Raw genomic sequence first — 111,807 nt, 5'->3', positions numbered from 1 at the left:
GGCGACGAGCGGGTCGATGCGGGCGGTCATGCCGGACGCTCCCCGATGGCATTCAGCAGGGCCTGCGGATGGACGAGGCCGACGGGTTGCCCTTCGCGCGTCACCAGCGCCGGGCCGTCCTGCCCGGCCAGCACCCGGGCCAGCCGGGCCAGCGGCGCCTCGGCCTCCACCTGCGGCAGGGCGTCGGTCGGCCCCGCCAGCGGCTCCATGATGCTTTCCACCCGGATCACCTGCAACGGCGAGACGTGGCGGACGAATTCGGCGATGAAATCGCTGGCCGGGGCGGTGACGATGATCTCCGGCCGGCCGATCTGCAGGATCTCGCCGTCCTTCATGATCGCCACGCGCGAGCCGATGGCGATGGCCTCGTCCAGGTCATGGGTGATGAAGACCGCGGTCTTGCCCATCCCGTGGCAAAGCGCGCTGAACTCGGCCTGCAACTGCCGCCGGATCAGCGGGTCCAGCGCCGAGAAGGGTTCGTCCATCAGGAGAATCGGCGGATCGGCGGCCAGTGCCCGGGCCAGCCCGACCCGCTGCTGCATCCCGCCCGACAGGTTGGAGGGCATCCGGTCGCCCCAGCCGTCCAGCCCGACGCGCGACAGCGCCAGCTCGGCCCGGTCGAAGCGCTGGCGCGGCGTGGCGCCGAGGATTTCCAGCGGCAGGGCGACGTTCTCGCGCACGCTGCGGTGGGGCAGCAGGCCGAAGCTCTGGAACACCATGCCGATCTTGCGGCTGCGCAACTCCCGCAGCCGGGCGGGGGCGGCGCGGGTGATGTCCTCGCCGTCGATCAGCACCTCGCCCGCGGTCGGCTCGATCAGCCGGTTGATCAGCCGGATCAGGGTGGACTTGCCGGAACCGGACAGGCCCATGACGCAGAAGATCTCGCCCTTCTCGACCGAGAAGCCGGCGTCGCGCACGCCCACCACGGCGTCGTGGTCGGCCATCAGGTCGGATTTCCCCGCCCCGGCCCGGGCGGCCGCCAGCGCCTGCCCGGCGCGGGCGCCGAAGATCTTCCACACCCCGCGGAATTCGATGACTGGCTGGTTCAAGGATCGGGTCCGTTGCAGAATGGCGCAAGGCCGGGGATGCGGCGCGCATCTCCGGCCGGAAGGTCAGGGAACGGCCCGCCGGTCGCGGCGGGCCGTCGCGGTCATTGCGCCGCCCAGGCGGCAATCTCGGCGGCGTGCTCCTCCACCCAGGGCTTCACCGCCTCGGCCGGATCGGTGCCCTGGATGATCGCCAGCGACCAGACGTTCACGTCGTCGGCCGAAAGCTGGATGTTGCCCAGCAGGGTGTTCAGCGCCGGGTTGCGCTCGGCGATGTTGGCCGACCAGCTGATGTAGACGCGGGTGTCCGGCCAGGCCGAGGCCACCTTCGACTTCGCCTGCCAGTCCGGGTCGTCCTCGGGCTGCACCATCACGAAGGCCGCCGGGTCGTGCTTCGGCTCTTCCAGCAGCACCAGGTCGTAGAGGACGAAGTTCTGGTGCGGCCCGTAGCAATAGCCGATCCAGGGCCGGTCCGCCTTCACCGCGGCGTCGAGGCCCGCGGTCGCCACCGCCTCGTCGGTCGATTGCAGCTCGAAGAATTCGGCGAAGCCGTAGTCGCGGGCGCGGATGGTCTCGGTGTTGGTCGAGAGCCAGCCCTGCGGGCCGATCCAGATCTCGCCCTTGCCGTCGCCGTTGGTGTCGAACAGCGCCGCCACCTCGGGGTTGGACAGGTCGAAGACCGAACGGATGTTGTGCTTCTCGGCCGCGGCCCGCGGGACGCAATAGCCCTGCACCGCCTCGAAGGATTTCTCCGACAGGGTGACGGTCTTGTCCTCGTCGACGTATTTGGTCTTCGGTGCCTGCTGGTTCGGCAGCCAGGTCTCGGTCCAGATGTCCACCTCGCCGGTGCCGCGGGACATCGCCTCCCAGACCACCGGCACCGCGGTCAGCGGCACGGTTTCCACTTCAAGGCCGAGCGCCTCTTCGATGATCGCCTTGACGGCGAAGGCGGTGGCCCGGCCGGAGGCGTAGTTCGGGTCCGGGATCACCAGCTTTTCGGCCGAGGCGATGCCGGGAAGGGCAATGCCGGGGGCCGCGATCAGCAGGGCGGCGAGCAGTCTGGGCAAGAGCGACATTTTTCTGTTCCTGTCTGGGTCAAGGATCAACGGCGTTTCCATTCAATCCCTTGGGCGGGTTATCGCACCGGCGGGCCGCCCGGGACATTCCAAACCCCGGCGCGGGACAGCAGGACGCTTCCCCGCGACGGGCCTTCCGCGAAGGGTTTCATCCCTTCGCGCCTCATCCTTTCCGCGCCATGTCGAAGGCCCGGTCCAGCCCCTCGGCGACGGTCTCGACATCCTCCATCGAAAGGCAGAGCGGCGGCACCATCCGCAGGGTGGAGCGGTGCGGCCCGGATTTCGACAGGATCAGTCCGGCCTCGCGGCAGGCCTCGAACACGGCGCTGGTGGTCTCGGCATCGGGGGTCATCTTGGCGCGGTCCGACACCATCTCGATCGCCAGCATCAGCCCGCGGCCGCGCACGTCGCCGATGACGGGGTATTTCTGATACAGGTCCTGCAGCCGCTTCAGCAGCGCGCCGCCGACGTCTTTCGCATTCTCCTGCAGCCGGTCGCGCTTCAACACCTGTAGCACCGCCCGGCCCGCGGCGCAGGAGGTGGGGTTCGACCCGTAGGTGTGGAACATGAACTTCTCGGCCATCGGCTCGGCGATGTGGCGCCGCGCCACCACCGCGCCCAGCGGGAAGCCGTTGGAGATGCCCTTGGCCATCACCACGATGTCGGGGATCACGTCGTCGGATTCGAAGCCCCACATATGCCCGCCGGTGCGGCCGAAGCCCGATTGCACCTCGTCGGCGATGTAGAGCCCGCCCGCCGCCCGCACCCGCTCGGCCGCGCCGGACAGGTAGCCGGGGGGCATCTCGATGATGCCGCCATAGCCCTGCACGCTTTCGATCAGGATGCCGGCGATGCGCCCGGTGGTCGAGGAGTCGATCACCCGCTCGATCTCGTCCAGATAGGGCTGCGCGCCGGCGTTGCGGCCGAAGATGCCGCGATACTGGTTCGGCTCGGCCACGAAGGCGACGTTGCCGGGCATCCCCGGGTGCCGCCAGCCGGCGATGCCGGTCACCGATTGCGCCGCCGAGGTCGGCCCATGATAGGCCGTGCGCAGCGCCAGCAGGTCCAGGTTGCCGGTGTAGCCGCGCGCCATCGCCATGGCCAGGTCGATGGCCTCGGACCCGGAATTGGTGAAATGCACCACCCATTCGATGTCGCCCTTCGGCCCCTTCGGCATGGTCGCCGTCAGTTCCTCGGCGAAATGGGCCGGGACCGGGTGGTAGAACATCGTCGTGCAATGGGTCAGCTCCTGCGCCTGGTCCATCGCCGCCTTCACCACCTCGGGGTGGGAGTGGCCGACCGAGATGCAGACGTTCATCCCCAGAAGGTCGGTGTATTTCCGGCCCTTCTCGTCCCAGAGATATTGCATCTGCCCCTTGCGGAACACGATCGGGTCCTTGAAGGGCACGAACTTGCGCTGGCTGGCCGAGTAGTAGCGGTCGCGCCGTGCCGCGGTCTCTTCCAGGTTCCAGCTGGTTTCCAGGCTCATGCTTTCTCTCCGGTGATCTCGAATGTGCGGCGGGCGACGAAATCGTCCAGCGCCTCGCGTATGCCGATGTCCATTTCGGGGGCCTCGTAGTCGCGCAGGATCTGCTTGACCCGGGCCGAGGCGCGGTCGTGCTGCCAGAGGCCGCCCTCCGCCGTCCATTGCTCGTAGGTGCCGTTGTCGGACATGTCGCCCAGCCAGAAGGCGCTCTCGAAATTCTCGCGGGTATGGGTGGCGCCGAGGAAATGGCCGCCGGGGCCGACCTCGGCGAAGGCGTCCATCGCCTGCGCGGCCTCGGAGAAGTCGATGCCCTGCACGAAGCGCGCCAGCGCGGCGCAGCGGTCGGCGTCCATCACGATCTTCTCGTAGCCGGTGGTCAGAAGGCCCTCCAGGCAGCCGGTGGCGTGGATGATGAAGTTCACCCCCGCCATCACCGCCCCGGTCAGCTGCGCCTGGCTTTCATAGCCCGCCTGCGCGTCCGGCACCTTCGAGGCCGTCAGCGCGCCGACGGAATGGAACGGCAGGCCCAGCCGGTCGGCCAGGGTCTTGGCGCACATCTGGAACTGGGTGCCCTCCGGCGTGCCGAAGGTGGGGGCGCCGGTGCGAAGCGACAGCGGCGAGAAGAAGGTGCCGAAGACCGAAGGCGCTCCGGGGCGGATCAGCTGGATCAGCGCGACGGAGGCCATCACCTCGGCCAGCACCTGCGCCAGCGTGGCGGCCACGGTGACGGGGCTCATCGCGCCGCCGAGGACGAAGGGCGAGACCACGGTGCATTGCCCGGCCTTGGCATACTCCTTCAGCGCCCAGAGCATGGTTTCGTCCATCACCAGCGGCGCATTGGTGTTGACCACCGAATAGAGGACGCAGTTCTGGTCGACGAAATCCCGCCCCATCGCCAGCCGGCACATCTCGATGGTGTCGCGGGCGCGTTCGGGCGCGGTGACGGCGCCCATGAAGGGCTTGTCGGACAGCGTCAGGTGGGAATGCGCCATGTGCAGGTGGCGGACCGGGACCGGCAGGTCCACGGGTTCGACCACCACCCCGCCGGAGTGGTTCACCGCGTTCAGGCTGTAGTGCAGCTTGGTGATCTCGCGGAAGTCGTGGATGGTGGCGTAGCGGCGGCCCTTCTCCATGTCGTGCACGAAGGGCGGGCCGAAGCTGGGGCAGAAGAGCTGCGCATTGCCGCCGATCTGGACCGAGCGGGCGGAGTTGCGGGCGTGCTGGGTGAAGACCTTCGGCGCGGTCCTGATCCTGTCGCGGCACCAGCCGGGATCGAAGCGCACCCGCTCGCCGTCGACGCGGGCGCCGGCGGCGCGGAAGATTTCCAGCGTCTCGGCGTCGCCGCGGAAATCCATGCCGATCTCGTCCAGGATGCGGTCGGCGTTCCGTTCGATGGTGGCGACGGCTTCCTCGTCGATCAGGCTGACGATGCCGATGCGACGCAGCACATAGGGCGCCGAGACCCGGTTCTTCGCGCTGCGTTCCTGCATCCGGGCGCTGCGGCCCCGTCGCTCCTGCATCGGTCTTCCCCTCCGGTCGCCGCAAGCCGCGGCAGGGGGACGATAGAGGCCGCCGCGCCGGGCTGGACAGGACAAAGTTGCAGTATCGGAAATCCTAATGGGACGGATAAGTGATCTCGTGGTAGCTGACCTGGTGCGAGATCGCGGGGAAATGGTGGTCGAAGGCGCGTTTCAGGATCGCCTGGCTTTCCCTTGCGATCCGCGCGGGGATGGCGCCCAGGTCGTCGCGGCGGCAGACCAGATGCAGTGTGCGCTTCAGCGGCGCGAAGGGCAGCGGCTCGATCCGCAGCCGCATCCCCTCGGCCACCCCGTCGATCAGCAGCGTCGGCGACAGGATGGCGAAGCATTTGCCGGTAATCACCCCCGCCATCACCATCGAGGTGCGGTCGGCCTCGATGGCGCGGGGCAGGTCCAGCCGGCAGCGTTGCAGGTGCTGGTCGGTCCTGCGCCCCACCGGGGTGGAGGTGCCGAAGCGCGCCAGCGACAGCCGGCGGGCGATGTCGTGGATGTCGTCGGCGGGTCCGGTGTAACCCTCTGGAAGAACCAGATAAAACGGCTCCTCCAGGATCGGGATGAAGGTATATCCCGGGCCTTCCTGCAATTTCTCCGAGGTTACCGCCATATCGATCCGCCGGTCGTTCAGCGCCGCGAAATGGTCGGTGGCGAGGCCGGCCGACAGCATCAGCTCGGGCACCTTCATCTCCTTGCAGACCAGTTCGTAAAGCCCCGGCGTCAGCGTGGTGGCGATGGAGGCGAGGAGGCCGACCCGCAGCGCCGGCAGCGACGAGGCGCCCAGATGTTGCATGTCGCGCTTCAGGTCGTCGATCAGGTTCAGCAGGCGGAAGCCGTGGCGTTGCAGCGTCTCGCCGGCATAGGTCAGGGCGATGGGGCGGGTGGAGCGGTCGATCAGCGGCAGGCCGAAGATCGTCTCCAGGTTCTTCAGGTGCTGCGAGGCGGCCGACTGGGTGATCCGCAGCGCCGAGGCCGCGGCGGTGACCTGCCGCATCTCGGCCACGGCCATGAAGACCTCTATCGCCCGGAAAAGGTTGATATCCGGCTCGTCTTTATGGCGCTGGTTCATCGGGCGGGGCTTGGTCCGGGCTGCTGTTCTGATAAGAATTAGTATCCCTAATGATGCCTGTCCATCCTTGCGCGACGCCCTGCCTGCCTGTCTGACTTCGGGTGTCAGGACGGCAACGGCGGGACAGATGCGGAAGATCGTGATCATCGGCGGCGGGGCGGTGGGGCTGAGCCTCGCTTATCACCTGACGAAGGCCGGCCCCGCCTCGGTCACGCTCCTGGAGCGGAACACGCTGACCTCGGGCACCAGCTGGCACGCGGCGGGGATCGTCGGGCCTTTGCGGGCGACGCCGAATGCGACGAAGCTGGCGATGTATGCCGGGGAGCTGTTCCCGCGGCTGGAGGCCGAGACCGGGCTTTCCACCGGCTACCGCCGCACCGGCGGCTACTGGCTGGCGCGCGATCCGGCGCGGATGGACGAGTTGCACCGCATCGCCGCGCTCGGCCGCCACTTCGGGCTGCATCCCGCGATCACCGGGCCGGAGGGCGTGGCGGTGCCGGGGCTGGACCTGTCCGGTGTCGTGGGCGCGATGGCGGTGGAGGAGGATGCCAACGTCAACCCGGTCGATCTCTGCATGGCCTATGCCCGCGCGGCGAAGGCGCAAGGCGCGGTGATCCGCGAGAATGCAAGGGTGGCGCGGATCGTCACCGCGGGCAGCCGGGTGACGGGGGTGGAGATGGCCGACGGCGAGGTGATCCCCGCCGATCAGGTCGCGCTCTGCGCCGGGGCCTGGTCGAAGCGGCTGGCCGATCCGCTGGGCGTGGCGCTGCCGCTGCAGGCGGTGGAACACATGTATGTGGTGACCGAGCCGATGCCGGAGATGCCGCATCCCTTCCCGGTGCTGCGCGACCTGGACCGCGGCATCTATGTCAAGGGCGATGCCGGCAAGCTGGTGATCGGCGGCTTCGAGCCGGCGGCGAAATGCTGGGATGCCTACGGGCCGGAGGGCGACCGGCCCTTCCTGGAGATGCCCGAGGACTGGGACCAGTTCACCCCCTTCATGGAGGCGGCGCTGGCGCTGATCCCGGGGCTGGAGCGGGTGGGCATCCAGCATTTCATGAACGGGCCGGAAAGCTTCACCGTGGACAGCCGGATGCTGCTGGGGCAGGCGCCGGCGGTGGACGGGCTTTTCGTCGCCGCCGGGATGAACTCGACCGGGGTGATGTCCTCGGCCGGGGTCGGGCGGGTGCTGGCGGACTGGATGCTGGCCGGCCATGCGCCGATGGACCTGTGGGAGGTGGACGTGGCCCGGGCCGACCCGCTGGCGGCTGCGGCGGAGCATGTGCAGGCGCGGATGGAAGAGGCGGTGGCCGATGTCTTCGCGCTGCACTGGCCGTTCAAGCAGCCGAAGGCGGGGCGGGGGCTGCGGAAGTCGGTGCTGCACGACCTCTGGGCGGCGGAAGGCGCGCATTTCGGCCTGACCGCGGGGTGGGAGCGCGGGCTGTGGTATGCCCGCGACGCCGCGGAACGCGACCTGCCCTATTCCGTCGGCGCGCAGCCCTGGTTCCCCATCGCGCAGCGCGAGGCGGCGGTGATGGAGACAGGGACGGCGCTGCTGGACCTCTCACCCTTCGGCAAGTTCGACATCTCCGGCCCCGATGCGCTGCGCTTCGTGCAGCATGTCGCCACGGCGGATCTGGACGTGCCCCCGGGCCGGGCGGTCTATACCGTTCTGCTGAACGACCGCGGCGGGATCGAGGGCGATGTGACCATCCTGCGCCGCGCCGCGCAGGACTTCCGCCTGGTCTCCGGCGCCGCGACCCGCTGGCGCGACGGGGCCTGGCTGCGGCGCAATGCGGCGGGCTTCGATGTGCGGATCGAGGACGCGACCGAGGCCGAGGCGGTGATCGGCGTCATGGGCGCAGGCTCCCGGGCGCTGCTGGCCGGGCTGTCGCCCGACGACTGGCAGGACTTCCCCTTCTCCACCGCCCGCGCCGTCACCGTCGCCGGCCAGCCCTGCACCGCGCAGCGGGTCAGCTTCGTCGGCGAACTGGGGTGGGAGCTTTATGTCCCCGCCGCGTCCGCCGCCGCCGTCTTCCGCGCCCTCACCGGGGCGGGCGCGAGGCCGATGGGCCATTACGCGCTGGACGCCTGCCGGATCGAGAAGGGCTTCCGCCACATGGGCCACGACCTCGGCCCCGACATCTCGCCGCTGGAGGCCGGTCTCGGCTTCGCGGTGGACTGGGGGAAGGATTTCCTCGGCAAGCCGGCGCTTCAGGCGCAGCGGGGCGAGGGCATCGCCCGCAAGCTGGTGCTGTTCGACCTGCCCGGCCACCCCTTGGTGCTGCATGACGAGCCGATATGGGAGAACGGCCGCGTGGTCGGCCTGACCACCTCCGGCGCGAAGGGTGCGCGGACGGGCTGGACGCTGGCGCTCGGCCTGATCGGGATAACGAAGGGCGAGACCATGGCGCAGACCTGCGCGCGGGTCTTCACCGTGGAAATCGCGGGAACACACCATCAGGCACAGGCGCTGGCCCGCCCGCCCTACGACCCTGCGGGCGAAAGGATGAAGGCATGACGACGCAGGCGACCACCGAGGCGCAGGTCCTGATCATCGGCGGCGGCGCCATGGGCGTCTCGCTGATGTATCATCTGGTCAAGGCGGGCTGGACCGATGTGGTCCTGACCGAGAAGAACGACCTCACCCATGGCTCCACCTGGCACGCCGCCGGGCTGTGCACCCATTTCGCCCACAACCCGACGATCCAGGAGCTGCGCGCCACCTCGGTGCGGCTTTACCGCGACATCCTTCCGCAGGAGACGGGGGAAAGCTGCGGCTTCCACCGCTCCGGCGCGATGCGGATCACCTCCAACCCCGACCGGATGGACGAATTCGCCCATGTCGCCGGGCTGTCGAAGTTCACCGGCTACGAATTGCGTCTGCTGAAATCGCCCGAGGAGGTGGCGGCGCTGCACCCGCTGGCGCGGACCGAGGGCATCCTCGGCGGCATCTACGAGCCCGACGACGGCCATGTCGATCCGACGCTGGCGACCAACGCCATGGCGAAGGTGGCCCGGGCCGGAGGGGCGACGATCCTGCGCTGGAATCCGGTGCAGTCGATCCGCCGCGAGGGCGGGCACTGGCTGGTCGAGACGAAACAGGGACCGATCCGGGCGAAGCACATCGTCAATGCGGCGGGAACCTGGGGCTGGGAGATCGGGGCGATGATGGGGGCCAACGTGCCCTCGGTCCCGGTGCTGCACCAGTATCTGGTCACCGACACCGTGCCCGCGGTGGCCGAGCGCATCGCTGCCGGCCTGCCGGAACTGCCGATGATCCGTGACCCCGAGGAAAGCTGGTATGTCCGGCAGGAGCGCGATGCGCTGATTCTCGGCCCCTACGAGAAGGACGCGCAGGTCTGGTCGGTGGATGGTGTGCCGCCGGAGTTCGGGGCGGAGCTGATGGCCCCCGATCTGGACCGGGTGGAGCATATCCTGATGGCCGCCATGGCCCGCATCCCGGCGCTGGAGACCGGCGGGGTGAAGTCGGTGGTCAACGGCCCGATCACCTTCACCCCCGACGCCAATCCGCTGATCGGCCCGGCCTGGGGGCTTCCGAACGCCTGGCTGCTGACCGGGTCATCGATGGGGGTGATGGAGGGCGGCGGCTCGGGCTGGTTCCTGGCCCACTGGATGACCCACGGCGCGCCGCCGATGGATGCCCTCGCCGTGGACAGCCGCCGCTTCGGCCCTTGGGCCGACCGCGACTACCGGGTGCAGAAGGCGGTGGAATGCTTCGGCCTGCAGTTCGGCGTCCACTACCCCTATGAGGAACGCCCCGCGGCGCGCGGCAAGCGGCTGACCCCGCTCTACGACCTGATGAAGGCGCGCGGCGCGCAGATGGGCGCGGCCTATGGCTGGGAGCGGCCGAACTGGTTCGGCGACCCCGCGGGCCTGACCTTCCGCCGCCCCGGCTGGTCCGATGCGGTGGCGCGGGAATGCCATGTGGTGACCACCGCCGCAGGGCTGGCCGACATGTCGGTCTTCTCGAAGTTCGAGGCGAAGGGGCCGCAGGCGCGGGCCTTCGTCGATGCGCTCGGCGCCAACCGCGCGCCGCAGCCGGGGCGGGTGGGGCTGACCCATGCGCTGTCGCCGGCGGGCGGGACGGAATCGGAATTCACCGTCGCCTGCCTGGCCGAGGACCATTTCTACCTGACCTCGGCCGCCGCGGCCGAGATGCGCGACGACGACCTGCTGCGCGCCCGGGCGCAGGGCTTCGATGTCGAGGTGAAGCGGGTGACCGAGGACTGGGCGGTGATCGGGCTGATGGGGCCGGCTTCGCAGGCGATCCTCGAACGGTTGACCGATGATCCGCTGGGGCCGTGGATGTCGGTCCGGCAGATGACCGTCGCCGGCATCCCGGTGCGGGCGATGCGGCTCTCCTACGTTGGCGAACTCGGCTGGGAGTTGCATGTCCCCGCCCCGCGCGCGGCGGAGCTGTTCCTGGCGCTGGAAGCGGCGGGCAAGCCCGAGGGGATCGGCTGTTTCGGCGCCTATGCGATGAACGCGATGCGGCTGGAGAAGGGCTATCCCGCCTGGGGATCGGACTTCACCACCGAACGGACCCCGGCGGAGACCGGCATGGGTTTCCTGGTCAAGCCGGATCACGATTTCATCGGCAGGGAGGCGCTGCTGAAGCGGATGCAGGACCCGGCGCGGTGGGAGATGGTGTTGCTGGAGCTCGACCCGGGCGAGGCCGATCCCTATTACTCGCACGGCCTCTGGCAGGGCGACCGCTGCGTCGGCGTGATCACCTCGGCGGCCTATGGCCATCGCACCGGCAAGGTGCTGGCGCTGGCCTACCTGCGCGACCGCAGCGCGCGCGAGGGGCTGGAGGCCGAGGTTCTGGGCAAGCGCCGCGGCGCCCGCATCCTGGCGGAACCGCCGTTCGATCCGAAGGGCGCAAGGATGCGCGGGGGTGTGCCATGACCGAACGGCGCCGGGTGATCGTGACCGGGGGACTGTCCGGCATCGGCCATGCGGTGGCGCTGGACCTGGCCGGCAAGGGCCACCGGGTGGCGGTTGGCGCCCGCGACCTGGAAAGCCGGTCGCGGCGCGAGGCTTTCGGCGCGCTGACCGAGGCGGCACTGGCGGGCGGCGGCGAGGTGCGGGCCGATGCGCTGGACCTGACGGACCCGGCCTCCGTCACCGCCTTCTGCGCCCGCGCGACCGAACGCTTCGGCCCGGCCGACGTGCTGGTCAACGCCGCCGGGGTGACGGCGGAGCAGCCGGTGCAGGGCCATTCCGAGGCGCTGTGGCAGAAGGTGATCGAGACCAACCTGACCGGCGCCTTCCGCATGATCCGCGCCTGCCTGCCGGCGATGATCGCGCAGGGCTGGGGCCGGATCGTCAACATCGGCTCCACCGCCGCGACGGTGGGCTGGAAGGACAACCCGGCCTATTGCGCCTCGAAGGCGGGGCTGCTGGGGCTGACCCGCTGCGTGGCGCTGGAGGGCGCGGCGCATGGCGTGACCTGCGTCATGGTCAGCCCGACCTGGGTCGACACGCCGATGATGGAATCCGACCTGGCCCAGATCGTCGCGCGGGAAGGCAAGGGCCGCAGCGTGGCCGAGGCGCGGGCAGAGATCGCCGCGCAGAATCCGCAGGGGCGGATCATCCGGCCGGAGGAAGTGGCCGCGCTGATCGGTTTCCTGATCGGCGACGCGGCGAAGGGCATCACCATGGAGGAAGTGAAGATCACCGGCGGCGCGCTCTGGTAGGCGCCGGACGGGAAGACCGAAAACCGAAGACCAACAGACAGGGAGACAAGGAATGACAAGGAAGAGCATCAATGCCGCCGTGTCGGCTTTCGCGCTGGCCGCCATGGGCTTCGGCCCGGCCCATGCCGCCGATCCCGGCGCCACGGGCGACACCATCCGCATCGCCATGCTGGAATGGACCGGGGCGCAGATCACATCGCAGGTGGTGGGCCGGGTGCTGGAGAAGGCCGGCTACAAGGTCGAATACGTCACCGCCGGCAACTATCCGCATTTCCAGGGCCTCGCCGATGGCGAGATCGCCGTCTCGCCGGAGATCTGGCTGAACAACGTCGGCGACATCTATCCGAAGGCGCTGGAGGCCGGGCAGATCGAGGACCTCGGCACCCTGGGCCTGCAGACCAACGAGGGCTGGATCTATCCGAAGTTCATGGAGGAACTGTGCCCCGCGCTGCCTTCGTGGGAGGCGCTGAACGACCCGGACTGCGTGGCGCAGCTGGCGACGCCGGACACGCTGCCGAACGGGCGGTTCCTCGACTATCCCTCGGACTGGGGATCGCGCGCGGCGACGATCATCGCCGACAACAACCTGCCGCTGACGGCGGTGCCCTCGGGGTCCGAAGGGGCGATGCTGGCCGAACTGCGGGCGGCGGAGGCGGCGAAGACGCCCTTGGTGATGATGTTCTGGGCGCCGCATTTCATCCTGGCCGAGGTCGAGGTCGGCTGGATCGAGATGCCGCCCTGCGTCGACCAGTCGAACGAGCACTGCATCATGCCGCCGGACGTGAACAAGGTGGTCTGGTCCGGCTTCGCCGAGAAATGGCCCGCGGCCCATGAGGTGCTGAAGTCCTTCCGGCTGTCGACCGAGGACCAGCAGCAGATGATGCTGGCGATCGAGCAGGGCCAGTCGCTGGAGGCAGTGGCCGACGGCTGGATCGCCGCGAACGAGGCGGCCTGGCGTCCTTGGGTGGATGCGGCGCTGCAATAGCGCCCGTCCGGCACCCTTGCAGGAGGCCCCGTGATGGCGCAGGCGCCCGAGATCATGCTGAGTTGCCGCAACCTGTGGAAGGTGTTCGGGCCGCGGCCCGGATACTATTTCGACACCGCAGGCTACCGGATCGACCCCGACGCCCTTGCCGCCCGGCTGCGGCGCGAGGGGCATATCCCGGCGGTGGCCGATGCCAGCTTCGACGTGAAGAAGGGCGAGATCTTCGTCATCATGGGGCTGTCCGGCTCGGGCAAGTCCACCCTGGTCCGCTGCCTGTCGCGGCTTCTGGACATCGAACATGGCGCGATGGAGTTCGACGGCCGGGACCTCGGCCGCGTCGGCGGGCGCGAGCTGACCGAGATCCGCCGCCGCAAGATGGGCATGGTGTTCCAGAGCTTCGGCCTGATGCCGCACCTCACCGCGCTGGAGAACGTCGCCTTCCCGCTGAAGCTGCGCGGCATGGACCGGGCGGCGCGCGAGGCGCGGGCGCAGGAGATGCTGGACCTGGTGGAACTGGGCGGCCGGGCCGATGCCTTGCCCACGGAACTTTCGGGCGGCCAGCAGCAGCGGGTCGGCATCGCCCGCAGCCTGGCGCCGGACCCGGAGCTGTGGTTCCTGGACGAGCCGTTCTCTGCGCTGGACCCGCTGATCCGGCGGCAGATGCAGGACGAATTCCTGCGGCTGCAACGGCAGCTGAAGAAGACCATCGTCTTCATCACCCATGACATCATGGAAGCCTGCCGGCTGGCCGACCGCATCGCGCTGATGCGCGGCGGGCGGATCATCCAGATCGGCACCCCGGCCGAAATCCTGCTGTCCCCCGCCGACGACTACGTGGCGGCCTTCACCGCCGAGGTGGCCTTGGGCCGGGCGATCCGGCTGGGCGATCTGGCGCAGCCCGACGCCGCGCCGCCGGAGGGCGCGCCGCTGTCCGCCCGCGCCCCGATCGAGGTGCTGCTGCCCGCGCTGGCCGCGGGGCAGCGGCGCTTTGCGGTCGAGGGCGGCAGGGTGGTCGAGGCTGCCGCGGTGCTGGAGGTGCTGCACCGCGATGCCCGTCACGGCGGGACGGCGACATGACCCTGCCGCGCCTGACACGGGCCGAGATGCTCTGGGTCCTGCTGCTGGCGGCTTCGGTGCTGCTGGCGGCGCTGGCGCATGTCTTCCCCGTGCTGCGCGGTTTTCCGGCCGGGCTGACCCTGCCGCTGGCCGACTGGGCGAATGCCGTCCTCACCCCGCTGGTCGAGGCACTGCGGCCGCTGGGCCGGCTGGTCTCCGCCGCGGTGGAGGGGCCGCTGGAGGCGATCCGCGCCGCGCTGGCCTGGCTGCCCTGGCCGGCGACGGTGCTACTGGTCGCGGCGCTGGCGCTTCAGGCCGGGGGGCGGGGGCTGGCGGTCTTCGCCGCCGCCGCGCTGGGGCTGGTGGTGGCGATGGGCTACTGGCCCAAGGCGATGAACACGCTGGCGCTGGTCCTGATCTCGGTGCCGCTGGCGGTGGGGATCGGCTTCGCCCTGGGCGCGCTGGCGCACCGTTTCCCGAAGCTGCAGCCGGCGCTGGTCGTCCTGCTGGACGTGATGCAGACCTGGCCCGCCTTCGGCTACCTGATCCCGCTCTTGCTGCTGTTCGGCTTCGGCCCTACCGCGGGGCTGGCGGCCAGCGTGGTGTTCTCGATCCCGCCGATGGTGCGCAACACGCTGGTCGGCCTGCGCGGGGTGCCGCCCGCCATCGTCGAAAGCGCGCTGATGGCGGGGGCGACCCCGGCGCAGCTGTTCTGGCAGGCGCGGGTGCCTTCGGCCCTGCCGCAGCTGCTGGTGGGGGTGAACCAGACCACCATGGCCTCCTTGTCGATGGTGATCATCATCGCCATCATCGGCGGCTTCGACGACATCGGCTGGGAGGTGCTGTCGGCCATGCGCGCGGCCGAGTTGGGGCGCAGCCTCGGCGCCGGGCTGGTGATCGTGCTGATCGCGGTGCTGCTGGACCGGATCACCCGCGGTTTCGCCGCCCGCGGCCGGCGGACGGGCCGGCGGGTGCTGTGGATCGGGGCGGCGGCGGCGCTGGTGCTGGCCGTGGCGCTGGCGGGGCAGGACCTGCTGCCGGGCGACGCCGGGCAGCGCAGCCTGAGGCGGCTGGACGGCTGGCTCCTGGACTTCGTGGCCTGGAGCGCACCCTTCTTCGGCCTGCTGCGCAATGCCATCACCTATGGGGTGATGCTGCCGATGCGGCTGGGGTTTTCCGGCTCGGCCAGCCCGATGGTCTGGGGCTTCGCGCTGACGCCGGCCATCATCGCCGCCTATGCGCTGGCCAGCCTTGCGCTGGCGCTCTGGCTCGGCCGCCGCCGGCCGATGCGCGGCATCGCCTTCGGCTTCGCGGCGCTGCTGGTCTGGACCGGCCTGCCCGGCTTTCCCTGGCCCGGGGTCTTCGCGCTGGCCGGCGTGGCCTGCTGGCGCGCCGGCGGCCCGGGGCTTTGCGCGCTGGCGCTGGCAGGGCTGGCGCTGGCCGGCGTCTCCGGCCTCTGGGCGCCGATGATGCAGTCGATCTACCTCTGCGCCGTCGCGGTGCTGATCTCCTTCGCCCTCGGCGGCGCATTGGGTGTGCTGGCGGCCGAGAGCGACCGCTTCTCGGCCCTCCTCCGCCCCGTCAGCGACGCCTTGCAGACCATGCCGCAGTTCGTGTTCCTGATCCCGGCGCTGATGCTGTTTAAGGTGGGCGAGTTCACCGCCCTGATCGCCATCGTGCTTTACGCCGTGGTGCCGCCGATCCGCTATGTCGAGCACGGGCTGCGCAGCGTCCGCGCCGATCTGGTCGAGGCGGCGGTGCAGATGGGCGCCACGCCGCGGCAGATGCTGTGGCAGGTCAAGCTGCCGCTGGCCCGGCCCTCGGTCCGGCTGGGGCTGAACCAGACCATCATGGCGGCGCTGTCGATGCTGGTGATCGCGGCGCTGGTCGGCACGCGGGAACTGGGCCAGCAGGTCTATGTCGCGCTGTCCAAGGCCGATGCCGGGGCGGGGATGATCGCGGGCGGCATCATCGCCTGCATCGCGCTGGTCGCCGACCGGCTGTTGCGGACCCCGGGCGAGGCGCCGGGCAGAACCGATTGAGGAGGGGAATGCGGTGAACAGGATTTATGCGCTCTGGTCGCATCCGCGGTCGATGTCGACGGCGATGGAGCGGGTGATGCGCGAGCGGGGCGACCTCGACTGCGCGCATGAGCCGTTCATGTATGACTACTACGTCCATCGCCGCATCCGGGTGATGCCGCATTTCGACGTGCGGCCCGACCATCCGGTCAGCTACGCGGCGATCCGCGACCACCTGATCGCCCGGTCGGAAAAGGCTCCGGTCTTCTTCAAGGACATGAGCTATTACGTCATGCCCCACATCCTCGACGATGCCGTCTTCGCCGAACGGCTGGTCGATGCCTTCCTGATCCGCGATCCGGTGGCCTCCATCGCCTCCTACCACAAGCTGGACCCGGAGGTGACGCTGGACGAGATCGGGCTGGAGGCGCAGTGGAGGCATTACTCCGCGCTGAAGGCGGCGGGGCGCAGCCCGGTGGTGATCCGGGCCGAGTCTGTGCGGCAGGACACCCGCGGCGCGATGGCGCGGTTCTGGCAGGCGGTGGGGCTGCCGTTCTCGGAAGCCGCCTTCGACTGGCAGTCGGAAAAGCCGAAGGACTGGGAGCAGGTGGGCGGCTGGCACGGCGATGTCAGCGCCTCCAAGGGCATCCGTCCGCTGACCGAGGAGGAAATCCGGGCGCAGCGCGAGACCTTCGAGAAGATGGCGCAGGACCATCCGAACATGCGCGCCCATCTGGAACATCACCGGCCTTTCTACGACCTGCTGGCCGCCGAGGCGCTGGTCTGACCCCATCGACAAGGAGGACGACATGGGAAGAGCAGAGGGCAAGATCGCCCTGATCACCGGCGCTGGAATGGGCCTCGGCCTGGCCAGCGCCACGCTTCTGGCCCGCGAGGGCGCGGCGCTGATCCTGACCGACATCAGTCCGCCCGATCTGGAGAAGGCGGTGGCGACCCTGCGCGCCGCCGGCGCCACGGTGCGCGGGATCGTGCAGGACACCTCCTCGCCCGAGGACTGGGCGCGGGTGGAGGCCGATGTGCGCAGCACCGAGGGGCGGCTGGACGTGCTGGTCAACAACGCCGGCATCGCGCCCATCGGCACCATCGAAAGCTGCGACATGGAGCAATGGCGCCGCTGCATGGCGGTGAACGCGGACGGGGTGTTCCTGGGCTGCAAGACCGCGGTGGCGCTGATGAAGGGGCAGGGCGGGTCCATCGTCAACCTGTCCTCCATCGACGGCATCATCGGCGAGGCCGACCTTGCCGCCTATTGCGCCTCGAAGGGCGCGGTGCGGACGCTGACCAAGGCGGTGGCGGTGCATTGCGCCGAACAGGGCTACGGCATCCGCTGCAACTCGATCCACCCCGGCTATATCTGGACGCCGCAGACCGAGAATTACCTGGCCGGGCTGGGGCGGCTGGAGGCGGAGAAGGCCAAGGCCCTGTCCCGCCATCCCATCGGCCGGCTGGGGAAGCCCGAGGACATCGCCTATATGGTGCTATACCTCGCCAGCGACGAATCCAGCTTCGTCACCGGGGCGGAGATGGTGGTGGACGGCGGCTATCTGATGGTGTGACCGTAGCGGGTGCTGGTGGTCTCCACGGTCTGGCCGGGCGGGAGAAGGCGAGGCATTGCCTCGCCCCCGCCCGTGCGCGGCATGTCACCCGGAGACGCTGCAGCGCATAACCCGGAGAGGCCAGCGCCCGACCCGGCGGGCGAGAAGCGCCCGCCGAGGGCGGGGCGGGCGCTGGCCGGGCCTTTGAGGCCCGGCCGGAACAAGGTGATACGTCGGGACGTGGCGAAGGCGATGGCCTTCGCCATGGAAACGGGCGAAAGTCACACCCTTCCGCCGACCAATTGCCGGGCGGGTTCCGCGCGCAGCGCCTGCGCCATCCGGTCCCGGCCGAAATAGACGTGGTGGAAGGCATCCGCCCTTCCGCCGGCAAGCTGCACGTCCTCGCGCCGCCAGTCCCAGCCCTGCTCGGTCAGCCTTGCCTCGAAGGGCTCCGACACCTCGGCCGACCAGAAGGCGGCGATGCCGCCCGGGCGCAGGGCGGCGCGCACCGCCGCCAGCCCGCTGCGGGCGTAGAGCCGTTCGTTCTCGGCCCGCACGGTGAAGTCGGGGCCGTTGTCGGTGTCCATCAGGATCACGTCGAAGCCGGCCGGGCTGTCCTCCAGCAGGTCCATCACGTCCATGATCCGCAACTCCACCCGTGGGTCGCGCAGCGGATGCCCGGCCAGCGGGCCGAGCGGGCCGCGGTTCCAGCCGGCGATGGCCGGGATCAGCTCGCAGACCGTTACCCGGGCGCCCTCGTCCAGCAGGTCCAGCGCCGCGCGCAGGGTGAAGCCCATGCCGAGGCCGCCGATCAGCACCCGCGGCGCCTCGCCGCCATGGCGGCGCAGGCTGCGTTCGGCCAGCACCGCCTCGGACTGCCAGGTCAGGTTCGACATCAGCTCGATGCCGTTGAAGCGGATTTCGTGGATGGTCCCGCGTCGTCGCAGGAGGATTTCGTCGCCCGCCGCGGTGGCGGTGCGGGCCAGTTCTGTCCAGAGTGTCATGGCATGTTCCCAAGGCGCGCCGCTGGCAGCGCCGGTTCCGGTGATCGTCAGCGAAGGGTCTGGGGTTGCCCGGCGGTCAATGCCCGGACAACCCGGGGACATGACGTGCCCGGGTTCCGATCAGCAGCGGGAACAGCGCCGCGGCGCGGGAGATGTTCTCACGGATGCGCATGGCCCCATATGGCCCGGGAAGGGCGGCGGGGGCAACCCGTCCGCCCTTCCGGCGGTAACGATTGCGTTCCCCGGCCCCTTGCGCTTCCCGGCGTTCCGGTGATGATGCCGTGGACATGGCTGGCCAGAATCCCCTTCCTCTCGATCTTGCCCTTGACCTGCTGCCCCGGCGCTTCCCGGGGCCGGGCGGTGTCGCCGTGGTGTTGCGCGACGGCAAGGAGGTCGCCGCGCGGGCCTGGGGCTATGCCGGGCTGGAGAGCCACCGGCCGATGACGCGGCAGACCCGGCTGCCGATCTGCTCGATCTCGAAGCAATTCACCTGCGGCGCCCTGCTGGCCGAGGTGGGGGAGCCGGAGGCGCTGGACCCGCTGCTGCCGGGCTTCCTGCCGACGCTGGAGGGGCCGCTGCCCCCGGTGCGGCGGATGTGCCACAACCAGTCGGGCCTGCGCGACTACTGGGCGATGACGGTGGTCGAGGGCGCGAAGGCCGAGCAGACCTTCGGCTCCGGCGACGCGCTGCCGATGATCGCCGCCACCCGCAGCGGCCATTTCGCCCCGGGCATGGGCTATTCCTACTGCAACGCCAACTACCGCCTGCTGCCCGAGCTGATCCGCAAGGCCACCGGGCAGGAGCTGGAGGACCTTTACCGCCGGCATATCTGGGGTCCGGCGGGGATGCGGACGGCGGTGCTGACCGCCAACACCCGCCACCCCGAGGATGGCGTCACCGGCTATGAGGGCAACGAGGCCACCGGCTATTTCCCGGGCGACAACGGCATCTATTGGGTCGGCGACGCCGGGATTTCCGCCTCGCTGGACGATATGCTGGCCTACGAGGCCTGGATCGACGCCACCCGCGACGACCCGGCCGGGCTTTACCGCCGGCTGTCGGCGCCCGTGACCTTCGCCGACGGCACCCCGGCGCTGTATGGCTTCGGCCTGGCGCATGAGGTGGTGGGCGGCGTCGCCGTCACCGGCCACGGCGGCGCGCTGCGCGGCTTCCGGGCGCAGCGGATGCACGCAGCCGAGGCCCGGGTCTCGGTGGTGGTGATGTTCAACCACGAGGCCAGCGCCCATGACGCCGCCGCCTTCCTGATGCGCGCGGCGCTCGGCCAGCCCGAGCCTGCATGGCAGGCGCCGGAGCCGGGGTGGGAGGGGCAATGGCTTTGCCCCACGACGGGCCTGATCGCCCGGCTGGAGCCGGAGGCCGAGGGCGTGAAGCTGCATTTCGCCACCGGCCCCGAGGTGCTGTGCCAGCAGGAGCCGGGCGTCCTGGCCTCCGAGGAAACCCGGATCGAACGGCAGGGCGACGGCCTGCGGATGCGGCGGCGGCGGGACAACCTCGACACCCTGCTGCAGCCGCTGCCGGTGGTGGAAACCGCCGATGGCGGGGCCATCGCCGGGGAATATCGCTGCGGGGAGACCGGCGGCACCCTGCGGCTGGAGGCGCGCGACGGTGCGGTCTTCGCGCTGTTCACCGGCCGGCTGGGGCAGGGGCGGATGGAGCCGGTGCTTCCCGCCGGGCGGGATGTCTGGCTCTTGCGCACCCGCCGGTCGATGGACGCGCCGGCGCCGGGCGACTGGACGCTACGGCTCCGTCGCGATGCCCAAGGCGCGGTGACCGGCCTGATTCTCGGCTGCTGGCTGGCCCGCGGCCTCGACTTCACCCGCCTGGCCTGAGCCGGGCCGACAGGACTTCTCCATGCAGACCACCGAAGGCAAAGCCCCGTTCCGTGATTACGAGACCTGGTATCGGGTGACGGGCGACCTGACCTCCGGCCTGACGCCGCTGATCGTGGCCCACGGCGGGCCGGGCTGCACCCATGACTACGTGGACAGCTTCGCCGCGCTGGCCGGCGCGGGCCGGGCGGTGATCCATTACGACCAGATCGGCAACGGCCGCTCCACCCGGCTGCCGGAGAAGGGGGCGGCGTTCTGGACGGTCGGCCTGTTCATGGACGAGTTGCACAACCTGATCGCCCATCTGGGGCTGGCACGCTACTACCTGCTCGGCCAGTCCTGGGGCGGGATGCTGGGGGCGGAATTCGCCATCACCCGGCCCGCGGGGCTGAAGGCGCTGGTGCTGGCGGACAGTCCGGCCTCGATGCCGGTCTGGATCGAGGAGACCGGCCGCCTGCGCGACGCCTTGCCCGAGGAGGTGAAGGAGGTGCTGTCGCGGCACGAGGCCGCCGGCACCACCGACCACCCGGACTATGCCAAGGCCACCAAGGCTTTCAACGCCCGCCATGTCTGCCGGCTGGACCCGCTGCCCGATGCGGTGAAGCGCACCAATGCGGCGATGGAGGCGGATTCCCACGTCTACAACCTGATGATCGGCCCGAACGAATTCCACATCACCGGCACCCTGGCGGACTGGAGCGTGGTCGACCGGGTGCACCTGATCGAGGTGCCGACGCTGCTGATTTCCGGCGCGCATGACGAGGCGACGCCGGCGACGGTGCAGCCCTTCGCCGACGGCATCCCGGACGTGCGCTGGCACGTCTTTCCGAACTCCAGCCACATGCCGCATGTCGAGGAATTCGACGACTGCATGAAAGTGGTTGGAGAATTCCTGGCCCGGTGCGATGCAGGGCAGAACACCGCCTGATCCTTTTCCGCGCGCCCCCCGCCTGTTGTCCGGGGGGTGAAAACCGGCGGCCGCGCGACCGCCCCGACACCAGAAGGGAGACCAGTCATGAGTGAGATCAGATCCATCCGGGCGCGGCTGAAGGGCCGCTTCCTGGGCGGCGTCGCCGCGCTGGCCATCGGCGCGGCCTTCCCCGCGCTGGCGCAGGACGATGCGCATTACGGCGGCACGATGAAGCTGCTCGGCGTCTCGTCCGAGGGCACGCTGGACCCGCACATCAACTATACCGCGCGCTATTGGCCGCTGTTCATCTACACCCATGACGGGCTGATGGCCTTCAAGAAGGTGGGCGGCCCGGAAAGCGCCGAGGTGGTGCCCGACCTGGCCGAGGCGATGCCGGAGGTGTCGAACGACGGCAAGACCTATACCTTCAAGCTGCGCCAGGGGATCAAGTTCTCGAACGGCAAGGACCTGACCGTCGATGACGTGGTGGCCTCGTTCCAGCGCATCTTCAAGGTCTCCAGCCCGACCTCGGGCAGCTTCTATTCCGGCATCGTCGGCGCCGACAAATGCCTGGCCGAGGCCGAGACCTGCACGCTGGAAGGCGGCGTGACCGGCGATGCCGCGACCAACACGATCACCATCAACCTGGTGGCGCCGGACGCGGAATTCCTGTTCAAGCTGGCCGTTCCGCACGCGGTGATCATGCCGGCCGACACGGTGATGAAGGATGCCGGCAACCAGCCGATCCCCGGCACCGGCACCTACATGTTCGAAAGTTACGACCCGAACGCCTCGCTGATCATGGTGCGCAACCCGCACTTCCAGGAGTGGAGCAAGGAGGCCCAGCCGAAGGGCTATCCCGACCGGATCGAATACACCTTCGGCGGCACCGAGGAAGCGGCGGTCAACGCCATCCTGAACGGCCAGGCCGACTGGATGTATGAGCCCGTCCCCTCGGACCGTCTGGCCGAGCTGAGCGTGTCGAACGCCGACCAACTGCGCGTGGCGCCGCTGGTGGCCTGGTGGTATGCGCCGATGAACGTCAACATCCCGCCGTTCGACAGCCTGCAGGCGCGGCAGGCGCTGAACTTCGCCGTCGACCGCGGTGCGCTGGTCTCGGTCTTCGGCGGCCCGGCGCTGGCCGCTCCGGTCTGCACCATCCTGCCACCGGACATGCCCGGCCATGCCGACCGCTGCGACTACACCGCCGACCCCGGCGAGTTCTGGAGCGCGCCGGACATGGAGAAGGCGCTGGCGCTGGTCGAGGAATCGGGCACCAAGGGCCAGAAGGTCACCGTGGTGGCCGACGACACCTCGACCGGCCGCGCGGTGGGCACCTACCTGCAGACCGTGCTGACCGAGCTGGGCTACGACGCCACCGTGCAGTCGATCTCGGGCGACATCCAGTTCACCTATATCCAGAACACCAACAACAACGTGCAGATCTCGGTGACGCAGTGGTATCAGGACTACCCGGCGCCCTCGAACTTCCTGCATGTGCTGTTCGGCTGCGACAGCTTCACCCCGGGGTCCGATTCCTCGGTGAACATGTCGGGGATCTGCGACAAGGGGCTGGACGACCGGATGAAGGCGGCGATGGCGCTGGCGGCGACCGACCCGGAGGCCGCGCTGACCGAATGGGGCAACATCGACTACGACATGATGAAGCTGGCCCCGGCGGTCCCGCTGTTCACCCCGAAGGACGTGGACCTGATCTCCACCCGGCTGGGCAATTATGAATTCTCCAGCCAGTTCCACTGGCTTGTCGGGAATTCCTGGGTTCAGTGATGGGCGCCACACCCGAGCATGAGACCGCCCTTCCCCCGGCCGATCCTTCGGCCGGGGACAAGGGCTGGTCCCGCCGCGGTCCCTGGAGGCGTGTCCTCCAGGGTCTGCTGGCCAGCCCGACCGCGGTGATCTCCGCCGCGCTGCTGGCGCTGATCGTGGTCGCCACGCTGCTGGCGCCGGTCTATGCCAAGCAGGTCTCGGGCACCGATCCGTTCCGCTCCGGCCTGTCGGCCAAGATCAAGATCGACGGCAAGCCGGTCCCGGTGATGCAGCAATCGACCGAGGGCCTGGGCCTTGGCGTCACCCCGATCGGGCCGACCTGGGGGCCGCAATACCTGCTGGGCGCCGACGGCCAGGGCCGCGACGTGGCGGCGCGGCTGCTGTATGGCGGGCAAAACTCGCTGCTGATCGCCGGGGCCTCGACCGTGCTCTGCCTCTTGATCGCCGCCATCGTCGGCATCGCCGCCGGCTATCTGGGCGGCGCGGTCGATGGCGTGCTGTCCAACCTGATCGACATGATCTGGGCCTTCCCGGTCTATCTGCTGGCGATCTCGCTTTCCATCGTGATGATCGGCAAGAGCTATGCCTTCGGGCCGTTCGAGATATCCTCGGGCAGCCTGATCGTGCCGATCCTGATCATCGGCCTGGTCTATGTGCCCTATGTCGCCCGCCCTATCCGCGGCCGGGTGCTGGCGCTGAACCAGAGCGAATTCGTCATGGCCGCCCGCGGCCTGGGCATCCGGCCCGGGCGCATCCTGTGGCGGCACATCCTGCCCAATGTCTCGACCACGCTGATCGTCTTCGCGCCGATGCTGATGGCGCTGAACATCGTCACCGAAAGCTCGCTTTCCTTCCTGTCGGTGGGCGTGCAGCCGCCGAACGCCAGCTGGGGCACCATCCTGCAGGACGGCCAGACGCTGCTTTACTCGCGGCCGATGGTGTCCTTGGCGCCGGGCCTGGCGATCATGGTGACGGTGCTGCTGCTGAACCTGTTCGGCGACGTGCTGCGCGACGTGCTGGACCCGAAATCGGCACGGGGGCGCTGAGATGCTGGCAGCCGTCCTTTCGCGCCTGCTGCGCATGGTGGTGGTGATGTTCGGCATCTCCGTCATCACCTTCCTGATCTTCTTCGCCACTCCGTCCTCGGACCCCGCCGCCCGCATCGCCGGCAAGAACGCCGCGCAGGAAACCATCGAGGCGGTGCGCAAGGACTTCGGCCTCGACCGGCCGCTTTATGTCCAATACGGGCTGATGATGAAGCGCCTGTTCGTGACGCGCGACCTGACCTCCTTCGCCAACCGCGGCCAGCAGATCGTGCCGGCGGTGGCCGCCGCGGCGCCCGCCACGCTGTCGCTGGTCTCGGGCGCGGCGGTGCTGTGGATGCTGGGCGGCATCCTGACCGGCATCACCGCCGCCGCCTGGCGCGGGCGATGGCCGGACAAGCTGCTGATGGGCATATCCATGATGGCCGTCGCCATGCCGGTGTTCTGGGTGGGCGAGATGGTGAACCTGATCACCCAGAACCGGCTGCACGACACCTGGGCGTTTTCGTGGGTGCCCGCGCTCGGCTACACGCCGTTCTCCGAAGACCCGGGGCTGTGGTTCCGGTCCATGGTCTTCCCCTGGCTGACGCTGGCCTTCCTTTACATCGGCCTTTACGGTCGGATGCTGCGCACCGGCATCATCGAGACCTATCAGGAGGATTTCATCCGCACCGCCCGCGCCAAGGGCCTGACCGGGCGCAAGGTGCTGCTGAAACACGCCACCCGCAGCGCGATCATCCCCATCGTCATCATGTTCGGCATGGACTTCGGCGTGCTGGTTGGCGGGGCGGCGGTGCTGACCGAGGTGGTCTTCGGCATCAACGGCGTCGGGCGGCTGACCTATCAGGCGCTGAAAGTGCTGGACCTGCCGATGATCATGGCGACGGTGCTTTACGCTTCGTTCTTCGTGGTGATCGCCAACGCCGTGGTGGACCTCCTTTGCCTGCTGATCGATCCGCGGATGAGACGCGCATGACCGACCTTACACCCCTGACCCCCGCCGCCGCGGCCGGCACCAGGCCGATCCTGTCGATCCGCGACCTGTCGGTTTCCTTCCTCGGTGCCCGCAACAGCTGGACCCGGGTGATCGAGGGCCTGTCCTTCGACGTCGCCCCGGGCGAGACCGTGGCGCTGGTCGGCGAATCCGGCTCGGGGAAAAGCGTGACCTCGCTTTCCGTCCTGGGCCTCTTGGACCCGACCACCAGCCGGCTGGAGGGCTCGATCCTGCTGGACGGCCACGACGTGCTGAAGCTGGACGAGGCGGGGATGATCCGCCACATCCGCGGCCAGGCGGCGGCGATGATCTTCCAGGAACCGATGACCAGCCTGCACCCGATCTACCGGGTGGGCGACCAGATCATGGAGGCGCTGACCAGCCACCGCGACATGCCCAAGGCCGAGGCGCGGCGGCAGGCCATCGCTTTGCTGGAGCGGGTGCGCATTCCCAATGCCGCCCGGCGGATCGACGACTATCCCCATGCCTTCTCGGGCGGGATGCGGCAGCGGGTTATGATCGCCATGGCGCTGGCCTCGCGGCCGAAACTGCTGATCGCCGACGAGCCGACCACGGCGCTGGACGTGACGGTGCAGGGCGAGATCCTCGACCTGCTGAAGGACCTGCAGGCCGAATTCGGCATGGCGATGCTGTTCATCACCCATGACATGGGCGTGGTGGCCGAGATGGCCGACCGCACCGTGGTGATGCTGCGCGGCCGTTCGGTGGAGCAGGGGCCGACGGCGGCGATCTTCGCCGATCCGCAGCAGCCCTATACCCGGGCGCTCTTGGCCAGCGTGCCGGTCCTCGGCAGCATGAAGGGTGAGCCGGCGCCGCTGCGCTTTCCGGTGGTCGACATGAAGACCGGCGTCGCCGGCGGCGCCCTGCCGCTGCGCAGCAAGCCGGACCTGACGGCGCCGATCCTCGACGTGCGCGACCTGGTGACCCGCTTCGACCTGCGCGGCGGGCTTTTGAACCGCCGCGTCGCCCGGGTCCATGCGGTGGAGAACGTGTCCTTCCGCATCTTCCCCGGCGAGACCCTGTCGCTGGTGGGCGAATCCGGCTGCGGCAAGTCCACCACCGGCAAGTCGATCATCCGGCTGAACGACCGCTCCACCGGCAGCGTCCGCTTGGGCGACGACGATCTCTTCGGCCTCGGGGCCGAGGCGATGCGGCGCAAGCGGCGCGATATCCAGATGATCCCGCAGGACCCGCTGGCCAGCATGAACCCGCGGATGACCGTGGGCGACGCGCTGGTGGAGCCCTTTCTCGAACACCGGATGGGCACCGCCGCCGAGGGCCGGGTCAGGGCCGCGCGGCTGATGGACCAGGTCGGGTTGACCGCAGCCATGCTGGAGCGCTATCCGCACGAATTCTCGGGCGGGCAGCGGCAGCGGGTCTGCATCGCCCGGGCGCTGATGCTGGACCCCAAGCTGATCATCGCCGACGAATCGGTCTCGGCGCTGGACGTGTCGGTCAAGGCGCAGGTGGTGAACCTGCTCTTGGACATCCAGGACCGGATGGGCATCGCCTTCCTGTTCATCAGCCACGACATCGCCGTGGTGGAACGGATCAGCCACCGCATCGCGGTGATGTATATGGGCGAGATCGTCGAGATCGGGCCGCGGGCGGAAATCCTGGAACGGCCGCGCCACGCCTATACCCGCCAGCTGATCGGCGCGGTGACGGTGCCCGACCCGGCCCGCCGCCACCTGCGGCGCAACCTGGCAGTGACCGAGCTGCGCACCCCGATCCGTCCGCTGGACTATGCGCCGCCCGCACGGCGGTATGAGGAGGTGGCCCCCGGCCATCTGGTGATGGTCGAGGGGTGAAAGCACGGTCTTGACTGGCGAAGGCGCGTGCCTTCGCCACGGCGCACCATTGCAATCAGGACCGGCCGGGCCCCAAAGGCCCGGCCAGCGCCCGCCCCGCCCTCGGCGGGCGCTTCTCGCCCGCCGGGTCGGGCGCTGGCCTCTCGGGGTTCGCGTGACCAATGTCTCCGGGTGATATGTCACGCACGGGCGGGGGCGAGGCAGCGCCTCGCCTTTTCCCGCCCGGCCAACCGGAGGCATTCCGCTGCCGGCCACCGCCCCGCCCTTCCGCCTTACCCCGCGAAGCGCGCTGCCGCGCCCGAGGTGATCCATTCCTCCAAGAGCTGCACCCCGAAGCCGGCGCCGCCCGGCCGGGCGTGCAGCCGGTCCTCGTCGACGATCTCCTTGCCGGCGATGTCGAGGTGGACCCAGGGCCGCCCCTCGGTGAAGTTGCGCAGGAAGGCCGCGGCGAAGGCGCAGTCGCCGTCCTCCAGATCGCGGGCGTGCTGGCGCAGGTCGGCGATGGGGGACCGCAGACCCTCGTCATAGGCATGGTCCAAGGGGAGCCGCCAGAACCGCTCGCCCGTCGCCTCGCCCGCCGCCAAGAGGCCGTCGGCCAGCTCGTCATGGGTAGCGAACAGCCCGGCGAAGACATGGCCGAGGCCGCGCATCACCGAATAGGTCAGCGTCGCCAGGTCGACCATCGCCGCCGGCTCGAACCGTGTGGCGGCGTAGTGCAGGATATCGGCCAGCACCATCCGGCCCTCGCAATCGGTGTCGAAGACCTCGACCGTGCGGCCCGACATCGTGGTCACCACGTCGCCCGGCTTGTAGGAGGTGCCCGATAGCATGTTCTCGGCCACGCCGAGGACGCCGACGACATGGACCTTCGCCTTCTGCCGCGCCAGCGCCAGCATGGTGCCGATCACCGCCGCCGCGCCGCCCATGTCGCCCTTCATCAGGAACATCTGCGGCCCGGACTTGATGCACAGCCCGCCGGCATCGAAGCACATGCCCTTGCCGACCAGCGCCAGCGGCTTGCCCTCGGCGCCCTGGTAGCGGAGCACGATCACCCGCGGCGCCCGGGCCGAGCCCATGCCGACCGCCAGCACCGCGCCCATGCCCAGCCGTTCCAGATCGGCCTTCTCCAGCACCTCGATGCCGATCCCGGCCTCGGCCAGCGGGGTCAGGTGGTCGGCGAAATTGTCCGGGTTCAGGTGGCTGGCCGGCAGGTTGACCAGGGTGCGGGCCAGCGCCACCCCCTCGGCCAACGCGGTGCTGCGGGCCAGCACTGGGCCGTCGGCGGCGGCCAGCGTCAGCCGCAGGTCGGGCGCGGTTTCGGACTTCGCCATCATCGGGAAACGGTAGTTGCGCAGCCGCATCCCCAGCAGCAGGCGGGCGAGGATTTCCTCGCCGGGCAGGGCTGCCCCGGCCGGGGCCTCGAAGACCAGCGCCGCGGCGGTTTCCGCCTCGGCCTCCAGATGCCGGGCCAGCGCCGCGCCGGCGCGGGTCGCCTCCAGCGCGGTCAGCGCCGCGGCCTCGCCCAGGTCCAGCACCACCACCCGCCGCGCCTTCAGGCCGGCGGGGGCCAGCAGGTCGATGCACTCGCCCGCCTTGCCCTTGCAGCGCGGCACCCGCACCGCGCGCGAGACCGCGCCGCCGGCCTGCGCGTCCAGCGCCCGCGCCTCGGGTCCGAAGCCGGCCTGCCCGGCCTTGACCAGGACGATCACTTCCGCGGTTTCCGTGACGGCGCTGCCCGGCGGGGCCGGGTCGAGAATGATGGACATGACATGATCCTGTGATTGGCTACGGAAGTCATACCGCCCCCGGCCCCCGTTGCAAGGCCGGGCGGCCGGTTTTCCTGGGGCCGACGTTTGTGGGCAGGGGGGCGGGCCATTGCCCTTGCCACCCTACTGCACCACGAATTCCGCGTGCAGCGCGCCGGCGGCGTGGATGCTTTTCAGGATGTCGATCATGTCGTGCGGCGGCACGCCGAGGGCGTTCAGCCCCGCCACCACCTCGGACAGCGAGGTGCCGCCCGCCACCTCGGCCAGCCCGGTGCCGTCCTCGGCGATGGAAGCGGAGGTGCGCGGCACCACCACCGTCTCGCCGGGGGCGAAGGGGTTGGGCTGCACCACCACCGGCGACTCCTCCACCCGCAGCGTCAGGTTGCCCTGCGCCACCGCCACCCGGCTGATCCGCACGTCCGCGCCCATGACGATGGTGCCCGAGCGCTGGTCCACCACCACCCGGGCGCGGGTTTCCGGCTGCACCAATATCCCCTCGATCCGGCTGATCGCATGGGCGGGCGAGCGCATTCCGGCCTGCCCGAGGTCCAGCGCCACGGTGCCGGCGTCCAGCATGGTGGCGACGCGGCTGCCGAACTCGGCGTTGATCGCTGCCTCGATCCGCGCCGCGGTGGTGAAATCCGCCGATTTCAGCGCCAGCCGCAGCATCGAGACGGTGGAGAAGTCGAAGCCCACCTCGCGTTCGACCCGGCCGCCCGCCGGCAGGGTCCCCGCCGTCGGCACCCCCTGCACCACGCGGGAGGCATCGCCTTCGGCCGCCACGCCGCCGGCGATGATGGTGCCCTGCGCCACGGCATAGATTTCGCCGTCGGCGCCGTTCAGCGGCGTCATCACCAGCGTGCCGCCGAGCAGGCTTTTCGCGTCGCCGATGGCGCTGACGGTCACATCGATCCGGCTGCCCGCCCGGGCGAAGGGCGGCAGGGTGGCGGTGACGAAGACAGCGGCGACGTTCTTCGGCCGGTAATCCTCGCCGGTGACGTTCACGCCCAGCCGTTCCAGCAGGTTGGACATGATCTCCTCGGTATAGGGCGCGTTGCGGATGCCGTCGCCGGTGCCGTTCAGCCCGACCACCAGCCCGTAGCCGACCAGATCGTTGCCGCGCACGCCGTCGACCTCGACCAGATCCTTGATGCGGATCGCCTCGGCTGCCGCCATGGCCGGGAACAGCAGGAGAAGACAGAGCAGCCAGCGCATCACAGATACTCCGCCAGCGACAGCCGCGAGACCCGTGAGGTAACGAGGTAGAGCGATTCCAGCCGGGATTGCAGGTCCTCCAGCACAGTGGCGGTGTCGTAGGGATCGGCGGCGGTGATGCCGGCGCGGGCGATCTCCAGCGCCGATTTTTCCGCCGCGTTGCGGGTCTGCGCCGCGGCGACCTGCGCCTGCACCGTGCCGACCCGTGCCGTCAGCTGCGCCCGGGCCTCGCCGCCGGTCGCCAGATCGTCGCCGGCGGCCTTCATCAGTTGCGCCCGCGCCTCCGGCTGGCCGGCCAGCAGGCCGCGGTCCAGCAGCGCCGCGGTGGCCAGCGCGCGCAGCGTGTCCTTGATCGCCGGATCCAGCGCCGTCACCGGCAGGCTGGCGCTCTCTTCCGCCGCGATCGGCAGGGCGGTCCGCGCCGCGCCGCCGGCGTAAAGCGCGTCATAGCCGGCGGGGCTGGCGAACCAGCCGGCGACGGCGGTCTGGACATCGGCCGCCGTCGCGGCTCCGCCGATGGCGGTCTCCAGCGCGGAGAGGATCGCCTCCGCCCCCGGCAGCGGCGCGGTTCCGGCATTCATCCCGGAGAACAGCGCGCGTTCGGAAAAGCGGGTGTTCAGCGCGGCGACGGCGGTGGCGTAGGTGCGCCCGGCCTCCATCGCCACCGCATCGACGCTGGTCTCGCGGGCCGGCCCCACCGCCCGCAGGATGTTGGCACCAAGCTCGTCCGCGCCGTCCGAGATCACCCCGAGGGCCGCCTGCATCGCATCGGTGAACAGCGCCGCCTCGGCCGTGGCGGCGGCATGGCCCTTCAGCCGGGCCAGCGAGTGTTCCACCGCCGCCAGCGCCGAGAAGTCGCCGCCGACCGCCGCGCCCATGTCGCGGTGCAGGCCGGTGGTCAGTTCGGTGCTGCGCCGCTCGATCTCGGCGCGCAGGCTGGCCGACTGGCGCGACAGGAGCGTGGTCAGCGAGGCATCGCCATGTCCGACGCGGGAAACCATCTCACAACCCCAGCAGAGTGTTGATCATCTCGTCCACCGTCTGCAGGACCTTGGCATTGGCGGCATAGTTCTTCTCGATCACCAGCAGGGCCTGCAGCTCCTGGTCGGTGTCGACGCCGCCGGCCTTTTCCATCTCGTCCAGCGCGGCATGGCGGGCGGCGGTGAAGGCCTGTTCGGTATCGGCATTCAGCCGGTCGGAGGCGGTGAAGGACAAGAGGTCCGCCGCCAGCCCGGAGAGGCTGCGGCTGGCGGCGGGCAGGGCGGCGGAGGCGGTCGGCCGCGCCGCCGTCAGCGCCTCCGACAGCGCGACCAGCAGGGCGGCATTGCCGGTGGCCCCGGGCGCGGCGGCGCCCAGGCCGTCGCGCAGCCGCCAGACCTGCCCGCCCGCCTGCGGATCGGCGGCGGCGTTCAGGGCGATGCGGGCGGACAGGCCGGTCTCGTCGGCCGGGTCGAAGGCCGCGCCGTTGTCGGTGAAGAGACCCGCGGCGCCGGGGGCCAGCGTGGCATCCAGCCCGGCCGCGCCGAAGCGCTCCACCAGGTCGCGCGCCACCGCATCCAGCCGGGCCTGGCCCTGCACCGCCAGATCGTCCCGCACTGCGAAGAGCCCGGCCAGCGTGCCGCCGAGGACGAGGCTGGTCTCGCCCGAGGTCGCCATCGGCCTGCCGTTCAGCGTCAGCCCGGAAAGGCCGCCGGAGGCTTGCGTCATCTCGGGGACCAAGGTGTTGACGGGGGTGAAGCCGAAGACCGATTCCTTGCCGTCCAGCAGCACCGCGCCGCCGGTGGTCATCAGCGCGATCTGGCCGTGCTCGCGTTCGACCTCGCGGAGGGGGACGATTTCGGCGATGCCGTCGACGATCTGCTGGCGCTGGTCCAGAAGCGCCGAGACATCGCGGCCGGCGCCGGTGAAGCTGCGGATCTGGCTGTTCAGCTCGCGCACCTGGCGCAGGGCGGCGTTCAGGTCCTCGACCGCGGTGGCGATCTGGCCATCGGCGCGCAGCCGTTCGGCCTGCACCGCCTCGCTGGCCCGGTTCAGGGTCTGCGCCAGCTGGCGGGCGGCGTCGGCGGCGGCGGAGAGCCGGGCCTCGGATTCCGGGCGGCTGGCGGCTTCCATCAGCGCGGTGTCGAAGGCGGCGATCCTTGCCGAGAGCGATCCGGGATCGGTTGGGTCGCCGAGGGCCTTCTCCAGCCGGTTCAGGAAGGCCGCCCGCAGGTCGCGGTCGCCGGCGGCGGCCTGCGCGGCGCGGCGGTCGTCGATCAGGAAGCGGTCCACCTGCCGGGTGATGCCGCGGACCGCCACTCCCTGCCCGCTGCCGCCCAGGGACAGGGCGGTCAGCGAGACCTCGCGCCGGGCATAGCCCGGGGTGGTCGCATTGGCGACGTTGGACGACACCGCCTCGGCCTGCCGCGAGGTCGCGGTCAGCCCGGTCAGCGCGCTGGAAAGGGCCGAGGTGACGCTCATTCAGCCTATCGCTTGATGTTGGTGGTTTCCTGCAGCATCTCGTCCACGGTCTGGATGACCTTGGCGTTCGAGGAATAGGCCCGCTGGGTCTGGATCAGGCTCGTCAGTTCGGCTGCCACGTCGGTGGTGGAGCCTTCGCGCGCATAGCCCTCGATCGAGCCGGTGGGGCCGGAGCCGGCGTCCCAGAGGAAGAACGACCCAGACTCGGGCGAGACCTGGAAGGTCTGGTTGTTCTTCGACAGCAGGCCGTTGGGGTTGGGCACGTCCACCAGCGGGATCTGGTAGAGCCGCCGGGTGAAGCCGGTGTCGTAGGTGGCGGTGATATAGCCGTTCTGGTCCACCTCGACCGAGGTCAGGTTGCCGACCGGCGAGCCGTCCTTGGTGATCGAGACCGGGGCGAAGCCGTCCGACAGCTGGGTCAGGCCGTTCGGGTCGCCCAGCCGGCCGATGTTCACGTTCAGCGGCCCGCCCGCCACCGTCAGCGCCAGCTGGCCGGTGGCCGAATCGTAGGCCCCGCCCGAGACCACCGTCACCGAGGCCAGCGTGCCGCCGGCGGCGCGGCTGTCGTCGAAGGTCAGGGTGTATTCGCCGATGATGTTGCCGCCGCCGGCGCTGTCGCGGATCACCATCGTCCATTCGTTCGAGGTGCCGGTGGCCGGGACCGTGGGGGTGAAGGTGATGTCCAGCGATTCCGAGGTGCCGAGGTTGCCGAAATATTCCACCGACAGCGGGAAGGCGGTGCCGGTGGCGCCGGCCTCCGTCCCGGTGGCGGGCAGGTTGACGCCGAGGTTCATCTTGGTGGTCGGGTCGCCCGCGGTCTGGTTGGAGTTGATGACGATCGGCTCCAGCCCGCCCATGGTGTCGCGCGGGAAGACCGGGATGGTGCCGTCCGAGGCGGCAGGCCAGCCCAGCAGGACCAGCCCCGAGTCGGTCTTCAGGACGCCGTTGGAATCGGTGCGGAAGGCGCCGGTGGTGGTCATCATCAGCGGGATGTCGCCCGAGGCATTGCCCATCGACACCGCCGGGATCACCGGCAGGAAGCCGCGGCCGGCGACGGCGAGGTCCAGCGAATTGGCGGTGCCGACCAGCGCCCCCCGCTCCTCGATCAGGCGGAAGGAGGAGGCGCGGACGCCGCCGGCGGAATAGACGCCGGAGCCGCGGGCATTGGTGATCACCATGTTGGAGAAATCCGCCGCGGCGCGCTTGTAGCCGTAGGTGCCGGAGTTGGCGATGTTGTCGGCGATGGTGGCCAGCCGGGTGGCATTGGCGTTCAGGCCGGCCACCCCCGCGGCGAGGGACGACGAGATGGTCATCGGGGCACCTTTCTGCTGCTGCGATCCCGTATCCGCGCAAGCTGCACCAAGGGGCCCGAACAAACCCCTAACAGGCGCAATTTTAGCGATTGTCCTCCGGCGGCCCGGCCTAGCGGTCGCTGCGCAGCAGGATCACCTCCAGCCGGTTGTTGCGCACCGCCGCGCCGTCCGCCGTCACCGGCTTGCGGTCGGCGAAGCCCGAGACCCGCTCCATCCGCGCGGCGTCCAGCCCGGCGGCCTCCAGCAGGAGGCGCATCCGCTGCGCCCGTTCGGCCGAGAGTTCCCAGACCGGATTGGCGCGCAGCGTCACCGGATAGCTGCGCAGGTGGCCGTTCACTGCCACATCGTTCTTCGTCAGCGCCAGCACCTCGGCCAGAAGCCCGGCCAGCGCCAGCGTCACCGCGGTCGGCTCGGCGGTGTCGTTGCTGAACAGCGGCGCGTTTTCCAGGTCGTAGACCTCGATCACCAGACCCTCGTCGGTGACGCGGGTGACGACGTGGCGCAGAAGCTGCTCCATCGTCCGGCTTTCGCCGCCGCGGTCCAGCAGCTCCTTCTCGACCTGCCGCATCTCGGCCGCGCCCTCGTCGGCCAGCGAGTCCTTCTCGGCCCCCGAGGAGGCGCCGCTTTGGTCCGAGGTGCCGCCGGTGCCCGCCTTCGCCCGGGTCTCCTCGGAGAACATGGTCTCGCCGCCGAGCGCGCCGTCGCCGCCGCCCGAGACGCGGTTGACGGCGATGGTCGGGCTGAAATAGTCCGACAGCCCCTTGCGCTGCTTTTCCGTGGTCGCGTTCAGAAGCCACATCAAGAGGAAGAAGGCCATCATCGCCGTCACGAAGTCGGCGTAGGCGACCTTCCATGCGCCGCCGTGGTGCCCCCCACCGCCGACGACCTTTTTCCGCTTGATGATGACTGGCGCGGCATTCGGTTGCCCGGCCATCCCCATCACCCATGTTTCACACCCGGGACCAGCGATAGCAGGGCGCGGTGAACGGCGGCTTAAAGCCGGGCATCTTAGGCATTTCCCGCGGGCCGGTTGAAGCCTGCGCCCCGCCCGGGATAGTCTGGCCCGGACCCAGCCAGAGGCCCGGCGATGATCACCGAGATCGAGGATTTCTTCACCAGGGGCTGCGGGCGCTGCGACCGCTTCGCCACGCCCGACTGCTCCACCCGGCTCTGGGCCGAGGGGCTGGCGGCGCTGCGGAAGCTGTGCCTGCAGGCGGGGCTCACGGAGACGGTGAAATGGGGTCATCCCTGCTACATGCACGCGGGCCGCAACATCGCGATCATGGGGGCCTTCCGCGGCGATTTCCGGCTGACCTTCTTCGACGCCGCACTGATGAAGGACCCGGAGGGCGTGCTGGAGCGGCAGGGGCCGAACACCCGCCACCCCGACGCGATCCGCTTCACCGACAACGCGCAGGTGGAGGCGATGGCGCCGGTGATCCTGCGCTATCTGGCCGAGGCGAAGGGATATGCCGAGGCCGGGGTGAAGCCGCCGAAGGAGGAGACCGAGGTCGACCTGCCCGAGGAACTGGTGGAGGCGATGGACGCCGACCCGGAACTGGCCGAGGCCTTCCACCGCCTGACTCCGGGGCGGCAGAAAAGCCATGTGCTGCATGTGACCGGAACCAAGACCCCGGCGACGCGGATCAACCGGATCGCCAAGCTGCGGCCAAAGATTCTGGCGGGGAAGGGGGCGAACGAGTATTGACCGCCTTCGGCGCACCGCGGCCCGGAATGGCTTCCCGGCCGGGTCAACAGGCGCGGAACGCGCCCCCGGCCAGCGCCCGACCGCCCCCCGGGCGGGCGCTTCTGCGCCGCCGGTTCTCCGCTCGGGCCATGGGAGAGGCCGCACCATAAAGCGCCGGCCACGCGCCGTCGGAGGCGCCTACCCGCGGTCGGGCGCTGGCCTCCGTTGCGCGAAACCGCCACAGCCGCCTCAGATCATCCGTATCGTATCCTTCCCGACCGCCAGCATATATCCCCGCCGGGCGATGGTCTTCACCAGCAGCTCGCTGACCAGCTGGTTCCCCAGCGCATCCCGCAGCCGCTTCACCCGCGTCGCCCCGGCGGCCTCGTCGCAATCGGCCTCGGCGCGGCCGGAGATCACCGCCTCGATCTGGGCGCCGGACAGAACCTCGTCGTCCATCCGCGCCTCGGCCAGAACGCTCAGCGTCTCCAGCGCCGCCTCGGTCAGCTGGAACTCCAGGTCGTTGATGTAGACCGCCCGCGACTCGCGGCTGATCATCAGCGAAGCCACCTGTATCCCCGACCTCTGGATCGCCGAGATGCGGCGGTTCAGGGCGATGATGGTCACCAGGAACACCAGCGCCGCCACCAGCAGGGCGGTGGAGAACACCAAGAGCACGAAGATCACCGAGCGGTAGCTGGTCAGCACCTCGGAGAACGATGTCCCCGACTGCGCCAGGATCTCCAGCAGCTTGATCTCCGCCCCCGAGGTCAGGTTGTCGTTCTCGACGAACAGCCGCTCCACCCGGGCGTTGAAGGCATTGGCGTCGGGCAGGTTCAGGAACAGGAACAGCGCCGCGCCGAACAGGATCAGCACGATCGCCCCGATGCCGAGGGCCACCACCCGGTTGCCCGTCTTCAGGCTGTCAGTAACGGAGGAAATAGGCTCCGGCACTCGCTTTCCTTTCGGCAAGACCTTCGGGGCCGAAGGTAGAGAGAACGTTCAGCAGGGTCCAGCCGTCGGCCGCCAGCCGCGGCGCGAGTTCGCCTTCCGCCCCCCCGCGCGAGCAATTGGCGTCCGAGACCTGCGCCACGCCGTAATGCAGCTGCAGGGGGGAATCCTTCTTGGCCTTGTAATCGGCATAGCATTCCGCCCCCGCGGCCCCGGAAAGGGCCAGCGTCAGGGCGATGCCAAGCGCTGCGGTCTTCATGTTCTGGCTCCCTTCGAGGAGTCTGCCCGATGTCCCCGTCAGATTGGCCCTGCGCGGCCGGATATTCAATAACGCAAGGGCCGCGCGAGTGCTGTTATCGCATAACCGCGGCGGCGGGGCGGGGTGCTATCGCCTGACAGCGGGCCGATATTGCCTGTCCTGCCGGGGCTGGCCCAGCCTTTCCCCATCACCGGGCGCAACCGCCGCAAGGGCGGACCGCCAGAGCAGATGGAGGCTGGAATGACCATGACCTATCCGACGGAAACGATCCGTATCGCCCGCACCCCTGCGCCGGACCGGCGCCCCTCGGCCAGCCGGCTGGGCTGGTGGCTGGCCGCCGGCGCGGCGGCGGTGTCGCTGATGCTGGGGGCGGCGCTGCCCGCCCGCGCCGCCGACACCCTGCGCACCCAGCCCGCGACGATCTACGAGGCGGAAGGCTTCCGCCCGCAGCCGCAGGGCTGGGCCGATCCGGCCTGGCACAAGAAGCGCAAGCCCCATGCCAAGCGCATCCCCGCCGTCTGCGCCATGGAGTTCGACAGCGGCCGGCGCAGCGTCACCGTCTACCCCGAGCGCTGCCTGCGCCGCGAGGGCGTCGAGGCCCGGCTGCCCCGGCACTGCGCCACCGAGGCGCGGATCTGGGGCAAGCGCGACCGGGTCTATCCCGAACGCTGCCTGCTGGACGCCGGCTTCCGGCTGGAGGACCGCCACCGCCGCGGCCGGGGCTACTGAGGACAGCCGCGGGCCCGCCTGGGGCCTGGCGGGGCGCGGTCCGGCAGGGGCCGCGCCGCAGGGGGGCGAGGGGACGGGCAGCCCTCGCCCCCAACTTCGTTGCAGGGGCGGCTTACAAATTCAGCCCCTTCTATGTATAATCCCTTTCCGGCCCGGCGCCGGAAAGGAGACCCAGATGACCGGCTATCCCCTGAACCTGAACCTCCGCCCCGAGGTCGAGGCCTTCTTCGACCCGGCGACCAATACCATCAGCTATGTGGTCAAGGACCCCGGCTCCGCGGCCTGCGCGGTGGTCGACAGCGTGATGGACATCGACTACGCCGCCGGGCGCATCACCCACGATTCCGCCGACCGCATCATCGCCTTCATCCGAGATAATGGCCTGCGGCTGGAATGGATCATCGAGACCCATGTCCATGCCGACCACCTGTCCGCCGCGCCCTTCATCCAGGAGGCGCTCGGCGGCAAGGTCGGCATCGGCGAGAAGATCACCGTGGTGCAGGACACCTTCGGCAAGATCTTCAACGAGGGGACCGAGTTCCAGCGCGACGGCAGCCAGTTCGATGCGCTGTTCAAGGACGGCGACACCTATACGGTCGGCGGGATGGCCTGCTTCGCCCTCCACACCCCCGGCCATACGCCGGCCTGCATGACCCATGTGATGGGCGATGCCGCCTTCGTCGGCGACACGCTGTTCATGCCCGACGGCGGCTCGGCCCGCGCCGATTTCCCCGGCGGCGATGCCGGGGAGCTTTACGACAGCATCCAGAAGGTGCTGGCGCTGCCCGGCGGGATGCGGCTGTTCATGTGCCACGACTACGGCCCGAACGGCCGCGAGATCCGCTGGGAGACCACGGTGGCCGACGAGAAGGCGCACAACATCCATGTCGGCGGCGGCCGCACGCGCGAGGAGTTCGTGGCGATGCGGCAGGCGCGGGACGCCACCTTGTCGGTGCCGAAGCTGATCATCCCCTCCTTGCAGGTGAACATGCGGGCGGGGGAGGTGCCGAAGGATCCCGACGGCCGGCCGATGCTGAAGGTGCCGGTGAACGGGCTTTAATCGCTCATCGGTGCCTTCGGCCCTCTTCGCGGGCCCAGACGACAAGCCGAAGGCGCTGGAGGAGGTCAGCCGATCAGGCCGGGCAGTTCGGCGAAGTCCGAGAAGGACGCCCGGTGCGGCAGGGCCTCGACGGGGGATTTCCGGTAGCCTCGGGTGAAGAGGTAGAACGGCAGGCCCGCCGCCGCGGCGGTTTCCGCATCCACCTCGCTGTCGCCGACGAAGGCCGCCGCGCCGCCGCCGTGGGCTTCGACGCAGGCCAGCGCCGGGGCCGGGTCGGGCTTCCTGACCGGCAGGCTGTCGCCGCCGACCACCACCGGGAAATGCCGGGCAAGGCCGAGGTCGGCCAGGATCGCCCGCGCCGGGGCCTCGGGCTTGTTGGTGCAGACCGCCAGCCGGTGGCCCGCCGCTTCCAGCGCCGCCAGCGCCTGCGGAGCGCCCGGATAGGGCCGGGTCAGCGCCGAGGGTGCGGCGGCGTAGTGGTCCAGCGTGACCTGCGTCAGATCGCCATGCCGGCCCGGGTCGATGCCCCTCGCCGCCATCACCCGCTCCACCAGCTTCGGCATCCCGTTGCCGACGAAACCGATGATGGTCGGCAGGTCCATCGGCCCTTGCTCCAGCCCTGCCAGCATCCGGTTCACCGCCGCCCTGATGTCCGGGGCGGAATCGACCAGGGTGCCGTCGAGGTCGAAGACCAGGATCAAGGCGCGCTTTCCGCCGCCGCCCGGATCGCGCGGATGTTGGCGCCGTAGACCTGCGCGTTCTCCACCGACCCGCCCTTGAACACCGCCGAGCCCGCCACCAGCACATCCGCCCCCGCCGCCGCCATCAGCGGCGCGGTCACCGGGTCCATGCCGCCGTCGATCTCGATATGCACCGGACGGTCGCCGATCATCGCCCGCAGGCGGCGCACCTTCGCCGTCATGTCGATGTATCTCTGTCCGCCGAAGCCGGGGTTCACCGTCATCACGCAGATCAGGTCGACCAGGTCCAGCAGATGCTCCACCGCCTCGGCCGGAGTGCCCGGGTTCAACGCCACGCCGGCCTTCATCCCGGCGCCGCGGATCGCCTGCAGGGTGCGGTGGATATGCGGCCCGGCCTCGACATGCGCGGTCAGGATGTCGGCGCCCGCCTTGGCGAAGGCGTCGATATAGGGATCGACCGGGGCGATCATCAGGTGCACGTCCATCACCGTCTTCACATGCCGCCGGAACGCCGCCACCGCGGGCGGGCCGAAGGTCAGGTTCGGCACGAAATGCCCGTCCATCACGTCGACATGCACCCAGTCGGCGCCCTGCGCCTCGATCGCCTGGATTTCCCGGCCGAAATCGGCGAAATCGGCGGAAAGGATCGAGGGCGCGATCTTGATCTTGCGCGAGAATGTCATCCGGCAGCCTTCCTTCCGCGTGAGTCCCCTGCGCCGGTCGATACCCCTTGCAGCCCGGCAGGGCCAGAGGGAGAAATGCAGCCGGAGGAACGGCCGATGACGATGGAACCGGATTTCGGACAGGAAGAGGCGGCGCTGCAAGGCGGCGCCCTCTACGTCGTCGGCGTGGACGAGGTGGGCCGCGGGCCGCTGGCCGGGCCGGTGACGGCGGCGGCGGTGCGGCTGGAGCCGGGCCGCCTGCCGCAGGGCCTGCGCGATTCCAAGATGCTGACCGCCTTGGCGCGCGAGCGGCTGTTCGACTGGCTGATGGATCACGCCCAGGTCTCGGTCGCCCATGCCTCGGTCGAGGAGATCGACAGGCTGAACATCCTGCGCGCCAGCCACCTGGCGATGGAGCGGGCGGTGGCCGCGCTGCCCGCCGACCATGCGCTGGTGGACGGCCACCTGATCCCGAAGGGGCTGGCCTGCACCTCGCGCGCCATCGTTAGGGGCGACGCGCTTTGCCTGTCGATCGCCGCGGCCTCGGTGGTGGCCAAGGTGACGCGCGACCGGATCATGGTGGATTTGGCGCAACAGCACCCCGGCTACGGCTGGGACAGGAACGCGGGCTACCCGACCAGGGCCCATCTGCAGGCGCTTCTAGATTTTGGGGTCACCCCGTTTCATAGACGTTCCTTCGCCCCCGTCCACAATATATTGTGCCAAGCTATTTCTGTAAGTGACTGATTCAAAAAAGAATTTGACGGCGAATCGCCTCTGACTCATGATTCAGCCCAACATCGGCGCACAAGATGCCGGGGACAGAGGCAGAGACATGACGACCAGGAATACCACGGCGGAAGGAAACCTTCCGCTGAACCAGATCCTTGCGGGCGACTGCATCGAGGTGATGAACTCCCTGCCCGCAGGGTCCGTCGACCTGATCTTCGCCGACCCGCCCTACAACCTGCAACTGAAGGGCGAGCTGCACCGGCCGGACAATTCCAAGGTCGATGCGGTGGACGACCACTGGGACCAGTTCTCCTCCTTCGCCAGCTACGACGCCTTTACCCGGGACTGGCTGAAGGCCGCCAAGCGGCTCTTGAAGCCGAACGGGGCGATCTGGGTGATCGGCAGCTACCACAACGTCTTCCGGCTGGGGGCGGAGTTGCAGAACCAGGGTTACTGGCTTCTGAACGACGTGGTCTGGCGCAAGTCGAACCCGATGCCCAACTTCAAGGGTCGCCGGCTGACCAATGCCCATGAGACGCTGATCTGGGCCAGCCGCGACGAGGCGGCGAAATACACCTTCAACTACGAGGCGCTGAAGGCGCTGAACGAAGGCGTGCAGATGCGGTCGGACTGGGTGCTGCCGATCTGCACCGGGCACGAGCGGCTGAAGGACGAGGCCGGCGACAAGGCCCATCCGACGCAGAAGCCGGAAAGCCTGCTGCACCGGGTGCTGGTGGCGACCACCAACCCCGGCGACGTGGTGCTGGACCCGTTCTTCGGCACCGGCACCACCGGCGCGGTGGCGAAGATGCTGGGCCGCGAGTTCATCGGCATCGAGCGCGAGGAAGCCTATCGCAAGGCTGCGGCCGAGCGGCTGGCGCGGGTGCGCAAATACGACGCCTCGGCGCTGGAGGTCACCGGCTCGAAACGGGCCGAGCCGCGGGTGCCCTTCGGCCAGGTGGTCGAGCGCGGAATGCTGCGGCCGGGGGAGGAGCTGTTCTCCATCGGCAACCGCTTCAAGGCCAAGGTGCGCGCCGACGGCACGCTGATCGGCAATGACGTGAAGGGCTCGATCCACCAGGTCGGCGCGGCGCTGGAGGGCGCGCCCTCCTGCAACGGCTGGACCTACTGGCACTTCCGCCGCGACGGCAAGATGGTGCCGATCGACATCCTGCGCCAGCAGATCCGGGCGGAGATGGAATCGGACGGCCGCCGGCCGAACTGAAGGCCCAGAACTGAAGGCGGGGTGAACCCCGCCCTACCCCGACATTCAAGGTTACGCCTGCGCCCTGGTCCGCCTGGGGTGCACCTGCCCCGCCATGTCCGCATGGCGGGGTTTTTTCCGGCCTAGCTTTCGGCCTCGAACCGCAGGATGCCCACCACGCGGGAGCCGGTGGCGGCATCCGAGGGATGGAAAACGCCGTCCACCACCGGCACCTCGGGGAAGTCGAAGGGGCTGACGCCTTCGAGGCAGGCGACGTTCACCCCGAACTCGCGGGGGTTCGAGCGGCGCTGGTGATGGGTGTAGATGCCGCAGGTCTTGCAGAACCAGTGCTTCGCCGTCAGGGTGTTGAACTGGTAGAGCGTCAGGTTCTCCTCGCCGGCGATGAACGCGATGTCCCCCACCGCGGCGGAGACGGCAACCGCCCCGCGCATCCGGCAATAGGAGCAGGAGCAGCGCCGGGCGGTGCGGAACCCATCCGTCAGCCGCACCCGGAACCTGACCGCGCCGCAATGGCAGGCCGCCTCGTGCTGCTGGCTTTCGCTGGTCATGGCCCATCCTCCGCCGGTCCGGGGCAGGATAGCCGGCCCCGGCGGCGAGGGGAAGTTACGGCGCCCCGGCGGGCATCGGGTTCTGGCCCTTGTTGTAGGGCTGCCAGTCGGCGATGTCGGGGTAGAACTGCTTACGCCAGGCGCGCACCCGCGGATTCATCCGGCGGCGCCAGAGCGGCGGGATCAGGGCGACGAAGTTCATCATCGGATAGCCGAAGGGCAGTTGCGGCGCCTCGTCGGTGCCGTAGGTCTGCAACAGCGGAAAGCGGCGGTCGGGCTTGTAATGGTGGTCCGAATGCCGTTGCAGGTTGATCAGCAGCCAGTTGGTCGCCCGGTGCGAGGCGTTCCAGGAATGCCGCGGCAGGGCGTGTTCGTATTTGCCGTCGCCGAGATAGCGGCGGGTCAGGCCGTAATGCTCGACATAATTGGTCAGTTCCAGTTGCCAGATCGCCACGAAGGCCTGGATCAGGAAGAACACCAGCCCCATCCAGCCGCCGAGCGCCAGCGCGATCAGCATCATGGCGGCTTGCAGCCCCCAGTAGCGCCAGAACGGGTTCGAGGGGTGGAACCACGGCCGCCCCTTGCGGGCGAGCCAGGCCTTCTCGGTGCGGAAGGCGGACAGCCAGCTTTCCGGCAGCACCCGGGCGAAGAAGCGGTGGAAGTTCTCGTTGTAGCGCGCGGTCACCGCGTCGCGGGGGGTGCCGACATAAAGGTGGTGGACCTTCAGGTGCTCGGTGCGGAAATGCGAGTAGAGCACGGTCGCCAGCAGCAGGTCGCCCAGCCAACGCTCCAGCTTGGGCTTCTGATGCATCAGCTCGTGGCTGTAGTTGATGCCGATGGTGCCGGACATCACCCCCATGCCGATGAAGAGGAAGACCTTCTCCGCCATGTTCAGGTGCCCCGCCTGCGGCACGAACCACAGCATGAAGCACAGCGTCAGGAACTGGACCGGGAACCAGATCATCGTCAGCAGGCGGTAGAGGTAGAGCTGGTCCTCGGGCGTGTCGGTGTCGGGGTTGTCCTCGTTCAGCCCGGTCACGGCGTCGAGAAGCGAGAACAGCGCCCAGCAGTAAAGCGGCAGGGCCAGGACCCAGATCCCGCCGAGGCCCATGCCGAGGAAGGCCATGGGCACGGTGCCGAGCGACAGCCAGAACGGCAGGGCGCTGCGGGGGGAAGTCATGTCCGGTGTGGTCATGGAAGGTTCTTTCGGTGCAGGCGCGTCCGGGAGGACTCTATCCGCGGCAGGATGGCAGCTCAACGCGGCGAAATTGCGCCCCTGCGGGTCATCCCGTCTTCTCCGCCAGGTCGTAGGCCTTGCGCATCACCGTCGGCAGGCTGGCCGGGGCCAGCCGGACATAGCTGCCCCGGCTGGGGTTGGCGTCGGTCTCCGCCGCCAGCACACGCAGGATCAGGTGGAAATGGGTGAAGGTGTGGCGGACCTCGCCGATGTCGCGCCATGCGGCCTCCACCGGCTCCGCCCCGCCCGACCCGTCCCAGCCATCGCCGGGAAAGCCGGTCATGCCGCCGAGAAGGCCGCGGTCCGGCCGGGTCTCGACCAGCCACAGCGGGCCGTTGCGCACCAGCCAGAGCCTGCCCTGCCGGGTGGGCTTGGCGGGCTTGGCCAGTTTCCGCGGCAGCTCGGCCTGAATGCCGGCCGCTCGGGCGAGGCAGAGCGCGGTCAGCGGGCAGATGCCGCAGGCCGGCGACTTCGGGGTGCAGATGGTGGCGCCGAGGTCCATCACCGCCTGGGCATGGTCTCCCGGCCGGTCGCGCGGCGTCAGGCTTTCGGCCAGCGCCGTCAGGTCCGGCTTGGCGGTCGGCAGCGGGGTTTCCACCGCGAAGAGCCGGGCCATCACCCGCTCGACATTGCCGTCGACCACGGTGGCGGGCTCGTCATAAGCGATGGCGGCGACGGCGGCGGCGGTATAGGGGCCGATGCCGGGCAGGGCGAGCAGCCCCTCGCGCGTCTCGGGGAAGCCGCCCAGGTCGGCCACCGCCCGGGCGCATTTCAGGAGGTTGCGGGCGCGGGCGTAGTAGCCGAGGCCGGCCCATTCGGCCATCACCTCCTCGTCCTTCGCCGCGGCCAGCGCCTGCACCGTGGGCCAGCGGGCGGTGAAGCGGTGGAAGTAGTCGCGCACGGCGGCGACGGTGGTCTGCTGCAGCATCACCTCCGACAGCCAGACCCGGTAGGGATCGGGCCGATGCCCGGCCAGCCGGTCGCGCGGCCCCACGCGCCAGGGCATGGTGCGGGCGTGCCGGTCATACCAGTCCAGCAGCAGGGCTCCGGCTTGGCCCGGGTCGGGCCTGGCGTCACGCATTCTTTATGCCTTGTCACGGATGCGCCACTGGCGGGAGGGCGCGGTTCGGCTAAGATAGCCTTGCAGAAACGGTGAAGGCCAGATGCGACCTTTGAAACCCGGACCAGGCAAGGACCGCAGGATGCGGGGCTTCGAGCCCGCCTTCGGCCTGATGGCGCGCGAGGTGCGGGCGGCGGGCGAGGCCCGGGGGTTCGCGGTGGCGAAGCTGCTGACGCATTGGGAAGAGGTGGCGGGCAAGGACCTTGCCGCCGTCACCCGCCCGGTGAAAGTGGGCTACGGGCGCGAGGGCTTCGGCGCGACGTTGACGCTGCTGGTGCGCGGGGCCGCGGCGCCGGTGGTGGAGATGCAGAAAGAGGCGCTGCGGGCGCGGGTGAACGCGGTCTACGGCTACAACGCCATCGCCCGCATCCACCTGACCCAGACGGCGGCGACCGGCTTCGCCGAGGGGCAAGCGCAGTTCGCGCCCGCGCCCAGTGTGGAGCCGCAGCCGGACCCGGCGCTGGAGGCGCAGGCCAAGGCCGCCGCCGGGGGGGTCGGCGACGACGGGCTGCGGGCGGCGCTTGAACGCCTGGGGCAGAATATTCTAACACGGCGGAAGGCCGCAGAGGACAAGAGATGATGAAGATGAACCGCCGGGCGCTGATCGCCCTTGCCGCCGCCATGGCCGCCAGCCCCGTGCTGGGACAGGAGACCGAGGCGGAGACCGAAGCTCCGGCCGCGCCCGAGGTCAAGGATTTCAGCATCGGCAATCCCGACGCCCCGGTGAAGATCGTCGAATACGCCAGCTTCACCTGCCCACATTGCGCGCATTTCACCGAAGCCGTGTTCAAGCCGCTGAAGGCGGAATACATCGACACCGGCAAGGTGCATTTCACCCTGCGCGAGGTCTATTTCGACCGCTACGGCCTCTGGGCCGCGATGATGGCCCGCTGCGGCGGCGAGCTGAAGTATTTCCCGGTGGCCGACACCCTGTTCGCCACCCAGAACGAATGGGCCGGCACCGACGATCCCACCGCCGCGGTGGCGAACATCCGCAAGATCGGCCTGGCCTCGGGGATGACCGAAGAGCAGCTGAACCAGTGCATGAACGATGCGCCGATGGCGGATGCGATGGTCAAGCGCTTCGAGGAGAACATGAAGGCCGACCAGATCGAGGGCACGCCGACGCTGATGATCGACGGCGAGAAGCACGGCAACATGTCCTATGCCGACCTGAAGGCGATCATCGACGCCAAGCTGGCGGAATAGGACATGGCCGCACCGCTGGAAGGCATCCGCGTCATCGAGCTGGCGCGGATCCTGGCCGGGCCATGGGCCGGGCAGACGCTGGCCGACCTCGGCGCCGAGGTGATCAAGGTCGAGGCGCCCGAGGGCGACGACACCCGCCGCTGGGGGCCTCCGTTCATCGAAAGGGACGGGGACCGCTCGGCCGCCTATTTCCACAGCTGCAACCGCGGCAAGAAGGGCATCACCTGCGATTTCCGCACCGCCGAGGGGCAGGAGGTGGTGCGCCGCCTGGTCGCCGAGGCCGATGTGGTGATCGAGAACTTCAAGGTCGGTGGCCTGGCGAAATACGGGCTGGACTGGGAGTCCCTGCGCAAGGTGAACCCGCGGCTGATCTATTGCTCGATCACCGGCTTCGGGCAGGACGGGCCCTATGCGCATCGGGCGGGCTACGACTTCATCATCCAGGGCATGGCCGGGCTGATGTCGGTCACCGGAGAGCCGGAGGGCCAGCCGCAGAAGGTGGGCGTGGCGGTCACGGATGTGTTCACCGGGGTCTATGCCGCCACCGCGATCCTGGCGGCGCTGGTGCAGCGCGGGCGCACGGGCGAGGGCCAGCAGATCGACATGGCGCTGATGGACGTGGCGACCTCGATCATGGCGAACCAGGCGATGAACTACCTGGCGACCGGGGTCTCGCCGCGCAAGATGGGCAATGCGCATCCGAACCTGGCGCCCTATGCCGTGTTCGATTGCGCCGACGGCTGGATCATCCTGGCGACCGGGAACGACAGCCAGTATCGCAAGCTCTGTGCGATCCTCGGGCTCGGGGACATGGCCGAGGCGCCGGCGTTCCTGACCAACGCCGACCGCATCGCCAACCGGGCCGGGATGACGGAGCGGATCACCGCGGCGACGAAGGCGTGGAACATGGCCGACCTGCTGGCGGCCTGCGAGGCGCAGGGCGTGCCGGCCGGGCCGATCAACGACATGGAGGGCGTCTTCGCCGACCCGCAGGTGCAGGCCCGCGGGATGCGGATTTCTCCCGATGGCGTGCCGGGCGTGCGCAGCCCGATGACGTTTTCGGGCGCGGAGCTTGCGCTGGACCGCCCCTCGCCGAGGCTTGGCGAGCACCAGGACGAAGTGCTGGGGGAGCGACGGGATGGCGGGGTGAACCCCGCCCTACCGGGGACGTAGGGCGGGGTTCGCCCCGCCTTTATCCTTTGCCTTGGCGAAGGCGCGTGCCTTCGCCACAGTGCAACGTTTCCCCTTGTCCGGCCGGGCCCTCAAGGCCCGGCCAGCGCCCGCCCCGCCCTCGGCGGGCGCTTCTCGCCCACCGGGTCGGGCGCTGGCCTCTCCCAGTCTCATACCGCACCGTCTCCGGTTGACATGCTGTGCACGGGCGGGGGCGAGGCAGTGCCTCGCCTTTTCCCGCCCGACGCGAGGTGTGGAGGGATGAAGTAGCCCCCTACGGAGCCGCGTCTCGCTTCAACCGACTCACCCCAAAGCAAGAGGCGCGGGGGTTCCCCCGCGCCTCTCCCGTTCCCGCAAAAGCCTCAGAAGAAGCCCAGCTTGTTCGGGTTGTAGCTGACCAGCATGTTCTTGGTCTGCTGATAGTGGTCCAGCATCATCTTGTGCGTCTCGCGGCCGATGCCGGACTGCTTGTAGCCGCCGAAGGCCGCGTGGGCCGGATAGGCGTGGTAGTTGTTGACCCAGACCCGCCCCGCCTCGATCGCCCGGCCGAAGCGGTAGGCGCGGGTGCCGTCGCGGGTCCAGACCCCGGCGCCGAGGCCATACATGGTGTCGTTGGCGATGGCCAAGGCCTCGGCCTCGTCCTTGAAGGTGGTGACCGAGACGACAGGCCCGAAGATCTCCTCCTGGAAGACCCGCATCTTGTTGTGGCCCTTCAGGATGGTCGGCTGGATGTAGAAGCCTTCGGCGATCTCGCCGTTGAACCGCGCGGCATCGCCGCCGACCAGCACCTCGGCGCCTTCCTCGCGGCCGATCTTCAGGTAGGACATGATCTTGTCATGCTGCTGCTTCGACGCCTGCGCCCCCACCATCGTGTCGGCCTCGCGCGGGTCGCCCTGCTTGATCGCCTTCACCCTTGCGATGCAGCGTTCGATGAAGGCGTCGTAGATGTCCTCCTGGATCAGCGCGCGCGAGGGGCAGGTGCAGACCTCGCCCTGGTTGAAGGCGAAGAGGACGAAGCCCTCCACCGCCTTGTCGAGGAAGGCGTCGTCCTGCGCCATCACGTCCGAGAAGAAGATGTTGGGCGACTTGCCCCCCAGTTCCAGCGTGACCGGGATCAGGTTGACGGTGGCCGCCTCCATGATCTTGCGGCCCGTCGCCGTCGACCCGGTGAAGGCGATCTTGGCGATGCGGTTCGACCGCGCCAGCGCGTTGCCGGCCTCGGCCCCGAGGCCGTTGACGATGTTCAACACGCCGGGCGGCAGCAGGTCGCCGATCAGTTCCATCAGCACCATGATCGCCGCCGGAGTCTGCTCGGCCGGTTTCAGCACCACGCAGTTGCCGGCGGCCAGCGCCGGGGCCAGTTTCCAGGCCGCCATCAGGATCGAGAAGTTCCAGGGGATGATCTGGCCGACCACGCCCAGGGGTTCATGGAAGTGATAGGCCACGGTGTCGTTGTCGATCTCCGACATGGTGCCTTCCTGCCCGCGCAGGACACCGGCGAAATAGCGGAAATGGTCCACCGACAGCGGGATGTCGGCGTTCACCGTCTCGCGGATCGGCTTGCCGTTGTCCCAGGTCTCGGCGGTGGCGATCAGCTCCAGGTTCTGCTCGATCCGGTCGGCGATCTTCAGCAGGATGTTCGAGCGGTGCGCGGCCGAGGTCTTGCCCCAGGCCTCCTTGGCGGCATGGGCGGCGTCCAGCGCCAGGTCGATGTCGGCGGCGTCTGACCGGGCGACCTCGCAGACCACGCCGCCGGTGATCGGCGTTACGTTGTCCATGTAGCGCCCGCCGACCGGGGGCACGAACTTGCCGCTGATCCAGTTGTCGTAGCGGGATTTGAAGGGAGAGCCGGCCAGCCCGGCCTTCTGGGTCATCTCGTTCATGGTGTCCTCCTCCGAAGGCCGCCTCCTCGCGGCCCATGGCGGAAGGCTGCGACGGATTGGCGAGTCGATCACCCGGGAGAGGGGAGACCGCCCGGCGGATGTGTCGCAGAACTGCGACAGTCGGGCGGGCTAAGTGCGGTCCAGCTTGCGGTGCAGCGTCGCCCGGGACAGGCCGAGCGCCCGTGCGGCGGCCGAGACATTGCCGCCGGATCGCGCCAGCGCCCGCGACAGCACCGCGCGTTCGGCTTCGGCGAGGCTGTCGTGGCTCTCCAGTCCCAGCAGGTCGGCCACCGGCCGCGGCGCGGCGGCCAGGTCGCCGGTCAGGCCCAGGTGGCTGCGCGCGGCGCGGGTGGCGCCGATCACCAGGTCGTCGGCATCCACCGCCAGTAGCGCGCCGAGGCCGCGGTCCAGCCCGGGCACCAGCACCATGCGGGCGCGGGGGAAATGCCGGTGGAACAGGTCGGCCTCGACCTTGCGGGCGACCTCGGCCACCGTGGCGCCGATCAGCCCGGCCACGGCATCGGGCAGGTCGGCGCGGGCGGTGGAGACGTCGATCACCGCCATCAGCTGCCCCTCCGGCCCGTGGACCGGGGCCGAGGAACAGCTGAGCCCGATGTTGCGGGCCAGGAAATGCTGTTCGCGGTGGATGGTGACGGCGCGGCCCTCGGCCAGGCAGGTGCCGATGCCGTTGGTGCCGGCCTCGGCCTCGGACCAGGCGGTGCCGGTCCAGAGCCCGGCGGCGGAGAAATCGGCGTCGTCGCCGGGATTGCCGCGGCGGTCCACGGCGATGCCCTGGGCATCGGCCAGCACGATGCAGGCGCCAAGGCCGCCGACCGCCTGGAACAGCCGGTCCAGATGCGGCGCGGCGGCGGGCAGCAGCGCGCCGAGGCTGTCGCGGGCCTGCGCCAGTTCCTGCGCGGTGATGCGGTGGTCGCGCTGCCGTTCGGCCGGGTCCAGCCGGTAGAGCCGGGCCGACCGCGCCCAGGAGGCCGCCAGCGCCGAACGGGCCGCGAGGCCGCCGGAAATCGCGGCCTCGATCCGGGAGCTGTGCTGGGTGGTCGATGTCGGCATCGGTCCCCCTGCGGGTGGGTGGCGGGGCGGCGTCGGTTTCCGGGATATGCCGGTCGAGGATAGGACAGGGGAGGACCTGCGGCAAGCCGGCTCTGCGCGGCCGGCGCAGGCCTTCCCGGGTCGAGCGGCATGAAATTCTCGGACGATTGACATAAGTCAATCAAGATCCCCGCGGGCTGGGGCAGATTGGTCCTGCGGCAAGGGCAAGCCCGGTGGCCGTCAGCGGACCGACCCACATTCGGAGCCAGCTGCCACCGCTTGCCCCATCGCGGCAATCTCCTGTCGAGGCCCGCCCCTTCGTCCCGGGCGGGTCCCGACTCCAGACTGGCTGCGGCATTCCGGCAGAAGAGGGCCGGGCGCCGCAGCCGACTTTTTTCCGACAGCAGGAAGGAAGACCCGGCGGGCAAGCCGCCGGACCGGGGGATCAGGCGGCCTCGAACCGCGGGAACAGGATGTCGTTCTCCAGATGCATGTGGCGGACCACATCCTCGGTCAGCTTGGCGACGCCAGTGTAAAGCGCGGTCCAGGAGCCGCAGGCGCCCTCGGGCAGGGTCAGCCCGTGCGAGACATGCTCGATCCGGCGCAGGAGGGCGGTGGTGTCGTCATGTTCGTGTCGCATCACCGCGATCGGGTGGACGATCATCGGGTTGCCGCCCTGCTTCATCATCGGGAACAGCACCCGTTCCTCTTTCACCATATGGCTGTCCAGGTCCTCGGCCAGCGCGATCAGCGCCTCGGCCAGGCCGTGGGGGGCCTCTTCGCGGTCGCCGTGGACCATCTCGACCTTCTGGGCCAGCGGGATCAGCCATTCCAGCTCGGCCCGATGGGTGTCGTGGTAGCGGGTCAGAATATGGTCGATCAGGGCGCCGGTCTCCTGCGGCGCGTCATGGGCGGCGCCGTCGACCAGCGCCTGAAGGCTGGCGGTCAGGTCGGCCAGCGGGAAGCCGGAATTCGCCGCCGCCTCGGCGAGGCTGGCCTTGCCGCCGCAGCAGAAGCTGATGCCGTGGCGGCGGAAGACCTCGGCGGCGCCGGGCAGGGTGTTGGCGATCTCGGAAACGGTGGAATCGGGGGAAAGGGACAGGGACATGGCGCTTCCTTTCGGGCATGGGTCCATGCCTTGACCGAGTAGCGCAGGTGCGGCGGCCATCCCTTGATAAATGTCAATCTGAGATACCGAATGCGGCGCTATGCCCCGGCCGGGCGGCCTTGACCGCGGGCGGGATCGGCGTAGCCAAGGCGCAAACCGGAGGAAACGGCATGGCGGCGCGGATCGGATGGGCGGTTCTGTGGATTCTCGGGCTGCTGGCCCTTGCCGTGGCGCTGGCGACATGGCGCGGCGCGCTCTGGCCCTTCGACCTGCGGGCGAGCCTGCTGATGACGGCCAGCGGCCTGGCCGGGCTGGCGCGGCTGTGGTGGTGGCTCTGGCTGCTGCTGGCTTCGCTGGCCCTGCCCGGCCGGGCGCTGCCGCCGCTGTGGCTGGCCGGGCTGCTGGCGGCGGTTGCGCTGCATTGGACGCTCGGCCCGGCGCGGGGGCTGCAGCCCGTGGCGGAACTGGGGTTGGGGAACCTGCTGGCGCTTTATGCCGTTCCGGTGGCGCTGGCGGTGCGGATCGGGGTGCTGGCGGGGATTCCGCTGCGCTTGATGCAAGTCAAGACCTGAGTATTTGACTCGGGTATTATCCGCGCCGATGGACATGAGTCCCGGGCCAGCCGCCGCCAGCCCCGGGAAGAGACGGAGAGACCATATGGACAGGATTTCGCGGCGGCGGCTGATCGGGCTGGCGGCGGCGGGCGGGGCGGCGCTGGCGGCGCCCGGCATTCTGCGCGCGGCGCCGATGCTGGTGGAACTGCACCTCTACGGCCCGCCCGCCGGGCCTTCGATCACCCTGGCCCATGCGGTGGCCTCGGGCGCGCTGGACGGCATCGCCGGGACAGTCACCTTCGCGCCGTGGAAGGACCCGGACGAGCTGCGGGCGGGCCTGGCCTCCGGCACCATGGGGGCGGTGATCCTGCCGACGCTGGCGGCGGCGAACCTGTATACCCGCGGCCTGGGCGTGCGGCTGGCGAATGTGATGACCGACGGGCTGGTCTATGTGGTCAGCCCCGACGCCTCGCTGACCACCATCGCCGGCCTGAAGGGCAAGCGGCTGGCGCTGCCCTTCCGCAACGACACGCCCGACATCCTGATGCAGCGGCTGATGCTGGAGGCCGGGATGGCGGCGACGGATGTCGAAGTGGTGGCCGCCGCCAACCCGATCGAGGCGGTGCAGCTGCTGCTGACCGGCCGCGCCGATGCCGGGGTGCTGCCGGAACCCGCGGGCGCCATGGCCGAGATGCGGGCGGCGCAGGAGGGAAGGGCGATGCACCGGGTGATCGACCTGCAGGCGGAATGGGGCCGGATCACCGGCCTCGGCGCCTCGATCCCGCAGGCGGGGCTTGGCGTCACCGATGCATTCATCGCCTCCGCGCCCGAGGCTGCCGCGGCCTTGCAGGCGGCGATTGCCGCCACGGTGCCGCAGGTGCTGGCCGCGCCGGAGGCGGCTGCGGCCTCGGCGGCGGATGCCCTGGGGATGCCCGCGCCGGTGCTGGCGAAGTCGATCCCGCATTGCGCGCTGCTGGCCACGCCGGCCCGCGCCGCCCGTCCGGCGCTGGAGGCGATGTTCGCCGCGGTGGCCGATGCCGATGCCGCCATCATCGGCGGCAGGCTGCCGGACGACGGCTTCTATCTGCTGTAAGATGGACCAGATCCTGCACAGGCTGGGCCGGGCGGGCCGCTTCCTCTGGGGCGGCTGGGCGGGGCTGGCCGGACTGTGCCTGCTGGCCGCGCTCTGGCAGGCCGGGCACCAGGCCTGGGGCGATTTCATCCTGCCCGCCCCCTTGGCGGTGCTGGCGGCGGCGGTGGACCTGCTGCGCGACCCGGCGTCGTGGGAGATCATCGGGCGGACCATGGCCCGTTCGGCCGGCGGCTTCGTGCTGGCCGGGGCGGTCGGCGGGATGGCCGGGCTGGCGGCGGGCTATTCGCCGGCCACCATGCGGCTGGCCCGGCCGCTGCTGACGGTGATCCTGGGCGTTCCCCCCATCGCCTGGCTGGTGGTGGCGATGATCTGGTTCGGCGCCACCGACGGCATGGTGATGGCGACGATCCTTGTCGGCGTTGTCCCGCTGGTCTTCGCCGGCACTGCCGAGGGCGTGGCGGGCCGCGACCGCGGCCTCGACGCCATGGCGCAGGCGTTCGGCGCGGGACCCTGGCGGCGGTTCTGGTCGGTCGGGATGCGGCAGATGCTGGCGCATCTGTTCCCGGCGCTGGTGCTGGGGCTGGCGACCTCGGTCAAGGTCGCCGTGATGATCGAGGTGCTGACCTCGGTCGGCGGCATCGGCAATGAACTGGCGCGGGCGCGGCAATATATGGACGTGACCATGGCGCTGGCCTGGATCGTCATCGCCGTGGCCGGGCTGGTGGCGCTGGAATACGGCGTGCTGCACCCGCTGCGGGCCGAGACCGAACGCTGGCGCGAGGCCGCGCGGCCCTGGGGGGTGAAGCGATGACCGATCCGGTGCTGGACTTCGCCCCCGTTCTTGAACTGGCCCATGTCACCCATGCCTTCCTGGGCCGCGACGTGCTGCGCGACATCTCGCTGGCGGTGATGCCCGGCGAGGTGGTGGCGCTGATCGGCCCCTCGGGCTGCGGGAAGTCTACGCTGGTGCATCTGGCGGCGGGGCTTCTGGAGCAGAAGTCGGGGCGGATCGCCCGCCGCTTCGCCCGGCAGGCGATGGTGTTCCAAGAGCCGCGGCTGATGCCCTGGGCGACGGCCGAGGCGAACATCGCCTATGCTGCGCGGCTGGCCGGCATGGGCCGGCACGCGGCGCGGGACGCCGCCCGCACCGCCGCGGCGCGGGTGCATTTCGACGCCGCCGACCTGGGCAAATATCCGGTGGAGCTGTCGGGCGGGATGCGCCAGCGCGTCGCCATCGCCCGCGCGCTGGTGGTGGCGCCCGACTTCATCCTGTTCGACGAGCCCTTCACCGCGCTGGATGCGGCGCTGAAGCGGCGGATGCAGGATCTGGTGATCGCGCAGGTGGCGCAGGCCTCTTTCTCCGGCCTTTTCGTCACCCACGACCTGTCGGAAGCCGCGCGGATCGCCCACCGGGTGGCGGTGCTGCACCCGGAGGGGCGGGGGATCATGGGGGTGCGGCACCTGCCCGGCGCGCCCGGCAGCCGCGACGACGAGGCGGTTTTCGCCCTGACCCGGCGCTGGCAGCACGAGGACCCGCTGTTCCGCCATATCCATGACGTGGACGAAAGGCGGATCGCATGACCGCGCCGATCCCGAACCTGCGCGGCACTGCCTGTGTCCCGCCGGCCGAATTGCCGATCCCGCGGCCCGGGCTGGCTGCGGTGATCTCGGACGAGGGCTTTCGGCTGTTCTTCCCGCTGGCGGCTCTCCATGCCGCGCTCTGGCCCTTCCTCTGGGTCGCGGTGCAGGGCTACCGGCTGGTGGGGACGACCGCGATGACCCCCGGCGTCTGGCACATGCACGAGATGATCTGGGGCAGCTTCGGCGCCGCGCTGATCGGCTTCCTGACCAGCGCCTTCCCGGAATGGACCGACACGCCGAAGCTGCAGGGCCGGGCGCTGTGGCTGCTGGCCGGGCTGTGGGGCGTTGCGCGGGTGATCGGGCTGTTCGGCCTCGACCTGCTGACGCCGGTCGCCGCGCTGGCCGATCTGGGCTGGATCGCCGGGCTGGTGCTCTACGGCGCGCGGATCAGCTGGCAGAAGCGGACCGACAACCTGCTGGCCTTCCTGTGCTGGCTGGCCGCGTTCGGCGCGACCGAGGCGGTGGCGCGCTGGCACATGATCCGCGGCGATGCCTTCGAGGCGGGGGAGATGATGCGGCTCGGCGGGCTGGTGTTCCTGGGCCTCCTCGGTCTGGCGCTGGCGCGGATCGCGGTGGCGGTGACCAACCTCGTCCTCGACCCCAGCGAGCAGACCTCGCCGTTCCGGCCGCATCCCGGGCGGCTGAACCTTGCCCCCGGGCTGGTGGCGCTGGCGGTGGTGGCGCAGGCCATGGGCGCCAGCCCGGCCGTGGGCGGCTGGCTCCTGCTGGCGGCGGGGGCGGGCTTCATCGACCGCATGGCCGAGGGCTTCATCGGCCGCGCCGCGCTGCGGGCGGAGATCCTGGCGCTGTCGCTGCCCGCAGGGATGGCCGGGGCCGGGCTGATCTGGCTGGGCGCGGCGCGAATCGGCGCGCCCCTGGCCGAGGCCGGGGGCTGGCATCTGGCGCTGATGGGGGGCCTCGGGCTGGCGACGCTGGCCGTGCTGTCCATCGCCGGCCTGTTCCATGCCGGGCATTCGCTGCCCTTCGGCCGGCCGGTGAAGGCGGCGATGGCGGCGCTGCTGGCGGCCACCGCCTGCCGGATCTGGCCGGAGATCGCCGGCGGCGAGGCGCAGGCGCTGCACATCGCCTCGGCGGCGCTCTGGGCGCTGGCCTTCGGGCTGTGGCTGCGGGCCTACTGTCCGATCCTGTCCGACCCGGAGACCCTGGGCAATCACGAGGGCTGCTAGGGCAGGCCGAGGGTGGCGTTTTCCGCGCACAACCGCTAGGGTCGCCGCGCCCCGTCTGACAGGAACGCCGCCGATGAAGCCCGAACTCATCGCTCTTGCCAGAGCCTCGCTGCTGCTTGCCTCCGCCCCCGAGCCGGTCGCCCGCGCCGTGCTGGCCGAGGCGCATGTGCGCCATTTCGACCGCGGCGCGACGATCTTCCTGCAGGGCGAGCGGGCCCGGGCGATCTACATCGTCGCCGAGGGCTGGGTGAAGCTGTATCGCATCGCCCCGAACGGCACCGAGGCGGTGGTGGGCGCCTTCACCAAGGGCGCCTCCTTCGGCGAGGCGGTGGCCTTCCGCGACGACACCTATCCGGTGGCGGCCGAGGCGGTGACCGACTGCACCCTGATCCGCATCGAGGCCGACAGCTTCCTGCGCCAGATCCGCGACAACCCGGAGGTGGCGATCTCGATCCTGTCGGCTACCTTCGCCCATCTGCACGCCCTCGTCGGCCAGATCGAGGCGCTGAAAGCGCAGACCGGGGCGCAGCGGGTGGCGGAATTCCTGCTGGAACTGGCCGATTGCGAGGCCGGGGCCTGCGAGGTGACGCTGCCCTACGACAAGGTGCTGATCGCCGGGCGGCTGGGGATGAAGCCCGAAAGCCTGAGCCGCGCCTTCGCCCGGCTGAAGGAGCAGGGCGTGACGATCCGGCAGAACCTGGCGCAGATCGACGACGTGGCGGTGCTGCGGACCTATGTCGAGGAAGACCCGGCGCTGGCCTGGGCACGGTAGGGGGCGGGGATGGCCGATCTGACCCAGGCGATTGCGCTGATCGACGCCGCCAATGCCGCCGACCCGACGCTGGAAGAGGGCGTGCCCGCCGCGCTGCTCTACGGCCAGCGGATGACGGCGGAGCTGGAGCGGCTGTTCCCCGAGGCCTCCGCCGTCCTGCGGATCGCGGCGCGGGGGCAGCATGTCGAGCGCTGGCTGCTGCCGCGCAGCGCCTGGCCGGAAGGCAAGCCGGGCTATCTGGCCTGGCGGCGCGAGCAGGGGCGGCGCCATGCCGAGCGGGTGGCCGGGATCATGGCCGAGGCGGGGTTCGGCCCGGAGGACTGCGCCCGCGTCGGCGTGCTGCTGCGGAAAGAGGGGATCAAGCGCGATGCCGAGGTGCAGGCGCTGGAGGACGTGATCTGCTTCACCTTCCTGCGCTGGTATTTCGCGCCCTTCGCCGCCACCCGGCCGCAGGAGGAAATCCCCGGCATCGTCGAGAAGACTGCCCGCAAGATGTCGGCCGAAGCCCGCGCCCGGGTGCTGGCCGAGTTCGACCTGCCCGAGGACCTGGCGGCGGCCTTCCACGACTGAACCGCGTGGCGGCACGGCCCCGATTCCAGAGTCTTTTTGTCATCATTTGACTTTGGTCAAACCCTTCGCGGGCGGCATGGCGCACCGCTGTGCCGATGTCCTTCACCCAGCCTTTCGCCAGGAACCGGACGCTGCTTCCTGCGAAAGGACCTGGCCCATGCCCGCTTCCCGCCTCTCCCGTCCCGCCCTTGCCATGCTGCTGGCCGGGACCGTGCTGTCCGCCGCGCCGGTGCTGGCGCAATCGGTCTCTCCCGGCGCCACCATCGACCTCGGCACGATCTGGCTGGAGGCCGACAACCCGGTGAAGCTGCGCTTCGGCGTCACCCCGGGCGGGGTGACGCTGATCGACCGCAGCGCGGCGAAGGATACCGAGGTGGCGCCGCGGCTGACCGATGCGCTGCGGCTGAACCCGGGGATCGTCTTGCAGGAGTTCTTCGGCGGCAACGACCAGCCGCGCATCCAGATCCGAGGCTCGGGCCAGCAGCAGAACCCGGCGGAGCGCGGGCTGCTGGTGATGATCGACGGGATGCCGGTCAACCGCGCCGACGGGGCCTATGTGGTGGGCATCGCCAGCCCGGGCGGGGCGGAAACCATCGAGGTGTTCCGCGGCGCGGCGGCCAACCGGCTGGGCGCGGCGGTGATGGGCGGGGCGCTGAACTTCACCTCGCCCTCCGGCGCCTCGCAGCCCGGCTGGCGCGGGGCCTTGGGGGCGGGGAGCTTCGGCCGTCGCGACCTCGCGCTGAGCTACGGGATCGACGGCGAGACGGCGGACAGCTGGTTCCATCTGGAGCATTCCGAAAGCGACGGCTTCCGCGATTACAACAGTTCGGACCGCACCGTGGTCGGCGGCAACGTCACCTTCGCCATGGGCGAGGCCACCACGCGGCTGTTCTTCACCCATACCGACCTCTCCTTTGACGTGGCCGGGCCTCTGACCTGGGCCGCCTTGCAGGATGATCCGACCCAGGTCCATCGCGGGCCGGTGATGGTGGGCGGCGTGCCGACCAACCCCGGGCCGAACGTCGTCCGCGACAAGCCGCACCGCGAGACTGTGCAGACGCTGGCCGGCCTGCGCACCACATGGGAAGGCGCGGGCGGGCTGTTCGACGTGGGCCTGTCGGTCGGGCGGACCGACGACAGCTTCGCCTTCCCGGTCTCTGCCGGCTTCCGCGATACCGAGGGGACCGACGGCACCCTGACCGCCCGCTACACCATCCCGGGCGCCGGCGACCTGCCGCTGTTCGAGGCGGGCTTCAGCTGGTCGCTGGGCGAGGCCGACCGGGACTATTTCCACAACATCGGCGGCACCCGCGGCGCGGCCTTCGGCAGCAACAAGCTGAAATCGGAAACCCTGTCGATCCATGCCGGCGGCAATGTCGAGATCGGCGGTTTCACCCTGTCGCCGGCGCTGGCCTTCATCCATGCCAGCCGCAGGAACACCGACCTCTGGACCGGCGCGACCCGGCCGACCATCGCCTTCGGGCCGGGCGGTCCGACCCCCGGCACCGCGCCGGCGGTGTCCACCAGTTACGACCGCGACTATTCCGGCTTCGCGCCCTCGCTGGCGCTGTCGTGGAAACCGGCCGAGGGGCAATTCGCCTGGGTCTCGCTGGCGAAAAGCTTCGAGCCGCCGACCCATGACGACCTGATCGGCACCGTGGGCGGCACGCCGAACTCCGGCCCGGCGGGGGCGATGTTCGCCACGCCCGATCTGAAGGCGCAAACCGCGGTGACGCTGGAGGCCGGATGGCGCGGCGAGGCGGGGGCGCTGAGCTGGGACGTGACCGCCTATCATTCGCGGCTGAAGAACGAACTGCTGTCGCTGCGCGATACCAGCGGGGCGGCGCTGGCCTCGGTCAACGCCGACCGCACCGTGCACAGTGGGCTGGAGCTGGGGCTGGGGGCCGCGCTGAGCGATACGCTGGAGGCGCGGGTGGCCTGGACCTGGCAGGACTTCCGCTTCGACAACGACCCGCTGCGCGGCGACAACCGGCTGGCGGGCGCGCCCGAGCATGTGCTGACGCTGGCGCTGGACTGGCAGGCGACCGAAAAGCTGGCTCTGTCGGGCACGGTGCATTGGGTGCCGGGCAAGACGCCGGTGGACAACATGAACACGGTGTTCAACCAGCCCTACACGCTGGTGGACTTGGGGGCGTCCTGGTCGGTGGGCGAGAATGCGGTGATCGTGGCCGAGGTGACGAACCTCCTCGACGAACGCTATGCCTCCTCGACGCTGGTGGTGGACCAGGCCTCACCCACGCAGGCGGCCTTCATCCCGGGCGAGGGACGGGCCTTCTACCTGGGGGCAAAGCTGGCGTTCTAGACGCCCGGCCAGAGGCCGATCAACGGCTCGTGCAGGTGCCAGACGGCGGCCCATGTCAGCAGCAGGACCGCCGCTCTTGCCAGCGGCGGCAGGCCGCGGGGGCGCCAGCGGCCGCCCAGCAGGGCGGCGAAGGGGATCAGGCCGGTATGGGCGGTCAGGCGGCTCCACTCCGCCGCGCCGATCTCGCGCCGGCGGCGGCGTTCGACCATCGGCATCCCGGTCAATGCCAGGATCAGGAAGGGGCCGAACAGCAGCACATGGGCGAGGTCGCCGTTCGGCAAGAGATGCACGCCGGACCACAGCGCCAGCGACCACAGGAGCGGCTGGCGGGTCAGCCCGGCGATACCGGGGCGGGTTGGGTCGAAGCCAATGCGGCGGCCCTCGAAGGCGAAGGGGTTGGGGGCGGCCACGCCGAAGACCGCCAGCGCGATGGCCAGCGGCATCACGATGTTCGCCGCCCAGCGGTGCCAGGGCTGCTGGTCCCAGAGCGGAATGAACGGCGCCCGCCCGGCGGCGGAGATCAGCCACCACAACAGCAGCACCGAGGCCACCGAGAACAGCAGCCCATATCCGCGCGGGCCGAGCGCGGCCAGAAGCCGCCCCTTGACCCCGAGCGCCGCGGGAATGCGGTGGGAGGCCAGGAACAGCGCCATGGCCAGTGCGAGTTCGATCCATGCCATGCGGCGACTCTCGCCCTATCCGGCGGCGGCCGCAAGGGTCGCCAGCACCGCCATGAAGATCGCCAGCGCCAGCGCGAAGCCGCGGGCGATCGCGGGGGCCTGCGCGAGGCCGAGGTAGCGGTTCAGGATCAGCTGCGCCTTGCCCCAGGCCAGGGCCAGAACGGTCAGCGCCAGCACGGGGCCGGTCAGGCCGCTGACGGCGGCGAGGGTGGAGCCGGCAGACAATGCGACGAGAAGGGCCCAGGCAGAGGTGACGCTCATATCAGGTAGACCACCGGGAACAGGATCACCCAGACCAGATCGACCATGTGCCAGAAGGCGGCGCCCGCCTCCACCGCCCGGGGGGTGGCGAGGGTGGCGACAAGTGCCAGCAGGACGATGCCGGCCAGCACATGGGCGGCGTGGAAGCCGGTCAGCAGCATGTGGAAGGTGAAGAAGCCATGGGTCTCGAAGCTGATGCCCGCGGCCCAGAGGTCGGCGAATTCCTGCGCCTTCAGGGCCAGGAAGACGCAGCCGAGCAGCGAGGCCAGCGCCAGCAGCCCCCGCATCCGCGCGACCTGCCCCCGCTCCACCGCCTGCAAGGCGAGCGCCGCCAGCCAGCCGGAGGTGACCAGCACCATGGTGTTGATGCCGGCGCCGGTGCGGTGCAGGTGGGTCTGCGCCTCGGCGAAGCCGGCGGGATCGGTCAGGCGGACGGCAAGGAAGGCCGCCAGCCCGGCGCCGAAGACCGCCAGTTCCGAGACGATCAGCACCCACATCATCAGGTCGCCGGGCAATTGGCCGAACGGCTCGTCGGGCGTCTTCGACTTCTCCTCGCAGGGGGTCGGCGATGAGGCACGAAGTGTCCGAAGAGCGTCGGTCATCCCGTCACCAGTTGCCGGTAGATCTGCGGCAGCGCCTGGGTCAGCCGCTCCGCATCCGGGATCAGGGCGAAGGCGCCCTGTCCGAACAACCGCGGGAACCACGACTTGCCGTCGCGGTCCACGGTGATGCCGAAGACGGAATGGCCGGCGCGGCGCGCCTCCTGCACCGCCATGCGGCTGTCCTCGATGCCATGGCGGCCCTCGTAATGGTCGAGGTCGTTGGGCTTGCCGTCGGTGATCACCAGGAGCAGCCGGCGCTTGCGCCCTTCGCGCGCGAGGCCGGCCGAGACATGGCGGATGGCGGCGCCGAGGCGGGTGTAGTGCCCGGGGCGCAGGGCGGCGATCCGGGCCTCCACGCCCTCGGCCATCGGCTCGGCGAAGCTTTTCACCTCCTGCACGAAGACCCGGTCGCGGCGCAGCGAGGAAAAGGCGTGGATGGCGAAGCCGTCGCCGCAGGCGTCCAGCCCCCAGGCCAGGGCGGCCAGCGCCTCGCGCTCGATGTCGATCACCGCGCGGCCGTCGTGGCCGTGGCCGGGCAGGGCGCTTTCGGTCGACCGCGAGATGTCCAAGAGGATCGACACTGCCAGGTCGCGGCGTTCGGGGCGGGTCTGGCGCCAGACCCGGTCGGTGCCCTCGCCGCTGGCGAGCAGGTCGACCCGGGCACGGACGGCGCGTTCGGTGTCCAGCACGTCGCCGTCCGGGTGGCCGGGGGTGGAGACCAGCGCGGGCCGCAGCGCCTCGAACTGGCGGCGGACGGCGCGGATGCGGGCGTCGGCGCGCGGATCGGCGCGGAAGGGCGGCGTTTCGGTGCCAGCCTCGGCGCGGGAATGCAGCACGCGGGCATGGGCGGGCAGGTAGCTGCGGGTCCGGGCATCCCATTCGGGATAGGTGGTCACGCCGGACAGCGCCTGCCGGTCCACATCCTCGGGCGCGAGGTCGAGGTGCAGCTTCAGCCTGGTCGCCGGGGATTTCGACACCTGCGCCAGCCCGATCTCCTCCTGATCGTCGGCGGCCTTCTTCGCGGTATCCTCGTCGTCGTCCTCCACCCGGCGGTTGAGGTTCAGGAACTCGGTCATCGACAGGATCGCCTCGAACTTGTGGAGGATGAAGCTGTCGTTGCGGTCGGCCTGATCGGCCTTGCGGCGGCGGGCGCGGCGGGCGGTCCTTTCCTCGGACTGTTCCGGGGTGCCCTCGGTGGCGCGGGTCTCGACCGCGGTGGCCTCGGAGCGGGCCGCCACCCGCAGGTCGGGCCAGAGCGGCACCGGGCGGAAGGGGCGGTAGCCGCGGGGCGCGCGCGGCGGCAAGGGCGGCAGGGCGATGTCCTGGCCGAGGGCGGCGCGGACGCGGGCCTCCACCGCCGCCTCGGCGGCGGGAAGGGCGGCGGTGCGGCGGGTGGCCAGCACGGCGGCGCAGAGATCGGTGTGCAGGGCGCGGAAGCCGGGGGCCAAGTGCAGCGCGGCTTCGGTCATCGCGCGGGCGGTGTCGATGGCGGCCAGGTCGGCCAGCAGGGGATCGTTCTCCTCCACCGGCGGCATGTCGCGCAGGGCGGCCGCCGCGGCGGCGAGCCAGAGATACAGCGCGGCATTGGCCTCGGCTGCGGGAAAGACGGCCAGCGACTCCGGCAGGCGCAGGGTGGTGCCGTCGTAGCTGGCGCGGGGAACGGATTCGCGCCATGTCCCCAGGCCGCGCAGCAGGCCCAGCCGGTGGGGACTGGTCTCTTCCGCCACCGGCTTGATCTCGACGGAGGCATCGCCGCCGAGACCGCGGAACAGGACTGCCAGCCGCCCGCCCAGCTGTGACAGCGGGACACGGGCTCCATCGTGCGCGGGGTCAGCGTCCAGACGGCTGGCAAAGGCGTGCCACAGTTTCCCGACAGTCTCCTCGGGCTCCCATGGCTCGAACTCGATCCGTGACATCGCCGGCCTCACCCGAAAACGGCGGTCACAAGATCGCGGAGCCCGGCCTTCACATCCGGGTCGTCCGTCAGCGGCTCGATCATCGCGGCGCGAATGGCGCGTTCGACCGGCATCCCCCCGGCGACCAGCTGCGCGCAATAGACCACGAGGCGGGTGGAGATTCCCTCCTCCAGGTCCTGCCCCTTCATCGCCCGCAGCTTGCCCGCCAGCCGCACCAGCGGCTGCACCCGATCCTCGGCCAGCCCGCTTTCGCGCGCCACCACCGGGATTTCGTGCTCGGGCCGCGGGAAGCCGAATTCCAGCCCGACGAAGCGCTGCCGGGTCGAAGGCTTCAGCGTCTTCAGGATGTTCTGGTAGCCGGGGTTGTAGGAGGCGACCAGAAGGAAATCGGGATGCGCCTCCAGCTCCTCTCCCGTTCGGTCGATCGGCAGGATACGGCGGTCGTCGGTCAAGGGGTGCAGGACCACGGTCACGTCCTTGCGGGCCTCCACCACCTCGTCGAGGTAGCAGATCGCGCCCTCGCGCACCGCGCGGGTGAGGGGGCCGTCGGCCCAGACCGTCTCGCCGCCCTTCAAGAGCCAGCGGCCGATCAAGTCGGCAGCCGACAGGTCGTCGTGGCAGGCCACGGTATAGAGCGGCCGGCCGAGCCGCGCCGCCATATGGGCGACGAAGCGGGTCTTGCCGCAGCCGGTGGGGCCTTTCAGCAGCACCGGCAGGCGGCGGGCGGCGGCGGCCTCGAAGACCGAGACCTCGTCGCCCTGGGGCAGGTAGAAGGGGGCGTCAGCCGTCCCCTTCAGGATTCGGGAACCGTCCATCTTCATCACTCCGCCGCCATGTGGTCGGGATCGTGTTCGAGACGGTTCCGCTCAAGCGGGCCGGGCGTCACCACCTCGCGCCGGGGCACCAGCACGGCGTAGATGAACAGCACCGCCCCCAGCACCACCGCGACGCCCGAACCGAAGCGCATGGCGTAGAACAGCCAGAGCTGGTCCTGCACATCCATGTAGTATTCGCCGTTCACCCGCTGCAGGTGGGTCTGGATGGTGCCGGCGAAGGTCAGCGTGAAGGTCATGAACACCACGCCGCCCGACATCAGCCAGAACGAGACCATGTTCAGCACCTGATTGTAGGGGTCGCGGCCCCGCAGATGCGGCATGGCATAGGTGATGATTGCCAGGTTGAGGCAGACATAGGCGCCGTAGAAGGCCAGGTGGCCATGGGCGGCGGTGATCTGCGTACCGTGCGAGTAGTAGTTCACCCCGTGCAGCGTGTGCAGGAAGCCCCAGACGCCCGCGCCGAAGAAGGCCAGCGTGGCGCAGCCGAGGCTCCACAGCAGCGCGGCCTTGTTCGGGTGGTCGCGGCGGCCCTTCCAGACCATCACGAAGGCGAAGGACATCATCGCGAAGAAGGGCGCCACCTCGAAGCTGGAGAAGATCGAGCCGATCCATTGCCAGTAGCCCGGGGTGCCGATCCAGAAGTAGTGGTGGCCGGTGCCGAGGATGCCCGAGAACAGCGCCAGCGCGGCGATGACGTAGATCCATTTCTCGACGACCTCGCGGTCCACCCCCGTCAGCTTCAGCATCAGGAAGGCGAGGATCGAGGCCATCACCAGCTCCCACGTCCCCTCGACCCAGAGGTGGACGATGTACCACCAGTACATCTTGTCCAGCGCCAGGTTGTCGGGGTTGACGAAGGCGAAGAGGAACAGCAGCGCCAGGCCCCAGAGGCCGAGCAGAAGGATATTGGTGATCGCGGTCTTGCGGCCCGCCAGCACGGTCATGCTGACGTTGTAGAGGAAGATCAGCGCGGCGACGACGATGCCCACCTTGACCCAGCGGGGCTGCTCGATGAACTCGCGGCCCTCGTTGCCGAGAAGCCAGTTGCCCTCGAACAGGTTGAAGAGATAGGTCACCACCACCCCGGCGGTGCCGAGGACGAAGATCGCCAGCTGGAGCCAGGCCAGCTTGGTCGAGTGGATCTCGCGCTCCGCCTCTTCCGGGATCAGGTAGTAGGCGGCGCCGAAGAAGCCCAGCAGAAGCCAGACGATCAGGCTGTTGGTGTGCAGCATCCGGCCGATGTTGAAGGGCAGCACCTCGGACAGGAAGTTGGGCGAGACGTAGATCCAGCCCAGCAGAAGGCCCATCGAGACCTGCACCGCGAACAGCGCCATGGCCACGACGAAATAGGCCAGCGCGATCTTTTGCGATTGGTATTTCATGGCGTTCTCCTCAGCCCGCGTCGTTCGGGGGCCAGTCCTGCGCCCGGATCGTGTTGGTCCAGAGCAGGAAATCGGCAAGGTTGCGGTATTCCTCGTCGGTCAGGCCGAAGTTCGGCATCTGGCGGCGGCCCTCGATCCCGGAGGGCATGGCATCCATCCAGGTCTTCAGCGCCTCGAAGGCGCCTTCATGGTCGCCCGGCTCGACGCCCCAGCGGGTCATGACGTTGGCCAGTTCGGGGGCGAAATAGGCGCCCTCGCCCAGAATGGTGTGGCAGTTGATGCAGGATTTCTCTTCCCAGATCAGCTTGCCCGCCGCCACGCTGTCGGTCAGCGTCGCCTTGTCGGTCGAGGTGTTGGAGATGTAATAGTGTGAATGGGCCGTGAGGCCCAGGAAGATCAGGATGAAGAACAGTGACCCGCCGTAGAAGATGTTCCGGGCCATGCTCTTGGTCATGACTTCGCGCATGGCGAGGGGTCCTTCCCAAAGCTGTTGCAGTCACCTCCCTGTGATCGACCGGGCGCGGCCGGTCCTTAACAAAAGTCAACCCTGCGTCATCGGGTCAACTTTTGTCCTGCAAGCTCACTTCGGCGGCCGTCCCACCGGCGCGCGGGGCGCGCGCGGCTGCACCCAGACCTGCCAGAGACCGGCGGTGTAGAGCAGGAAGGCGGCGATCCACAGCGCCCCCGCCGCCAGCACGCCGGGGTAGTAGAGGTCCGGCAGCAGCGTGGCGATCCAGCGCGCCAGCAGCGCCAGCGGCAGCAGCGCATAGGCCACCGCCACGCCGCGCGGCGCGACCAGCGGGCGGCCGCTGTGGCCGAGGCTGGCGCGCGACATGACGGCCAGGGTCATCCCGCCGATGCCGCCGATGCCCAGGACATGCAGCGCGGCGATCTCGGTGCCGATGCCGAAGGCGGCCAGGCCGAGTGTGATCAGGCCGAGCGCGTTCAACCCGTAGGACAGGTGCATGGTCCAGAGAATCGGCTGGCGGCGGGTCCAGAACCCCTGCCAAAGCGCCACCCGGACCAGTGCGGCGGCTCCGGCGACCAGCGCGGCGGCGCCGGGCAGGGCCTCGGGCAGCGGCAGCAGGTAGCCCGCCACCGTGGCGATGGCGGCGGCGATGGAGACGGCGGCCAGCGGCTGGGGGTTGCGCGGCAGCCCCTGCTCGCGCCCAGCGGCGACCATGGCGTTGCGGGTGAAGCCGGGCGTCACCCGCCCGCCCATCACCACGATGGTGGCGGTCAGCACCAGCAACCCGGCGCGCAGGCCCTGCCACAGGGTATCGGCCAGCCCCATCCACTCCAGATGGCACAGCAGGTTCGCGGTCCAGAACAGCGCCAGCAGGCCGACGAAGATCATCTGCGGCGCGCGGGGGCGGGCGATCAGCTGCAGGGTCATCTGTGCGGCCAGCACCGGCACCAGCGACAGGTCGGCGACCGCCACCAGCCATGCCGGCAGGCAGGCGGCGAACAGCAGCGCCAGCCGCCCGGCCAGCCACAGCCCCCAGACCGCGGCGATGAAGCGGTGCGGCGCGCCCTTGCCGCCGGTCCAGTTCGGCACCGCGGTCAGGAAGAACCCGGCCAGCGCCGCGGCGCCGTAGCCGAAGACCATCTCATGCGCGTGCCAGTGCTGCGGGGCAGGGGTGTCGGGCAGGTCCAGCTCCATCCCCGCCGCCTGCGCCGCCAGCCAGAGCGTCCACAGACCGACCGAGGCCAGGGCGAACAGCCCGGCGGACAGGAAGAAGGCGCGGAATCCTTCGGAGAACAGGCGTTTCAGGGCAGTCATGGCGCAGCTCCTTCGCCGCCGCGAGCCCGCCGCTTCGGGGTGGGGCTGCAGGGGGCATCCTTCATGGCGTTTGGCTTGGAGGGTTCCATGCGCCATCGGCCCCCGGCGAGGGGGGCGCATTCGGCGGGTCGAGGCAAAGCGGGCGCATGGCGTTTCCGTCCGGTCGCCGGGACCCTGCCCCTGCGACACGTTTGTCACCTTAACAAAAGTCAAAGCGGCTTTCCCGGCGATCACGGAAACGTGCGCTCAGCCTCACCAGCTGAACGGAGAGATTGCCATGACCAGCCAAGCCCGCCGTGTCGGGACCTTGCTATGGGGCAGCGCTGCGCTGACCCTCGCGATGATGACGACACCGCTGTCCGCGCAGGAGGCGGCCGAAGCCCCCGCATCCTCGGTCGCCACCCTGGCCGACATCGGGGTGGAGATCCCCGGCAAGGGGCCGAACGATCCGGTGATGACCGACCAGGAGTTCGCGCAGGGCACCGAGATCTACTTCCAGCGCTGCGCCGGCTGCCACGGCGTGCTGCGCAAGGGCGCGACCGGCAAGGCGCTGACGCCCGACCTGACCCGCGAGAACGGCTACGACTACCTGCACAGCTTCATCACCTACGGCTCTCCGGCCGGGATGCCGAACTGGGGCACCTCGGGCGAGCTGACCGAGGCGGAGGTGGACCTGATGGCGCGCTACGTGCTGCTCGACCCGCCGCAGCCGCCCGAATGGGGGATGCCGGAGATGCAGGCGTCCTGGAAGGTCGTCGTCAAGCCGGAAGACCGTCCGAAGGAGAAGATGAACGACATCGACATCGAGAACATCATGTCGGTGACGCTGCGCGACGCCGGCCAGATCGCGCTGATCGACGGCGGCACCTACGAGATCAAGGCGGTGATCAACACCGGTTACGCCGTCCACATCAGCCGCATCTCGGCCTCGGGGCGCTATCTCTTCGTCATCGGCCGCGACGGGCTGGTCAACATGATCGACCTGTGGATGGAGCATCCCGAGACCGTGGCCTCGATCAAGATCGGCATCGAGGCGCGCTCGGTCGAGACCTCGAAGTTCGAGGGCTACGAGGACAAATACGCCATCGCCGGCAGCTACTGGCCGCCGCAATACGTGATCATGGACGGCGACACGCTGGAGCCGCTGAAGATCGTCTCGACCCGCGGCATGGTCTGGGACGAGCAGACCTACCACCCGGAACCCCGCGTGGCCTCGATCCTGTCGTCGCACTACAAGCCGGAGTTCATCGTCAACGTGAAGGAGACGGGGAAGATCCTCTTCGTCGACTACTCGGACCTGAAGAACCTGAAGTCCACCGAGATCGAGGCCGAGCGCTTCCTGCATGACGGCGGTTTCGACAGCACCCACCGCTACTTCCTGGTGGCCGCCAATGCCCGCAACAAGATTGCGGTGGTGGACACCAAGGACTCGAAGCTGACGGCGCTGATCGACACCGGCGGGCAGACGCCGCACCCGGGCCGGGGCGCGAACTTCACCCATCCGGTCTATGGTCCGGTCTGGGCGACCTCGCACCTGGGCGACGAGACGGTCTCGCTGGTCGGCACCGATCCCGAAGGCCATCCCGACCAGGCCTGGAAGATCGTCGACACCTTCTTTGCGCTCGGCGGCGGGTCGCTGTTCATCAAGACCCATCCGAACAGCCAGCACCTCTATGTCGATGCGGCGCTGAACCCGGATGCCGCGATCTCGGCCAGCGTGGCGGTGTTCGACATCGCGGCGATGGGCGGCGATCCCGAGGCGGACCCGGAATACACCACGCTGCCCATCGGCGAATGGGCGGGCATTCCCGACGGCCAGCCCCGGGTGGTGCAGCCCGAGTTCAACAAGGAAGGCACCGAGGTCTGGTTCAGCGTCTGGAACGCCAAGGACAAGGAAAGCGCCATCGTCATCGTCGATGACAAGACGCTGGAGCTGAAGCAGGTGATCAAGGACCCGCGGCTGATCACGCCGACCGGCAAGTTCAACGTGCTGAACACGCAGAAGGACATCTACTGATCCCGTTCCGGCCCCGCGGTTCTTGTGCGCCGCGGGGCCATCCCCGGGCGGGCCCTTTCCCGAGGGCCCGCCCATCGGATTTCCCGCCCCTCCCGAAAGGCCGCCCGATGCCCCGCACCATGCCCTCCGACGCGCTGGATGCCGCCGACCGCAGCCTGATCGAGCGGCTGCGCGACGGCATCGCCATCACCGAGGCGCCCTTCGCCGCGCTGTCCGCCACCCTGGGCCTGACCGAGGACGAGATCACCGCCCGGCTGGCGCGGCTGCGCGAGATCGGCGCGATCACCCGCTTCGGCCCCTTCCTCGACGCCGCCGCGATGGGCGGCGCCTGCTGCCTCTGCGCCATGGCGGTGCCGCCCGGGCGGCTGGAGGCGGTCGTGACTTTGGTCAATGCCCGGCCCGAGGTGGTGCACAATCATCACCGCAATCACCGGCTGAACCTGTGGTTCGTGCTGGCCTGCGAAAGGCCGGGCGACATCGCGGCGGCGGCTAGGGCGATCGGGGAGAAGACCGGGCTGGAGGTCCTGCTTTTCCCCAAGGAAGAGGATTTCTCGCGGGGGACCGGAGAGAGGCATGACCATTGACGCCACCGACCGGCGCATCCTTCAGGCCACGGCGAGCGGCCTGCCGCTGGCCGCCCGGCCCTTCGCCGAGGTGGCGCGCTGGCTGGGCCTGCCCGAGGCCGAGGTGATGGCGCGGCTGGCGCGGATGCAGGCCGAGGGCATCATCCGCCGCATCGCGCTTTGCCCCGACCGCCATGCGCTCGGCCAGGTCGCCAACGGCCTGGGCGTCTGGGACGTGGCGGACGAGGGCGTGCGCGACCTGGGCCGCGCAGTGGCGGCGCTGCCCTTCGTGCGCCAGTGCTCCTTGCGCCCGCGCCACCTGCCGGACTGGCCCTGGAACCTGTTCGTCAAGCTGCACGGCGAGACCCGGGAGGAGGTGGAGGACCAGTGCGCCGCCATCGCCGCGGTGTTGGGGCCGGCCTGCCGGGGGCATCAGATGCTGTTCTCGACCCGGGTGCTGAAAAGCACCGGGATGCGGCTGGCGGAAGGAGGGGCGGAATGACCCGCACCATCGACCCGCGCCGGCTGCGGCGGCTGCAGCTGTGGATCTGGCCCTTCGCCACCACGGCGGTGGCGATCAACCTGTTCCTGCTGGGGCTGATGGGCACCTGGCTCGGCCTGCCGGCGCTGCCGCCGGTCACGGCGCTGTGGATCTCGCTGCCCTTGGGGCTGCCCGCGACCTGGGCCGCCGCCCGCTGGATCGGCGGGTTGATCGCCGAGGCCGAGGCGGATGGTTAGGCCACCAGTCCCGGCGCGTCCGGGCCGTCGATCAGCGCATCGGGCGGCACGAAGGCCAGCAGCCGGTCCATGTCGGTGATGGTGACCATCTGGCCATGAACCTCGATCCCCACATCGTCCAGCGTCTTCAGCGCCCGCGACAGGTTCTCGGGCGTCATGCCGAGGTAGGAGGCGATCAGCCGCTTCTCGATCCCCAGCGTGAACCGCAGCGCGCCGCCCGCCAGCTGCGATTGCTTCAGCATGTAGGCCGCCACCCGCTCGCGCGAGTTGCGCAGCTTCAGGCTCTTGGCGTGGCGAACGACGGCGCGGTAGCAGCCCGCCAGCTCGGTGATGGTGGAGACGGCGAATTCCGCGTCGCGACGGAACACCGCCCGCAGGTCCGAGGCCGGCACGAGCAGAAGCCGCGACCGTTCCAGCGTGCGGGCCGACATCAAGTAGGGCACGTCCTTGATGCAGGCGGCCAGAATGAAGGTGCCGACCGGCTTCACCACCGCCATGGTGCAGCTGCGGTCCTGCCAGCCGGCGTGAAGCTCCACCGCGCCCTCCAGCACCACATGCAGGAAATCCGCCGGATCGCCCTGACGGATCAGCTCCAGTCCCTCGGGGAAGGCTTGGGCATAGGCGCCCTGCATCAGCGCATCGAAGTTCGCCTTCAGCATGTCGCGGAACAGCGGCAGGTGGCGGACTTCCGCCAGATCGTCCGGACGCATGAACCAGTTCCTCTACACAGGCCACAATCTGCAACCAAAAGCACCGAAGAAAGTCAATCGCGGATCGGAAATCGGCAAAGGATCGCACGGATCACTCAACCATTGATTTATATCAATTTCATATTTTCTCCCTACCGCTAACAATCGACCCATGAGCCGTGCCCTGACCCGATTCCTTTGCCTTTTGGCCCTGTTGGCGGTCGCGCTTTACGGCGCGGCGGCCGGTGCCATGGTGGCCAGGGGACCGGCGATGGAGATGGTCATCTGCTCCGAAGGCGGAATCGCCACTGTCCTGCTGGACGCCAAGGGCGATCCGGTCGATTCCTCGGACTGCTTCCACTGCCCGGACTGCCTTGTCCTGGCGTTCGGACTGCCCGCCGGCCCCGCAGCGGAGACGATCCCGCTGCGACCGGCGCGGATGCTGGCGCCGGCCGCCCCGGCCGTATTGCCCGCGCCCCGGACCCACCTTCGCCCCTTGTCCCGCGGCCCCCCGGCTGCGCAGGTCCAAGTGCTTGATCCCGGTCAATTCTGCGGCCCCTTGCCGCAGCCCCGGGCTTTCGCCGAACCTCTTGAGTTTGGTCAAGCCATCGGTCCCTGTGCGATGGCAGGCAGCGGGCAACGCCAACGGGTTGCCCTATGAATACGCTCGTCCGACTGATCCTTGTCGTCCTCGCCCTGCTGTGTCCGCTGCCCGCGCTGGCGCAAAGCGTGCTGCCCGAATGGCTGGGCAAGGTGCCCGCGGCCGAACTGGTCGAAGGCGCCGACGGCTACGGCCCGATCCGCGAGGACCTGCCGGTCGCCCCGGTGCTGAAGGGCGGCGAGACCATCGGCTGGGCCTTCGTCACCTCGGATTTCGTCGGCACCACCGGCTATTCCGGCAAGCCGATCCATACCCTTGTCGCGGTGGACCCGCAGGCGCGGATCATCGGCATGGATCTGGTCAAGCATTCCGAGCCGATCGTGCTGATCGGCATCCCCGAGGCCAAGATCAAGGCGCTGGTCGACAGCTACATCGGCCTCGACCTGGTGGCCGAGGCGAATTCGGGCGGCACCGCGCATGACGTGGACATCATCTCGGGCGCCACCGTCACGGTGATGGTGATCGACGATTCCATCGTGCGGTCCGGCCTGAAGGCGGCGCGGGCGCTTGGCCTCGGCGGCTTGCAGGCCGAGTCGGCGGCACAGGGGCCGGCCTTCGAGATCAATCCCGATGCCCCGGTTCCCGCCAGCTGGATGGAGATGGAGGGCGACGGCACCCTGCGCCGGCTGTCGCTGGACGTGGGCCAGGTCAACGCCGCCTTCGCCGCGCTGGACGACAAGCGCGCCGCCGAGCGCGCGCTGACCGAGGCGCCGGAAACCACCTTCATCGAGATGCAGGCGGCGCTGGTCTCGGTTCCCGCCATCGGCGAGGCCATGCTGGGCGAGGCCGAACAGGCCAACCTGCAGAACTGGCTGCAACCGGGCGAACATGCGCTGGTCGTCGTCGGCCGCGGGCTCTACAGCTTCAAGGGCTCGGGCTATGTCCGCGGCGGCATCTTCGACCGCATCGTGCTGATCCAGGACGACGTGTCGGTCCGCTTCCGCGACCGCCAGCACCGCCGGCTGGGCAGCATCGCCGCGGAGGGTCATCCCGAATTCACCGAGGCCGACCTGTTCAAGATCCCGGCCGACGTGGGCTTCGACCCGACCAAGCCGTTCCGCATCCAGCTGCTGGTGCAGCGCGAGGTCGGGCCGATCGAGAAGCTGTTCACCACCTTCGACCTGGGCTACCAGCTGCCGCCGCAATACCTGCGCGCCGTGGCGGCCACCGCCCCGGCGGAGGTGCCCGAAGTGGCCGCCGCCGTCGCCGACCGCGAGGAAGGCGCCGCGCAGGCCGAGTTGTGGAAGCGGATCTGGACCGACTCCAAGCTGAAGATCGCCGTCCTGGGCGCCATGCTGGCGGTGCTGACCGGGGTGTTCTTCTTCCAGAGCTTCGCGGTCAGGCACGAACGCCGGTTCTACTGGTTCCGCATGGCCTATCTGGCGGTCACGCTGGTCGTGCTGGGCTGGATGTTCAACGCCCAGCTTTCGGTGGTGAACCTGATGGCGCTGTTCGGCAGCCTGATGACCGGGTTCAGCTGGCAGGCGTTCCTTCTCGATCCGCTGACCTTCATCCTGTGGTTCTCGGTCGCCGCTGCGCTCTTGTTCTGGGGCCGCGGGGCCTATTGCGGCTGGCTCTGCCCCTTCGGCGCCTTGCAGGAGATCACCAACCACATCGCCCGAAAGCTGCGGGTGCCGCAATGGACGTTGCCCTGGGGCCTGCACGAAAGGCTCTGGCCGGTCAAATACATGATCTTCCTCGGCCTCTTCGGCGCGTCGCTGGTCAGCATCGAGCAGGCCGAGCATCTGGCCGAGGTGGAGCCGTTCAAGACCGCGATCATCCTGAAGTTCATGCGCGCCTGGCCCTTCGTGGCCTATGCCGCCGCGCTGCTGATCGCCGGGCTGTTCGTGGAACGGTTCTACTGCCGCTATCTCTGCCCGCTGGGCGCGGCGCTGGCGATCCCGGCGCGGCTGCGGATGTTCGACTGGCTGAAGCGCTACCACGAATGCGGCAACCCCTGCCAGACCTGCGCCCATGAATGCCCGGTCCAGTCGATCCACCCGACCGGAGAGATCAACCCGAACGAGTGCATCAACTGCCTGCATTGCCAGGTGCTGTATCAGTCCGAAACCAAATGCCCCGTCGTCATCAGAAAGCTGAAGCGGCGGGAGAAACTGGCGGAAAGCACTCCGCCGACTCTGGGGCGGCCGCCTGCCGGGCATCCCAACGCCGCCCGCACCGCCGTTTGACGAAATTCAACCGAAGGAGTTCGATCATGGAATCGAAGGATACGAAAGGTCTCAGCCGCCGCGGCCTGCTTGGCGCCGGCGCCGGCGGTGCCGCCCTGGGCGCGCTTGGCGGGCGCCTCGCGCTCGGCCCTGCGGCCCTGGGCCTGGGCGCCGTGGCCGGCCTGACCGCCGGCAGCTCGACCGCCGCGCTGGCGGCCGGCGCGGACGGCGGCATCGCGCCCGGCCAGCTGGACGACTACTACGGTTTCTGGTCCTCGGGCCAGACCGGCGAGATGCGCATCCTCGGCATCCCCTCGATGCGCGAGCTGATGCGGGTGCCGGTGTTCAACCGCTGCTCGGCCACCGGCTGGGGCCAGACCAACGAATCGATCCGCATCCACCAGCGGTCGATGACCGAGAAGACCAAGAAGCTGCTGGAAGCCAACGGCAAGAAGATCCACGACAACGGCGACCTGCACCACGTCCACATGTCCTACACCGAGGGCAAGTATGACGGGAAATACCTGTTCATGCAGGACAAGGCGAACACCCGCGTCGCCCGCGTCCGCTGCGACGTGATGAAGTGCGACGCCATCCTGGAGATCCCGAACGCCAAGGGCATCCACGGGATGCGGCCGCGGAAATTCCCCAGCTCCAACTACATCTTCTGCAACGGCGAGGACGAGGCGCCGCTGGTCAACGACGGCTCGACGATGACCGATGTCTCCACCTACGTGAACATCTTCACCGCCGTGGATACCGAAAGCTTCGACGTGGCCTGGCAGGTCATGGTCTCGGGCAACCTGGACAACACCGATGCCGACTACGAGGGCAAATGGGCCTTCTCCACCTCCTACAACTCGGAGATGGGGATGAACCTGGCCGACATGACCGCGGCGGAGATGGACCATGTGGTCATCTTCAACATCGCCGAGATCGAGAAGGCGGTGGCCGAGGGCCGGTTCGAGGAAGTGAACGGCGTCAAGGTGCTGGACGGGCGGAAGGACGCGAAAAGCCAGTTCACCCGCTACGTGCCGATCGCCAACAACCCGCACGGCTGCAACATGGCGCCGGACAGGAAGCACCTCTGCGTCGGCGGCAAGCTTTCGCCCACCGTCACCGTGCTGGACGTGACGAAGTTCGACACCCTGTTCGAGAAGCCCGAGGCCGAGGTCGACCTGCGCAGCGTCGTGGTGGCCGAGCCGGAACTGGGCCTCGGCCCGCTGCACACCGCCTTCGACGGGCGCGGCAATGCCTATACCTCGCTGTTCCTGGACAGCCAGGTGGTGAAGTGGAACATCGAGGACGCGATCAAGGCCTATGCCGGCGAGCAGATCGACCCGATCAAGGACAAGCTGGACGTGCATTACCAGCCCGGCCACCTGAAGACCGTGATGGGCGAGACGCTGGATGCGGCGAACGACTGGCTGGTCTGCCTGTGCAAGTTCTCGAAGGACCGCTTCCTGAACGTCGGCCCGCTGAAGGCCGAGAACGACCAGCTGATCGACATCTCGGGCGACAAGATGGTGCTGGTCCACGACGGCCCGACCTTCGCCGAGCCGCATGACGCGATCTCGGTCCACCCGTCGATCCTGTCGAACATCAAGTCGGTCTGGGACCGGCAGGACCCGATGTGGGCCGAGACCCGCAAGCAGGCCGAGGCGGACGGGGTGAACCTGGACGACTGGCAGGACACGGTGATCCGCGACAAGGACGACCCGAACAAGGTCCGCGTCTACATGTCCAGCCAGGCGCCGCAATTCGCGCTGGAAGAGTTCACCGTGAAGGAAGGCGACGAGGTGACGGTGGTCGTCACCAACCTCGACGACATCGACGACCTGACCCACGGCTTCACCATGGGCAACCATGGCGTGGCGATGGAGATCGGGCCGCAGATGACCTCCTCGGTCACCTTCGTGGCGGGGTCGGCGGGCGTCTACTGGTATTACTGCCAGTGGTTCTGCCATGCCCTGCACATGGAGATGCGCGGCCGGATGTTCGTGGAACCGAGGGACGCCTGACACCGATGCTGCGCGCCCTGATCCTTGCGCTGGCCTGCCTGGCCCCGCCCGCTTGGGCGCGGGACCTTCAGGTCGTGCCCGGGCCGGGCGCTCTGGCCGAGGCCGTCGCCGGGGCCTCCCCCGGCGATGTGCTGATCCTCTCCGACGGGGCCTATCCGGGCCCCGTCACCATCGACCGCAGCCTGACTGTGCGCGGCCCGCGCGGCGCCGTGGTGGACGGCGGCGGGCAGGGCACCGTGATCACCGTCACCGCGCCGGACGTGGTGCTGGAGGGCTTCACCGTCACCGGATCGGGCCATGTGAACGCCGACCTCGACGCCGGGGTGAAGATCCTGAAGGGTGCCGACCGGGTGCTGGTCACCGGGCTTTACCTGACCGACAACATGCATGGCGTCGACATCCACGGCGGCCGCGACGTGCGCGTCGCCGGCAACGTGATCGAGGGCCGGCAGAATCCGCGAATGAACGAACGCGGCAACGGCGTCTATGTCTGGAACAGCCCCGGCGCGCTGGTCGAGGGCAACGATATCCGCTGGGGCCGCGACGGCATCTTCTCCAACACCTCGAAGGACAGCACCTACCGCGGCAACCTGTTCCGCGACCTGCGCTTCGCGGTCCATTTCATGTATACCCACCGCACCGAGGTGATCGACAACATCTCGATCGGCAACCACCTCGGCTTCGCCATCATGAACTCGGACCGGGCGGTGGTGCGCGGCAACCTCAGCTTGGGCGACCGCGAGCATGGGGTGATGCTGAACTACACCAACAATTCCGACGTCACCGGCAACCTGGTCCGGGGCGGCACGAAGAAGTGCCTCTTCGTCTACAACGCCCACAAGAACCTGATCTTCGGCAACCGCTTCCAGGACTGCGGCATCGGCATCCATTTCACCGCCGGGTCGGAACGCAACGTGCTGACCGGCAATGCCTTCCTCGGCAACCAGGAGCAGGTGAAATATGTCGGCACCCGTTTCCTGGAGTGGAGCTTCGAGGGCCGCGGCAACTACTGGTCCGACCATCCGGCCTTCGACCTGAACGGCGACGGCATCGCCGACGGGGTGTTCCGCCCCAACGACCTGATGGACCATATCCTGTGGTCCCAGCCCGCGGCCAAGCTGCTGACCGGCGCGCCCTCGGTGCAGTTGATCCGCTGGTCGCAATCGAATTTCCCGGCCACGCTGCCCGGCGGCGTGGTGGACAGCCACCCGCTGATGGCGCCGCTCGCCATCCCCGTTCCAGAAGACATCGCCGCGATGGAGGCCCTGGTGGCCGGCCGTTGGGCGCAAGGCAATTTCGATGACATCGACGCTGAAAATCTCGGCACTCACTAAGCGCTTCGCCGAGGTGGCGGCGCTGACCGAGGTGTCGCTGACCGTCGCGGCCGGCGAGCGCGTGGCGCTTCTGGGCCACAACGGCGCAGGCAAGTCGACGATGATGAAGATCATCCTCGGCCTGATCCCCGCCACCGCCGGACAGGTGGAGGTCTGCGGCGCCGCCCCGGGCAGCGCCGGGGCGCGGCGGCAGGTGGCCTACCTGCCCGAGAACGCCGCCTTCCACCCCGCCCTGACCGGGCTGGAGCAGATGCGGCACTACCTGTCGCTGCGCGGCGAAAGCCCGGGCAAGGCGATGGACCTTCTGGAGCAGGTCGGCCTCGGCCCCGCCGCCCGCCGCCGCATCGGCACCTATTCCAAGGGGATGCGCCAGCGCGTCGGCCTGGCCCAGACCCTGATCGGCACGCCGCGACTGCTGGTTCTGGACGAGCCGACCTCGGGCCTCGATCCCGTCTCGCGGCGCGACTTCTACGCGCTCTTGGACGGGCTGGCGGCGCGGGGGGCCTCGATCCTGCTCAGCAGCCATGCGCTGACCGAGGTGGAGGCGCGGACCGACCGCATCCTGATCCTGTCCAAGGGCCGGATGGTGGCCGAGGGCAGTCTGGCCGACCTGCGCCGCCGCGCCGACCTGCCGGTGATGCTGCAGGTCACCCCGCGTCCGGGCGCGGGCGAGGCGGTCACCGCCGCGCTGCCGGGGGCGGAACCTCGGGCCGACGGGCTGGTTCTGTCCTGCGGGCAGGGCGAGAAGCTGGCGATGCTGGCGCGCATTGCCGCGCTTGGCGATCTGGTCGCCGATCTGGACGTGGCCCCGCCCAGTCTGGAGGACCTCTACAGCCATTTCAGCAAGAGGGACGGGCAATGAGCCGCATCCTCGCCACCGCCGGAACCGAATTCCGCATCGCGCTGCGCAACCGCTGGGTCGCCATCGCCATGGTGCTGATGGCGCTGTTCTCGCTGGTGCTGGCCGCCGCCGGTTCCGCCCCCACCGGGGGCCTCGGCGTGGACAGGCTGTCGGTCATCGTCGCCTCGCTGACCTCGCTGGCGGTCTATCTGGTGCCGCTGCTGGCGCTGCTGATGAGCTTCGACGCCATCGCCGGGGAACTGGAGCGCGGCACGCTGCCGCTGCTGCTGACCTATCCGGTTTCACGGGCCGAGGTGCTGGCGGGCAAGCTGATCGCCCATCTGGCGGTGCTGGCGCTGGCCTGCGCCGTGGGCTACGGGCTGGCCGCCGCCGCTGCCCTCTGGGCCGATCCCGCGGCCAGCGCCGGCCTGCCGGCGATGCTGCGGCTCTTGGCAACCTCGGTCCTGCTGGGGGCCACCTTCATCGGCATCGGTTACGCCCTTTCCGCCCTGTCCCGCCGCCCCTCCGGCGCCGCCGGGCTGGCGGTCGGGCTGTGGCTGGGGCTGGTGGTGCTTTACGACCTCGGCCTGCTTGCCGCCATCGTCGCCGACAACGGCGGTTGGTTCACCGTCCACGGCTTCCCCGTCGCCCTGCTGGCCAACCCGGCCGATGCCTTCCGGCTCTACAACCTGTCCGCCTCCGAGGCGACGGCGGCGGCGGCGGGCGTGGGCGGCGCGGCGGCCACGGTGCCGGCCTGGCAATCCCTGACCTCGATCCTGCTCTGGCCGGTGCTGGCGCTGGCGCTGGCCATCGCCGCCTTCCGAAAGGTGATCCCATGACCCTGAAACGCGCGCTGATCTTCGTGCTGGCGCTGGCGGCCTGCCGCGAGGAAGTGACCCAGAACACCGATCCGGTGGAACTTACCCCCGAGGCGGTGGGTTACTTCTGCCAGATGAACATGCTGGAACATCCCGGCCCGAAGGGGCAGGCGCATCTCGAAGGATTGCCCGGCACGCCGCTGTTCTTCAGCCAGATCCGCGACGTGGTTGCCTATGTGCGGATGCCCGAGCAGAGCCACCGCATCCTCGCCCTCTGGGTCAGCGACATGGGCGCCCCCGGCGCGACCTGGGACGACCCCGGAGCCGCGAACTGGATCGACGCCACGACCGCCTTCTACGTGGTCGGCGCCGCCATCGAGGGCGGCATGGGCGAGCAGGAATTCGTCCCCTTCGCCGACCGCGACAAGGCCCGTGCCTTCGCCGAGGCGAATGGTGGCAGCGTGATGCGGCTTGCCGAGATTCCCGACGCGCTGGTGATCCCGCCCGAACAGCCGGATACCGGCGAAGACCCGGATTACGAACGCCGCCTGCGCGACCTGTCCGACCAGACCGGAGGATGACCCGATGCTGAGCCGCCGCCGTTTCCTTGCCATCTCCGCCGCCTGCTGCCTGCCCGTGCCGGCGCTGGCGCAGGAACTGCATGTCGCCACCGGGCAGGCGCTCGGCGCCCGCGTCACCCTGCGGCTATCGCATCCCGACGCCCCCGCCATCGCCGCCCGCGCGCTGGCCGAGATTTCGCGGCTGGAGGAGGTGTTCAGCCTCTACCGCCCGGACTCGGCGCTGATGCGGCTGAATGCCTCCGGCACGCTGGAGGCGCCGCCCTTCGAGTTGCTGGAATGCCTGACGCTGGCCGGGGCGGTCCATGCCGCCAGCGGCGGGCTGTTCGACCCGACGGTGCAGCCGCTCTGGGCGCTCTACGCCGAAACCGCGGTGCAGGGCCGCCTGCCGACGGGGGACGAGCGCAAGGCCGCGCTGGCGCGGACCGGCTGGCAGAACCTGCGGATCGGCCCCGACCGGATCGGCATGGCGCCGGGCATGGCGCTGACGTTGAACGGCATCGCGCAGGGCTACATCGCCGACCGGGTGGCCGCGCTGCTGGAGGCGGAAGGACTGGCCGACATCCTGATCGACACCGGCGAGTTGCGCGCCCTCGGCGGCGACCCGCGCGGCGGCGACTGGCCGGTGCATCTGGCGCAGGGCGGGCAGGTCGGCCTGCGCGGCCGGGCGCTGGCGACCTCTTCCCCGCTCGGCACCACCTTCGATGCCGCGGGCCGGGTCGGCCATATCCTGGACCCGCGCACCGGCACCCCCGCCGTCCCGGTCTGGCGGGCCGTCAGCATCTCGGCCCCCTCCGCGGCGCTGGCGGATGCGCTGTCCACCGCCGCCTGCCTGATGGAAGTCAAGGCGGGCATCGAAAACCTATGCGAGAAATTCGCCGAAACCAGACCCGAATCCATAACGCCAGCCTGAAAGGACCAAACCATGATCCTCCGAGTCAGCACCACGACCCTTGCCTTCCTCGCTCTCGCCCTGCCGGCCCTTGCCCAGGGCGATGCCGAGAAAGGCGCCAAGGAATTCAACAAGTGCAAGTCCTGCCATGCCATCGTCGATCCCGAGGGCAACGCGGTCGTCAAGGGCGGCAAGACCGGCCCCAACCTCTGGGGTGTCGTCGGCCGTCAGGTGGCCTCGGACCCCGACTTCAAATACGGCGACTCCATCCTGTCGGTCGGCGCGGCCGGCAAGATCTGGGACGAGGCCTCGCTGGTCGAATACACCAAGGACCCCGCCGCCTGGCTGAAGGCCGAGACCGGCGACGACGCCGCCAAGTCGAAAATGACCTTCAAGCTGAACAAGGGCAACGAGGACGTGGCCGCCTACCTGGCCACCATGAAGTGACCCCGGTCCCCGCGCGCCCTTGGGGTGCGCGGGCCGCTTTCCGGCCTCCTGCCGGGACTGTTCCCTTGCGGCTTGAAAATGTTCCCTGTTTGTTCTATATCAGGGGGCCGATCAGCAAAGGGAGTTCCGCCATGGAAGACCCCGATTTCCCCCTGTCCCCCACGCCGCGGCAGATGGCCTATGCCCGCTCGCTCGCGCTGCGGAACCAGACGCTCCTGCCCTGGGAGGTGCAGCGCGACCGCCGCAGCCTCTCGGCCTGGATCGACGCGCAGGCGCGGCTGCGGCCGCTGTCGCCCACCGATCGGCTGCCCAGTTCCAAGCAGGTGGCCTTCGCCGAGCGGCTGGCCCGGATCAAGCGCCGCGCGGTGCCGGAGGAATGCTTCCGCGACAAGGGCCTGATGTCGAAATGGATCGACGGCAACCGTTAGGAGGCGGCCTTGCCGCGGCCTTCCGTCGCCCGGACCGCGGCGGATTTGATGGTGCCGCCCGCTTGGCCTATACCTTCCCGGCCAGCCAGCCTTGCACAGCCAGCGCTTGACCGTCCTGCCCCCGGGGCAGGCCATTCCAACCGGAAAGGACCGCAAGCGATGTATATCGCCATGAACCGCTTCACCGTCGCCGCCGAGAACGAGAAGGACTTCGAGGCGCTCTGGCTCGGCCGCGACAGCCAGTTGAACACCCTGCCGGGCTTCGTCGAATTCCACATGCTGAAGGGGCCGGAGGAGAACGGCCTGCGGCTCTATTCCTCGCATACCGTCTGGGCCAGCGAGGAGGATTTCCGCAACTGGACCCGGTCCGAGCAGTTCCGCGCCGCCCATGCCCGCGCCGGCGAGACCCGCAAGCTGCACGAGGGCGCGCAGAAGTTCGAGGGCTTCGAGGTGATCCAGCACGTCCTGCCCAAGGCCAGCGCGGCCTGAGATGCCGGCCGGAAGGCCCGGCCTGCCGCGCCGGGCCTGCTTCCTGGCGGCATAATCGCGCCGGATGATCCTCCGCTGCACCGGGGAATGAAGCGCCGGGCTGCGCAACGGCCGTGGGGCGGGCAGCTTCCCGGCCGGATTTCCCACCCATTGACCTTTGTCAATTACGCGCCCGCAGGGCCGGGCTACGCGGTCCCTGCGTCCCGCGCATCCAGCCCTCTGCCGGGCAACGCAGCTTTCGATTCCGTCGGCTGGAAGGACCCATGACATGGCCCCCTCCGGCACTTCCCTTCTCCGCGCGTTGCTGGTCGGCACCGCGCTTTCCTCCGCCTTCCCCGCCCTGGCCGAGACGGCGTATGTCGACCTCGGCACCATCACGCTGCTCGGCACCGGCCTGCCGACCGAGGTGCTGACCAACCCAGCCTCGATCACGGTGATCGAGGGCGACAGCCTGAAGCAGAAGGCCCCGGTCTCCATCGCCACGCTGCTGCGCGACGTGCCAGGGCTGCAGATCAGCGAGGAGGGGATCGAGCGGATCGTCATCCGCGGCGAAAACTCGCGCCGGGTCGCCATCCTGGTGGACGGGCAGAAGCTGACCGACCACACCGACTATGGCCAGCCGGTGCTGGTCGACCCCACCACCATCGAGCGGATCGAAGTGGTGCGCGGGTCCTCCTCGGTGGTCTCGGGCAGCCGGGCCATCGGCGGGGTGATCAACATCGTCACCAGGAAGGGCGCCGAGCAGCCCTTCGCGCTGGCCACCACCGCCGGCTGGCTGTCGGCCACCGACGGCTACCGGCTGTCGGCCACCGCCTCGGGCAGCTTCGAGGCGGGGGCGGGGGTGCTGGACTACCGGCTCAGCGCCGGGCGGATGGACCAGGGCGACCGCCGCACGCCCGAAGGGCGGCTGGTGCCCTCGGACACCCGCGACAGCAGCGTCTCGGCGCATCTGGGCTATCGGCTGGGCGACCATTACTTCGGGCTGCGGGCGCAGCGCTACGATGTGGCGGGCAATGTCTATGTCGAGGAATTCGATCCCGCGACCGGCACCTACGACCCCAACCCCGACTTCACCATCAGCCTGCCCAAGCGCGAGTTGAACAAGACCTCTGTCTTCTACGAGGGCACCGACCTGGCGCCCTGGCTGGAGCGGCTGAGCTTCGACCTCTACCGCCAGACCACGGACCGGCTGTTCGAGACGCGGGCGACGCTGGGGCCGCTGCCGCTGATGCGGCTGGTCTCGGATTCCGACGACCGGCAGCTGACCTTCGGCGCCAACCTGCGCGCCGAGATGCGGCTTTCCGCGGCAAGCCGCACGGTGCTCGGCCTGGAATACGAGGACGACCGGCTGACCGCCGACAAGTTCACCCTGAAGCCGATGAGCGCGGTGCCCGAGAACCGCCATGACGAGGCGAAGATCGTCACCCTCTCGGCCTTCGCGCAGCACGAGATCGACCTCGGCCACGATCTGACGCTGACCCTGGGCGGCCGCTGGTATGGGGTCGAGGCCGATCTGCTGGCCTCCACCACCAACGGGGCGGCCAACCCGTTACAGTCCAACGCGGACAGCAGGGCGCTGTTCTCGGCCGGGCTGGTCTGGATGCCCTCCGAGGACCTGGCCTTCCGGGCCAATATCTCGCAGGGCTATATCTACCCGACGCTTTCGCAGCTTTTCCTGGAAAGCTATGCCGACAGCGCAAATATCCTTCCCAACCCCGACCTGCGTCCCGAACGCTCGACCACCTTCGAGCTGGGCGCGCGGCTGGACCGCAGCGGCACGCTGATCGACGCGACGCTGTTCTACTCCGATGCAAAGGACTACATCGCCAAGATCGGCACCCCTACCCTCAAGACCTATCAGAACGTGGATACCGCCCGCACCTGGGGGCTGGAACTGGTTGCCGAACATTACATCGAGGATTGGGGACTGACGCCCTATGTCACCGGGGCGGTGATGCGGCGCGAATTGCAATACGCCAGCGGTTACACCACCTCCGACAGCGGCACGCCCCGGCTGTCTGGCCGGATCGGCCTTCGCAAGGACTGGGAGGCAGGCGGGCTTTCGGGCACCTTGGACCTGTTCATGCGCGCCGAAAGCGGCGCGGCCCTGCGCGAAGGCCCCGCCCTGACCGATCTGAAGGACAAGGTGGGCGGCTACGGCACGCTGAACCTGCGGGCCGATGTCAATTTCTCGGAGGACCTGGCGCTGACGGTGGAGCTGAACAACATCACCGACCGCAGCTACAAGCCCTACGACCAGATGCCGGGCGCCGAACGGTCGGTCAACCTGTTCCTGTCGAAGACGTTCTAACGGCCCGTCCCGCCACCGCTTCCCGTGCCGCCCCCGCTTGCGGGGGGCACCCGGGAGGACGGCCCCGCGGGCGCACACCTGTTCCCGCCCGGCTTTCCGCAAAGGAAAAGGCCGCCCCGGTTTCCCGCGGGCGGCCTTTCCATATCCGTCCTGCCGAAGGCAGGGCCCGGGGGATCACCCCTGGCGGGCCTTGTAGCGCTTCTGCGTCTTGTTGATCACATAGACGCGGCCCTTGCGGCGCACGACCTGGCAATCGCGGTGGCGCGTCTTCAGCGAGCGGAGCGAGTTGGCAACCTTCATGGTCGGCCCTCCATTCTACGCGGCGCATCCCGCGCCAGATTGAAACCCGTGCCCCCGTGAGGGGGCGGCGAATGGTGGGCGGTACTGGGATCGAACCAGTGGCCACTACGATGTCAACGTAGTGCTCTACCGCTGAGCTAACCGCCCACGCTGCCGTCCGATTCGCGCCATGCCCCTTCGATGAAACGAAAAGGACGCGGGGCGAACCGCGTCGGTCGCAGGGTCTATATCCAGCTTGCCCGCCGCCCGCAAGGGGTTTTGGCTTTCGCGCGAATGCCGTTATACCGGAGGGGCGGCAGCGCCGCATCCGAAAGCCGCATCAACCGGGGCCGCCGTGCCGGAGACGCAAACCGAGGTCTATTCCCTGCACCGGCCCGTGATCCAGCGGGCGCCGGTGATCTTCGCCTCGCCGCATTCAGGGGCGGAGTATTCCGCGGCTTTCCTGGCCGGAACCGCGCTGGACCGGCGGGCGATCCGGTCGTCGGAGGATGCCTTCGTCGACCGGCTCTACGATGCCGCCCCCGGCTGCGGCGCCCCCTTGCTGGCCGCCCGCGTCCCCCGCGCCTTCGTCGACCTGAACCGCGCCGCGGACGAACTGGACCCGGCGGTGATCGACGGCATCGGCCGGTCGGCCCACAATCCGCGCATCTCCTCGGGTCTGGGGGTGATTCCCCGCGTCGTCGCCGGCGGGCGCACGATCTATTCCGGCAAGCTGAGCGCGGCCGAGGCCGAACGCCGGCTGCGCCGCTATTGGCATCCCTATCACGACACGCTGCGCGGGTTGATCGAAGATACCCGCGACAGGTTCGGCGAGGCGGTGCTGATCGACTGCCACTCGATGCCGCACGAGGCGATCGAAAGCCACGCCCGCCCCGGCCAGCCGCGGCCCGAGGTGGTGCTGGGCGACCGCTTCGGCGCCGCCGCCGGGCGCGAGGTGGTGGACCGGATCGAGGCCGCCTTCGTCGCCGCCGGCCTGCGGGTGGCGCGCAACGCCCCCTTCGCCGGGGCCTATATCACCCAGGCCTACGGCCGCCCCTCGCGCCGGGTGCATGTGGTGCAGGTCGAGATCGACCGCGCACTCTACATGGACGAGCAGCGGGTGGAGCCCTCGGCCGCCTTCCCGGCCTTCCGCCGGCTGGTCGGCGGCGTGGTGGCCGACATCTGCGGCGCGCTGCGGCAGGAGATGCCGCTGGCGGCGGAATAGCCCCTGATCGCCTAGCGCAACGCCCGGCCGCGGATGATGGCATCCGTGCCGAATTTGGCGCGGATGCCGTCCGCCGCCCGCTCCACCGCCGCCCGCTTCGCGGCGTCCGGGTCCAGCAGATCGTCGGAACTGTCGGCCAGCTTGCCCTCGACCAGTTCGGAAATCCCGACGCCGATCAGCCGGAACGGCCCCTGCGTCCCGGCCAGATCGAACATCGCCCGCGCCGCGCGGTAGATGCGGTCGGTCAGCTGGGTCGGCCCCGGCAGGGACTGGCGGCGGGTGACCAGCTGGAAATCGCCGCGCTTCAGCTTCAGCGTGACGGTGCGGCCGGCGAGGTCCTTGGCCTTGGCCCGGTCGGCCACCTGTTCCGACAGCCGCCAGAGATGGCCGTCGAGAATGTCGGGGTCGGCGGTGTCCTCGAAGAAGGTGGTCTCCTTGCTGATCGACTTCGGCCTTTCGTCGCGGCTGACGCGGCGGCGGTCCTCGCCCCGGGCCAGGTGCCAGAGCCTGTCGCCCATATGGCCGAATCGCGCCGTCAGATCGGCGCGGTCCCATCGCAGCAGGTCGGCGATGGTGCGGATGCCCGCCTTCTCCAGCGCCGCCTGGGTGGCGGTGCCGACGCCCCAGATGATGCGGACCGGCTTGCCGCGCAGGAAATCGGCGGTCTCCGCCCGGCCGATGACGGAAAACCCGCGCGGCTTGTCCAGATCGCTGGCGATCTTGGCCAGGAACTTGTTGTGCGACAGGCCGATGGAGCCGGTGACCCCCAGCTCCTCTTCCATCCGTTTCGTCAGCCGGGCCAGCAGCAGCGCCGGCGGGGCGCCGTGCAGCCGGGCGGTGCCGGTGAGGTCGAGGAAGGCCTCGTCCAGGCTGAGCGGCTCGATGGCGGGGGTCAGCTCCTCCATCATCGCGCGGATCTGGCGGCTGACCGCGGCATAGACCCCCATCCGCGGCTTCACCACCTTCGCCTCGGGGCAGAGCCGCAGCGCCTGGAACATCGGCATGGCCGAACGCACGCCCTTGATCCGGGCGAGGTAGCAGCAGGTCGAGACCACGCCCCTCTGCCCGCCGCCGACGATCAGCGGCTGGTCGCGCAAGGAAGGATCGTCGCGCTGTTCCACCGAGGCGTAGAAGGCGTCGCAGTCCATGTGGGCGATGGAGAGGCTGTCCAGTTCCGCGTGCGCCAGCACTCGCGGCGACCGGCAGGCGGGGCAGCGTTTGCCTTCGTCGAAGGCGGTCAGGCAGTCGCGGCAGAGGGCGGACATGGTGGCGGCAGGATAGGGCCGGGCGGGGGCGGAGGCAAAGGGTTCCGGGGGTAACGGAATATGCGCCAGAAAGGCTTATATCACGGTATCTTTCGGCTCTGGAAAGGCTAGTGTGACGGGGCGAGTTCAGTACAAGTCAAAGCGAATCCCGTGCAGCCCCGCTCCCGCAAGCAACGTCTAATCATCCTCATTGCGATGGTGGTGGCCTTTCCGGTCGCTATCACCTACTGGATTTTCGACGCGGCGATCACCGATGAGGCCGTTACCGCTATCCCGCCCGGCGGCATCTGGGCCTGGCTGTTGGGCTTCGACCTGATTGCGGACCGATTCCGGGCATCCGAGGCATATCGTCCAGGACTGGGCATCGCCTATCTGAGAACCTGCGCTACCCTTTTCTGGCTGGTGGTGTTCCAGATACCCTTTCTGATCCTCCATCTGGCGACCCGCCGGTCCCGTTTGCTGACCCATCCGCTTGCAACAGCCGGTGGGGATGTTCGAGAGGAAGATCAGTCCATGCCACAGAAGCTGCTTGCGGGCCTTTTGGTTCTGGCACTTATCCTAGCGCATGAGATATTCGCCCCCTTGTCGGAAAGCGCAAGCTTGCGCCGCAGCTCGACCTTTCAAAAGAATTTTGGGTTCGGCCACTTCCTTATGGTGTCGATCACCCTGTTCTTCTTGATCAGCTTGGTTCATCTGTTGATCTTTCACCTGACCAGAACGCGCGAAGCGCGCACCGACGGTCTGTGACAGCAGCGAACAAGGCCGTCAGTTTTGCCAGGCCCCCGGCCCATCCTCCCACACCCCTTCCCCCCGCCCCCTTTCCCGTGTATGGCCCGCTGCAGGCCTGAGGACTCCGGGGCCGCGCCGACAGGGAGGGCGCGGCGGGGGGTGGTGGGCCTTCATGTGGCTTCATCGGCGGGGCAGGTCTCCGCGTCAGGACAGATAATGGATGATCTCGGCGTGCCGGGCCCGCTTCAGGCGGCGCTGGCGGACAAGGGCTATGACCGGCTGACCCCGGTGCAGGAGGCCGTGCTGGCCGAAGGGCTGGCGGGGCGCGACCTCCTGGTCAGCGCGCAGACCGGCAGCGGCAAGACGGTGGCCTTCGGGCTGGCCATCGCGCCGGAGGTGCTGGGGGGCGTCGATGCCCTGCTGCCGGCGGAGAAGCCGCTGGCGCTGGTGGTGGCGCCGACGCGCGAACTCGCCCAGCAGGTGGCGCGGGAATTCCAGTGGCTCTATGCTCCGGCCGGGGTGCAGCTGGCGACCTGCGTCGGCGGCATGGACTACCGCACCGAGCGCCGGGCGCTGGAGCGCGGCGCGCATGTCGTCGTCGGCACTCCGGGCCGGTTGCGCGACCATATCGAGCGCGGGTCGCTGGACCTCTCGGAAGCCCGCGCCGTGGTGCTGGACGAGGCGGACGAGATGCTGGACCTCGGCTTCGCCGAGGACCTGGAGTTCATCCTCGGCTCGGCGCCGGAGACCCGGCGGACGCTGATGTTCTCGGCCACCGTGCCGAAGGAGATCGAGAAATTGGCCGCCAGCTTCCAGAAGGATGCCGAGCGGGTGGTGGTGCAGGGCGAGGCGAAGCAGCATTCCGACATCGCCTATCAGGCGCTGTCGGTGCAGGCGCGCGACAAGGAGCACGCGATCTTCAACGTGCTGCGCTTCCACGAGGCGGCGACGGCCATCGTCTTCTGCAAGACCCGCGCCAATGTGAACCACCTGTTCGCCCGGATGGTGAACCGGGGCTTCCAGGTGGTGGCGCTGTCGGGGGAACTGTCGCAGTCCGAACGGATGCACGCCTTGCAGGCGCTGCGCGACGGCCGGGCGCGGGTCTGCATCGCCACCGACGTGGCCGCCCGCGGCATCGACCTGCCGGGGCTGGAGCTGGTGATCCACGCCGACCTGCCGTCGAATTCCGAGGTGCTGCTGCACCGCTCGGGCCGGACCGGCCGGGCGGGGCGCAAGGGCACCTCGGTGCTGGTGGTGCCGCCGGCCGAGATGCGCAAGGCGCAGCGGCTGTTGCAGGGCGCCAAGCTGGTCGCCGATTGGGGCAAGGCGCCGAGTGCCGAGGAGGTGCAGGCGCGCGAGGACCAACGCCTGCTGGAACACGAGGCGCTGGCTGCCGGGGCGGGGGAGGAGGCCGGGATGGCCGCCGACCTGTTGGACCGCTGGGGGCCGGAGGCCGTGGCTGCCGCCTTCGTGCGGCTGTGGCGGTCGGGCCGCAGCGCGCCGGAGGTGCTGTCGGACAGCCTGCCGCCGCCCGCGCCGCTGCCGCCGCGCGAACGCGGCGAGTTCGGGCCTTCGGTCTGGTATCGCATCCCGGTCGGCCATACAGGCCGGGCCGAGGCGCGCTGGCTGCTGCCGAAGATCTGCGACGCCGGTGGCATCGCCAAGGACGGCATCGGCGCGATCCGGGTGCAGCAGGACGTGACCTATGTCCAGCTGGCCGCGCCGCTGGCCGACCGCTTCGGCGATCGGGTGGAGCTGGACCGCGACCTGCCGATGGAGCGGATCGAGGGCGAGCCCGACCTCGGCCGCCCGGCGCCGCGCGTCGGCGCCCGGCCCGAGGGCCGGCCCGCGCCGCGCCGCGAGAAGGCGCCCTATCAGCCGAAGCCCTCGCGCTTCGTCGAAGAGGGCGAGGAGCCGCGGGAGGCGGCGCGGAAGTCCTGGCCCAAGCGCGACGAGGGCGAGGAACGCCGCCCCTATGCGCGGCGCGAGGAAGGCGAGGAACGGCCGCGCCCGGCGCGGGAAGCGGCGGAGCGCAAGCCCTACGCCCCGCGCGGAGATGGCGAGCGCAAGCCATGGGCGCCGCGCGGCGATGGGGAACGCAAGCCCTACGCCCCGCGAGAAGGTGCGGAGCGCAAGCCCTATGCGCCCCGTGACGGCGAGCGGAAACCCTACGCTCCGCGGGGGGATGCAGAGCGCAAGCCTTATGCGCCGCGCGGCGAGGGCGAGGCGGCGAAGAAACCGCGGTGGACGCCCGAGGAACGGGCGGCCAAGGGGGCCGCGCCCTCCAGCCGCGAGAAGAAGCCGCCGTTCAAATCGGCCGGTTTCAAGTCGCATGGCGGCGAGGGGCGGCCGGCGCGGGCGGCGGGCTACAAGAGCCATGCCGACGCGGGCGAGGGGCGCAAGCCCTGGGCGGCGAAGGGCGAGGAGGCCCGGCCCTATGCCCGCAAGGAAGGCGGGGCCAAGCCGGCAGGCAAGCCCGAGGGCCGCAGCTGGGGCGCGAAGTCCCATGGTGATGCGGGCGGCAAGCCTGCCTATGCCAAGGGCGACAAGCCCGGGCCGAAGAAGGCTCCGTTCAAGGTCGCGCCGAAAACCGACGCGCGGGACACCTCGAAGCGCTTCGTGCCGCCGAAGAAGAAGGGCTGAAGCGGTCGGCGGCGGCTATCGGGCCGCCGCCCGGCCTGCCCAGAGGCCGGTCGCCAGGCAGCCGGTCAGCAGGTAGCCGCCCGTCGGCGCCTCCCAGTCCAGCATCTCGCCGGCGGCGAAGACGCCGGGCAGGGCGCGCAGTTCCAGGTCGGGGGACAGCGCGGCGGCCGTGATGCCGCCGGCGACCGAGATCGCCTCGTCCAGCGGCCTGAGGCCGGCGTGGCGGACGGGCAGGCGCTTCACCACCGTCAGCGGGTGGCCCTTCGCCCATTCCATCACCAGCGCGGCGGCCACCGGCGCGAGGCCCAGCTTGCGCAGGCGGTTGGCGGCGGTCTCGCCGGGGCGCATCCGGTCCAGCCGGGCCTGCACCTCGGCCTCCGGCACGTCGGGCATCAGGTCCAGCTCCAGCCCCGCCCCTTCGCGCAGGGCGGGCGATAGCGGATAGAGGCCGCCGCCTTCCAGCCCGCGGGCGGAGATAACGAACTCGCCGCGATGTTCTGACTGGCCGGGCGTCAGGCGCAGGACCGCGCCCTTCACCGGCGCGCCGAAATGGCGGGCCATGTGCGGCGACCAGTCCACCCGCAGGCCGACGTTGGCGGGCTGCCAGGGGGCGATCTCCACCCCCCGTTCCGCCAGCCAGGGCACCCAGGCGCCGTCCGACCCCAGCCGCGACCAGCTTGCCCCGCCGAGCGCCAGCACCGTCACCCCGGGGCGCAGGATCTGCATCCCTTCCGGCGTGTCGAAGCGGAAGGCCGCGCCGTCGAAGCCGGTCCAGCGCCAGCGGCTGCGCAGCTGCACCCCCATCCCTTCCAGCCGCCGCAGCCAGGCGCGCAGCAGCGGCGAGCCCTTCATCGCCAGCGGGAATACCCGGCCGGAGGAGCCGGTGAAGACCTCCACCCCCAGCCCGCGTGCCCAGGCCATCGCCTGGTCCGGGCCGAAGGCGCGCAGCATCGGGGCCAGCCAGTCGGCGCTGTAGGCGGCAAGGAAGGCGGGCAGGGCCTCGTCCTTGGTCAGGTTCAGCCCGGATTTCCCGGCCATCAGGAACTTGCGCGCCGGGCTCGGCTTCGCCTCCGCCACCACCACGGCACGGCCCGCAGAAGCCAGCGCCTCGGCCGCCATCAGCCCCGCGGGGCCGGCGCCGATCACCAGCGCCTGCGGGGCCTCGCTCACCGGCCGGCCTTCGCCATGGGCAGCGGTGCGTCGGTCTTCAGATGCACCACCCGCTGCGGATAGGGCATCTCGATCCCGGCCTCCTTCAGGGTGTTCCAGACGCAGAACAGCACCTTCGAGCGGTAGTCGTCGGTCAGGTCCTCGATCCCGGCGACCCAGTATTCCACCTCGAAGTCGATGCCGCTCTCGCCGAAGCCGCACAGCTCGCAGGAGGGCGGGGCGGGCTCGGCCAGGACGAAGGGCAGCTTCGCCACCGCCGTCTCGATCAGTTCGGGCAGGCGGTTGATGTCGGTGTCGTAGCTGACGCTGAAGGCGGCGGAATAGCGGTGCTCCTTGCCGGCATCGGAAAAGTTCACCACCCGCGAGACGATGAAATTGTCGTTCGGCACCACGATCCAGCGGCCGTCGATGGTTTCCAGCACGCAGGCGCGGGCGGTCATCTTGACGATGGTGCCCTGCTCGCCGCCGTCCAGTTCCACGTAGTCGCCGACCGTGGTCTGCCCCTCCAGCAGCAGGATGATGCCCGAGACGAAGTTGGCCGCAATCTGCTGCAGGCCGAGACCGATGCCGACGCCGAGCGCGCCGCCGAGGACGGCGACGGCGGTCAGGTCGATGCCCATGATCGACATCAAGAGCAGGAAGGCCGCGCCGAAGATCGCCACCTCGGCGGTCTTGCGGGCCAGTTCGCGGGTGGCCGGGCGCAGCTCCTCCTGCGCGCGGATGTATTCGGCGGATTGCCGGTTGGACCAGCCGCCCAGCCAGAACAGCACCGCACCGGCGATGCCGCCGCGGATCAGGGCGAGGACGGAGAAGCGGATGTTGCCGAGGCTGACCTGCGCCTCGTCCAGCCAGGCGGTCACGTCGTCGAGGATGCCGAGCGCGTGCAGCGCCGCCACCGGCAGCAGCACATAGCGGCCGAGCAGGTTCAGGAACCGCTCGGTCAGCACGTCGCGCACCAGGGCGCGGGCGGCGAGGAACAGGAACACCCGCTTGCCGAAGGCGATCACCTCTCCGCTGCCGAAGGTGGCCCGCGTCAGCCCCTCGCCCGCCGCGGTCAGGCCGTAGGCCAGGAGCGGCAGGATCAGCGGCAGGAAGCGCAGGGAGAAGCGGCGGGCGGTGGCGACGGCGCCGGTCGCGCCGGGCTGCGGGCTCAGGACCGGCTCCACCATCGGGATCAGCCGGCGGGTCAGCAGCAGGGCGGCGACGTAGGCGGCGGCCAGCAGGGCGAATTGCGACCAGGCGGCCGGAGAGGACAGCCAGCCCATGGCCTGATCCCAGATCCAGTTCAGCCATTCCACCAGTTTTTCCGGGAAGGCGGGTTGCCCCTGCATCCTGATCCTCCTCCTTGCCGCGTTTTCGCCGCTTTGCGGAACCCCTCTGCCAAGGAATGTCCCGCGGCACAAGACAGAGCGACGGCCGGCCCTTGTTGTCGTGGGGGCGGGCGGGAACAGGCGAGGCACTGCCTCGCCCCGCCCGTGCGGGACATGTCGCCCGGAAACATTGGGCACGCGAAACCCCGAGAGGCCAGCGCCCGACCCGGCGGGCGAGAAGCGCCCGCCGAGGGCGGGGCGGGCGCTGGCCGGGCCATTGAGGCCCGGCCGGACAAGGAGAAGCGGTGCGCGGTGGCGAAGGCACGCGCCTTCGCCAAGGAGATCGGGCGGGAAAATACTGGATGCCGATGACCTACCCCGCGGCGCGGTCCGCGCCCCAGTTGGCGTCCTGCATCTCGCGCAGGCGGCTGACGGTGCGCTCGAACTCGAACGACCCGGTGCCTTCCAGATACAACCGCTCGGGCGCGTCGGCGGCGGAGCAGATCAGCCGGACCTTCGCCTCATAGAGTGCGTCGATCAGGGTGACGAAGCGCTTCGCCTCGTTGTAGTTGGCGGCCGAAAGCTGCGGGATGTCCTCCAGAATCAGCACCCGGCAGGCCTGGGCGATGGCGAGATAGTCGCCGGGGCCCAGAGGGCGGGCGCAGAGGTCCCAGAAGCTGGCGCGGCCAACGCCGCTGGCAAAGCGGGGCAGCTCGACCTCGCGGCCGTTCACCGGCAAGAGCAGGGGCTCCCCGGGGGCGCCGCCGGTCAGGTCGTCCCAGATCGCGGCGATGCGGCCGCGGGCGGTGCCGGCGGGGTGGAAATAGACCTGCGCCCCCTGCAGCCGGTGCCGGCGGTAGTCGGTGGGGCTTTCCAGCTCCACCACCTGCAGCCTTTCGCGCAAGAGGGCGATGAAGGGCAGGAACAGCGCCCGGTTCAGCCCGTTCAGATACAGGTCCTCGGGCGGGCGGTTCGAGGTGGTGACGACCACCACCCCCGCCGCGAACAGCTTTTCGAACAGCCGGCCGACGATCATCGCATCGGTGATGTCGGTGATCTGCATCTCGTCGAAGGCCAGCAGGCGGATGTCGCGGGTGATCCGCTCGGCCACCGGGGCCAGCGCGTCCTCCACCCCCTGCTTGCGGGCCTCGTGCATCCCGCGGTGGATCTCCTGCATGAAGGCGTGGAAATGCACCCGGCGCTTGGCGGCGATGGCGGTGGCCTCGGTGAACAGGTCCATCAGCATGGACTTGCCGCGTCCGACGCCGCCCCAGAGATAGAGCCCCGGCGGCGGCATCGGCGGTCGGGCGAAGAGGCCGGCGAAAAGGCCGACCTTGCGGGTGGCGTTCTGCTCCAGCCAGGCCCGCAGGCCCTCCAGCACCGGCAGCACCTGATGCTGCGCCGGATCGGCGCGCAGGCTGCCCTCGGCCACCCGGGCCTCGTATATCTCGGTCAGTGTCTTCCGCATACCGTTGCATACCGCGACTGCCGCCGCAGGGAAAGCCCGGGGGGAAGGGAAGGCGGGACGGCGGGCGGCACGGCGGCTCCTGTCGGCGGATGGCGCAGGAGACCACGGGCGCGCGCCGCCGCAAAGCCGGATGCGCCACGAAACCGCGGGAAATCCGACGGCGGCTAACGAAATCTCAAGCAATCGCCCGCAGGCTGCCCGGCGAAACCATTCCAGCCGAGGGTCCGATGCAACGCCTCCTTTCCCTGAGCCTCGCGGCAAAGCTCTCGCTGATGAGCCTTGCCCTCTTCGTCGCCGTCGGTGCGGTGGGCGTCATCGTGGCCGACCGGGCCATGCAGTCCATGCTGGACCGGGACCTGAAGGCGGCGATGCTGACCGCAGCCCGCGTCTCGGCGCATGACGTGGCAGCGGCCTTCCCGGAGATGAGCTTCACGGTGGACGCAAGCGGCGAGGTCGGCGAGGTCACCTGGGACGCCATCCCCGATTTCGCCGACCACGGCCTTGCCGACCGCGCCACGCTCCAGACCGGGGCCTATGTCTCGATCCTGCGCTGGGATGCGGCGCGGAACGATTTCGTCCGGGTGACCACCAGCCTGCAGGACGAAAACGGCAGGCGGCAGGTCGGCCTGCCCTTGGGCCTGGACCACCCCGCGCGCGAGTCGATCCTGGCCGGCCGGCCCTTCGTCGGCCGGGCCGAGATGTTCGGCACCCCGTTCTCGATGGACATGCGGCCGGTCAAGACCCGCGCCGGGCAGGTGGCGGGCATCCTGGGCACCTTCGTCCCCGAGGAGGTGCAGCGGCAGCAGCTGGTCACGGGGCGGACCATGATCGGCGTGGCACTGGCGATGGTGTCGCTGGCCGGGATGGTGCTGCTCGGCCTCGGCAACCGGATGCTGCTGAAGCCGCTGGGCGGGTTGCAGCAGGCGATGGACCGGGTGCGCGACGGCCGGCTGGAGGGCGAAATTCCCGCCACCGGCCGCCAGGACGAACTCGGCGGCTTTGCCCGCGGCATCGCGGCCTGGCGCGATTCGGTGCTGGAGACGCAGGCGCTGGCCGAACAGGACCGCCTGCGCGAGGAGGAACAGGATCGCGTGGTGGCTGAGCTGACCCGCGCGCTGGCCCGTCTGGCGGCGCTGGACCTGACGGTTGCCATCGACAGCCCGCCCGGCAACCCCTTCCCCGAGCGCTACCAGGAGCTGCGGCAGAACTTCAACGGGGTGGTGAAGACGCTGGCCGACACCATCGAGATGATCCGCCGCACCGCGCAATCCATCGACAGCGGCGCGACCGAGTTCAACACCATCGCCCAGGACATGTCGAACCGGACCGAGACCCAGGCGGCGACGCTGGAACAGACCGCGGCGGCGCTGGACGAGATGACGGCCTCGGTCCAGTCCACCGCCGCCAATGCCGCCGATGCCGACAAGGCGATGGGCGAAAGCGGCCGCCAGGCGCAGGAGGGCGGGCAGGTGGTGCGCCGGGCGATCTCGGCGATGGAGGCGATCGAGCAATCCTCGCGCCAGATCACCCGGATCACCGACGTGATCGACGACATCGCCTTCCAGACCAATCTGCTGGCGCTGAACGCGGGGGTGGAGGCCGCGCGGGCCGGCGATGCCGGCAAGGGCTTCGCCGTGGTCGCCTCGGAGGTGCGGTCGCTGGCGCAGCGGGCCTCGGAATCGGCCAAGGAGATCAAGCGGCTGATCAGCCAGTCGACCGATCAGGTCGAGACCGGCTCGGCGCTGGTCCATGCCACCGGGCAGGCGCTGGACGAGATGATCGCGCGGATCGGCAATGTGACCACGCTGATCGCCGACATCGCCAATTCGGCGCGCGAACAGTCGCTGGGGCTGAGCGAGATCAACAGCGGGGTGAAGCAGCTGGACGAGGTGACGCAGCGCAATGCGGCGGTGGTGGTGCAGTCCACCACCTCGGCCGAGGCGCTGCACGACGACGCGCAACGGCTGGCCGAGGGCCTGTCGCAGTTCCGGCTGGCGGCGGGGCAGGTGGTGCCGATGGCGGTGCGGGCAGCGGCGCCGGTGACGGCCGAGCCGGTGGCAATGCGGCGGACCGGCACCGACGGCGGCGCGCTGGCGCAATGGGAGGATTTCTGATTCTCCGCCGTGCGGGAGGGGGGGACAGGTTCATCCTTCTCCCGCGAAGCGAAATCCTTCAAGCTTGAAACTTCTCGCTTGCAAAGCGCGGCGGCGGCGGCAAGATGGCGGCATGGATCATCTTCTTGTCGAAGCGCAGGACGGCTGGGTGCGGCTGGTGCTGAACCGGCCCGAGGCGAAGAATGCGCTGAACACCGCGCTTCTGGGCGGGCTGGCGGCGGTGCTGGACCGGCTGGCCGCGGACGCGGGCTGCCGGGCGGTGCTGCTCTGCGGGGCCGAGGGCAATTTCGCCGCCGGCGCCGATATCGACGAGATCGAGCACAAGACCGCCGCCGAGGGCGCCGCCGACCCGCGCAAGGCGCATTGGGCGGCGATCCGCGCCTTCCCCAAGCCCCTGGTGGCGGCGGTGGACGGTTTCGCGCTCGGCGGCGGGCTGGAGCTGGCGCTGATGGCCGACCTCCTGTTGGCCGGGCCGACGGCGCGGATGGGCTTGCCGGAAACCAACCTGGGCCTGATCCCCGGCGCCGGCGGCGGCCAGCGGCTGATGGCGCGGATCGGCCCGGCCCGGGCGGCGCGGATGGTGCTGACCGGCGAGATCATCGACGCGCCCACCGCCTTCGGCTGGGGGCTGGCGAGCCATCTGGCGGAAGGCCCGGCGGCGGAAGAGGGCGCGGCGCTGGCGGCGAAGCTGGCCGCAAGGGCGCCGCTGGCGCTGGCCGCGGCCAAGCGCGCGCTGGTCGAAGGGGCCGAGGGCGCGCTGGCGCTGGCGACGGAGCGCGACGGCTTCGAGGCGCTGCTGGACAGCGCGGACAAGGCGGAAGGCATCCGCGCCTTCCGCGAGAAACGCCGGCCGGTCTACCGTGGGCGCTAAGGAGAGGCCCGGCCGCGCTTTCTGCTGTTCCGCGGGGCGAGGGGGCAAGCCATGGCGCTGTTCCGTGCGTCGGCCCCGGCTTCACGCTTTCTTCGCCTCGGCCCCGGGTCGAACCTTCCTGTCCCTTCCTCCCGATCGCATCGCGGGGATCACTTCTTCCCGGGCGTGTGCAGATCGACGGGCATCCTCGCCTCCCTCGCCGCCGCCGCTACCGCCGTTGCCGTCATTGCCGGGTGCGTGCAGATCGAAGCCCTGCCGGATGCCGCGCTATCCCGACGCGGGTCGGAAGGTCGGAATCGGGGGCTACCCCCGCCCCGCCCGCAATGTATCGCGGGGGCACAGCCCGTAGCGGCTGCGGTAGGCCTCGGCGAAGCGGCCGAAGTGGCTGAAGCCCCAGCGGAGGGCGATTTCGGTGACGCTGCCGCGGCCGGAGAGCAGGTCGTCATGGGCGCGGGTCAGGCGGCGGTCGCGCCAGAACGCCAAGGGCGTGGTGCCGCGGTGGTCGCGGAACGCCAGTTGCAGCGCGCGCGGGCTGACGCCGGCGGCGGCGGCCATGTCCTCGAGCGTCAGGGGCCGGTCGAGATGGGCCTCGACATAAGCCTCGGCCAGCCGCAGGTGGCGCGGGCGGGGGGCGTCCCGGTGGCGGCCGAGTTGCGCGGCGTGGTCGTGCGGTGCGGCTTCCAGCAGGCCCGACAGGATGGTGCTTTCGGCCTGCCGCGCCATCAGGCCGGCGCCGATGGGCGGGGCGCCGGCATCGGCCTCGCCCACCATCCACAGCACCAGCCGGCGCAGCGCGGCGCCCGGTCCGGCGGTCAGGTCCAGCGGCCCGGCGAAGGTCAGCGGCCGGTCGGAGGGGCCGCCGAGCTGCGCGGCCAGATGGTCCTGCATGGCGCGGCGGGAAATCTGGATCAGCACCTGCCGCGTGCCCTGCTCCCAGACCATGTCGGTCGGCAGATGCGGGTTCAGCACGGCGGCGCGGCCGGGGTCCGAGAGGTAGAGGCTGCGGCCGTTGCGGATCTCCGCCCCTCCCGACAGCGGGATCTGCACCAGGTAGAAATGCCCCAGTTCCCCCGGCGCGATCCGCGTCCGGGCGCCGTATTCGATGTAGTTCAGCGACAGCCGCTCTCCGGCCAGATGGTGGTGGCGGGCGTCGAAACCGGGGCTCAGCGCGTCGAGCCGGTGCGGGCAGAAGATGCGGGCCACGCGGTCGCGCGCCTCGTCCAGCGCGCGGGTCTGGAACAGGACATGCGCCCCGAGGGGGTGGATCGCGTGCGGCATCGGGTCCCTTGCCCTTGCTGGCTTGGCAAAAGCGTAACATCAAATGCAGCTTCGATGCGACGAAGCGTCACGATTTTTTCGTTTTGCGGATAGTCGCTGCGGCGGGCGGATAGCGCCGGCGGCCGAAAGGCGCAGGATTTCCTTCAAATTCAAAACGACAGGAGGGGTCATGCGGGGATTGTCCGGCAAGGTGGCGATCATGCCCGGAGGGGCGACGAAGATCGGCCAGGCGGTGGTGAAGGCGTTCCGGGAGGCCGGGACACGGGTGATGGTGGCCGATATCGACGAATCGGGGGAGGCGCTGGCCGGGGAGGGCGTGGCCTTCCGCCGCTGCGACATCACCGACGATGCGGCGGTGGCGGCTTTGGTGGCCGATACGGTGGCGGCGTTCGGCCGGGTCGACTTCCTGGTGAACGTCGCCTGCACCTATCTGGACAACGGCGCGGAGACGACCCGGGCCGACTGGCTGCGGGCGCTGGATGTGAACATCGTCGGCTCGGTCATGCTGATGCAGGCGGCGCGGGCGGAGCTGGCGAAGAACCGCGGCGCCATCGTCAACTTCGGCTCGATCTCGGCCCGCGTGGCGCAGACCGGGCGGTGGGTCTATCCGGTTTCCAAGGCGGCGATCCTGCAGCTGACGCGCAACCAGGCGATGGACCTGGCGGCGGAGGGCATCCGGGTCAACGCCGTCTCGCCCGGCTGGACCTGGAGCAACATCATGGACCAGCTGACCGGCGGCAACCGCGCCAAGACCGATGGCGTGGCGGCGCCGTTCCACCTGCTGGGCCGGGTCGGCAACCCCGAGGAAGTGGCCGCGGCGGTGCTGTTCCTGTGCTCGGACGAGGCCAGCTTCATAACCGGAACCGATATCCGGGTGGACGGCGGCTACACGGCGATGGGACCGGAACAGGCGGTTCCGGCGATCCCGAAACTGATGGAATGAGGGGATGGACATGCGGAAATTCACGATTATCGGCGGCGGGCAGTCGGGGCTGATGGTGGCCATCGGGCTGGTGAAGGCCGGCCACAGGGTGCGGGTGGTGCAGAACCGCACCGGCGAGGAGATCGCCAGCGGCAAGGTCCTGTCCAGCCAGTGCATGTTCTCGAACGCCGTGCAGCACGAGCGGGACCTGGGGATCGACTTCTGGTCGGACGAATGCCCGCCGGTGCAGGGGATCAATTTCATCGTGCCGAACCCGGATGGGTCGGGCACCAAGCTGATCGACTGGACCGGCAAGCTGGACCGCCATGCCTATGCGGTGGACCAGCGGGTGAAGATGCCGCGCTGGCTGGACGAATTCGTCAAGCTGGGGGGCGAGCTGGTGATCGCCGATGCCGGGGTGGAGGAGCTGGAGTCCTATGCGGCCGAGGACGATCTGGTCGTTGTCGCCTCCGGCAAGGGCGAGGTCGGGCGGCTGTTCGCGCGGGATGCGGAGAAATCGCCCTACGACAAGCCGCAAAGGGCGCTGGCGCTGACCTATGTGACGGGGATGACCCCGCGCCAGCCGCATTCGGCGGTGGAGTTCAACCTGATCCCGGGCGTCGGCGAATATTTCGTCTTCCCTTCGCTGACCACCACCGGGCCTTGCGAGATCATGGTTCTGGAGGGCATTCCCGGCGGGCCGATGGACTGCTGGGCCGAGGTGAAGTCGCCGGAGGAGCATCTGGAGAAATCGCTGTGGATCCTGAAGACCTTCCTGCCCTGGGAATATGAACGCTCTAAGGACTGCCAGCTGACCGATCCGAACGGCATCCTCGCCGGCCGTTTCGCGCCGACGGTGCGGCATCCGGTGGCCACGCTGCCCTCGGGGCGGCAGGTGCTGGGGCTGGGGGATGCGGTCTGCCTGAACGATCCGATCACCGGGCAGGGATCGAACAATGCCTCGAAGGCGGCGGCGGTCTATCTGAAGCGCATCCTGGACCACGGCGACCGGCCCTTCGACCGGGACTTCATGCAGGGCACCTTCGACGCCTATTGGGACTATGCCCAATGGGTGGTGCGCTGGACCAACATGATGCTGCAGCCGCCGCCGCCCTTCATCCTTGAAATCATGGGCACCGCCTGCGCCGAGCCGCGGCTGGCGCATCGGATGGCGAACGGCTTCGACGATCCGCGCGACTTCTTCCCCTGGTTCGCCGATCCGGGCGAGGCTTCGGCCTATCTGTCCAGCCTGAAGGCGGCCTGAGATGTCCTGCGTCGATGCGGCGGCCTTCCGCGCCGCCATGGCGCGGTTTCCCGGCGCGGTGACCATCGTCACCGCCCGGGACGGGGCCGAGCGGCGGGGCATCACCGCCACCGCCGTCTGTTCCGTCAGCGCCGAGCCGCCCAGCCTGCTGGTCTGTCTGAACCGCCGCACCGGCACCTGCGCGGCGGTTCAGACCGGCGGACGCTTCGCCGTCAACCTGCTGGCGGGCGATGGCGGTGCGCTGGCGCTGGCCTTCGCCGGGGCGACCGGCGCCAGCGGCGAGGCCAAGTTCGCCAGCGGCGACTGGGGCGCGGATGCCTTCGGCCTGCCGCTGCTGGCGGATGCGGCGGTCGGTTTCTCCTGCGAGGTGGCCGAGGTGATCGAGGCCGGCAGCCATTGCGTCTTCATCGGCCATATCCTGGCGATCCGGCAGGGTTCCGGCCCGGCGCTGGTCTACGAACAGTCACGGTTCCACCGGCTGGCGCCGCTGGCGTAGCGGTCAGGAAAAGCCGATCATCGCCCGCCACAGGTCCACCCCGCCCTCGGTGGCGTGGCGGTCGATGGCGGCCAGTTCCTCGGTGGTGAAGCCGGGGGTCTTCACCGCGTCGAGCGAGTCGTCCAGCTGCTCCACCGTGCGCGCGCCGATCAGCGCCGAGGTGACGCGGGGATCGCGCAGGACCCAGGCGATGGCCATCTGGGCGAGGCTCTGGCCGCGCTGCTGCGCCAGGTCGTTCAGGGCGCGGACGCGGGCGAGGTTCTCTTCGGTCAGAAGCCGCGGGTCGAAGGAGCCGCCCCTTGCCGCCCGGGCGGCATCGGGCACGCCTTTCAGGTATTTCCCGGTCAGCAGCCCCTGCGCCAGCGGCGAGAAGGCGATGCAGCCGGTGCCGAGGTCGCCGAGCGTGTCCAGCAGCCCGTCCTCCACCCAGCGGTTCAGCATGGAATAGGAGGGCTGGTGGATCAGGAGCGGCACCCCCTCGGCAGCCAGGAGGCGATGCGCCTCGCGCGTGCGTTCCGGCCCGTAGGAGGAGATGCCTACATAGAGCGCCTTGCCCTGCCGCACCATCTGCACCAGCGCAGACATGGTTTCCTCCAGCGGCACGTCGGGCGTGGGGCGGTGGGAGTAGAAGATGTCCACATAGTCCAGCTTCATCCGCCGCAGGCTCTGGTCCAGCGAGGCCAGCAGGTGCTTGCGCGACCCGCCCTGCCCGTAGGGGCCGGGCCACATGTCCCAGCCGGCCTTGGTGGAGATCACCAGCTCGTCGCGGTGGCTTTGAAAATCCTTTTCAAGGATAATGCCGAAATTCTCTTCGGCCGAGCCGTAGGGCGGGCCGTAGTTGTTGGCCAGGTCGAAATGGGTGACGCCGCGGTCGAAGGCGCGGCGGAGGACGGCGCGGAAGGTCTCGAACACATCCGTGCCGCCGAAGTTCTGCCAGAGGCCGAGCGAGACCGGCGGCAGTTTCAGCCCGTGGCGGCCGCAGGGGCGGTAGGTGATGCCATCGTAGCGGTCGGGGGCGGCGAGATACATTGGGGGTCTCCTTCCGGGTCAGCCGAGGTCGGCGAAGAGGCCGTAGAGCCGCAGCGCCAGGTCGCGGGGAAGCGCTGCGGAGCCGGCGGCGTGCAGGCAATGGCAAAGCAGGCGATAGCCCTCGGGCGTGCGCATCGCCTGCGCGGCGCGCCTGCGGTGCCAGTCGCAGGCGGCAAGATGCAGCGCCTCGATCCCCGGCAGGGTGCGCAGGGCGGCGGTTTCCCGCGCCAGCGCCTCCTGCCAGACCAGGATGGCGCGGTTCTCCTGGGTGTTGAAGTTGCGCTCCACCCAATAGGCCAGGTCCAGCGCCTTGCCCTGCCGGTTCGCCAGCCCGCGGGCGGTCTTGACCAGGAAACTTTCCGCCGAGCGCAGGGAGTAATGGTTCAGCTCCACCACCGTCCGCCCCGGAGTCAGGCCGGGCAGCGAGATCGTCTCGTCCTTGGCGGCGAAGCTCTCCGGCAGCGGCTGGCCGGCGCCGTCGGCCCAGAGCGGCGGCGGGGCCGAGGGCCTGCGTTTCGGCCGGTGGACGCCGGGCTTCTGGAAGGCTTCGGGGCGGTAGAGCGTCTTGAAATGCCGCCCGGCGATGGGGTGATACAGCGCGGGCGGGGCGGAGCGCAGGAACTGCGCCGTCACCGGCTGGTCGGCGAAACCGACGATGCCATTGGCGCCGAACAGCCGCCAGGGCAGGGCGATGGCGGCGGTGCCGGACGGCATGGCGGCGATGGCGTCGGGCAGGCGGTGCGCGCCGGCATGGACCATGGGGAATTCGTCCATGTCGCTGAACAGCACCCAGTCGGCGGCCTCGGTCATCCGCTCCTTAGCCAGCCGCTGCAACGCCTGCCATTGCACGCTTTTTTCGGGCCGGGCCTGATGCGGGATGTGGCGCAGCAGGCCATGGTCCTGCAACCGGGCCAGCATCGCGTCCGACCCGTCCTCGCAATCGTTGGAGAAGACCACGAAGTCGGTCACGCCGATCAGCCGGTGATAGGCGATCCATTCCAGCAGGAACGGGCCCTCGTTCTTCTGGCAGGTGGCGGAGAGGATCTTCATCGGGGGCGGCGTTCCGCTGGGGTCTTCGCCCGGACCCTAGCCGCTGCGCCGCCGCCCGTCCATGCCGCCCCTTCAGGCGGCGCTGCGGCCGTAGAAGCCGATCTGTTCCTTGGCCGTCATCGTCACCCCGGGCCGGTCGTAGAAGGAGAAGATCGTCACCAGCCGCTCCACCTTGCCCTGCACCTGCACCACCCGATGCAGGGTATCGACGCCGCGGAAGACGTTCAGCGCGCCTTCCTTCAGCCTGACCTTGCGCAGAAGCGGGTCCTCGCCGCGCAGCGCGGCGGCGACGCCGGCGTAGTTCGGGTCCTCGGCGGTGCGCAGGTCCTTGCGGTATTCCAGCTCTCCCCCGGCCTCGGGCGCCTGCAACAGGATGGTGGTGGTGAATTCCGATCGGTCGAAGTGCCAGTTCAACGCCTCGCCCGCCCGGCTGGCCTGGATGTTCACCCGGGCCATCGGATCGTCCATCCGGTAGAGCGCGGGCTTGCCCATGGTGGCGGCGAGGAAATCGGCGAAGGGCTGCCATTCATACAGCGCGATCACCGGGTTGCCCACCAGCTGGTCGGCGCAGAGGGTGTGGTTCACCGTCTCCACCTTGGTCATGGCGGGATGGTCGTCGGTCAGCCCCTCCACCGTGTCGCGGAAATAGACGTTGTGGCTGCGGGCGTGGCGGTGGCTTGCGGTCGCCATCGCCGGGGCGGCCATCTCGGCGGCCTTGCGGGTGGCCTCGGGGCGCAGGAAGCCGGGCAGCTCGAACATGCCTTCGGCCGCCAGCCTCTCGCGGCAGCGGGCGACGAGGGCGGCGTAGTCGGGGCTGTCCGGGCGGTCCAGCGGGTAGAGGCCGAGGTCGACGATCTGTTTCATGGCGCGCTCCATGGTTTGGTTGCGGCCATGGTTGCGCTCCGGTGGCAAAGGTGCAAGCGGGGCAAATCTTTCCCTGACTCAGTATGGCTTAGCCAGCACTGGCTTGCAGCGCTTCCACCAGCCCGGCCAGATGCCGCTTGCGGGCACGAGCCTGGGGCCAGACCAGCCCGTAGGCATGGCCGAGCGGCAGGGCGACATCGGACAGCGCCACCAGCCGCCCGGCCGCCAGATCGTCCTGCGCCAGCAGCGCCTGACCAAGCGCCACCCCCAGCCCCTCGCGCGCCATGTCCAGCACCAGCGCCGAACTGCCGCCCTGGAAGCCCTGCGCCGGCGGCGGCGGGGGCGGGCCGGCCTTGGCGAACCAGGCGGGCCAGCCGGGCAGGCTGCCGAAATCCGGGCCCCAGCTGGTGTGCAGCAGGTCCTCGGCCGCCACCTGGGCCATGCCCTGCGCGGCGGGATTTCGGGCCAGCCAGTCCGGGCTGCACAAGGGCAGCACCCGGTCCTGCGCCAGCACCGCCCGGGCATGGTCGGGGTATTGCCCGGGGTCGTAGGCCAGCCGCAGGTCGATGTCGTGGCGGGCGAAATCCACCGGATCGGCCTCTACCCGCAGCTCGAAGCGGAAGCCGGGATGGGCGCGGGCATAGCCCGCCAGCCGGGGCAGCAGCCAGCGCTCGGCCAGCGAGCCGATGCAGCTGACGACCAGCCGCGCCCGCGCCCGCCGCAGCACCTGCTGCTCGGTGGTGTCCGAGATCATCTGCAGGGCGGCGCCGACGCCTTCATACAGCGCCTGCCCGGCATCGGTCAGCACCACGCGGTTGTTCAGCCGGGTGAAGACCTTCTTGCCGAGGAAGTCCTCCAGCCGCCGGACCTGCTGGCTGACCGCCGCCGGGGAAATCCCCAGCTCGGCCGCCGCCGCGACATAGCCGCCTCCGCGGGCGGCCGCCTCGAAGGCGCGCAGGGCGTTCAGCGGGGGCAGGGTCAGCGGGATGGCGGCGCCCCCCGGCGGTGGGTGGCGGCGACGCGGGCGACCTCTTCGTAGATGCCGGACAGCAGGTTCAGCACCTGCCGCGCCTCCTTCAGCCGCCCGGCGAAGCCCGGCACTTGTTCCACCGCGGCGATCAGCAGGCGGCGGCGCAGGGCGCCGTAATCCTCGGTCACCCGGCGGCCTTCTTCCGTCACCTCATAGGTCACGCCGGAGCGGCCCGAGCCCTTGCGGATCACCAGTCCGGCGCCGATCAGCTTGCGCAGGGAATACTGGATGTTCGGCACGTCGTCGCGGTTGGTCAGCCGGGCCAGGTCCTTGATGGTCTTCGGCCGGTCGTTCATGCGGATGATGTGCAGCATGGCGTTTTCCGGCCCCGTCGCCGCCAGGTCGCAGACCGAGGCCAGGCATTCCGACTGCCAGCGGCCGAATCCCTCGAAGGCCCGCATCAGGGCGAATTCCAGCTCTGTGGTGTCCACCTCGTCGGGGCTTTGCGCCAGATGCCAGCGATAGTCCAAAGGTGCGTCTATCGCATCCCTTTGATCTTCCGGTGCTTTCCCTGCCATGCCGTTTCCTTTCCGGGCCTTGCAGACTGCCGCTGCAAATCCGTTGACGCAACGGGATTTTAAGATAGAATTTCAAACATAAAATACCATCAAAACTGCAACAGGGACGACACCATGATACAGAACCGGATGCTGTCCGGCGGCTTCAAGCTGGGCACCTTCTCGACCAACTGCTCCTCGGGCATGACGCCCACGCAGGCGCCGGAGCGCTGGGTGAACAGCTGGGACAACAACCTGAAGCTGGCGAAGATGCTGGATGCCGCCGGCATCGACTTCATGCTGCCGATCGCGCGCTGGATCGGTTACGGCGGGCCGACCGATTTCCACGGCGGCGTGCTGGAGACGATGACCTGGGCGGCGGGTCTGCTGGCCTCGACCGAGAAGCTGACGGTCTTCGCCACCATCCACACCACGGCGAACCATCCGGTGGTGGTGGCCAAGCAGGTCGCCACGCTGGACCAGATCGGCCATGGCCGCGCCGGGCTGAACATCGTCGCCGGCTGGAACAAGCCGGAATACGAGGCGCTCGGGCTTTCGCTGCCCGACGACCACGAGACCCGCTACGGCTATGCGCAGGAATGGATCGACCTGATCCGCAAGATCTGGTCCTCGGACAAGCATTTCGACTGGGACGAGACCTATTTCAAGAACATCAAGGGCTTGAAGGGCGACCCGGCCCCGGTCCGCGGCGCGGTCCCGATCCTGAACGCGGCCGGGTCCCCGCAGGGCCGCGAATTCGCCACCGACAACGCCAATTTCCTGTTCACCCCGGCCATCGACCTTGGCCGGTCGAAGGAGGAGATCGCGGCGCTGAAGGCGCAGGCTTCGGCCAAGGGCAAGCAGGTGGGCGTGCTGACCTTCTCCCATGTCGTCTGCCGCCCGACCGAGCAGGAGGCGCGCGACTATGTGCATTACATCGTCGACGAGAATGCCGACTGGGAGGCGACCGACAACCTGATCCGGCTGCAGCTGGCCCATGCGCTGTCCTTCCCGCACGACCTCTTGAAGCAGATCCGCTTCGGCATGGCGCTCGGCCATGGCGGCTTCCCGCTGATCGGCACGCCGGACCAGGTGGCGGCGGGGATCATCTCGCTGCACGAGGCGGGATTTGCCGGGACGACGCTTTCCTTCGTGGATTACGTGAAGGAATTCCCGTATTTCGCCGATGAGGTCCTGCCGCGCCTGGCCAAGGCCGGCATCCGCTGAAAGGGCAAGCCATGACCGATCCCTCCCCCGCCGACATTCCCGCCAAGGAATTCCGCGACGCCCTGCGCGCCTTCGTCGGCACCTGCAGCGTGATCACGGTGGGGGATGGCGAGGAGGCCTCGGGCCTTGTCGTCACCTCGGCGATCTCGCTCTCGGCCGAGCCGCCGCTGCTGCTGGCCTGCGTCAACCGCAACTCCTCCAGCCATCCGCTGCTGGAGAAATACGGCCGCTTCGGCTGGTCCTCGCTGGGGGCCGGGCATCAGGCGGTGGCGGAGCGCTTCTCCGGCTTCGGCGGGGCGAAGGCGGCGGCGCGCTACGAGGGGGCGGAGTGGGAGACGGCGGTCACCGGGGCGCGGCTGTTGAAGGGCGCGCCCACGGCCTTCGACTGCACGGTGGAAGAGATGATCCAGCGCGCCACCCATTCCATCCTGATCGGCCGGGTGCAGGCGATCCGCACCACACCCGGGCAGGGCGCGCTGATCTACTGGAACGGCGCCTATCGCGGCCTGCCGGCCTGATCTTTCAACCCATTGGAAACATGGAATTGCTGCGCAGCGAAAGCGCAGCAATTTCTGCGCAGCATCGGCCCTAGAGGAAGCTGCGGATCGTCTGCATCGCGCCGTCCAGCGCCTTGCCCTTCTCGTCCTGCAACGCCGCCTCGCGCAGCCGCCGCGCCCAGTCGGCGGCGTCCTCGCGCCCCGCGACAAGCGCGATCCCCTCCATCACCCGGTCGAACTTCGACAGGCCCCGGGCATGGGTGTCGGAATAGCCCTTGATCAGGCGGCGGCAGCGGATCACCTCCACCGCCAGCGCGTAGTCGCGGTCCAGATGTGACAGCGCGGCGGAAAGCCAGCGCTCCAGATGCGCCATCTCCTGCGCGTGGCGATACGATCCACGGCGGCGGCGCTTCATGCCGCCGAGGATGTAGAGCATCAGATAGCCGCGCAGGGAATCGGTGCGGATGCGGCGGCCCTTGTTGACCAGGGCATCCAGCCGCGCCTTCCACTTCTCGCTGGCCTCGATCCGCTCGCCCCACTTCCTCGGCAGCATCCCGGCGATTTCGGCGGCGCCGGGGTGCATGAACTCGGTCAGCTGCATCAGCCTTTCGCCCGCGCCCATCTCCTTGCGGATGCGGTCGAAGCGGGCGGCACGGGTCTTCAGGTCGGCCACCCGGATCGGGTCGTCATAGGCCATGGCATTGGCGATATACTTGGCGCCCTCGCGGGTCAGGTCGAAGGGCGCGCGGTCGCGGGCGGCCAGCGCCTCCAGCCGGTCGAGATATTCGCCGCCATAGGCAAGGTCCTGGAACTCCACCACCTTGCGCAGGCCCGCCACGGCCATCGCCGGGGCCTCGCCCGGCAGGCGGCTCGCCCGGTCGGTCAGCGCCTGCCATTCCGCCATGAGCTTCGCCGGGCCGGTGACGGCAGCGGCGGGCTGCGTCTCTGCCGCCTTGGGCTGCGCCGCATCGCCTTTTTCCGCCGCCTCGTAGCCGGCGGCGAAGGCGCGGAGCGAGGGCTCCACCCCCTTGCCGCCCGCCCGGATGGCATCCTCGAACGCCTCGCGCGGGAAGGGCAGCGCCTTCGACGCCGCCAAGGCGCCGAAGAGCGTGGCGGAGATGACGGAGCCGGATTGCACCGCCACCGCCTCGAAATCCGCCGCGATCAGCCGCTTTGCCGCCTGCAAGGCGACCTCGCGCACCGCCTCGGCATCCGCCAGCCCGTCGCCGGGCACCATCTTCTCCGACACCGCAAGGTTGCGGTGGGTGGAGGCGATCAGCGTGGTGCGGTCGGGGGTGACGAAGCCGCGGATAATGGCGCGGCCGGCCTCCATCCATTCGGCGGCGATCATCACGTCCACGTCGCCCGCGGCGGGCATCAGGCTGAACACCGGCGCGCCGCCGTTGGCGGGGGCCATTTCCAGATAATAGATCGTCGCGCCGGTGCGCTGGCTGACGCCGGCGACGCTGGTTGCCTGCGCGGCATAGCCTTGCGCGCGGGCCAGATCCTCGATCCAGCCGATCAGCACACCGCCGCCCTGGCCGCCGACGGCGTAGATCGCCAGCTTGATGATCTGTTGCAGCCTGGCATCGCCCTTGCGGGGCATCAGGGAATCATGAACGGTCATGCGGAAAACTCCAGCCTTCGGGCGCTGCGCCGACGGGCCAGCCAGCCGATCAGGCCGGCGCGGACCCCGGCCCACCATTTCTCGAACCCGCCGGGATTGTGCACCACATCGGCGCGGTAGAAGCTGGGGCACAGCACGGCGGCATCCGCCACCTCGCCGCAATTGCCGCAGCCGACGCAGGTCTGGTCGATATGCGCCACCGGATCGTCGCGCAAAGGATCGCCGGTGTGCTTCAGGCCCAGCGAGGGGCAGCCGGACAGCCTCATGCAGGCGTGGTCGCCGGTGCAGACGGCCTCGTCGACGCCGAAGCGGGGGGCCTCGACCCGGCGGCCCTCCTTGATCGCCTTGGCGCGCAAGGGTTTTTCCCGGCGCTGCTTGTTCAACATGCACTCCGATGAGGCGACGATGACCTTCGGTCCCGGCTCGGTGGTGGTCAGCGCCTCGCGGAGGGTGGCGCGCAGTTTCGGCACGTCATAGGTGCGGTCGATCTGGCGCACCCATTTGACGCCCACGCCCTTCACCGCATCGGCAATCGGGTGCTGGGTGGCCTTGGTTGCATTGTCGGCCCGGCTGGACATCACGTCCTGCCCACCCGTCGCGGCGGAGTAGTAGTTGTCCACCACCACCACCAGCCCGTCCGACTTGTTGTAGACCATGTTGCCGATCGAGGACGATAGTCCGTTGTGCCAGAACCCCCCGTCGCCGATGATGGAAATCGGGCGGGTCTTGCCGCCGCCGTCGAAGGCGCCGTTCGCTGCCGGGCCGAGGCCGTAACCCATGGTCGCCCCGCCGATCTCGAACGGCGGGAGAGAGCCGAACAGGTGGCAGCCGATGTCGGCGCTGATCTGGTGCTTGCCCAGTTCCTGCTCCACCAGCTTCAACGAGGCGAAGATCGGCCGCTCCGGGCAGCCGGTGCAGAAGCCCGGCGGGCGGATCGGCACCACCTTGGTCAGGTCCGGCAGATTCGGCTTGTCGTCGTTGGGCGCGCGGACGGTGGCGGGCAGCATCTCCGGTGCGGCCTCGCGCAGGAAGGCGGAAAGCGCATCCAGCATCACCTGCCCGGTGTATTCCCCGGCGATGGGGAAGACGCCCTTGCCGTGCAGCTTCACCCGGGACCCGGCGCGATAGAGGAAGGCGGCCAGCTGGTCCTCGATGAAGGCGGGCTGGCCTTCCTCGACCACCAGCACATGATCCTTGCCCTCGCAGAAGCTGAGGAACTCGGACTGGACAAGGGGATAGCAGACGTTCAGGCAATAGATCGGAATCTCGGTCTCGCCATGCAGGTCGGCGAGGCCCAGCCTTTGCAGCGCCCGGATCACGCCGTTATACATGCCGCCCTGACAGATGATGCCGGTGCGGCCTTCCTGCCCGAAGAATTCGTTCAGCTGCCGGTCGAGGATGAACCTCTCGGCATTCGGCCAGCGGTTCTCCACCTTGTCCAACTCGTGCCGGTAGGACATCGGTGGCAGCACCACGCGGGCGAAATCCGAACGCGGGTTCGACAAGGCTTCGCGCGGGGACAGCGCGGGCGGGCGGTTGTCGCGGCAGGTGAACTGGCCGGTGACATGGCAGGAGCGGATGCGGACCATCAGCATCACCGGCGTGTTCGAGACTTCCGACAGCTCGAACCCGTCGCCGACCGCCTTGACGATGGAGGGCAGGTTGGGCCGCGGGTCCAGGAGCCAGAACTGCGATTTCATCGCGAAGGCGTGGCTGCGTTCCTGCATAATCGAGGAGCCTTCGCCGTAATCCTCGCCCACGATCACCAGTGCGCCGCCGGTCACCCCGGAGGAGGCAAGGTTCGCCAAGGCATCCGAGGCCACGTTCACCCCGACCGGCCCCTTGAACGTCACCGCGCCGCGGATCGGGTAGTGGACCGAGGCCGCCAGCATCGCCGCCGCCGCCGCCTCGTTGGCATTGGCCTCGAAGCGGATGCCAAGCTCGGCCATCAGGTCCTCGGCATCGGCCAGAACGTCCATCAGGTGGGAAATCGGCGCGCCCTGGTAGCCGCCGACGTATCCCACGCCGTTTTCCAGAAGCGCCTTGGTCAGCGCCAGGATGCCCTCGCCGGTGAAGACCTCGCCCTCGCCCTTGCGAAGATGCTCGACCTCTGCCTTGAAGCTGCGTTCTGCCATTGTCTCAGATCTCGTGCTTGCGGATATTGGCCAGCATCTTCTGCAAGGTGCCGACGAAGGCCCGGCGTTCTTCCTCGGGGATGCCGCGGAACATCCGGGCCTGCGCCACCGCCATATGCGGCCAGAGCTGCTCGAAGGCCGCGCGGCCGGTTTCGGTGATGTAGACCCGGACGGCGCGGCTGTCGGCGCTGTCGGCTTCGCGCCGGATCATCCCGTCGGCCTGCAGCTGGTCCAGCGCCCGGCTCAGCGTGCTGGGGTCGGTGACGGTATAGACCGCCAGTTCGCGGATCAGCGGCGCCTCCACCACCGACAGCACCGCCAGCGCCCGCATCTTCGGCGTGGTCAGGCCGAGGCCCGCCACCTCCTCGCGCAGCGAGGCGTTGTAGCGGCCCATGATGCGGTTCATCAGATAGGGGGCGAAATTGGTCAGCCCGATCTCGCCCAGCCGTTGCGTCGGGGTAGGGGTCTCGTCGTTCATGCGCCCAGCCTTTTCGCCGCGTTGAAGCCCGAGCCGCCGCCGAGGCCCGGGCCGGGATGGGTGGAGGCGCCGATGTGGATCAACCCGCGGACCGGGCCTTCGCCATTGGTGGAATGGGCGAAGGGGCGCCAGAGGAAGAACTGGTCGACGCCGCAATGCCCGCCATAGGGATCGCCGCCGACGAGGTTGACGTTCATCCGCTCCAGGTCCCTGGGGCTATAGGCCTTGCGGGCGAGGACCAGCCTGTCGAAACCCTTGATATGGCGGGAGAGGATGGCTTGCAGCCGGTCGGCGAAGGTTTCGCGCACCTCGTCCCAGTCGGTGCCTGCGATCTCTCCGGCGGCATCGCCCTTGATCACGCGCGGCGCATCGGGGATCTGCAGCCACAGCACCGCCTTGCCCTCGGGGCAGCGGCTGGGGTCGAGGCGGGAGGGCTGGCCGACGCAGATCGTCGGGGTCACCGGCAACAGCCCGCGCTCGGCCTCGTTCGAGGATTTGGACACCGCGTCCAGCCCGTCGGTCAGGTGGATCAGCGCCACCTGGTCAAGGCCCGGCGTCAGCCATTCCGGCACCGTATCCAGCGCGAAATGAAGCTGGAAGTTGCCGCGGCCATGGCGGAAACGCCTTGCGGCGGCGCGGTCCTCGGGCAGGTTCACCCCGTCGAGAAGCCGGTCGTAAAGCTGCCCCG

Annotated in this window: 103 protein-coding genes and 1 tRNA gene (2 of these 104 only partly in view); 56 read left to right on the top strand and 48 right to left on the bottom strand. The window is 69.6% G+C overall.

Annotated elements, in window-relative coordinates; genetic code table 11:
* From G5B31_RS10030 to G5B31_RS10005, 6 genes are all read right to left on the bottom strand, one after another.
* A protein-coding gene (locus tag G5B31_RS10030) for a proline/glycine betaine ABC transporter permease (RefSeq protein WP_165016802.1) crosses the window boundary here: on the bottom strand, window positions 1–30 show its beginning. It extends 1,455 nt beyond the left edge of the window; the window shows 30 of its 1,485 coding nt (coding positions 1–30); it begins with the start codon at window positions 28–30; its stop codon lies beyond the left edge, outside the window.
* The gene (locus G5B31_RS10025; RefSeq protein ID WP_165016800.1) at window positions 27–1,049 is read right to left on the bottom strand and encodes a glycine betaine/L-proline ABC transporter ATP-binding protein; all 1,023 of its coding nucleotides are present in this window, start codon (window positions 1,047–1,049) and stop codon (window positions 27–29) included. Before G5B31_RS10025 ends, G5B31_RS10030 begins: the two co-directional genes overlap by 4 nt.
* Window positions 1,050–1,150: 101 nt before the next feature.
* Complete coding sequence (locus G5B31_RS10020) at window positions 1,151–2,122, bottom strand: glycine betaine ABC transporter substrate-binding protein (RefSeq protein ID WP_165016798.1); 972 nt, start codon at window positions 2,120–2,122, stop codon at window positions 1,151–1,153.
* Window positions 2,123–2,285: 163 nt separating this feature from the next.
* Window positions 2,286–3,611: an aspartate aminotransferase family protein gene (locus G5B31_RS10015; protein WP_165016795.1), complete on the bottom strand. Its 1,326-nt coding sequence runs from the start codon at window positions 3,609–3,611 to the stop codon at window positions 2,286–2,288.
* Entirely contained in the window at window positions 3,608–5,128 is a 1,521-nt protein-coding gene (locus G5B31_RS10010) for a trimethylamine methyltransferase family protein (protein ID WP_165016792.1), read from the bottom strand. The genes G5B31_RS10015 and G5B31_RS10010 overlap by 4 nt, the downstream gene beginning before the upstream one ends.
* Before the next feature lie 94 nt (window positions 5,129–5,222).
* Complete coding sequence (locus G5B31_RS10005; protein ID WP_165016789.1) at window positions 5,223–6,209, bottom strand: LysR family transcriptional regulator; 987 nt, start codon at window positions 6,207–6,209, stop codon at window positions 5,223–5,225.
* Between the two features lie 127 nt (window positions 6,210–6,336).
* Here G5B31_RS10005 and G5B31_RS10000 point away from each other — a divergent pair, with 127 nt between their 5' ends.
* From G5B31_RS10000 to G5B31_RS09965, 8 genes are read left to right on the top strand one after another with little or no spacing between them, the layout of a single operon-like run.
* On the top strand, window positions 6,337–8,730 hold the full coding sequence (locus G5B31_RS10000) for an FAD-dependent oxidoreductase (RefSeq protein WP_165016786.1): 2,394 nt from the start codon (window positions 6,337–6,339) through the stop codon (window positions 8,728–8,730).
* A complete protein-coding gene (locus G5B31_RS09995; protein ID WP_165016781.1) occupies window positions 8,727–11,141 on the top strand; it encodes an FAD-dependent oxidoreductase in 2,415 nt (804 codons plus the stop codon). The genes G5B31_RS10000 and G5B31_RS09995 overlap by 4 nt, the downstream gene beginning before the upstream one ends.
* Window positions 11,138–11,932, top strand: coding sequence for an SDR family NAD(P)-dependent oxidoreductase (locus G5B31_RS09990; RefSeq protein WP_165016778.1), 795 nt, complete (start codon window positions 11,138–11,140; stop codon window positions 11,930–11,932). Before G5B31_RS09995 ends, G5B31_RS09990 begins: the two co-directional genes overlap by 4 nt.
* Before the next feature lie 52 nt (window positions 11,933–11,984).
* Window positions 11,985–12,917: an ABC transporter substrate-binding protein gene (locus G5B31_RS09985; RefSeq protein ID WP_165016775.1), complete on the top strand. Its 933-nt coding sequence runs from the start codon at window positions 11,985–11,987 to the stop codon at window positions 12,915–12,917.
* A gap of 33 nt (window positions 12,918–12,950) precedes the next feature.
* Window positions 12,951–13,994: a glycine betaine/L-proline ABC transporter ATP-binding protein gene (locus tag G5B31_RS09980; RefSeq protein WP_165016772.1), complete on the top strand. Its 1,044-nt coding sequence runs from the start codon at window positions 12,951–12,953 to the stop codon at window positions 13,992–13,994.
* Window positions 13,991–16,015, top strand: a complete 2,025-nt coding sequence (locus G5B31_RS09975; RefSeq protein ID WP_165016769.1) for a proline/glycine betaine ABC transporter permease — start codon at window positions 13,991–13,993, stop codon at window positions 16,013–16,015. The genes G5B31_RS09980 and G5B31_RS09975 overlap by 4 nt, the downstream gene beginning before the upstream one ends.
* Window positions 16,016–16,028: 13 nt before the next feature.
* Window positions 16,029–16,781: a hypothetical protein gene (locus G5B31_RS09970; protein ID WP_165016766.1), complete on the top strand. Its 753-nt coding sequence runs from the start codon at window positions 16,029–16,031 to the stop codon at window positions 16,779–16,781.
* A gap of 22 nt (window positions 16,782–16,803) precedes the next feature.
* Window positions 16,804–17,571, top strand: coding sequence for a glucose 1-dehydrogenase (locus tag G5B31_RS09965; protein ID WP_165016764.1), 768 nt, complete (start codon window positions 16,804–16,806; stop codon window positions 17,569–17,571).
* 260 nt (window positions 17,572–17,831) lie between these two features.
* Here G5B31_RS09965 and G5B31_RS09960 read toward each other — a convergent pair whose 3' ends face one another.
* Window positions 17,832–18,554 carry a hypothetical protein gene (locus tag G5B31_RS09960; RefSeq protein WP_165016761.1) on the bottom strand — a complete coding sequence of 241 codons (723 nt, stop codon included), beginning with the start codon at window positions 18,552–18,554 and terminating at the stop codon, window positions 17,832–17,834.
* A gap of 287 nt (window positions 18,555–18,841) precedes the next feature.
* Here G5B31_RS09960 and G5B31_RS09955 point away from each other — a divergent pair, with 287 nt between their 5' ends.
* The 6 genes from G5B31_RS09955 (at window position 18,842) to G5B31_RS09930 (ending at window position 26,971) form a co-directional block, all read left to right on the top strand.
* Window positions 18,842–20,404: a D-aminopeptidase gene (locus G5B31_RS09955; RefSeq protein WP_165016758.1), complete on the top strand. Its 1,563-nt coding sequence runs from the start codon at window positions 18,842–18,844 to the stop codon at window positions 20,402–20,404.
* A gap of 22 nt (window positions 20,405–20,426) precedes the next feature.
* Window positions 20,427–21,332 carry a proline iminopeptidase-family hydrolase gene (locus G5B31_RS09950; protein WP_165016755.1) on the top strand — a complete coding sequence of 302 codons (906 nt, stop codon included), beginning with the start codon at window positions 20,427–20,429 and terminating at the stop codon, window positions 21,330–21,332.
* Between the two features lie 87 nt (window positions 21,333–21,419).
* Window positions 21,420–23,102: an ABC transporter substrate-binding protein gene (locus G5B31_RS09945; RefSeq protein WP_165016752.1), complete on the top strand. Its 1,683-nt coding sequence runs from the start codon at window positions 21,420–21,422 to the stop codon at window positions 23,100–23,102.
* Window positions 23,102–24,148: an ABC transporter permease gene (locus G5B31_RS09940; RefSeq protein WP_165016749.1), complete on the top strand. Its 1,047-nt coding sequence runs from the start codon at window positions 23,102–23,104 to the stop codon at window positions 24,146–24,148. Before G5B31_RS09945 ends, G5B31_RS09940 begins: the two co-directional genes overlap by 1 nt.
* 1 nt (window position 24,149) lies before the next feature.
* Window positions 24,150–25,121 carry an ABC transporter permease gene (locus tag G5B31_RS09935; protein ID WP_165016746.1) on the top strand — a complete coding sequence of 324 codons (972 nt, stop codon included), beginning with the start codon at window positions 24,150–24,152 and terminating at the stop codon, window positions 25,119–25,121.
* Window positions 25,118–26,971 carry an ABC transporter ATP-binding protein gene (locus tag G5B31_RS09930; protein ID WP_165016743.1) on the top strand — a complete coding sequence of 618 codons (1,854 nt, stop codon included), beginning with the start codon at window positions 25,118–25,120 and terminating at the stop codon, window positions 26,969–26,971. Before G5B31_RS09935 ends, G5B31_RS09930 begins: the two co-directional genes overlap by 4 nt.
* A 272-nt stretch (window positions 26,972–27,243) precedes the next feature.
* Here the strand turns inward: G5B31_RS09930 and G5B31_RS09925 are convergent, their stop codons facing one another.
* The 6 genes from G5B31_RS09925 to G5B31_RS09900 all read right to left on the bottom strand — a co-directional run bounded on the left by G5B31_RS09925 (window position 27,244) and on the right by G5B31_RS09900 (window position 34,659).
* Window positions 27,244–28,737 (bottom strand): leucyl aminopeptidase, encoded by a 1,494-nt coding sequence (locus G5B31_RS09925; protein ID WP_165016741.1) that lies wholly within the window; start codon window positions 28,735–28,737, stop codon window positions 27,244–27,246.
* A gap of 123 nt (window positions 28,738–28,860) precedes the next feature.
* A complete protein-coding gene (locus G5B31_RS09920) occupies window positions 28,861–29,952 on the bottom strand; it encodes a flagellar basal body P-ring protein FlgI (RefSeq protein ID WP_165016738.1) in 1,092 nt (363 codons plus the stop codon).
* The gene (locus G5B31_RS09915; RefSeq protein ID WP_165016735.1) at window positions 29,952–30,953 is read right to left on the bottom strand and encodes a flagellin; all 1,002 of its coding nucleotides are present in this window, start codon (window positions 30,951–30,953) and stop codon (window positions 29,952–29,954) included. Before G5B31_RS09915 ends, G5B31_RS09920 begins: the two co-directional genes overlap by 1 nt.
* Before the next feature lies 1 nt (window position 30,954).
* Complete coding sequence (gene flgK / locus G5B31_RS09910) at window positions 30,955–32,412, bottom strand: flagellar hook-associated protein FlgK (protein ID WP_165016732.1); 1,458 nt, start codon at window positions 32,410–32,412, stop codon at window positions 30,955–30,957.
* A 5-nt stretch (window positions 32,413–32,417) separates the two neighbouring features.
* A complete protein-coding gene (locus G5B31_RS09905; RefSeq protein WP_165016729.1) occupies window positions 32,418–33,725 on the bottom strand; it encodes a flagellar hook protein FlgE in 1,308 nt (435 codons plus the stop codon).
* 109 nt (window positions 33,726–33,834) lie between these two features.
* Window positions 33,835–34,659, bottom strand: a complete 825-nt coding sequence (locus G5B31_RS09900) for a flagellar motor protein MotB (RefSeq protein WP_165016726.1) — start codon at window positions 34,657–34,659, stop codon at window positions 33,835–33,837.
* Window positions 34,660–34,812: 153 nt separating this feature from the next.
* On the opposite strand from G5B31_RS09900, the gene G5B31_RS09895 reads away from it, so the two are divergent.
* The gene (locus tag G5B31_RS09895; RefSeq protein WP_165016722.1) at window positions 34,813–35,433 is read left to right on the top strand and encodes a YdeI family protein; all 621 of its coding nucleotides are present in this window, start codon (window positions 34,813–34,815) and stop codon (window positions 35,431–35,433) included.
* Window positions 35,434–35,661: 228 nt separating this feature from the next.
* On the opposite strand, the gene G5B31_RS09890 is transcribed toward G5B31_RS09895, so the two are convergent.
* Both G5B31_RS09890 and G5B31_RS09885 read right to left on the bottom strand, forming a co-directional pair.
* Window positions 35,662–36,366 carry a hypothetical protein gene (locus G5B31_RS09890; protein WP_346763901.1) on the bottom strand — a complete coding sequence of 235 codons (705 nt, stop codon included), beginning with the start codon at window positions 36,364–36,366 and terminating at the stop codon, window positions 35,662–35,664.
* Entirely contained in the window at window positions 36,338–36,622 is a 285-nt protein-coding gene (locus G5B31_RS09885) for a hypothetical protein (RefSeq protein ID WP_165016719.1), read from the bottom strand. Before G5B31_RS09885 ends, G5B31_RS09890 begins: the two co-directional genes overlap by 29 nt.
* A 240-nt stretch (window positions 36,623–36,862) precedes the next feature.
* On the opposite strand from G5B31_RS09885, the gene G5B31_RS09880 reads away from it, so the two are divergent.
* Window positions 36,863–37,351, top strand: coding sequence for a hypothetical protein (locus G5B31_RS09880; RefSeq protein WP_165016716.1), 489 nt, complete (start codon window positions 36,863–36,865; stop codon window positions 37,349–37,351).
* 175 nt (window positions 37,352–37,526) lie between these two features.
* Window positions 37,527–38,411 (top strand): MBL fold metallo-hydrolase, encoded by an 885-nt coding sequence (locus G5B31_RS09875; protein WP_165016713.1) that lies wholly within the window; start codon window positions 37,527–37,529, stop codon window positions 38,409–38,411.
* 65 nt (window positions 38,412–38,476) lie between these two features.
* Here G5B31_RS09875 and gph read toward each other — a convergent pair whose 3' ends face one another.
* Together gph and rpe are read right to left on the bottom strand one after the other, a co-directional pair.
* The gene (gene gph / locus G5B31_RS09870; RefSeq protein WP_165016709.1) at window positions 38,477–39,112 is read right to left on the bottom strand and encodes a phosphoglycolate phosphatase; all 636 of its coding nucleotides are present in this window, start codon (window positions 39,110–39,112) and stop codon (window positions 38,477–38,479) included.
* Complete coding sequence (gene rpe, locus G5B31_RS09865; RefSeq protein WP_165016706.1) at window positions 39,109–39,795, bottom strand: ribulose-phosphate 3-epimerase; 687 nt, start codon at window positions 39,793–39,795, stop codon at window positions 39,109–39,111. The genes gph and rpe overlap by 4 nt, the downstream gene beginning before the upstream one ends.
* 96 nt (window positions 39,796–39,891) lie before the next feature.
* On the opposite strand from rpe, the gene G5B31_RS09860 reads away from it, so the two are divergent.
* Window positions 39,892–40,521, top strand: a complete 630-nt coding sequence (locus tag G5B31_RS09860) for a ribonuclease HII (RefSeq protein WP_394352125.1) — start codon at window positions 39,892–39,894, stop codon at window positions 40,519–40,521.
* Between the two features lie 88 nt (window positions 40,522–40,609).
* A complete protein-coding gene (locus G5B31_RS09855; RefSeq protein ID WP_165016703.1) occupies window positions 40,610–41,731 on the top strand; it encodes a site-specific DNA-methyltransferase in 1,122 nt (373 codons plus the stop codon).
* 122 nt (window positions 41,732–41,853) lie between these two features.
* Here the strand turns inward: G5B31_RS09855 and G5B31_RS09850 are convergent, their stop codons facing one another.
* The 3 genes from G5B31_RS09850 to mutY all read right to left on the bottom strand — a co-directional run bounded on the left by G5B31_RS09850 (window position 41,854) and on the right by mutY (window position 44,597).
* Window positions 41,854–42,279, bottom strand: a complete 426-nt coding sequence (locus tag G5B31_RS09850) for a GFA family protein (RefSeq protein WP_165016700.1) — start codon at window positions 42,277–42,279, stop codon at window positions 41,854–41,856.
* Between the two features lie 55 nt (window positions 42,280–42,334).
* A complete protein-coding gene (locus G5B31_RS09845) occupies window positions 42,335–43,474 on the bottom strand; it encodes an alkane 1-monooxygenase (RefSeq protein WP_165016698.1) in 1,140 nt (379 codons plus the stop codon).
* Window positions 43,475–43,562: 88 nt separating this feature from the next.
* The gene (gene mutY, locus G5B31_RS09840) at window positions 43,563–44,597 is read right to left on the bottom strand and encodes an A/G-specific adenine glycosylase (RefSeq protein ID WP_165016696.1); all 1,035 of its coding nucleotides are present in this window, start codon (window positions 44,595–44,597) and stop codon (window positions 43,563–43,565) included.
* Between the two features lie 121 nt (window positions 44,598–44,718).
* Between mutY and G5B31_RS09835 the strand changes: the two genes are divergently transcribed.
* The 3 genes from G5B31_RS09835 to G5B31_RS09825 are packed head-to-tail and all read left to right on the top strand — an operon-like array spanning window position 44,719 to window position 47,018.
* Entirely contained in the window at window positions 44,719–45,216 is a 498-nt protein-coding gene (locus G5B31_RS09835; protein ID WP_165016694.1) for a DUF721 domain-containing protein, read from the top strand.
* Window positions 45,213–45,845 (top strand): DsbA family protein, encoded by a 633-nt coding sequence (locus tag G5B31_RS09830; protein ID WP_394352124.1) that lies wholly within the window; start codon window positions 45,213–45,215, stop codon window positions 45,843–45,845. Before G5B31_RS09835 ends, G5B31_RS09830 begins: the two co-directional genes overlap by 4 nt.
* Before the next feature lie 3 nt (window positions 45,846–45,848).
* The gene (locus G5B31_RS09825; RefSeq protein WP_165016692.1) at window positions 45,849–47,018 is read left to right on the top strand and encodes a CaiB/BaiF CoA-transferase family protein; all 1,170 of its coding nucleotides are present in this window, start codon (window positions 45,849–45,851) and stop codon (window positions 47,016–47,018) included.
* Window positions 47,019–47,377: 359 nt separating this feature from the next.
* Here G5B31_RS09825 and adh read toward each other — a convergent pair whose 3' ends face one another.
* The 3 genes from adh to ric all read right to left on the bottom strand — a co-directional run bounded on the left by adh (window position 47,378) and on the right by ric (window position 51,056).
* Window positions 47,378–48,898, bottom strand: coding sequence for an aldehyde dehydrogenase (gene adh, locus G5B31_RS09820; protein WP_165016690.1), 1,521 nt, complete (start codon window positions 48,896–48,898; stop codon window positions 47,378–47,380).
* A gap of 129 nt (window positions 48,899–49,027) precedes the next feature.
* The gene (locus G5B31_RS09815; protein WP_165016688.1) at window positions 49,028–49,969 is read right to left on the bottom strand and encodes a helix-turn-helix domain-containing protein; all 942 of its coding nucleotides are present in this window, start codon (window positions 49,967–49,969) and stop codon (window positions 49,028–49,030) included.
* Between the two features lie 424 nt (window positions 49,970–50,393).
* Window positions 50,394–51,056, bottom strand: coding sequence for an iron-sulfur cluster repair di-iron protein (gene ric, locus G5B31_RS09810; RefSeq protein ID WP_165016686.1), 663 nt, complete (start codon window positions 51,054–51,056; stop codon window positions 50,394–50,396).
* Window positions 51,057–51,226: 170 nt separating this feature from the next.
* On the opposite strand from ric, the gene G5B31_RS09805 reads away from it, so the two are divergent.
* The 8 genes from G5B31_RS09805 (at window position 51,227) to G5B31_RS09770 (ending at window position 59,196) form a co-directional block, all read left to right on the top strand.
* Entirely contained in the window at window positions 51,227–51,628 is a 402-nt protein-coding gene (locus tag G5B31_RS09805) for a hypothetical protein (RefSeq protein WP_165016684.1), read from the top strand.
* 85 nt (window positions 51,629–51,713) lie between these two features.
* The gene (locus tag G5B31_RS09800) at window positions 51,714–52,703 is read left to right on the top strand and encodes an ABC transporter substrate-binding protein (protein WP_165016682.1); all 990 of its coding nucleotides are present in this window, start codon (window positions 51,714–51,716) and stop codon (window positions 52,701–52,703) included.
* A gap of 1 nt (window position 52,704) precedes the next feature.
* On the top strand, window positions 52,705–53,514 hold the full coding sequence (locus G5B31_RS09795) for an ABC transporter permease (protein WP_165016680.1): 810 nt from the start codon (window positions 52,705–52,707) through the stop codon (window positions 53,512–53,514).
* On the top strand, window positions 53,511–54,284 hold the full coding sequence (locus G5B31_RS09790; protein ID WP_165016678.1) for an ABC transporter ATP-binding protein: 774 nt from the start codon (window positions 53,511–53,513) through the stop codon (window positions 54,282–54,284). Before G5B31_RS09795 ends, G5B31_RS09790 begins: the two co-directional genes overlap by 4 nt.
* Window positions 54,281–55,531, top strand: coding sequence for an NnrS family protein (locus G5B31_RS09785; protein ID WP_165016676.1), 1,251 nt, complete (start codon window positions 54,281–54,283; stop codon window positions 55,529–55,531). The genes G5B31_RS09790 and G5B31_RS09785 overlap by 4 nt, the downstream gene beginning before the upstream one ends.
* A gap of 73 nt (window positions 55,532–55,604) precedes the next feature.
* Complete coding sequence (locus G5B31_RS09780) at window positions 55,605–56,303, top strand: Crp/Fnr family transcriptional regulator (protein ID WP_165016674.1); 699 nt, start codon at window positions 55,605–55,607, stop codon at window positions 56,301–56,303.
* Between the two features lie 9 nt (window positions 56,304–56,312).
* Window positions 56,313–56,873 carry a DUF4202 domain-containing protein gene (locus G5B31_RS09775; RefSeq protein WP_165016673.1) on the top strand — a complete coding sequence of 187 codons (561 nt, stop codon included), beginning with the start codon at window positions 56,313–56,315 and terminating at the stop codon, window positions 56,871–56,873.
* A gap of 157 nt (window positions 56,874–57,030) precedes the next feature.
* Window positions 57,031–59,196, top strand: a complete 2,166-nt coding sequence (locus G5B31_RS09770) for a TonB-dependent receptor (RefSeq protein WP_165016671.1) — start codon at window positions 57,031–57,033, stop codon at window positions 59,194–59,196.
* Here the strand turns inward: G5B31_RS09770 and G5B31_RS09765 are convergent.
* The 8 genes from G5B31_RS09765 to G5B31_RS09730 form a co-directional block, all read right to left on the bottom strand.
* Window positions 59,193–59,876: an NnrU family protein gene (locus G5B31_RS09765; RefSeq protein WP_165016669.1), complete on the bottom strand. Its 684-nt coding sequence runs from the start codon at window positions 59,874–59,876 to the stop codon at window positions 59,193–59,195. The two genes, G5B31_RS09770 and G5B31_RS09765, sit on opposite strands and share 4 nt — an antisense overlap.
* Window positions 59,877–59,891: 15 nt before the next feature.
* A complete protein-coding gene (locus G5B31_RS09760; protein ID WP_240904360.1) occupies window positions 59,892–60,137 on the bottom strand; it encodes a cytochrome C oxidase subunit IV family protein in 246 nt (81 codons plus the stop codon).
* Window positions 60,134–60,637: a cytochrome c oxidase subunit 3 gene (locus G5B31_RS09755; RefSeq protein WP_394352127.1), complete on the bottom strand. Its 504-nt coding sequence runs from the start codon at window positions 60,635–60,637 to the stop codon at window positions 60,134–60,136. The genes G5B31_RS09760 and G5B31_RS09755 overlap by 4 nt, the downstream gene beginning before the upstream one ends.
* Before the next feature lie 98 nt (window positions 60,638–60,735).
* Window positions 60,736–62,655 (bottom strand): nitric oxide reductase activation protein NorD, encoded by a 1,920-nt coding sequence (locus G5B31_RS09750; RefSeq protein WP_165016665.1) that lies wholly within the window; start codon window positions 62,653–62,655, stop codon window positions 60,736–60,738.
* 8 nt (window positions 62,656–62,663) lie between these two features.
* Window positions 62,664–63,470 carry a CbbQ/NirQ/NorQ/GpvN family protein gene (locus tag G5B31_RS09745; RefSeq protein WP_165016663.1) on the bottom strand — a complete coding sequence of 269 codons (807 nt, stop codon included), beginning with the start codon at window positions 63,468–63,470 and terminating at the stop codon, window positions 62,664–62,666.
* Window positions 63,471–63,475: 5 nt separating this feature from the next.
* Window positions 63,476–64,873, bottom strand: a complete 1,398-nt coding sequence (locus tag G5B31_RS09740; protein ID WP_165016661.1) for a cbb3-type cytochrome c oxidase subunit I — start codon at window positions 64,871–64,873, stop codon at window positions 63,476–63,478.
* Window positions 64,874–64,883: 10 nt separating this feature from the next.
* Entirely contained in the window at window positions 64,884–65,339 is a 456-nt protein-coding gene (locus G5B31_RS09735; RefSeq protein ID WP_165016659.1) for a cytochrome c, read from the bottom strand.
* Between the two features lie 114 nt (window positions 65,340–65,453).
* The gene (locus G5B31_RS09730; RefSeq protein WP_165016657.1) at window positions 65,454–66,656 is read right to left on the bottom strand and encodes an NnrS family protein; all 1,203 of its coding nucleotides are present in this window, start codon (window positions 66,654–66,656) and stop codon (window positions 65,454–65,456) included.
* 277 nt (window positions 66,657–66,933) lie between these two features.
* On the opposite strand from G5B31_RS09730, the gene G5B31_RS09725 reads away from it, so the two are divergent.
* The 4 genes from G5B31_RS09725 (at window position 66,934) to G5B31_RS09710 (ending at window position 69,974) form a co-directional block, all read left to right on the top strand.
* Complete coding sequence (locus tag G5B31_RS09725; protein WP_165016655.1) at window positions 66,934–68,673, top strand: nitrite reductase; 1,740 nt, start codon at window positions 66,934–66,936, stop codon at window positions 68,671–68,673.
* A 107-nt stretch (window positions 68,674–68,780) separates the two neighbouring features.
* On the top strand, window positions 68,781–69,257 hold the full coding sequence (locus G5B31_RS09720) for an Lrp/AsnC family transcriptional regulator (protein ID WP_165016653.1): 477 nt from the start codon (window positions 68,781–68,783) through the stop codon (window positions 69,255–69,257).
* On the top strand, window positions 69,247–69,738 hold the full coding sequence (locus G5B31_RS09715; RefSeq protein WP_165016651.1) for an Lrp/AsnC family transcriptional regulator: 492 nt from the start codon (window positions 69,247–69,249) through the stop codon (window positions 69,736–69,738). Before G5B31_RS09720 ends, G5B31_RS09715 begins: the two co-directional genes overlap by 11 nt.
* The gene (locus tag G5B31_RS09710; RefSeq protein ID WP_165016649.1) at window positions 69,735–69,974 is read left to right on the top strand and encodes a hypothetical protein; all 240 of its coding nucleotides are present in this window, start codon (window positions 69,735–69,737) and stop codon (window positions 69,972–69,974) included. The genes G5B31_RS09715 and G5B31_RS09710 overlap by 4 nt, the downstream gene beginning before the upstream one ends.
* On the opposite strand, the gene G5B31_RS09705 is transcribed toward G5B31_RS09710, so the two are convergent.
* Entirely contained in the window at window positions 69,971–70,684 is a 714-nt protein-coding gene (locus G5B31_RS09705) for a cyclic nucleotide-binding domain-containing protein (RefSeq protein ID WP_165016647.1), read from the bottom strand. The two genes, G5B31_RS09710 and G5B31_RS09705, sit on opposite strands and share 4 nt — an antisense overlap.
* A 151-nt stretch (window positions 70,685–70,835) precedes the next feature.
* Here G5B31_RS09705 and G5B31_RS09700 point away from each other — a divergent pair, with 151 nt between their 5' ends.
* The 12 genes from G5B31_RS09700 to G5B31_RS09645 all read left to right on the top strand — a co-directional run bounded on the left by G5B31_RS09700 (window position 70,836) and on the right by G5B31_RS09645 (window position 83,651).
* Window positions 70,836–71,324 carry a DUF2946 family protein gene (locus tag G5B31_RS09700; protein WP_165016645.1) on the top strand — a complete coding sequence of 163 codons (489 nt, stop codon included), beginning with the start codon at window positions 70,836–70,838 and terminating at the stop codon, window positions 71,322–71,324.
* Complete coding sequence (locus G5B31_RS09695; protein WP_165016643.1) at window positions 71,321–73,513, top strand: NosR/NirI family protein; 2,193 nt, start codon at window positions 71,321–71,323, stop codon at window positions 73,511–73,513. The genes G5B31_RS09700 and G5B31_RS09695 overlap by 4 nt, the downstream gene beginning before the upstream one ends.
* A gap of 26 nt (window positions 73,514–73,539) precedes the next feature.
* A complete protein-coding gene (gene nosZ / locus G5B31_RS09690) occupies window positions 73,540–75,513 on the top strand; it encodes a TAT-dependent nitrous-oxide reductase (protein WP_165016641.1) in 1,974 nt (657 codons plus the stop codon).
* A gap of 5 nt (window positions 75,514–75,518) precedes the next feature.
* Window positions 75,519–76,847, top strand: coding sequence for a nitrous oxide reductase family maturation protein NosD (locus G5B31_RS09685; RefSeq protein WP_165016640.1), 1,329 nt, complete (start codon window positions 75,519–75,521; stop codon window positions 76,845–76,847).
* Complete coding sequence (locus G5B31_RS09680) at window positions 76,813–77,709, top strand: ABC transporter ATP-binding protein (protein WP_165016638.1); 897 nt, start codon at window positions 76,813–76,815, stop codon at window positions 77,707–77,709. Before G5B31_RS09685 ends, G5B31_RS09680 begins: the two co-directional genes overlap by 35 nt.
* Window positions 77,706–78,527, top strand: a complete 822-nt coding sequence (locus tag G5B31_RS09675) for an ABC transporter permease (RefSeq protein WP_165016636.1) — start codon at window positions 77,706–77,708, stop codon at window positions 78,525–78,527. The genes G5B31_RS09680 and G5B31_RS09675 overlap by 4 nt, the downstream gene beginning before the upstream one ends.
* Window positions 78,528–78,529: 2 nt before the next feature.
* Window positions 78,530–79,087: a nitrous oxide reductase accessory protein NosL gene (locus tag G5B31_RS09670; RefSeq protein ID WP_165017157.1), complete on the top strand. Its 558-nt coding sequence runs from the start codon at window positions 78,530–78,532 to the stop codon at window positions 79,085–79,087.
* 4 nt (window positions 79,088–79,091) lie between these two features.
* Complete coding sequence (locus tag G5B31_RS09665) at window positions 79,092–79,997, top strand: FAD:protein FMN transferase (RefSeq protein ID WP_205911870.1); 906 nt, start codon at window positions 79,092–79,094, stop codon at window positions 79,995–79,997.
* Window positions 79,998–80,009: 12 nt separating this feature from the next.
* Window positions 80,010–80,423, top strand: a complete 414-nt coding sequence (locus G5B31_RS09660) for a cytochrome c family protein (RefSeq protein ID WP_174212927.1) — start codon at window positions 80,010–80,012, stop codon at window positions 80,421–80,423.
* A gap of 131 nt (window positions 80,424–80,554) precedes the next feature.
* Window positions 80,555–80,851 (top strand): hypothetical protein, encoded by a 297-nt coding sequence (locus G5B31_RS09655; protein WP_165016634.1) that lies wholly within the window; start codon window positions 80,555–80,557, stop codon window positions 80,849–80,851.
* Window positions 80,852–81,010: 159 nt separating this feature from the next.
* Window positions 81,011–81,340 (top strand): antibiotic biosynthesis monooxygenase, encoded by a 330-nt coding sequence (locus G5B31_RS09650; RefSeq protein WP_165016632.1) that lies wholly within the window; start codon window positions 81,011–81,013, stop codon window positions 81,338–81,340.
* Window positions 81,341–81,608: 268 nt separating this feature from the next.
* Window positions 81,609–83,651: a TonB-dependent receptor gene (locus G5B31_RS09645; protein ID WP_165016630.1), complete on the top strand. Its 2,043-nt coding sequence runs from the start codon at window positions 81,609–81,611 to the stop codon at window positions 83,649–83,651.
* A 174-nt stretch (window positions 83,652–83,825) separates the two neighbouring features.
* Here the strand turns inward: G5B31_RS09645 and ykgO are convergent, their stop codons facing one another.
* Both ykgO and G5B31_RS09635 read right to left on the bottom strand, forming a co-directional pair.
* Complete coding sequence (gene ykgO / locus G5B31_RS09640) at window positions 83,826–83,951, bottom strand: type B 50S ribosomal protein L36 (protein ID WP_023666132.1); 126 nt, start codon at window positions 83,949–83,951, stop codon at window positions 83,826–83,828.
* 72 nt (window positions 83,952–84,023) lie between these two features.
* A tRNA-Val gene (locus tag G5B31_RS09635) sits at window positions 84,024–84,098 on the bottom strand.
* Window positions 84,099–84,285: 187 nt separating this feature from the next.
* Between G5B31_RS09635 and G5B31_RS09630 the strand changes: the two genes are divergently transcribed.
* Window positions 84,286–85,155 carry an N-formylglutamate amidohydrolase gene (locus tag G5B31_RS09630; RefSeq protein WP_165016627.1) on the top strand — a complete coding sequence of 290 codons (870 nt, stop codon included), beginning with the start codon at window positions 84,286–84,288 and terminating at the stop codon, window positions 85,153–85,155.
* Between the two features lie 11 nt (window positions 85,156–85,166).
* Here G5B31_RS09630 and G5B31_RS09625 read toward each other — a convergent pair whose 3' ends face one another.
* Entirely contained in the window at window positions 85,167–86,420 is a 1,254-nt protein-coding gene (locus G5B31_RS09625) for a DNA polymerase IV (RefSeq protein WP_165016625.1), read from the bottom strand.
* Between the two features lie 150 nt (window positions 86,421–86,570).
* Here G5B31_RS09625 and G5B31_RS09620 point away from each other — a divergent pair, with 150 nt between their 5' ends.
* Entirely contained in the window at window positions 86,571–87,167 is a 597-nt protein-coding gene (locus G5B31_RS09620) for a hypothetical protein (RefSeq protein ID WP_165016623.1), read from the top strand.
* A 198-nt stretch (window positions 87,168–87,365) separates the two neighbouring features.
* Window positions 87,366–89,792 carry a DEAD/DEAH box helicase gene (locus G5B31_RS09615; protein ID WP_165016621.1) on the top strand — a complete coding sequence of 809 codons (2,427 nt, stop codon included), beginning with the start codon at window positions 87,366–87,368 and terminating at the stop codon, window positions 89,790–89,792.
* 15 nt (window positions 89,793–89,807) lie between these two features.
* Here G5B31_RS09615 and G5B31_RS09610 read toward each other — a convergent pair whose 3' ends face one another.
* The 3 genes from G5B31_RS09610 to zapE all read right to left on the bottom strand — a co-directional run bounded on the left by G5B31_RS09610 (window position 89,808) and on the right by zapE (window position 93,740).
* Window positions 89,808–90,911, bottom strand: a complete 1,104-nt coding sequence (locus G5B31_RS09610) for a TIGR03862 family flavoprotein (RefSeq protein WP_205911883.1) — start codon at window positions 90,909–90,911, stop codon at window positions 89,808–89,810.
* A gap of 47 nt (window positions 90,912–90,958) precedes the next feature.
* Window positions 90,959–92,293: a mechanosensitive ion channel family protein gene (locus tag G5B31_RS09605; RefSeq protein ID WP_165016617.1), complete on the bottom strand. Its 1,335-nt coding sequence runs from the start codon at window positions 92,291–92,293 to the stop codon at window positions 90,959–90,961.
* A 352-nt stretch (window positions 92,294–92,645) separates the two neighbouring features.
* A complete protein-coding gene (zapE, locus tag G5B31_RS09600) occupies window positions 92,646–93,740 on the bottom strand; it encodes a cell division protein ZapE (RefSeq protein WP_165016615.1) in 1,095 nt (364 codons plus the stop codon).
* 272 nt (window positions 93,741–94,012) lie between these two features.
* Here zapE and G5B31_RS09595 point away from each other — a divergent pair, with 272 nt between their 5' ends.
* Entirely contained in the window at window positions 94,013–95,854 is a 1,842-nt protein-coding gene (locus G5B31_RS09595; RefSeq protein ID WP_165016613.1) for a methyl-accepting chemotaxis protein, read from the top strand.
* A 112-nt stretch (window positions 95,855–95,966) separates the two neighbouring features.
* The gene (locus G5B31_RS09590; protein WP_165016611.1) at window positions 95,967–96,725 is read left to right on the top strand and encodes an enoyl-CoA hydratase-related protein; all 759 of its coding nucleotides are present in this window, start codon (window positions 95,967–95,969) and stop codon (window positions 96,723–96,725) included.
* Window positions 96,726–97,028: 303 nt separating this feature from the next.
* Here the strand turns inward: G5B31_RS09590 and G5B31_RS09585 are convergent, their stop codons facing one another.
* Window positions 97,029–98,003 carry an AraC family transcriptional regulator gene (locus G5B31_RS09585; protein ID WP_165016610.1) on the bottom strand — a complete coding sequence of 325 codons (975 nt, stop codon included), beginning with the start codon at window positions 98,001–98,003 and terminating at the stop codon, window positions 97,029–97,031.
* A 169-nt stretch (window positions 98,004–98,172) separates the two neighbouring features.
* Between G5B31_RS09585 and G5B31_RS09580 the strand changes: the two genes are divergently transcribed.
* The 3 genes from G5B31_RS09580 to G5B31_RS09570 are packed head-to-tail and all read left to right on the top strand — an operon-like array spanning window position 98,173 to window position 100,685.
* The gene (locus G5B31_RS09580; protein WP_165016608.1) at window positions 98,173–98,946 is read left to right on the top strand and encodes an SDR family oxidoreductase; all 774 of its coding nucleotides are present in this window, start codon (window positions 98,173–98,175) and stop codon (window positions 98,944–98,946) included.
* A gap of 10 nt (window positions 98,947–98,956) precedes the next feature.
* On the top strand, window positions 98,957–100,189 hold the full coding sequence (locus G5B31_RS09575; RefSeq protein WP_165016606.1) for a styrene monooxygenase/indole monooxygenase family protein: 1,233 nt from the start codon (window positions 98,957–98,959) through the stop codon (window positions 100,187–100,189).
* A gap of 1 nt (window position 100,190) precedes the next feature.
* The gene (locus G5B31_RS09570; protein ID WP_205911869.1) at window positions 100,191–100,685 is read left to right on the top strand and encodes a flavin reductase family protein; all 495 of its coding nucleotides are present in this window, start codon (window positions 100,191–100,193) and stop codon (window positions 100,683–100,685) included.
* Window positions 100,686–100,688: 3 nt separating this feature from the next.
* Here G5B31_RS09570 and mgrA read toward each other — a convergent pair whose 3' ends face one another.
* The 5 genes from mgrA to G5B31_RS09545 all read right to left on the bottom strand — a co-directional run bounded on the left by mgrA (window position 100,689) and on the right by G5B31_RS09545 (window position 105,176).
* Window positions 100,689–101,714: an L-glyceraldehyde 3-phosphate reductase gene (gene mgrA, locus G5B31_RS09565; RefSeq protein WP_165016604.1), complete on the bottom strand. Its 1,026-nt coding sequence runs from the start codon at window positions 101,712–101,714 to the stop codon at window positions 100,689–100,691.
* 18 nt (window positions 101,715–101,732) lie between these two features.
* Window positions 101,733–102,764, bottom strand: a complete 1,032-nt coding sequence (locus G5B31_RS09560; RefSeq protein ID WP_165016603.1) for a glycosyltransferase family 2 protein — start codon at window positions 102,762–102,764, stop codon at window positions 101,733–101,735.
* Window positions 102,765–102,836: 72 nt separating this feature from the next.
* The gene (locus tag G5B31_RS09555) at window positions 102,837–103,628 is read right to left on the bottom strand and encodes a 2OG-Fe(II) oxygenase (protein ID WP_165016601.1); all 792 of its coding nucleotides are present in this window, start codon (window positions 103,626–103,628) and stop codon (window positions 102,837–102,839) included.
* Window positions 103,629–103,716: 88 nt separating this feature from the next.
* A complete protein-coding gene (locus tag G5B31_RS09550) occupies window positions 103,717–104,586 on the bottom strand; it encodes a LysR substrate-binding domain-containing protein (protein ID WP_276616146.1) in 870 nt (289 codons plus the stop codon).
* A 20-nt stretch (window positions 104,587–104,606) separates the two neighbouring features.
* Entirely contained in the window at window positions 104,607–105,176 is a 570-nt protein-coding gene (locus tag G5B31_RS09545) for a winged helix DNA-binding protein (RefSeq protein ID WP_165016597.1), read from the bottom strand.
* 114 nt (window positions 105,177–105,290) lie between these two features.
* Here G5B31_RS09545 and G5B31_RS09540 point away from each other — a divergent pair, with 114 nt between their 5' ends.
* Window positions 105,291–106,382, top strand: coding sequence for an LLM class flavin-dependent oxidoreductase (locus G5B31_RS09540; RefSeq protein ID WP_165016594.1), 1,092 nt, complete (start codon window positions 105,291–105,293; stop codon window positions 106,380–106,382).
* An 11-nt stretch (window positions 106,383–106,393) separates the two neighbouring features.
* Window positions 106,394–106,900 carry a flavin reductase family protein gene (locus G5B31_RS09535; protein WP_165016592.1) on the top strand — a complete coding sequence of 169 codons (507 nt, stop codon included), beginning with the start codon at window positions 106,394–106,396 and terminating at the stop codon, window positions 106,898–106,900.
* A gap of 70 nt (window positions 106,901–106,970) precedes the next feature.
* On the opposite strand, the gene G5B31_RS09530 is transcribed toward G5B31_RS09535, so the two are convergent.
* The 4 genes in view from G5B31_RS09530 to G5B31_RS09515 are tightly spaced (at most 4 nt apart) and all read right to left on the bottom strand, a layout consistent with a single transcriptional unit that may run on beyond the window.
* On the bottom strand, window positions 106,971–108,506 hold the full coding sequence (locus G5B31_RS09530) for an indolepyruvate oxidoreductase subunit beta family protein (protein WP_165016588.1): 1,536 nt from the start codon (window positions 108,504–108,506) through the stop codon (window positions 106,971–106,973).
* A complete protein-coding gene (locus G5B31_RS09525) occupies window positions 108,503–110,641 on the bottom strand; it encodes an indolepyruvate ferredoxin oxidoreductase subunit alpha (RefSeq protein WP_165016585.1) in 2,139 nt (712 codons plus the stop codon). Before G5B31_RS09525 ends, G5B31_RS09530 begins: the two co-directional genes overlap by 4 nt.
* Window positions 110,642–110,645: 4 nt before the next feature.
* Entirely contained in the window at window positions 110,646–111,119 is a 474-nt protein-coding gene (locus G5B31_RS09520; RefSeq protein WP_165016583.1) for a MarR family winged helix-turn-helix transcriptional regulator, read from the bottom strand.
* Window positions 111,116–111,807, bottom strand: partial view of an NAD(P)/FAD-dependent oxidoreductase gene (locus G5B31_RS09515; protein ID WP_165016580.1) — the 3' portion only. Its footprint extends 865 nt past the window's final position; only the last 692 of its 1,557 coding nucleotides appear in the window; its start codon lies off the right edge, out of view — the gene reads right to left on this strand; the stop codon is at window positions 111,116–111,118. Before G5B31_RS09515 ends, G5B31_RS09520 begins: the two co-directional genes overlap by 4 nt.

The sequence above is a fragment of the Rhodobacter sp. SGA-6-6 genome (assembly GCF_011043545.1).
In the GTDB taxonomy this organism is placed as follows: domain Bacteria; phylum Pseudomonadota; class Alphaproteobacteria; order Rhodobacterales; family Rhodobacteraceae; genus Pseudogemmobacter.
This window is presented reverse-complemented; position numbering and strand designations above follow the sequence as displayed.

Bases quoted from the DNA above. Each gene is read 5' to 3' on its own strand.
- G5B31_RS10020 (WP_165016798.1), bottom strand. From the start codon at position 2,122: ATGTCGCTCTTGCCCAGACTGCTCGCCGCCCTGCTGATCGCGGCCCCC.
- G5B31_RS10015 (WP_165016795.1), bottom strand. From the start codon at position 3,611: ATGAGCCTGGAAACCAGCTGGAACCTGGAAGAGACCGCGGCACGGCGC.
- G5B31_RS10010 (WP_165016792.1), bottom strand. From the start codon at position 5,128: ATGCAGGAGCGACGGGGCCGCAGCGCCCGGATGCAGGAACGCAGCGCG.
- G5B31_RS10005 (WP_165016789.1), bottom strand. From the start codon at position 6,209: ATGAACCAGCGCCATAAAGACGAGCCGGATATCAACCTTTTCCGGGCG.
- G5B31_RS10000 (WP_165016786.1), top strand. From the start codon at position 6,337: ATGCGGAAGATCGTGATCATCGGCGGCGGGGCGGTGGGGCTGAGCCTC.
- G5B31_RS09995 (WP_165016781.1), top strand. From the start codon at position 8,727: ATGACGACGCAGGCGACCACCGAGGCGCAGGTCCTGATCATCGGCGGC.
- G5B31_RS09990 (WP_165016778.1), top strand. From the start codon at position 11,138: ATGACCGAACGGCGCCGGGTGATCGTGACCGGGGGACTGTCCGGCATC.
- G5B31_RS09985 (WP_165016775.1), top strand. From the start codon at position 11,985: ATGACAAGGAAGAGCATCAATGCCGCCGTGTCGGCTTTCGCGCTGGCC.
- G5B31_RS09980 (WP_165016772.1), top strand. From the start codon at position 12,951: ATGGCGCAGGCGCCCGAGATCATGCTGAGTTGCCGCAACCTGTGGAAG.
- G5B31_RS09975 (WP_165016769.1), top strand. From the start codon at position 13,991: ATGACCCTGCCGCGCCTGACACGGGCCGAGATGCTCTGGGTCCTGCTG.
- G5B31_RS09965 (WP_165016764.1), top strand. From the start codon at position 16,804: ATGGGAAGAGCAGAGGGCAAGATCGCCCTGATCACCGGCGCTGGAATG.
- G5B31_RS09960 (WP_165016761.1), bottom strand. From the start codon at position 18,554: ATGACACTCTGGACAGAACTGGCCCGCACCGCCACCGCGGCGGGCGAC.
- G5B31_RS09955 (WP_165016758.1), top strand. From the start codon at position 18,842: ATGGCTGGCCAGAATCCCCTTCCTCTCGATCTTGCCCTTGACCTGCTG.
- G5B31_RS09950 (WP_165016755.1), top strand. From the start codon at position 20,427: ATGCAGACCACCGAAGGCAAAGCCCCGTTCCGTGATTACGAGACCTGG.
- G5B31_RS09945 (WP_165016752.1), top strand. From the start codon at position 21,420: ATGAGTGAGATCAGATCCATCCGGGCGCGGCTGAAGGGCCGCTTCCTG.
- G5B31_RS09940 (WP_165016749.1), top strand. From the start codon at position 23,102: ATGGGCGCCACACCCGAGCATGAGACCGCCCTTCCCCCGGCCGATCCT.
- G5B31_RS09935 (WP_165016746.1), top strand. From the start codon at position 24,150: ATGCTGGCAGCCGTCCTTTCGCGCCTGCTGCGCATGGTGGTGGTGATG.
- G5B31_RS09930 (WP_165016743.1), top strand. From the start codon at position 25,118: ATGACCGACCTTACACCCCTGACCCCCGCCGCCGCGGCCGGCACCAGG.
- G5B31_RS09925 (WP_165016741.1), bottom strand. From the start codon at position 28,737: ATGTCCATCATTCTCGACCCGGCCCCGCCGGGCAGCGCCGTCACGGAA.
- G5B31_RS09920 (WP_165016738.1), bottom strand. From the start codon at position 29,952: ATGCGCTGGCTGCTCTGTCTTCTCCTGCTGTTCCCGGCCATGGCGGCA.
- G5B31_RS09915 (WP_165016735.1), bottom strand. From the start codon at position 30,953: ATGGTTTCCCGCGTCGGACATGGCGATGCCTCGCTGACCACGCTCCTG.
- flgK (WP_165016732.1), bottom strand. From the start codon at position 32,412: ATGAGCGTCACCTCGGCCCTTTCCAGCGCGCTGACCGGGCTGACCGCG.
- G5B31_RS09905 (WP_165016729.1), bottom strand. From the start codon at position 33,725: ATGACCATCTCGTCGTCCCTCGCCGCGGGGGTGGCCGGCCTGAACGCC.
- G5B31_RS09900 (WP_165016726.1), bottom strand. From the start codon at position 34,659: ATGGCCGGGCAACCGAATGCCGCGCCAGTCATCATCAAGCGGAAAAAG.
- G5B31_RS09895 (WP_165016722.1), top strand. From the start codon at position 34,813: ATGATCACCGAGATCGAGGATTTCTTCACCAGGGGCTGCGGGCGCTGC.
- G5B31_RS09885 (WP_165016719.1), bottom strand. From the start codon at position 36,622: ATGAAGACCGCAGCGCTTGGCATCGCCCTGACGCTGGCCCTTTCCGGG.
- G5B31_RS09880 (WP_165016716.1), top strand. From the start codon at position 36,863: ATGACCATGACCTATCCGACGGAAACGATCCGTATCGCCCGCACCCCT.
- G5B31_RS09875 (WP_165016713.1), top strand. From the start codon at position 37,527: ATGACCGGCTATCCCCTGAACCTGAACCTCCGCCCCGAGGTCGAGGCC.
- rpe (WP_165016706.1), bottom strand. From the start codon at position 39,795: ATGACATTCTCGCGCAAGATCAAGATCGCGCCCTCGATCCTTTCCGCC.
- G5B31_RS09860 (WP_394352125.1), top strand. From the start codon at position 39,892: ATGACGATGGAACCGGATTTCGGACAGGAAGAGGCGGCGCTGCAAGGC.
- G5B31_RS09855 (WP_165016703.1), top strand. From the start codon at position 40,610: ATGACGACCAGGAATACCACGGCGGAAGGAAACCTTCCGCTGAACCAG.
- G5B31_RS09850 (WP_165016700.1), bottom strand. From the start codon at position 42,279: ATGACCAGCGAAAGCCAGCAGCACGAGGCGGCCTGCCATTGCGGCGCG.
- G5B31_RS09845 (WP_165016698.1), bottom strand. From the start codon at position 43,474: ATGACCACACCGGACATGACTTCCCCCCGCAGCGCCCTGCCGTTCTGG.
- mutY (WP_165016696.1), bottom strand. From the start codon at position 44,597: ATGCGTGACGCCAGGCCCGACCCGGGCCAAGCCGGAGCCCTGCTGCTG.
- G5B31_RS09835 (WP_165016694.1), top strand. From the start codon at position 44,719: ATGCGGGGCTTCGAGCCCGCCTTCGGCCTGATGGCGCGCGAGGTGCGG.
- G5B31_RS09830 (WP_394352124.1), top strand. From the start codon at position 45,213: ATGATGAAGATGAACCGCCGGGCGCTGATCGCCCTTGCCGCCGCCATG.
- G5B31_RS09825 (WP_165016692.1), top strand. From the start codon at position 45,849: ATGGCCGCACCGCTGGAAGGCATCCGCGTCATCGAGCTGGCGCGGATC.
- adh (WP_165016690.1), bottom strand. From the start codon at position 48,898: ATGAACGAGATGACCCAGAAGGCCGGGCTGGCCGGCTCTCCCTTCAAA.
- G5B31_RS09815 (WP_165016688.1), bottom strand. From the start codon at position 49,969: ATGCCGACATCGACCACCCAGCACAGCTCCCGGATCGAGGCCGCGATT.
- ric (WP_165016686.1), bottom strand. From the start codon at position 51,056: ATGTCCCTGTCCCTTTCCCCCGATTCCACCGTTTCCGAGATCGCCAAC.
- G5B31_RS09805 (WP_165016684.1), top strand. From the start codon at position 51,227: ATGGCGGCGCGGATCGGATGGGCGGTTCTGTGGATTCTCGGGCTGCTG.
- G5B31_RS09800 (WP_165016682.1), top strand. From the start codon at position 51,714: ATGGACAGGATTTCGCGGCGGCGGCTGATCGGGCTGGCGGCGGCGGGC.
- G5B31_RS09795 (WP_165016680.1), top strand. From the start codon at position 52,705: ATGGACCAGATCCTGCACAGGCTGGGCCGGGCGGGCCGCTTCCTCTGG.
- G5B31_RS09790 (WP_165016678.1), top strand. From the start codon at position 53,511: ATGACCGATCCGGTGCTGGACTTCGCCCCCGTTCTTGAACTGGCCCAT.
- G5B31_RS09785 (WP_165016676.1), top strand. From the start codon at position 54,281: ATGACCGCGCCGATCCCGAACCTGCGCGGCACTGCCTGTGTCCCGCCG.
- G5B31_RS09780 (WP_165016674.1), top strand. From the start codon at position 55,605: ATGAAGCCCGAACTCATCGCTCTTGCCAGAGCCTCGCTGCTGCTTGCC.
- G5B31_RS09775 (WP_165016673.1), top strand. From the start codon at position 56,313: ATGGCCGATCTGACCCAGGCGATTGCGCTGATCGACGCCGCCAATGCC.
- G5B31_RS09770 (WP_165016671.1), top strand. From the start codon at position 57,031: ATGCCCGCTTCCCGCCTCTCCCGTCCCGCCCTTGCCATGCTGCTGGCC.
- G5B31_RS09765 (WP_165016669.1), bottom strand. From the start codon at position 59,876: ATGGCATGGATCGAACTCGCACTGGCCATGGCGCTGTTCCTGGCCTCC.
- G5B31_RS09760 (WP_240904360.1), bottom strand. From the start codon at position 60,137: ATGAGCGTCACCTCTGCCTGGGCCCTTCTCGTCGCATTGTCTGCCGGC.
- G5B31_RS09755 (WP_394352127.1), bottom strand. From the start codon at position 60,637: ATGATGTGGGTGCTGATCGTCTCGGAACTGGCGGTCTTCGGCGCCGGG.
- G5B31_RS09750 (WP_165016665.1), bottom strand. From the start codon at position 62,655: ATGTCACGGATCGAGTTCGAGCCATGGGAGCCCGAGGAGACTGTCGGG.
- G5B31_RS09745 (WP_165016663.1), bottom strand. From the start codon at position 63,470: ATGGACGGTTCCCGAATCCTGAAGGGGACGGCTGACGCCCCCTTCTAC.
- G5B31_RS09740 (WP_165016661.1), bottom strand. From the start codon at position 64,873: ATGAAATACCAATCGCAAAAGATCGCGCTGGCCTATTTCGTCGTGGCC.
- G5B31_RS09735 (WP_165016659.1), bottom strand. From the start codon at position 65,339: ATGCGCGAAGTCATGACCAAGAGCATGGCCCGGAACATCTTCTACGGC.
- G5B31_RS09730 (WP_165016657.1), bottom strand. From the start codon at position 66,656: ATGACTGCCCTGAAACGCCTGTTCTCCGAAGGATTCCGCGCCTTCTTC.
- G5B31_RS09725 (WP_165016655.1), top strand. From the start codon at position 66,934: ATGACCAGCCAAGCCCGCCGTGTCGGGACCTTGCTATGGGGCAGCGCT.
- G5B31_RS09720 (WP_165016653.1), top strand. From the start codon at position 68,781: ATGCCCCGCACCATGCCCTCCGACGCGCTGGATGCCGCCGACCGCAGC.
- G5B31_RS09715 (WP_165016651.1), top strand. From the start codon at position 69,247: ATGACCATTGACGCCACCGACCGGCGCATCCTTCAGGCCACGGCGAGC.
- G5B31_RS09710 (WP_165016649.1), top strand. From the start codon at position 69,735: ATGACCCGCACCATCGACCCGCGCCGGCTGCGGCGGCTGCAGCTGTGG.
- G5B31_RS09705 (WP_165016647.1), bottom strand. From the start codon at position 70,684: ATGCGTCCGGACGATCTGGCGGAAGTCCGCCACCTGCCGCTGTTCCGC.
- G5B31_RS09700 (WP_165016645.1), top strand. From the start codon at position 70,836: ATGAGCCGTGCCCTGACCCGATTCCTTTGCCTTTTGGCCCTGTTGGCG.
- G5B31_RS09695 (WP_165016643.1), top strand. From the start codon at position 71,321: ATGAATACGCTCGTCCGACTGATCCTTGTCGTCCTCGCCCTGCTGTGT.
- nosZ (WP_165016641.1), top strand. From the start codon at position 73,540: ATGGAATCGAAGGATACGAAAGGTCTCAGCCGCCGCGGCCTGCTTGGC.
- G5B31_RS09685 (WP_165016640.1), top strand. From the start codon at position 75,519: ATGCTGCGCGCCCTGATCCTTGCGCTGGCCTGCCTGGCCCCGCCCGCT.
- G5B31_RS09680 (WP_165016638.1), top strand. From the start codon at position 76,813: ATGACATCGACGCTGAAAATCTCGGCACTCACTAAGCGCTTCGCCGAG.
- G5B31_RS09675 (WP_165016636.1), top strand. From the start codon at position 77,706: ATGAGCCGCATCCTCGCCACCGCCGGAACCGAATTCCGCATCGCGCTG.
- G5B31_RS09665 (WP_205911870.1), top strand. From the start codon at position 79,092: ATGCTGAGCCGCCGCCGTTTCCTTGCCATCTCCGCCGCCTGCTGCCTG.
- G5B31_RS09660 (WP_174212927.1), top strand. From the start codon at position 80,010: ATGATCCTCCGAGTCAGCACCACGACCCTTGCCTTCCTCGCTCTCGCC.
- G5B31_RS09655 (WP_165016634.1), top strand. From the start codon at position 80,555: ATGGAAGACCCCGATTTCCCCCTGTCCCCCACGCCGCGGCAGATGGCC.
- G5B31_RS09650 (WP_165016632.1), top strand. From the start codon at position 81,011: ATGTATATCGCCATGAACCGCTTCACCGTCGCCGCCGAGAACGAGAAG.
- G5B31_RS09645 (WP_165016630.1), top strand. From the start codon at position 81,609: ATGGCCCCCTCCGGCACTTCCCTTCTCCGCGCGTTGCTGGTCGGCACC.
- ykgO (WP_023666132.1), bottom strand. From the start codon at position 83,951: ATGAAGGTTGCCAACTCGCTCCGCTCGCTGAAGACGCGCCACCGCGAT.
- G5B31_RS09625 (WP_165016625.1), bottom strand. From the start codon at position 86,420: ATGTCCGCCCTCTGCCGCGACTGCCTGACCGCCTTCGACGAAGGCAAA.
- G5B31_RS09615 (WP_165016621.1), top strand. From the start codon at position 87,366: ATGGATGATCTCGGCGTGCCGGGCCCGCTTCAGGCGGCGCTGGCGGAC.
- G5B31_RS09610 (WP_205911883.1), bottom strand. From the start codon at position 90,911: ATGGCGGCCGAGGCGCTGGCTTCTGCGGGCCGTGCCGTGGTGGTGGCG.
- G5B31_RS09605 (WP_165016617.1), bottom strand. From the start codon at position 92,293: ATGCAGGGGCAACCCGCCTTCCCGGAAAAACTGGTGGAATGGCTGAAC.
- zapE (WP_165016615.1), bottom strand. From the start codon at position 93,740: ATGCGGAAGACACTGACCGAGATATACGAGGCCCGGGTGGCCGAGGGC.
- G5B31_RS09595 (WP_165016613.1), top strand. From the start codon at position 94,013: ATGAGCCTTGCCCTCTTCGTCGCCGTCGGTGCGGTGGGCGTCATCGTG.
- G5B31_RS09590 (WP_165016611.1), top strand. From the start codon at position 95,967: ATGGATCATCTTCTTGTCGAAGCGCAGGACGGCTGGGTGCGGCTGGTG.
- G5B31_RS09585 (WP_165016610.1), bottom strand. From the start codon at position 98,003: ATGCCGCACGCGATCCACCCCCTCGGGGCGCATGTCCTGTTCCAGACC.
- G5B31_RS09580 (WP_165016608.1), top strand. From the start codon at position 98,173: ATGCGGGGATTGTCCGGCAAGGTGGCGATCATGCCCGGAGGGGCGACG.
- G5B31_RS09575 (WP_165016606.1), top strand. From the start codon at position 98,957: ATGCGGAAATTCACGATTATCGGCGGCGGGCAGTCGGGGCTGATGGTG.
- G5B31_RS09570 (WP_205911869.1), top strand. From the start codon at position 100,191: ATGTCCTGCGTCGATGCGGCGGCCTTCCGCGCCGCCATGGCGCGGTTT.
- mgrA (WP_165016604.1), bottom strand. From the start codon at position 101,714: ATGTATCTCGCCGCCCCCGACCGCTACGATGGCATCACCTACCGCCCC.
- G5B31_RS09560 (WP_165016603.1), bottom strand. From the start codon at position 102,764: ATGAAGATCCTCTCCGCCACCTGCCAGAAGAACGAGGGCCCGTTCCTG.
- G5B31_RS09555 (WP_165016601.1), bottom strand. From the start codon at position 103,628: ATGAAACAGATCGTCGACCTCGGCCTCTACCCGCTGGACCGCCCGGAC.
- G5B31_RS09545 (WP_165016597.1), bottom strand. From the start codon at position 105,176: ATGGCAGGGAAAGCACCGGAAGATCAAAGGGATGCGATAGACGCACCT.
- G5B31_RS09540 (WP_165016594.1), top strand. From the start codon at position 105,291: ATGATACAGAACCGGATGCTGTCCGGCGGCTTCAAGCTGGGCACCTTC.
- G5B31_RS09535 (WP_165016592.1), top strand. From the start codon at position 106,394: ATGACCGATCCCTCCCCCGCCGACATTCCCGCCAAGGAATTCCGCGAC.
- G5B31_RS09530 (WP_165016588.1), bottom strand. From the start codon at position 108,506: ATGACCGTTCATGATTCCCTGATGCCCCGCAAGGGCGATGCCAGGCTG.
- G5B31_RS09525 (WP_165016585.1), bottom strand. From the start codon at position 110,641: ATGGCAGAACGCAGCTTCAAGGCAGAGGTCGAGCATCTTCGCAAGGGC.
- G5B31_RS09520 (WP_165016583.1), bottom strand. From the start codon at position 111,119: ATGAACGACGAGACCCCTACCCCGACGCAACGGCTGGGCGAGATCGGG.